This window comes from uncultured Parasphingorhabdus sp. (assembly GCF_963975555.1).
Classification (GTDB): domain Bacteria; phylum Pseudomonadota; class Alphaproteobacteria; order Sphingomonadales; family Sphingomonadaceae; genus Parasphingorhabdus.
Map to the genome: position 1 here is coordinate 1 of NZ_CAXBHH010000003.1, position 115,343 is coordinate 115,343.

At 56.7% G+C, this 115,343-nt stretch carries 99 protein-coding genes and 1 tRNA gene (1 of these 100 running past the window's edge); 40 read left to right on the plus strand and 60 right to left on the minus strand.

Annotated features, from left to right (window positions below; all coding sequences use genetic code 11):
- The 5 genes from AAC060_RS08030 to AAC060_RS08050 all read right to left on the minus strand — a co-directional run.
- Nucleotides 1–235, minus strand: a 235-nt coding sequence (locus AAC060_RS08030) for a hypothetical protein (RefSeq protein ID WP_339824757.1), incomplete at its 3' end; no start/stop codon positions are given.
- An 892-nt stretch (nucleotides 236–1,127) separates the two neighbouring features.
- On the minus strand, nucleotides 1,128–2,081 hold the full coding sequence (locus AAC060_RS08035; protein WP_339824759.1) for a hypothetical protein: 954 nt from the start codon (nucleotides 2,079–2,081) through the stop codon (nucleotides 1,128–1,130).
- A complete protein-coding gene (locus AAC060_RS08040; protein ID WP_339824761.1) occupies nucleotides 2,071–4,614 on the minus strand; it encodes a fimbria/pilus outer membrane usher protein in 2,544 nt (847 codons plus the stop codon). The genes AAC060_RS08035 and AAC060_RS08040 overlap by 11 nt, the downstream gene beginning before the upstream one ends.
- A gap of 60 nt (nucleotides 4,615–4,674) precedes the next feature.
- On the minus strand, nucleotides 4,675–5,439 hold the full coding sequence (locus AAC060_RS08045; protein ID WP_339824764.1) for a fimbria/pilus periplasmic chaperone: 765 nt from the start codon (nucleotides 5,437–5,439) through the stop codon (nucleotides 4,675–4,677).
- A gap of 82 nt (nucleotides 5,440–5,521) precedes the next feature.
- A complete protein-coding gene (locus AAC060_RS08050) occupies nucleotides 5,522–6,049 on the minus strand; it encodes a hypothetical protein (protein ID WP_339824767.1) in 528 nt (175 codons plus the stop codon).
- Between the two features lie 1,170 nt (nucleotides 6,050–7,219).
- Between AAC060_RS08050 and AAC060_RS08055 the strand changes: the two genes are divergently transcribed.
- The 8 genes from AAC060_RS08055 (at nucleotide 7,220) to AAC060_RS08090 (ending at nucleotide 18,740) form a co-directional block, all read left to right on the plus strand.
- Complete coding sequence (locus AAC060_RS08055) at nucleotides 7,220–10,426, plus strand: autotransporter domain-containing protein (RefSeq protein WP_339824770.1); 3,207 nt, start codon at nucleotides 7,220–7,222, stop codon at nucleotides 10,424–10,426.
- Between the two features lie 257 nt (nucleotides 10,427–10,683).
- Nucleotides 10,684–11,205 carry an RNA polymerase sigma factor gene (locus tag AAC060_RS08060; RefSeq protein ID WP_339824773.1) on the plus strand — a complete coding sequence of 174 codons (522 nt, stop codon included), beginning with the start codon at nucleotides 10,684–10,686 and terminating at the stop codon, nucleotides 11,203–11,205.
- Nucleotides 11,198–12,118 carry a FecR domain-containing protein gene (locus tag AAC060_RS08065; RefSeq protein ID WP_339824776.1) on the plus strand — a complete coding sequence of 307 codons (921 nt, stop codon included), beginning with the start codon at nucleotides 11,198–11,200 and terminating at the stop codon, nucleotides 12,116–12,118. The genes AAC060_RS08060 and AAC060_RS08065 overlap by 8 nt, the downstream gene beginning before the upstream one ends.
- Nucleotide 12,119: 1 nt before the next feature.
- Nucleotides 12,120–14,570, plus strand: coding sequence for a TonB-dependent receptor (locus tag AAC060_RS08070; RefSeq protein ID WP_339824779.1), 2,451 nt, complete (start codon nucleotides 12,120–12,122; stop codon nucleotides 14,568–14,570).
- 271 nt (nucleotides 14,571–14,841) lie between these two features.
- A complete protein-coding gene (locus AAC060_RS08075; RefSeq protein WP_339824781.1) occupies nucleotides 14,842–15,222 on the plus strand; it encodes a response regulator in 381 nt (126 codons plus the stop codon).
- Nucleotides 15,212–16,339 (plus strand): YaiO family outer membrane beta-barrel protein, encoded by a 1,128-nt coding sequence (locus AAC060_RS08080; RefSeq protein WP_339824782.1) that lies wholly within the window; start codon nucleotides 15,212–15,214, stop codon nucleotides 16,337–16,339. Before AAC060_RS08075 ends, AAC060_RS08080 begins: the two co-directional genes overlap by 11 nt.
- Entirely contained in the window at nucleotides 16,336–17,316 is a 981-nt protein-coding gene (locus AAC060_RS08085) for a HEAT repeat domain-containing protein (RefSeq protein WP_339824785.1), read from the plus strand. The genes AAC060_RS08080 and AAC060_RS08085 overlap by 4 nt, the downstream gene beginning before the upstream one ends.
- On the plus strand, nucleotides 17,313–18,740 hold the full coding sequence (locus tag AAC060_RS08090; RefSeq protein WP_339824788.1) for a glycosyltransferase: 1,428 nt from the start codon (nucleotides 17,313–17,315) through the stop codon (nucleotides 18,738–18,740). The genes AAC060_RS08085 and AAC060_RS08090 overlap by 4 nt, the downstream gene beginning before the upstream one ends.
- Before the next feature lie 214 nt (nucleotides 18,741–18,954).
- Here the strand turns inward: AAC060_RS08090 and AAC060_RS08095 are convergent, their stop codons facing one another.
- The 3 genes from AAC060_RS08095 to AAC060_RS08105 all read right to left on the minus strand — a co-directional run bounded on the left by AAC060_RS08095 (nucleotide 18,955) and on the right by AAC060_RS08105 (nucleotide 26,833).
- Nucleotides 18,955–22,830: a PAS domain S-box protein gene (locus AAC060_RS08095; protein WP_339824791.1), complete on the minus strand. Its 3,876-nt coding sequence runs from the start codon at nucleotides 22,828–22,830 to the stop codon at nucleotides 18,955–18,957.
- A 451-nt stretch (nucleotides 22,831–23,281) separates the two neighbouring features.
- Entirely contained in the window at nucleotides 23,282–25,606 is a 2,325-nt protein-coding gene (locus AAC060_RS08100) for an EAL domain-containing protein (protein ID WP_339824793.1), read from the minus strand.
- Nucleotides 25,607–25,720: 114 nt separating this feature from the next.
- Nucleotides 25,721–26,833: a FecR family protein gene (locus AAC060_RS08105; protein ID WP_339824795.1), complete on the minus strand. Its 1,113-nt coding sequence runs from the start codon at nucleotides 26,831–26,833 to the stop codon at nucleotides 25,721–25,723.
- A 288-nt stretch (nucleotides 26,834–27,121) separates the two neighbouring features.
- Between AAC060_RS08105 and AAC060_RS08110 the strand changes: the two genes are divergently transcribed.
- On the plus strand, nucleotides 27,122–28,624 hold the full coding sequence (locus AAC060_RS08110; protein WP_339824798.1) for a ShlB/FhaC/HecB family hemolysin secretion/activation protein: 1,503 nt from the start codon (nucleotides 27,122–27,124) through the stop codon (nucleotides 28,622–28,624).
- Between the two features lie 542 nt (nucleotides 28,625–29,166).
- A complete protein-coding gene (locus AAC060_RS08115) occupies nucleotides 29,167–29,949 on the plus strand; it encodes a DUF2189 domain-containing protein (RefSeq protein ID WP_339824801.1) in 783 nt (260 codons plus the stop codon).
- Nucleotides 29,950–30,109: 160 nt separating this feature from the next.
- Here the strand turns inward: AAC060_RS08115 and AAC060_RS08120 are convergent.
- Nucleotides 30,110–30,184: transfer RNA gene (locus AAC060_RS08120), tRNA-Thr, on the minus strand.
- A gap of 131 nt (nucleotides 30,185–30,315) precedes the next feature.
- Here AAC060_RS08120 and AAC060_RS08125 point away from each other — a divergent pair.
- On the plus strand, nucleotides 30,316–30,468 hold the full coding sequence (locus AAC060_RS08125) for a hypothetical protein (RefSeq protein WP_339824803.1): 153 nt from the start codon (nucleotides 30,316–30,318) through the stop codon (nucleotides 30,466–30,468).
- Between the two features lie 9 nt (nucleotides 30,469–30,477).
- Here AAC060_RS08125 and AAC060_RS08130 read toward each other — a convergent pair whose 3' ends face one another.
- Both AAC060_RS08130 and AAC060_RS08135 read right to left on the minus strand, forming a co-directional pair.
- Nucleotides 30,478–30,969, minus strand: a complete 492-nt coding sequence (locus AAC060_RS08130; RefSeq protein ID WP_339824805.1) for a thioesterase family protein — start codon at nucleotides 30,967–30,969, stop codon at nucleotides 30,478–30,480.
- A 58-nt stretch (nucleotides 30,970–31,027) separates the two neighbouring features.
- Nucleotides 31,028–32,809, minus strand: coding sequence for an aminopeptidase P family protein (locus AAC060_RS08135; RefSeq protein ID WP_339825535.1), 1,782 nt, complete (start codon nucleotides 32,807–32,809; stop codon nucleotides 31,028–31,030).
- Nucleotides 32,810–32,910: 101 nt separating this feature from the next.
- Between AAC060_RS08135 and AAC060_RS08140 the strand changes: the two genes are divergently transcribed.
- Nucleotides 32,911–34,977 (plus strand): S9 family peptidase, encoded by a 2,067-nt coding sequence (locus AAC060_RS08140; RefSeq protein WP_339824808.1) that lies wholly within the window; start codon nucleotides 32,911–32,913, stop codon nucleotides 34,975–34,977.
- Nucleotides 34,974–35,408: a thioesterase family protein gene (locus AAC060_RS08145; protein WP_339824811.1), complete on the plus strand. Its 435-nt coding sequence runs from the start codon at nucleotides 34,974–34,976 to the stop codon at nucleotides 35,406–35,408. Before AAC060_RS08140 ends, AAC060_RS08145 begins: the two co-directional genes overlap by 4 nt.
- On the opposite strand, the gene AAC060_RS08150 is transcribed toward AAC060_RS08145, so the two are convergent.
- Genes AAC060_RS08150 through hemC form a run of 3 tightly spaced genes read right to left on the minus strand, consistent with a single transcriptional unit; the run spans nucleotide 35,405 to nucleotide 38,050 of the window.
- Nucleotides 35,405–36,367 carry a hypothetical protein gene (locus AAC060_RS08150; RefSeq protein WP_339824814.1) on the minus strand — a complete coding sequence of 321 codons (963 nt, stop codon included), beginning with the start codon at nucleotides 36,365–36,367 and terminating at the stop codon, nucleotides 35,405–35,407. The genes AAC060_RS08145 and AAC060_RS08150 overlap by 4 nt on opposite strands.
- A 46-nt stretch (nucleotides 36,368–36,413) precedes the next feature.
- Nucleotides 36,414–37,100, minus strand: coding sequence for a uroporphyrinogen-III synthase (locus tag AAC060_RS08155; protein ID WP_339824816.1), 687 nt, complete (start codon nucleotides 37,098–37,100; stop codon nucleotides 36,414–36,416).
- Nucleotides 37,097–38,050 (minus strand): hydroxymethylbilane synthase, encoded by a 954-nt coding sequence (hemC, locus tag AAC060_RS08160; protein ID WP_339824818.1) that lies wholly within the window; start codon nucleotides 38,048–38,050, stop codon nucleotides 37,097–37,099. The genes AAC060_RS08155 and hemC overlap by 4 nt, the downstream gene beginning before the upstream one ends.
- A gap of 44 nt (nucleotides 38,051–38,094) precedes the next feature.
- Between hemC and tsaD the strand changes: the two genes are divergently transcribed.
- The 3 genes from tsaD (at nucleotide 38,095) to AAC060_RS08175 (ending at nucleotide 41,724) form a co-directional block, all read left to right on the plus strand.
- On the plus strand, nucleotides 38,095–39,129 hold the full coding sequence (gene tsaD, locus AAC060_RS08165) for a tRNA (adenosine(37)-N6)-threonylcarbamoyltransferase complex transferase subunit TsaD (RefSeq protein WP_339824820.1): 1,035 nt from the start codon (nucleotides 38,095–38,097) through the stop codon (nucleotides 39,127–39,129).
- Nucleotides 39,126–40,121, plus strand: a complete 996-nt coding sequence (locus AAC060_RS08170; protein ID WP_339824823.1) for an NAD(P)H-dependent glycerol-3-phosphate dehydrogenase — start codon at nucleotides 39,126–39,128, stop codon at nucleotides 40,119–40,121. Before tsaD ends, AAC060_RS08170 begins: the two co-directional genes overlap by 4 nt.
- A gap of 121 nt (nucleotides 40,122–40,242) precedes the next feature.
- Nucleotides 40,243–41,724 carry an oligosaccharide flippase family protein gene (locus AAC060_RS08175; RefSeq protein WP_339825538.1) on the plus strand — a complete coding sequence of 494 codons (1,482 nt, stop codon included), beginning with the start codon at nucleotides 40,243–40,245 and terminating at the stop codon, nucleotides 41,722–41,724.
- Here the strand turns inward: AAC060_RS08175 and AAC060_RS08180 are convergent, their stop codons facing one another.
- Nucleotides 41,725–42,723, minus strand: a complete 999-nt coding sequence (locus AAC060_RS08180) for an adenosine kinase (RefSeq protein ID WP_339824825.1) — start codon at nucleotides 42,721–42,723, stop codon at nucleotides 41,725–41,727. It lies immediately after the preceding gene.
- A gap of 107 nt (nucleotides 42,724–42,830) precedes the next feature.
- On the opposite strand from AAC060_RS08180, the gene AAC060_RS08185 reads away from it, so the two are divergent.
- Together AAC060_RS08185 and AAC060_RS08190 are read left to right on the plus strand one after the other, a co-directional pair.
- The gene (locus tag AAC060_RS08185; RefSeq protein ID WP_339824827.1) at nucleotides 42,831–43,511 is read left to right on the plus strand and encodes an EI24 domain-containing protein; all 681 of its coding nucleotides are present in this window, start codon (nucleotides 42,831–42,833) and stop codon (nucleotides 43,509–43,511) included.
- Nucleotides 43,512–43,516: 5 nt separating this feature from the next.
- Nucleotides 43,517–43,882, plus strand: a complete 366-nt coding sequence (locus AAC060_RS08190; protein WP_339824830.1) for a hypothetical protein — start codon at nucleotides 43,517–43,519, stop codon at nucleotides 43,880–43,882.
- On the opposite strand, the gene queG is transcribed toward AAC060_RS08190, so the two are convergent.
- A complete protein-coding gene (gene queG / locus AAC060_RS08195; RefSeq protein ID WP_339824832.1) occupies nucleotides 43,868–44,923 on the minus strand; it encodes a tRNA epoxyqueuosine(34) reductase QueG in 1,056 nt (351 codons plus the stop codon). The two genes, AAC060_RS08190 and queG, sit on opposite strands and share 15 nt — an antisense overlap.
- A gap of 44 nt (nucleotides 44,924–44,967) precedes the next feature.
- On the opposite strand from queG, the gene AAC060_RS08200 reads away from it, so the two are divergent.
- The 4 genes from AAC060_RS08200 (at nucleotide 44,968) to msrB (ending at nucleotide 49,141) form a co-directional block, all read left to right on the plus strand.
- Nucleotides 44,968–45,930, plus strand: coding sequence for an ATP-binding cassette domain-containing protein (locus AAC060_RS08200; protein WP_339824835.1), 963 nt, complete (start codon nucleotides 44,968–44,970; stop codon nucleotides 45,928–45,930).
- Entirely contained in the window at nucleotides 45,927–47,126 is a 1,200-nt protein-coding gene (locus AAC060_RS08205; protein ID WP_339824837.1) for an ABC transporter permease, read from the plus strand. Before AAC060_RS08200 ends, AAC060_RS08205 begins: the two co-directional genes overlap by 4 nt.
- Before the next feature lie 115 nt (nucleotides 47,127–47,241).
- Nucleotides 47,242–48,555: a cytochrome P450 gene (locus AAC060_RS08210; RefSeq protein WP_339824839.1), complete on the plus strand. Its 1,314-nt coding sequence runs from the start codon at nucleotides 47,242–47,244 to the stop codon at nucleotides 48,553–48,555.
- Between the two features lie 79 nt (nucleotides 48,556–48,634).
- Entirely contained in the window at nucleotides 48,635–49,141 is a 507-nt protein-coding gene (msrB, locus tag AAC060_RS08215; RefSeq protein ID WP_339824842.1) for a peptide-methionine (R)-S-oxide reductase MsrB, read from the plus strand.
- Between the two features lie 9 nt (nucleotides 49,142–49,150).
- Here the strand turns inward: msrB and AAC060_RS08220 are convergent, their stop codons facing one another.
- The 13 genes from AAC060_RS08220 to ispG all read right to left on the minus strand — a co-directional run bounded on the left by AAC060_RS08220 (nucleotide 49,151) and on the right by ispG (nucleotide 63,875).
- Nucleotides 49,151–49,525 carry a VOC family protein gene (locus AAC060_RS08220; protein ID WP_339824845.1) on the minus strand — a complete coding sequence of 125 codons (375 nt, stop codon included), beginning with the start codon at nucleotides 49,523–49,525 and terminating at the stop codon, nucleotides 49,151–49,153.
- 54 nt (nucleotides 49,526–49,579) lie between these two features.
- The gene (locus AAC060_RS08225) at nucleotides 49,580–51,352 is read right to left on the minus strand and encodes a hypothetical protein (protein WP_339824848.1); all 1,773 of its coding nucleotides are present in this window, start codon (nucleotides 51,350–51,352) and stop codon (nucleotides 49,580–49,582) included.
- 4 nt (nucleotides 51,353–51,356) lie between these two features.
- The gene (locus tag AAC060_RS08230) at nucleotides 51,357–52,715 is read right to left on the minus strand and encodes a sulfatase-like hydrolase/transferase (protein ID WP_339824851.1); all 1,359 of its coding nucleotides are present in this window, start codon (nucleotides 52,713–52,715) and stop codon (nucleotides 51,357–51,359) included.
- A 17-nt stretch (nucleotides 52,716–52,732) separates the two neighbouring features.
- A complete protein-coding gene (locus AAC060_RS08235; RefSeq protein ID WP_339824854.1) occupies nucleotides 52,733–53,185 on the minus strand; it encodes a GtrA family protein in 453 nt (150 codons plus the stop codon).
- Between the two features lies 1 nt (nucleotide 53,186).
- Nucleotides 53,187–54,764 (minus strand): NAD(P)/FAD-dependent oxidoreductase, encoded by a 1,578-nt coding sequence (locus AAC060_RS08240; protein WP_339824857.1) that lies wholly within the window; start codon nucleotides 54,762–54,764, stop codon nucleotides 53,187–53,189.
- Between the two features lie 123 nt (nucleotides 54,765–54,887).
- On the minus strand, nucleotides 54,888–56,453 hold the full coding sequence (locus AAC060_RS08245) for an amino acid permease (protein WP_339824860.1): 1,566 nt from the start codon (nucleotides 56,451–56,453) through the stop codon (nucleotides 54,888–54,890).
- A 200-nt stretch (nucleotides 56,454–56,653) separates the two neighbouring features.
- The gene (locus AAC060_RS08250) at nucleotides 56,654–57,997 is read right to left on the minus strand and encodes a hypothetical protein (RefSeq protein WP_339824863.1); all 1,344 of its coding nucleotides are present in this window, start codon (nucleotides 57,995–57,997) and stop codon (nucleotides 56,654–56,656) included.
- Entirely contained in the window at nucleotides 57,994–59,271 is a 1,278-nt protein-coding gene (nhaA, locus tag AAC060_RS08255) for a Na+/H+ antiporter NhaA (protein ID WP_339824865.1), read from the minus strand. Before nhaA ends, AAC060_RS08250 begins: the two co-directional genes overlap by 4 nt.
- A gap of 102 nt (nucleotides 59,272–59,373) precedes the next feature.
- Nucleotides 59,374–60,387 carry an LLM class flavin-dependent oxidoreductase gene (locus AAC060_RS08260; RefSeq protein ID WP_339824868.1) on the minus strand — a complete coding sequence of 338 codons (1,014 nt, stop codon included), beginning with the start codon at nucleotides 60,385–60,387 and terminating at the stop codon, nucleotides 59,374–59,376.
- Complete coding sequence (gspN, locus tag AAC060_RS08265; RefSeq protein WP_339824871.1) at nucleotides 60,384–61,115, minus strand: type II secretion system protein N; 732 nt, start codon at nucleotides 61,113–61,115, stop codon at nucleotides 60,384–60,386. The genes AAC060_RS08260 and gspN overlap by 4 nt, the downstream gene beginning before the upstream one ends.
- A gap of 15 nt (nucleotides 61,116–61,130) precedes the next feature.
- Entirely contained in the window at nucleotides 61,131–61,625 is a 495-nt protein-coding gene (locus tag AAC060_RS08270; RefSeq protein ID WP_339824874.1) for a thioredoxin family protein, read from the minus strand.
- Between the two features lie 103 nt (nucleotides 61,626–61,728).
- Nucleotides 61,729–62,631 carry a YghX family hydrolase gene (yghX, locus tag AAC060_RS08275; protein ID WP_339824877.1) on the minus strand — a complete coding sequence of 301 codons (903 nt, stop codon included), beginning with the start codon at nucleotides 62,629–62,631 and terminating at the stop codon, nucleotides 61,729–61,731.
- 116 nt (nucleotides 62,632–62,747) lie between these two features.
- A complete protein-coding gene (gene ispG / locus AAC060_RS08280; RefSeq protein WP_339824880.1) occupies nucleotides 62,748–63,875 on the minus strand; it encodes a flavodoxin-dependent (E)-4-hydroxy-3-methylbut-2-enyl-diphosphate synthase in 1,128 nt (375 codons plus the stop codon).
- Nucleotides 63,876–63,962: 87 nt separating this feature from the next.
- Here ispG and AAC060_RS08285 point away from each other — a divergent pair, with 87 nt between their 5' ends.
- Nucleotides 63,963–65,069 carry an isoaspartyl peptidase/L-asparaginase gene (locus AAC060_RS08285; protein WP_339824882.1) on the plus strand — a complete coding sequence of 369 codons (1,107 nt, stop codon included), beginning with the start codon at nucleotides 63,963–63,965 and terminating at the stop codon, nucleotides 65,067–65,069.
- A 233-nt stretch (nucleotides 65,070–65,302) separates the two neighbouring features.
- Here the strand turns inward: AAC060_RS08285 and AAC060_RS08290 are convergent, their stop codons facing one another.
- Complete coding sequence (locus AAC060_RS08290) at nucleotides 65,303–65,734, minus strand: Rrf2 family transcriptional regulator (protein WP_339825541.1); 432 nt, start codon at nucleotides 65,732–65,734, stop codon at nucleotides 65,303–65,305.
- An 87-nt stretch (nucleotides 65,735–65,821) separates the two neighbouring features.
- Between AAC060_RS08290 and AAC060_RS08295 the strand changes: the two genes are divergently transcribed.
- The 3 genes from AAC060_RS08295 (at nucleotide 65,822) to AAC060_RS08305 (ending at nucleotide 69,082) form a co-directional block, all read left to right on the plus strand.
- Nucleotides 65,822–66,616 (plus strand): class I SAM-dependent methyltransferase, encoded by a 795-nt coding sequence (locus AAC060_RS08295; protein ID WP_339824885.1) that lies wholly within the window; start codon nucleotides 65,822–65,824, stop codon nucleotides 66,614–66,616.
- Nucleotides 66,617–66,940: 324 nt separating this feature from the next.
- Nucleotides 66,941–68,461 carry a carboxyl transferase domain-containing protein gene (locus AAC060_RS08300; RefSeq protein ID WP_339824889.1) on the plus strand — a complete coding sequence of 507 codons (1,521 nt, stop codon included), beginning with the start codon at nucleotides 66,941–66,943 and terminating at the stop codon, nucleotides 68,459–68,461.
- A 360-nt stretch (nucleotides 68,462–68,821) separates the two neighbouring features.
- Complete coding sequence (locus AAC060_RS08305) at nucleotides 68,822–69,082, plus strand: hypothetical protein (protein WP_339689232.1); 261 nt, start codon at nucleotides 68,822–68,824, stop codon at nucleotides 69,080–69,082.
- Between the two features lie 12 nt (nucleotides 69,083–69,094).
- On the opposite strand, the gene AAC060_RS08310 is transcribed toward AAC060_RS08305, so the two are convergent.
- Nucleotides 69,095–70,186, minus strand: a complete 1,092-nt coding sequence (locus AAC060_RS08310) for an endonuclease/exonuclease/phosphatase family protein (protein WP_339824891.1) — start codon at nucleotides 70,184–70,186, stop codon at nucleotides 69,095–69,097.
- A 108-nt stretch (nucleotides 70,187–70,294) separates the two neighbouring features.
- Nucleotides 70,295–71,203 (minus strand): haloalkane dehalogenase, encoded by a 909-nt coding sequence (locus AAC060_RS08315; RefSeq protein ID WP_339824893.1) that lies wholly within the window; start codon nucleotides 71,201–71,203, stop codon nucleotides 70,295–70,297.
- Between the two features lie 580 nt (nucleotides 71,204–71,783).
- Between AAC060_RS08315 and AAC060_RS08320 the strand changes: the two genes are divergently transcribed.
- Nucleotides 71,784–72,515 carry a transporter gene (locus AAC060_RS08320; protein WP_339824895.1) on the plus strand — a complete coding sequence of 244 codons (732 nt, stop codon included), beginning with the start codon at nucleotides 71,784–71,786 and terminating at the stop codon, nucleotides 72,513–72,515.
- A 90-nt stretch (nucleotides 72,516–72,605) separates the two neighbouring features.
- On the opposite strand, the gene AAC060_RS08325 is transcribed toward AAC060_RS08320, so the two are convergent.
- From AAC060_RS08325 to AAC060_RS08350, 6 genes are all read right to left on the minus strand, one after another.
- Nucleotides 72,606–73,211 carry an SOS response-associated peptidase family protein gene (locus tag AAC060_RS08325; RefSeq protein WP_339824898.1) on the minus strand — a complete coding sequence of 202 codons (606 nt, stop codon included), beginning with the start codon at nucleotides 73,209–73,211 and terminating at the stop codon, nucleotides 72,606–72,608.
- Nucleotides 73,212–73,333: 122 nt separating this feature from the next.
- Nucleotides 73,334–75,535, minus strand: coding sequence for a M3 family metallopeptidase (locus AAC060_RS08330; RefSeq protein ID WP_339824901.1), 2,202 nt, complete (start codon nucleotides 75,533–75,535; stop codon nucleotides 73,334–73,336).
- Between the two features lie 170 nt (nucleotides 75,536–75,705).
- Nucleotides 75,706–76,554: a phosphodiesterase gene (locus tag AAC060_RS08335; protein WP_339824904.1), complete on the minus strand. Its 849-nt coding sequence runs from the start codon at nucleotides 76,552–76,554 to the stop codon at nucleotides 75,706–75,708.
- A gap of 27 nt (nucleotides 76,555–76,581) precedes the next feature.
- The gene (locus AAC060_RS08340; RefSeq protein WP_339824906.1) at nucleotides 76,582–78,387 is read right to left on the minus strand and encodes a cytochrome c3 family protein; all 1,806 of its coding nucleotides are present in this window, start codon (nucleotides 78,385–78,387) and stop codon (nucleotides 76,582–76,584) included.
- Between the two features lie 15 nt (nucleotides 78,388–78,402).
- Nucleotides 78,403–79,236 (minus strand): hypothetical protein, encoded by an 834-nt coding sequence (locus tag AAC060_RS08345; RefSeq protein WP_339825544.1) that lies wholly within the window; start codon nucleotides 79,234–79,236, stop codon nucleotides 78,403–78,405.
- Between the two features lie 47 nt (nucleotides 79,237–79,283).
- Complete coding sequence (locus AAC060_RS08350; RefSeq protein ID WP_339824908.1) at nucleotides 79,284–81,779, minus strand: cyclic nucleotide-binding domain-containing protein; 2,496 nt, start codon at nucleotides 81,777–81,779, stop codon at nucleotides 79,284–79,286.
- A gap of 196 nt (nucleotides 81,780–81,975) precedes the next feature.
- Between AAC060_RS08350 and AAC060_RS08355 the strand changes: the two genes are divergently transcribed.
- Nucleotides 81,976–82,932, plus strand: a complete 957-nt coding sequence (locus AAC060_RS08355; RefSeq protein ID WP_339824910.1) for a tetratricopeptide repeat protein — start codon at nucleotides 81,976–81,978, stop codon at nucleotides 82,930–82,932.
- Here the strand turns inward: AAC060_RS08355 and AAC060_RS08360 are convergent.
- A complete protein-coding gene (locus tag AAC060_RS08360; protein WP_339824913.1) occupies nucleotides 82,901–83,326 on the minus strand; it encodes a helix-turn-helix domain-containing protein in 426 nt (141 codons plus the stop codon). The two genes, AAC060_RS08355 and AAC060_RS08360, sit on opposite strands and share 32 nt — an antisense overlap.
- A 68-nt stretch (nucleotides 83,327–83,394) precedes the next feature.
- Here AAC060_RS08360 and AAC060_RS08365 point away from each other — a divergent pair, with 68 nt between their 5' ends.
- The gene (locus AAC060_RS08365; RefSeq protein ID WP_339824915.1) at nucleotides 83,395–84,045 is read left to right on the plus strand and encodes a cation transporter; all 651 of its coding nucleotides are present in this window, start codon (nucleotides 83,395–83,397) and stop codon (nucleotides 84,043–84,045) included.
- Nucleotides 84,046–84,087: 42 nt separating this feature from the next.
- On the opposite strand, the gene AAC060_RS08370 is transcribed toward AAC060_RS08365, so the two are convergent.
- The 12 genes from AAC060_RS08370 to AAC060_RS08425 all read right to left on the minus strand — a co-directional run bounded on the left by AAC060_RS08370 (nucleotide 84,088) and on the right by AAC060_RS08425 (nucleotide 94,494).
- Nucleotides 84,088–85,530 (minus strand): AMP nucleosidase, encoded by a 1,443-nt coding sequence (locus AAC060_RS08370; protein WP_339824917.1) that lies wholly within the window; start codon nucleotides 85,528–85,530, stop codon nucleotides 84,088–84,090.
- A gap of 55 nt (nucleotides 85,531–85,585) precedes the next feature.
- Nucleotides 85,586–86,284 (minus strand): ATP12 family protein, encoded by a 699-nt coding sequence (locus tag AAC060_RS08375; protein WP_339824920.1) that lies wholly within the window; start codon nucleotides 86,282–86,284, stop codon nucleotides 85,586–85,588.
- Nucleotides 86,281–86,583 (minus strand): hypothetical protein, encoded by a 303-nt coding sequence (locus tag AAC060_RS08380; protein ID WP_339824922.1) that lies wholly within the window; start codon nucleotides 86,581–86,583, stop codon nucleotides 86,281–86,283. The genes AAC060_RS08375 and AAC060_RS08380 overlap by 4 nt, the downstream gene beginning before the upstream one ends.
- On the minus strand, nucleotides 86,580–87,236 hold the full coding sequence (locus tag AAC060_RS08385) for an HAD-IA family hydrolase (RefSeq protein ID WP_339824925.1): 657 nt from the start codon (nucleotides 87,234–87,236) through the stop codon (nucleotides 86,580–86,582). The genes AAC060_RS08380 and AAC060_RS08385 overlap by 4 nt, the downstream gene beginning before the upstream one ends.
- Nucleotides 87,233–87,868, minus strand: a complete 636-nt coding sequence (locus tag AAC060_RS08390; RefSeq protein WP_339824928.1) for an FMN-binding negative transcriptional regulator — start codon at nucleotides 87,866–87,868, stop codon at nucleotides 87,233–87,235. Before AAC060_RS08390 ends, AAC060_RS08385 begins: the two co-directional genes overlap by 4 nt.
- Complete coding sequence (locus AAC060_RS08395; protein ID WP_339825546.1) at nucleotides 87,868–89,085, minus strand: RluA family pseudouridine synthase; 1,218 nt, start codon at nucleotides 89,083–89,085, stop codon at nucleotides 87,868–87,870. Before AAC060_RS08395 ends, AAC060_RS08390 begins: the two co-directional genes overlap by 1 nt.
- Nucleotides 89,086–89,153: 68 nt before the next feature.
- On the minus strand, nucleotides 89,154–89,531 hold the full coding sequence (gene crcB, locus AAC060_RS08400) for a fluoride efflux transporter CrcB (RefSeq protein ID WP_339824930.1): 378 nt from the start codon (nucleotides 89,529–89,531) through the stop codon (nucleotides 89,154–89,156).
- Between the two features lie 9 nt (nucleotides 89,532–89,540).
- Nucleotides 89,541–89,804: a ribbon-helix-helix domain-containing protein gene (locus tag AAC060_RS08405; protein ID WP_339824933.1), complete on the minus strand. Its 264-nt coding sequence runs from the start codon at nucleotides 89,802–89,804 to the stop codon at nucleotides 89,541–89,543.
- Nucleotides 89,795–90,802, minus strand: a complete 1,008-nt coding sequence (hemH, locus tag AAC060_RS08410) for a ferrochelatase (RefSeq protein WP_339824935.1) — start codon at nucleotides 90,800–90,802, stop codon at nucleotides 89,795–89,797. Before hemH ends, AAC060_RS08405 begins: the two co-directional genes overlap by 10 nt.
- Nucleotides 90,799–93,087 carry a molybdopterin cofactor-binding domain-containing protein gene (locus AAC060_RS08415; RefSeq protein WP_339824937.1) on the minus strand — a complete coding sequence of 763 codons (2,289 nt, stop codon included), beginning with the start codon at nucleotides 93,085–93,087 and terminating at the stop codon, nucleotides 90,799–90,801. The genes hemH and AAC060_RS08415 overlap by 4 nt, the downstream gene beginning before the upstream one ends.
- Nucleotides 93,077–93,514, minus strand: coding sequence for a CoA-binding protein (locus tag AAC060_RS08420; protein WP_339824940.1), 438 nt, complete (start codon nucleotides 93,512–93,514; stop codon nucleotides 93,077–93,079). Before AAC060_RS08420 ends, AAC060_RS08415 begins: the two co-directional genes overlap by 11 nt.
- Before the next feature lie 17 nt (nucleotides 93,515–93,531).
- Nucleotides 93,532–94,494, minus strand: a complete 963-nt coding sequence (locus AAC060_RS08425) for an Mrp/NBP35 family ATP-binding protein (RefSeq protein ID WP_339824943.1) — start codon at nucleotides 94,492–94,494, stop codon at nucleotides 93,532–93,534.
- Nucleotides 94,495–94,625: 131 nt separating this feature from the next.
- On the opposite strand from AAC060_RS08425, the gene hflK reads away from it, so the two are divergent.
- From hflK to AAC060_RS08450, 5 genes are all read left to right on the plus strand, one after another.
- Nucleotides 94,626–95,663 carry an FtsH protease activity modulator HflK gene (gene hflK / locus AAC060_RS08430; protein ID WP_339825548.1) on the plus strand — a complete coding sequence of 346 codons (1,038 nt, stop codon included), beginning with the start codon at nucleotides 94,626–94,628 and terminating at the stop codon, nucleotides 95,661–95,663.
- The gene (locus tag AAC060_RS08435; protein WP_339824945.1) at nucleotides 95,663–96,514 is read left to right on the plus strand and encodes a protease modulator HflC; all 852 of its coding nucleotides are present in this window, start codon (nucleotides 95,663–95,665) and stop codon (nucleotides 96,512–96,514) included. Before hflK ends, AAC060_RS08435 begins: the two co-directional genes overlap by 1 nt.
- Nucleotides 96,515–96,520: 6 nt before the next feature.
- On the plus strand, nucleotides 96,521–96,961 hold the full coding sequence (locus AAC060_RS08440; protein ID WP_339824946.1) for a nuclear transport factor 2 family protein: 441 nt from the start codon (nucleotides 96,521–96,523) through the stop codon (nucleotides 96,959–96,961).
- A 286-nt stretch (nucleotides 96,962–97,247) separates the two neighbouring features.
- Nucleotides 97,248–98,789, plus strand: coding sequence for a Do family serine endopeptidase (locus tag AAC060_RS08445; protein ID WP_339824948.1), 1,542 nt, complete (start codon nucleotides 97,248–97,250; stop codon nucleotides 98,787–98,789).
- 104 nt (nucleotides 98,790–98,893) lie between these two features.
- Nucleotides 98,894–100,474 (plus strand): helicase HerA-like domain-containing protein, encoded by a 1,581-nt coding sequence (locus AAC060_RS08450; protein ID WP_339824951.1) that lies wholly within the window; start codon nucleotides 98,894–98,896, stop codon nucleotides 100,472–100,474.
- 38 nt (nucleotides 100,475–100,512) lie between these two features.
- Here AAC060_RS08450 and AAC060_RS08455 read toward each other — a convergent pair whose 3' ends face one another.
- The 3 genes from AAC060_RS08455 to queF form a co-directional block, all read right to left on the minus strand.
- Nucleotides 100,513–100,914: a thioesterase family protein gene (locus AAC060_RS08455; RefSeq protein WP_339824953.1), complete on the minus strand. Its 402-nt coding sequence runs from the start codon at nucleotides 100,912–100,914 to the stop codon at nucleotides 100,513–100,515.
- A gap of 83 nt (nucleotides 100,915–100,997) precedes the next feature.
- Entirely contained in the window at nucleotides 100,998–102,086 is a 1,089-nt protein-coding gene (locus tag AAC060_RS08460; RefSeq protein WP_339824955.1) for a glutathione S-transferase, read from the minus strand.
- On the minus strand, nucleotides 102,086–102,556 hold the full coding sequence (queF, locus tag AAC060_RS08465) for a preQ(1) synthase (protein WP_339824957.1): 471 nt from the start codon (nucleotides 102,554–102,556) through the stop codon (nucleotides 102,086–102,088). Before queF ends, AAC060_RS08460 begins: the two co-directional genes overlap by 1 nt.
- 103 nt (nucleotides 102,557–102,659) lie before the next feature.
- Here queF and AAC060_RS08470 point away from each other — a divergent pair, with 103 nt between their 5' ends.
- From AAC060_RS08470 to AAC060_RS08490, 5 genes are all read left to right on the plus strand, one after another.
- Nucleotides 102,660–103,883: a hypothetical protein gene (locus AAC060_RS08470; RefSeq protein WP_339824960.1), complete on the plus strand. Its 1,224-nt coding sequence runs from the start codon at nucleotides 102,660–102,662 to the stop codon at nucleotides 103,881–103,883.
- Between the two features lie 191 nt (nucleotides 103,884–104,074).
- Nucleotides 104,075–104,911 carry a 3-mercaptopyruvate sulfurtransferase gene (sseA, locus tag AAC060_RS08475; protein ID WP_339824963.1) on the plus strand — a complete coding sequence of 279 codons (837 nt, stop codon included), beginning with the start codon at nucleotides 104,075–104,077 and terminating at the stop codon, nucleotides 104,909–104,911.
- Between the two features lie 26 nt (nucleotides 104,912–104,937).
- Entirely contained in the window at nucleotides 104,938–106,137 is a 1,200-nt protein-coding gene (gene metC / locus AAC060_RS08480) for a cystathionine beta-lyase (RefSeq protein WP_339824966.1), read from the plus strand.
- The gene (locus tag AAC060_RS08485; protein WP_339824969.1) at nucleotides 106,134–107,435 is read left to right on the plus strand and encodes a mechanosensitive ion channel domain-containing protein; all 1,302 of its coding nucleotides are present in this window, start codon (nucleotides 106,134–106,136) and stop codon (nucleotides 107,433–107,435) included. Before metC ends, AAC060_RS08485 begins: the two co-directional genes overlap by 4 nt.
- A 339-nt stretch (nucleotides 107,436–107,774) precedes the next feature.
- A complete protein-coding gene (locus AAC060_RS08490) occupies nucleotides 107,775–108,554 on the plus strand; it encodes a TorF family putative porin (RefSeq protein WP_339824971.1) in 780 nt (259 codons plus the stop codon).
- Nucleotides 108,555–108,611: 57 nt separating this feature from the next.
- On the opposite strand, the gene AAC060_RS08495 is transcribed toward AAC060_RS08490, so the two are convergent.
- The 5 genes from AAC060_RS08495 to AAC060_RS08515 all read right to left on the minus strand — a co-directional run bounded on the left by AAC060_RS08495 (nucleotide 108,612) and on the right by AAC060_RS08515 (nucleotide 113,991).
- Nucleotides 108,612–110,159, minus strand: a complete 1,548-nt coding sequence (locus AAC060_RS08495; protein WP_339824974.1) for an ABC transporter ATP-binding protein — start codon at nucleotides 110,157–110,159, stop codon at nucleotides 108,612–108,614.
- A complete protein-coding gene (locus AAC060_RS08500) occupies nucleotides 110,156–110,944 on the minus strand; it encodes an ABC transporter permease subunit (RefSeq protein ID WP_339824976.1) in 789 nt (262 codons plus the stop codon). Before AAC060_RS08500 ends, AAC060_RS08495 begins: the two co-directional genes overlap by 4 nt.
- Nucleotides 110,945–110,948: 4 nt before the next feature.
- Nucleotides 110,949–111,869, minus strand: a complete 921-nt coding sequence (locus tag AAC060_RS08505) for an ABC transporter permease (protein ID WP_339824978.1) — start codon at nucleotides 111,867–111,869, stop codon at nucleotides 110,949–110,951.
- Between the two features lie 6 nt (nucleotides 111,870–111,875).
- Complete coding sequence (locus AAC060_RS08510) at nucleotides 111,876–113,021, minus strand: epoxide hydrolase family protein (RefSeq protein WP_339824980.1); 1,146 nt, start codon at nucleotides 113,019–113,021, stop codon at nucleotides 111,876–111,878.
- Between the two features lie 100 nt (nucleotides 113,022–113,121).
- Nucleotides 113,122–113,991: a 3-hydroxyacyl-CoA dehydrogenase NAD-binding domain-containing protein gene (locus AAC060_RS08515; protein ID WP_339824982.1), complete on the minus strand. Its 870-nt coding sequence runs from the start codon at nucleotides 113,989–113,991 to the stop codon at nucleotides 113,122–113,124.
- Nucleotides 113,992–114,067: 76 nt separating this feature from the next.
- On the opposite strand from AAC060_RS08515, the gene AAC060_RS08520 reads away from it, so the two are divergent.
- Nucleotides 114,068–115,159, plus strand: a complete 1,092-nt coding sequence (locus tag AAC060_RS08520; RefSeq protein WP_339824984.1) for a DUF1176 domain-containing protein — start codon at nucleotides 114,068–114,070, stop codon at nucleotides 115,157–115,159.
- A 3-nt stretch (nucleotides 115,160–115,162) separates the two neighbouring features.
- On the opposite strand, the gene egtD is transcribed toward AAC060_RS08520, so the two are convergent.
- Nucleotides 115,163–115,343, minus strand: partial view of an L-histidine N(alpha)-methyltransferase gene (gene egtD, locus AAC060_RS08525; RefSeq protein ID WP_339824987.1) — the 3' end only. 773 nt of this gene lie beyond the right edge of the window; the window shows 181 of its 954 coding nt (coding positions 774–954); the start codon falls outside the window, past its right edge — the gene reads right to left on this strand; it ends in the stop codon at nucleotides 115,163–115,165.

The following is a 115,343-nucleotide window of genomic DNA, read 5'->3' on the forward strand; positions in this document are numbered from 1 at the left end:
TGAGGCTGTCCGCATTGCGTTTTTCGTCGAGAGCCTTTGCCAGCGAACCACGAATACCGGAAACGACGATCACATCTTCGTTTGAGTCCGCGCTTTCAACCGCATCGGTCGATTGCGCCCAGACCGGGGTTGCAAACATCGTCAACGCGGTGCCAGTCAAAAGCGCTGCTACAAAATGTTTTGATTCAATTTTCCGCGCCATTTTGTTACGCGCAGCTATCCCCGTCAATTGCATTCTAATCCTCCCTAAATATTATTTATTATTTGCTTCAGGTTCGAGAATGACAATGTCCTACCGATTCGTCAACCTATATTAGATACCAATGATTCATACCCATTAACTATGCCAATTTGTCATACCAATATCTCCGCCTGATTAGCTGCAGGCTAGAGGACGCAGTTTGCATCAAGTAAAAAATAAAAAGGTCAGTATTCTCGGCGGTTACAGCGACTTTAGATGGAGATCGCCGGCTGGAATTATTATGCTGGGATGAGCGCAAATTTCAATCCAATATAATTTAAGCGAGCTGATTCCAGCCACAACTCGCTGGGATCTTACCGTTAAGCGACAGTCCATCAACAGGATATTCATATGCATTTTTCAAATATGTCCTCATATCCTCAAAGCCTGGATAACAGGGAGACCGCTCGCGGCAGGAGGGGCAAGCCGCACCTATGAGCACCACCAAGCACGCGGCAGGCAATCCCGCGATCAATCCGCAGAGGAATCGAGCATAAGTATAAGGACTAGAGAATTGGTAGACCAAGTTTAACGCGATGGTCTTCATGTGAATTGGATTGCATAGCCAGCGTCTCCCAATTTGCCCGTTTCGGTTGCCACAAATGTGCCGCTCAGCCCTGTTGACCTGAGGAATACAGACGGCGGCACTATAAGTAACGACCTCGCTCGTTGTACCCCGTCAGCGTCATTACACCTGTGGAAGATGAAAGCGGAATTGAAGACCTCACCCAGGACATAGCTATGCCAGGCATGATACCGATGATCAGTTATGACGAAAACTGGGCGGGAAGCGATCTTTCACGTCAAGTATCTGCCTTTCGCTCGCTGGCAGTAAACAGGCCTAGACAAAAACTTGCCTCTACAGAAACTACTGAAAACCCGCGTCTTAATCTGCCGTAAACGTCACCGTCAGCGCATCACTATATTGGCCTGCAGCCGGCAATCCAATGGGTGCGGGCACCACGATCTCTAGCGGCACTGCTCTCTCTATCCGGCTAGGCGCATAATTGAGCCTGCTCGATGAAGTTGCCGCGGAAAGGTCGATATTTTCGCCTTTGAATGCTAGATTATAGTCAATGCCCGGCGCCCCGGCTTGATGTGCCAACTGACCGCGATTGGCAGATTGGAACGTGACTGCCACTTCCGCATTGCTCATTATATTGAAATCAATGGCGGTCCGGGTGGCTCGGGACAGATCACCCAAGTCGATAGTAGTTTCACGAATGCCTTGCGGAAAATCATCTGATCGGATTTTCAGAACCGACGCGACCGGAGCCAGAATCGCCAGCGGCGCTTCTCCGACCAGATCCTGAATTCCGCCACCGGCCCGAAACAGTCGGACCATCACCTGCCCGCTATAGGTCCCGCCTCTGACGATTTGATGGGCGGGGATTGAGACAAGCAAAGTTGCTCCCTGAACGCCACTGCCTTCTGGAAACTGGCCGTCAACTCTTGACGTTTCAGTGCCCTGAAAATCGGGACTGAGAAATGACGGGCCACTCGAGCTTTTAAGTATGTCATAATAGAGCGGATCCCCGGGACCAGTTAGCGCGTTAACGCCACCTCCGGAAACAGGTGCTGCGGTCAGGAAAAAACCGCACGCGGCACCCTGATGACGGACCGACAGGGTAACGGTTTCGAACGACTCTCCCTCTTCAAATACCTCATAGCCGCGGCCATAAAGCCCTCGCCAGTCAACGCTATTATCGACCGTGAGCTCGAGCGCACACGGATCGTCAGCGGCCATCATGTCATCTTGCGCAAAGCCGGGGATGCTGTGGAACAATAGAATTGCTCCGGTCACAGAGGCGAAATATTTCAAGCTCAGATTAGTCATCATTCTCTCCTTCCGCTTCGAAATCCAGATCATATGCCAAATTGGCTTTCAGCTCGTATATTCCGGTGACATCTTCCGGAATTGCCACAGCCTCCGTCGCTGTTTGTCCGTCGGCTGTAACGGTGATGTCATATGTCCGTCCGGCTTCCACGCCTTCGAGGAAAAACCTTCCCTTGGCATTGGTGAATATCTGGGTCGCTTCCGCTGCTTCATCAAGGATAGAGGCATCCCGTGCCAGTCCGGTAACAAACACCAGAGGATCACCGTCTCGATCGACCATATTGCCCACAAGGGACACATTTCGCGCGTTGCCTACCTCCAGACTATAGCCGCTTCGATAGCCCGGATTGAGCGAAAATACCTGCCCACCCAAAGAAGTCCCAGCGGGCGCATCGGGAGCATCGACCTGCAGCGACCGATTGAAATAGGGAGTTATTGTTGTCACAACAGCGGGTCCCAACGCTCCGCTATATGCAGAATAGCTTGTTTTACTCGAACCAAATCCGGTTCTTGGTTCGACGGCGATTTGATAGTCCCCTGCCTTCTTGTTCGCCTTGAAAATGGCGAAACTGTTCCGGACCGGGCGGCTGATCGCAAACTGCCCGTCTGCCATGACTAGCGCGGTGCCGAATGTGACTTCTGTGCGCAGGTCCCGATCACGGTCGCTGAAATAATTCCGTGCGGTTTGCTGTACAGAAGCTTCAAACCGGTTGCCGACATAAGATGCCCGTCCGAACTGGCGATCCGAGCCATCACGTCGCTCGGCTCCGGCGCTAAACCCGACACTATTGACGCCCACAGACGCCAACCGGTTATATTCTATCCGGGCAGAATTATCTTCGGTCGTATAGGACGAGGTCAGGGAGGAACGTCCCAGCGGCACCGACAGCGCTATCCGGAATACAGGACCGCTGCTATCGTCGCTCCTGCGATATTCCGCACTCGCCGAAACCGAACCAAAGCGGAACTGGTGCGAATAGTTGGAGCCGACATAATAGCTATCACGTTGTCCGTTGCGAAATTCGTCATAACCGCCAAAAAACTGAAGCCGCCCGTTCTGGGAGATTTTTTGACCAACCCGAAATCTGGCCTGTTTCGAAATAAACGATCCGGAAAATATCTGGTTCAATGTCCTGTAATTCTTCCCGGTCAAAATCACCGAGGCATCGACGGATCGGTCGCGGGTGACGTCCGTATCGCGCCAACGATATTGCAAAGAAAGCTGGCTGTTGTCCGGTTCCGGGTCTCGAATATTCGTCGAGGAGCTTATTCCGAAAGTACCAATTGGGGAGGCCCAGACCATCTCTGCGCCGAGCAGATCAAAATACCGGTCTCCCTCCCAGTTTACGCCGACAGTGAACGCAGGAGAAAGGCCGTAGCGCAGATAGGCGGTGCCGTTGTAATTATTGTCATCATAGCGCCGGAGTCCGTCATCGTCCCGGTAGGGCAAGCCGATATTTCCAGCGAAGTCGACCAAGCCGGGAGCGAGTAGTTCGAGATCGTAAAATGCCGGATAGGAGCGCAGTTCCGTTTCTCCGCTGGCATAAGTGATACGCAATTCTATATCGTTTCCTGCCGACGGTATCAGCGGAAAGTCTCTCAGATTATATCGCCCGCTGCGCAAATCATAAGTCCTGACCGGCGTTCCGTTGAGCAGAACCTCGACCCGCGCGGGCCGGTCCAGTTCAAACGCCTGCTCTGGCGACGGACGAATATTGAGATAAGGGTCAATGTTGTAATTTCGAAAGGCCGATATCCCGGCAATGCGCGGTGCGTTTTGAAATGGCCTGCGACCAACGCTGAGGTCTCCGACTTCATAACGGACCAGAGTGTCACGGTCATCATAGGTGAGCCGAAAGTCGCCACGTGATAATTTTCGTCCGCGACTGTCATCATAACGCAGCTCCAGCTCGGCAGCGACACCGTGGACATTTACCGCCAAATCCATGTCTGCCACAAAGCGGGTCAGGCCGGTTTCCAAAAATTTGGAATCTTCTACGATTGTCGTGCCGGCTCGTATGGAAGCATAAGCCGAAAAATCGCTTTGCTCGACCAGTTCAATATCGGACCGGTTACGCAAAGAGCGTAGATTCAAATTTCTGATGGTGCGGATCGCTGCGGGAACTTCAATCCGTAGAACAAGCTGGGCGCTATCAAATTTTACCTGCAATCCCAAATCGCGCAACTGATCAAAGCTTATTCTATCCTTACCATCTGCGAGAGCTCTCAGTAACTCGGCACTATCTTCCACGACAATCGGGGCCAAAACGGTCCTGACGAAACTTGCCTCGACAGATCCCTGCTCAACACCATTGTCCGGTGTAACCAGATATTCGCCGACATTGACCCCTTCGATCAGAACCGCATAATTGTCCTGGCCAAGCGCGGGGCGATCCTTACCAAAGACCTGCTTGAAAATATCATCAATTGTGCCTTCGGGCTGGCTCTGTGATTGCGCGGTGGCAGACATCTCAGTATTTTCCATTTCTTCGACCGGAACCGCAGCATTTGCCACGCTGCCAGCAAAAATTGCCACAGCTAGCGCCAGGCAAGATGTCCGGTCCAGAAATGAAACACACATGATGAACGATACAATCTAATTGAAGACCGTATATTCAGTGCGCAATTCACCTTGAACCGGTCCCGGTGCAATCCCGTCCGGCCATGGCAGGCGAACAACTCTCTCGGTGCCGACCAAGATATTGAGGTTTGCCAAATTGGCCATCTGTTCTCCTTCCAGCGTTACCGGCGTACCTCCATTGGTCGGGCTTACCACCAGGATTGGCTTATCGATGATGGCGCGTCGCGTTCCGTCGCTTAAGATCTTTACTTCGAGCCACGTCTTCCCGTTTTCGTCCTTAACCGGCGCTATGCCAGTGAGACGCGCCGATGGCATGGATTGCGGAGGAACAACGTAAAGCGCTGCTTCATAGCGATAGTTCATGCTGACGTTGACGGATACATCGCCTTTTTTCTCATTTTTGAATTTGATCGGCAACTGGTTTGAAACCAGGCGGAAGGCGAGTTCCTTTTCAGGTGCCGGGTCTCCGATCCAGCGGACCTTGAAACTCTGACTGGCCTTGGGAGCGATCACCATTTGCGGCGGTGTGATGATCAGATCATCATCTTCTGGAGACCGGTTTTCTGTTCCATCCGGGTTTTGAGCGCGAGTATATGCACGCACTTCAATCGCTATCGGCACATCATGCGTATTTGTTAATACAACCGATTGCGTAGCTCCAGCACCGGTCGGCGAAAGCTGGATGACAATCGGTTTCATGTCATAACTAAATGCGGGCGTCAGCACGACGAGCATTGCCAGTGGCAAAATCAGGCCCGCGCGCTTCAGAAAATTGAACATCGATATTTCCTCAACCGAAAAAAACAAGTGGCCGGGATGCCAACCGCACGCCGGCCACTTGATCACATTTTGAACAAACCAATCAGTAATTTGCTGCGAGTGTGATGGTCAGTTCGTCTTCATAGGTACCGGCAACGGCATATTCGCTGAGGCTGTCGAAGCTCAGATCGAGATTGCCGGTCCGTGTGCCGCCGTTGGTCAGAATGTTGCTCCAGTCATTGTCGGTCACAATAACAACAGGGGACCCTTGCATGGTCGCCGAGTTTGTCGTCGTTGCTCCAATGCCTATGCCCAGGAAGCTTGCTTCGACATCATAGTCGATGTTCACCGCACCACCGCTTTCCTGATGTTCCATACCGCCATTGGCTGATTCCAGCGACACGGTATATGGGGAGTTGCAGGAATAGAGGATGGTCAACGAGCCCTGGTTGCCGACATTCAGCATGTCCACAGCAAAAGTGCCGCTACCCTCTGGGATCAGCTCGCAATTGCTGTCGACCGACCCGCTCAGGCCGATAACATAGGATTCGCTATCCTGTGCAGCAGCAGGTGTAGCAATCATCAGGGCCGGAGCGGCAACTACGGCTGCTAGTTTTACAAGATTTTTCATTTCATTTCTCCGTATGTGGGGAATACCCCCGATTATGCGATTTCCGATTTGGAAGCCGCTTTTGACGACCGGAAATTACAGTTGCATCGACCGGCCTCGAATGCAGCCGACGGGAAATGGGAGATCGGAGAAAGTCGCTCAGCGGCGGTTCAGGCAACAATTGTTGTATAAACCGCGGCACCCTGCTAAAGTAGCTGGGTGAGTTTGCTCACAATCTGGGCAGCGTTCCCGTGAACCTGTCCGTTTGGCCTGCCAGCGATTTGACACCAATCATGGTCGCTGGCGGGCCCCCTTTCTTTGGAAACGCGGTAATCCGGTTTCCAAAAAACTTATCTGATTTTTCGCCTATCCCTTCTTTCGCATGCTGCGCTAACATCCCAAATCGAGGGGGCTAAGCTATCGCGCACGAGTAAATTGGGCCGACAAGTAATCATACTTGTCAGTTCAATCTGATTTCCAATTTCTGGATTTGGGCCTCGGCCCCATTGATTTGATCGGAGCAGCATCATAGCTGTCCGAGCCGGGCGAATTTTGCATCTGGTGATGCCTTGATTGAAAATTTGGATAAATTCCGAACAGGCCCAGCCAAATGTATCGCGGCTCCGATAGTGCGAAGCTGGCGAAAAATGTCGCTCAACATAACAAGTCTCCTCAGCATGCATCCTCAGCATGCATCCCCTAAACTTGCGACCCTGTTACAATAAATATTGTCGGTACAGCCAGTACTGAACAATAACCTCTGGCCTAACATGAATGTTAATATCCCGTTAAGCCCGTTCTTTAGCATCATCCACAAAACACGAGGATTTGCAAGTGATTCAAAGCAGCTCTTTTACTTTCAAATGAGCGATTTATTGAAAATTATCTTATGAATCAATGCGGAAAGCCCAACACCAAATCTTTAGACGTCGTACACTCAACCCCTTATATTTTTAGCAAGATGTCGAATCTATACAAATTTTGTTAATGATGTTGGTTAACCCCGATGAGATAAGGGAAGATCCGTAGCCCGAGTCGCGATAAGCGCAAGATGTTGCTTCTGTCAGTCGGTCAGCACTCGGCTTATCCGTTTCAGTCAATTCACATCGCTTCTGATCAAGGCTACAGAAGAATGACTCCGTCTTGTGTTTGCACAGGGAAATTTATCCCGCCATTCACAAGAGGATTTATATGCGCAAATATCTACTCGGGTCGACCTGCCTGTTCGCTGTCATATCCATCCCGGCTCAGGCGGAAACGAGCATCGCGACAGCCACGACCACCCCAGTCCGAACATCGACGATCAAATCCGGTGCTGCCGATGACATAAAGATCACGTCGGCCGGTTCGATCAAGCCGACATCGGGCAGTGCCGTGACCATCGACAGCAACAACAAGTTGACCAACGAAGGTACGATAGAGATCAGCAATGCCGATAACGCCACCGGCATCCTGGCAACGGCTGGCGTAACCGGCACGATTAACAATGCTGCGTCTGGCAAGATCATCATTGATGAACCTTACGCACCAACCGATTCAGACAATGACGGCGACATTGACGGTGCCTTTGCCATCGGAACGGGCCGGGCAGGCATTGCGACCGCTGGGGCGTTTACCGGCAATATTACAAATAGCGGAACGATCACGGTCGAAGGTAATGACTCGGCAGGCATCCGCCTTGGCGGGACATTGACGGGGGATTTTGTCCATGACGGCAAGACAAGTGTACTTGGTGACCGTGCGCTTGGCGTTGGTTTGCAGGATGTAAATGGCAATGTCCGGCTTGCAGGCACAATCACCGCGCAAGGCATTGATGCGGTGGCCGCGCGTATTGACGGCAATGTCAACGGCGCGCTCGTGGTTCAGGGCACGATGAGCTCAAGCGGCTATCGATATACAACGCCCCCAACAGATGCTTCCAAGCTTGATGCCGATGACCTGTTGCAGGGCGGACCGGCACTGTCAGTGGAAGGAAATGTCACCGGTGGCATCATTCTCGCTGTGCCGCCAAAGGACAACAGCACCACCGATAATGACGAAGATGATGATGGTATCGAAGATTCGAAAGAGGGATCTGCTCTGGTCCGTTCCTATGGTGCAGCGCCTGCGATGCGTATCGGCGACACAAACGATGCGGTTACCATTGGGCCCGTTGCAGGCACTGGCACAGGATTCGGCCTCGTCATCGATGGCGGCATTTCAGGAAACGGTCTCTATACTGGCGTCGAGGCAAACGGGCTACAAGTCGGTGGGCTAGGTGGAACGGTCACCATCCAGGGCGGTATCGGCATCGGCTCGACCGGTTCAGTGAAGGCAGCTTCCAATGGTGGATCGGCGACTGCAATTAAATTCGGTGCTGGCGCGACGACACCCGAAATCCGCAATGCCGGTATCATCGAGGCGAGCGGTGGCAGCAGCGCGACATCGATCAGCACCGCCGTTTTGATCGGTGCCGGCGCAAACGTCCCGACTATTCGCAACAGCGGCACCATTAACGCCAAAGCGGGCGGAGATGATGCAACGGCCATTGCCATTATCGACAAATCGGGCAACCTTGGTCTGGTCGAGAACAGCGGCGCGATTACAGCCACCGGCGCCCTCAAGACATCTGAGCGTAATATCGCTATCGACCTGTCGGCAAACAATTCGGGCGCTATCGTTCGTCAGACCGCTGTAGCGGCGACGGCCAAAGCACCTTTCATCACCGGCGACATTCGCTTCGGTGGCGGGGACGACCTGTTTGACATCGCAGATGGCAGTGTCACGGGCAACTCCAGTTTCGGGGCGGGCGACAACCGGCTCAATTTATCGGGTGATGCCGTTTACAGTGGGAAAACCAGCTTTGGCGCAGGCGCGGATATAATCGCGCTCGAAGGCTCATCTGTGTTCAACGGCAGTGCCGATTTTGGCGGTGGCGCGGACATGTTGACACTTTCCGGCACATCGCGTTTTTACGGCGCGCTGGTCAATGCACAGGGTCTTGCGGTTGCAGTATCGGGCGGCACGCTGGATGTTACAGGCTCTACCCAGATCGCATCGCTTGCCGTTACCGGCAATGGCGTGCTCGGCGTGACCGTTGGCGGCAGCTCCGACACGGCCCTGCAAATATCAGGGGGAGCAAGTTTTGCTACCGGTTCGAAACTCGCGATCAGACTTTCCGATGTGCAAAGCGCCGAGGGTGATCATATCGTGGTGCAAGCGGGCACGCTTACGGGCGCCAGCAATTTGACGGCATCAACGACCCTTTTGCCGTTTCTTTACAAGGGTTCGCTGAGCTCAAACACCAATCAGGTCATCGTCAGCGTCGCTCGTAAGGACGCTACAGAACTGGGTCTCAACCGTTCCGAAGCAGGCGGCTTTGCCGCGGCCTATGCGGCATTGGTCGACGATGAAGATGTCGAGGATATTTTCCTCGCAATCGCCGATGGAGAGCAATTCCGTAGCCAGCTCCGGCAGATGTTACCCGAGCATGAAGGTGGCCTGTTTGAAAATGTCACCTCGGGATCGCGCGCGCTCGCACGGTTCCTTGCCGACCCCAAAGGTCCGTTCAAAGATGAAGGCAGCTGGGGTTATTGGGTTGCCCAGGCCGGATGGGGAGTTTCAAAAAGCCTTGGCGACACCGCCAGCTATGACGTGGGCGGCTGGGGAATATCCGCGGGCGCCGAACACAAGACCGGCATCGGAAATTTCGGCGCCTCTATCGCTTATCTGAACGGAAAAGATGGCAACGGCAGCAACAGCAACGAAGTCTGGTCAAACCAGTTTGAGCTGGCGAGCTATTGGCGTTTAAACACAGGAAACTGGATGGCCCATGCCCGTATATCCGGCGCGAAAATCGCTTTTGACGGCTATCGCTATTTCAACGGCATGCTGGGTACCGAAGAGATCACAAAGACGATGACCGCTGACTGGGATGGCACATTATGGTCGGCATCCGGCGCTGTTGGCCATGACCTGCGTTCGGGTAGCTTCTCGATCCGCCCAACCGTAGCGGTCGACTATTACAAGCTGAAAGAGGACGGCTATGCCGAAACCGGTGGCGGTGACGCACTCGACCTGACTGTTGCTGAACGAAGCAGCGATGAACTCGCCGTTTCGGGAACTGTGGCGCTAGGGCTCGATCTAGGTGGCGTTGACCAATATGACGGCTGGTACCGTTTTGAACTGGAAGGCGGTCGCCGACAGATTGTTGGTGGTGCGCTTGGCGTCACCGTTGCCCAGTTTAATAACGGCACGCCTTTCACTCTTGTTCCCGAAGAACGTCAGAGCGGCTGGATTGGCCGTTTGCGTGCCGTTGCCGGCAATTCCGGCTTTCAGGTTGGCGGAGAAATATCCGTGGAGGAACAGCAAAATCATGCGGCGATATCAGTCCGCGCAAGCATACGGCTCGGGCTATAGAGAAGTCGCCCAGTCCAAACTGCAAGGGGGGAAACCTTGCACCCAGTCCTGTTTTCCCCCCTTGCCTTTTATATTGAAACAACACGGAGAATGACATTTCTGCCACCCCCGCCTCGACCACTGCTCGCCACGACACGACGCTATTGCGTGGTGCAATGCGGTTGTTATATATCGCCCCGGCGGGAGGCGCACTCGATGACTCATGCGCTAAATGGAGCATCAAGAAAAAGAAGCGCCAAGGCCGATGCGAACAATTTATGACTAGAGCGGATGGAGAATCTGAGACCGCGCGCGGGATGGAAACCGTGCTGCTGGCAAATCGGGAAGAGCTGATCCGCTTTCTGGCAGCCCGTGGCGCCGGCGATAGCGCGGAAGACATATTTCAGGAATTGTGGGTTCACATTGCCGGATCACGCACGGGGCCAGTGGCTCACCCGCTTTCCTATCTCTACCGTGCCGCGAACAATCTCATGCTGGACCGCTACCGGTCTGCACGCGCTGCCGCAATGCGCGAGAAGGCCTGGGGCGAACATGATAGCGGGCGGGGTCATCCATCCATCGAACGGTCGCTCATTTCCCGGGAGGAGCTGGCCCGGGTGGATGCAACGATCAATACACTCGGTGAACGAGCGGCGGCTGCCTTCCGCTATTTCCGCATTGAAGGCATGAGCCAGCGCGACATCGCAGCCCAGCTTGGCGTCAGCCTGAGCACCGTTGAGGCGGATTTGCGCAAAGTTTATACGGCGCTCGCCGCAATAAAGGGGCAAATCGATGAGTGATGACATGCCTTCGACGGTTGAAGCACAAGCAATCGACTGGCTGATCCGGCAACGGGATACTGCATTTGACGATTGGGAAGGTTTCACCACCTGGCTGGAACTCGGTCCGGATCATGCCGCCATCTATGACCGGCTTGCCAGTCTCGATGCGGATCTCAGCCATCTGCCAAAGCCTGTCGAGGAAACCGCAGTTCCGGAACGGTCCATCATTGCCAGCCGCAGGACTTGGATTGGCGGCGCCATGGCAGCGGCGCTGGTTGCCATTGTCGGTTTCTCTATGCTCAACAGCGGCATCACCCGCATCGAGACCGATGCTGGAGAGCACCGGACAGTAGCGCTCGCAGATGGTTCGCGGATCGAGGTCAATGGTGGAACATTAATTGAACTCGACGAGGACAAGCCACGTTTCGTCCGGCTAGAAAGCGGCGAAGCGATGTTTCATGTCGTTCACCGCGAGGGCGATCCGTTCATGGTCGAGGCCGGCAAGGCACGTCTTGTCGACATGGGGACAGCCTTCAATGTCATTCGTCGGCGGGATGCGTTGAGCGTTGCCGTTTCGGAAGGTCTCGTCCTCTACAATCCAGAACGGGAGAATATCCGGCTGAATGCCGGATATGGCATCGAAGCTTCGGATGCCGGTGGCCGTCCGGAAGTACGGGCTATCGCCACTCATAGCATCGGCAGCTGGCGCAAAGGACAGCTTGTCTACAATGGTGCGTCGATTGCGCAAGTTTCCGAGGATCTTGGCAGAACGGCCGGCCTGAAAATCTCTGTCTCGCCCGATGTTGCCGCCCTGCCCTTCCGTGGCGCACTGCTCGTCAGCGATGACAAGCAGAGGGTGATTGACGATCTGACGGCGCTAGCCGGCATAAGTGCAGAAAAACAAACGGAAGGATGGTTGCTGACCCGTTAAAATGATCGCCCGCCTGTTCTCCGCCTTGTTGTTGATGTCGTTCGCGATGCCCGTCGCGGCGCGCGATGAACCGCGCGCTATTGAATTGCCGCGCGGAACATTGTTGCAAAGCCTCCCGCTGCTGGGACGTCAGGCGGGCATCAGCATCAGCGTCGCCGATGCCAAACTTTGGCAAAGTCCTGTAAAACCGGTGCGCGGTCGGATGAGCGCGGAAAAAGCACTGAATCGCATGCTTTCGGGCACCGATGCCCACGCGGTCAAAGTGGGTGTCACCAGCTGGAGGATAGAGCGGCGGTCGACCCGGGCAAAACTTGCGGGTCGCCAGACGAAATCGCGCCTCAAAGCATCATCAACCGCCGCGCGCGCGCCGCCACCTAGGGCTGAGCAAGATCAGGCAGAAGAAATCGTTGTGCGGGCAAGCAAAATCAACACCCCATATGCCAAATATGCAGGGGTCGTCACCATTTTGGACGGTAGCGATTTGAATTTTGGCGGGGAGCGGGGCATGGATTCGATATTGTCGCGCATGGCGACGATATCTTCTACCCATCTCGGCAGCGGCCGTAACAAGCTGTTTGTCCGAGGCATCGCGGATTCCAGTTTTACCGGACCGACCCAAGCCACCGTCGGACAATATCTGGGTGACATCCGTTTGAGTTACAACGCGCCCGACCCCGACTTGCGATTATATGACATTGACCGGGTCGAAGTGCTCGAAGGCCCCCAAGGCACATTATACGGCGCAGGATCGCTGGGTGGCATTATCCGGACGATACCCGAAACACCCGATCCCTTTGCCACAGCCTTAAAGGCGTCCGCGGGTGTTTCGCTGGTCCAGCACGGCGCGCCGGGAAGCGATATATCGGCTACCGCAAATATTCCGATCGGAGACAGCGGCCACGCGTTGCGGCTGGTCGGCTATTCGATAAGCGACGGTGGCTATATCGACAATCCACGGCTTGGATTGAACGATGTCAATCGAACCAATATTCGCGGTGGGCGTGGTACGCTTCGCCTCGATCTTGGCGACCGATGGGCGATAGATCTTGGCGGCATCTATCAGATGATAACGGCTGAGGATGCACAATATGCAGACAAGGACGCTCCACCGCTAACCCGCAGCAGTCTCGTCGAGCAAGGGGCAAAGGCGCGCTACGGCTCGACAATGCTTGTGCTTATGAAGGACTGGGGCGATCTGCATTTCCAGTCGTCGAACGCCTATGTCGATCACCATCTTAACGAGCGGTTCGACGCCAGCCTGGTCGCCGATACGCCCCGTATCTTTGACCAGAAAAATGAAACGCGGATGTTTTCCAGCGAAACCAGATTGTCACGCCCGTTCCGGAACGGGCTGGGCTGGGTGCTCGGTACGAGCTTCGTCGATAATAAAACGCGCCAGACGCGAGCCTTCGGTGAAGACACCCTACGCACGGCAATTTCCGGTGTCACCAACGAGATCACGGAATTTAGTGCCTATGGTGAGGCGTCGGTCGAACTGTTGCCCGATATCGTCGCGACCGGTGGCCTGCGCTACACCCATGCCGAGCTCGGCGGCGAGGGCGAGGACGTAGATGCGCTGCTGGCTTTCACTGAAATCGGTCGCGCGGTAACAGCCAACCGCAAAGAGCAGGATCTGTTACCGTCCGCATCTTTGCTTGCAAATCTGGGTCGGAATGTAACATTTTATGCTCGCTATCAGGAGGGATTTCGCCCCGGTGGATTGTCGATTGATGGCAATTTTGTTCAGCGCTTTCGCAATGATCACGTATCCACTTATGATGCCGGCATGCGCTTCGGGCGCAAGGGCGTTACCCCGTTCGACGCCACAATCTCGATCTCGCACAGCCGCTGGCGCGATATTCAGGCAGATTATATTGATACCAATGGTTTCCCGACCACGGCGAATATCGGAGATGGTAAAATCACCAGTATATCGGCTTCTATTGCCGCCAGACCGCTGACCGGTTTGTCGCTTGAACTCGGTGCGGTATATAACCAGAGTCGCGTCACTCAGCTATCTTCTGAATTGCCACTGGCTTCTGTGACATTTGGTGGCTCGGCAGCTGCTTTGTCGCCGTCGGTTGTCATTCCCGGTTCCGGGCGGCTTGGTCGGATACCCAATGTCGCCAGCCATGCCATGCGCGGGTCAGCCAATTACGAGACCGTCCTCGGCGACGAGGATTTCCGCATTCAGGGATGGGCCAGTTATGTCGGCCCTTCCCGCCTGGGTATCGGGCCGAAACTGGGTGGCGGACAAGGAGATTATGTCGATAGCGGCTTTGCGGCGCGCATCGGCAATGACGCGCGTGGGCTGACCTTGACCGTAACCAACTTGCTGGATTCGCGTGGCAATCGTTTTGCCTTGGGGACACCTTTCGTCCCGGGCAGCGATGGCTATCTGACGCCGCTCCGCCCAAGGACGCTGCGGATTGCTGTCGATGTGGCTTATTAGTTCATCGGATAAGATGATGCTGAGGAATAAGAGCTTGAGCTGGCGTTTCGCACCCATAGGCCACCCGCATCAATGGGGGGGGGCACGCCTGACACTATACAGCTGCGCTCGGCAGCGATGAAGGTCTGTGAGATAGAAGACAGCTATTTCGAAGTGGGCGCGATCGGAGACTGCAATACGCTATCTGCCGATCCCCAATATTGAGAACATCAGCCTTTCTTAACCAAACTTGTGGTATAGAAGCTATAAATCACAGAGAAGCGTTAAAAAAATGGCATACATCCTTATAGCGGACGACGACGACATCCTCGTCGATATGATTCGATTGCGGCTGAATGGGCACGGTCATCACATCGAAGTGGCGGCCGATGGCGAGGCGGCGCTCGATGCCGTCTCCAGACAGCGCCCTGATATCATCATCCTTGATATGATGATGCCCATTCTTTCGGGCTCGGAAGTCTTGTCAGAACTCAAGGCCAAACCGGAAACACAGGATATACCGGTAATCATGCTCACCTCGCGGAGCGGCGAAGCAGATATTGTTCAGGCGTTGAAAGCGGGTGTGGATGACTATCTGACCAAGCCCTTCATCCCTCAGGAATTGATCGCCCGGATCGACAAACTTCTAATGAAATATAAGAATGACGGATAGTGCCCTTTCAAAATTTGCCGGAATTTCGATCGCAGCAATGCTGTTCGGTCTCCAGCCGATCCCGGCGAAAGCCCAAGTCGCTGCGGACGTCCAGAATAGAAGCACAGAGTCAAATTCGAGCCAGTCGGAGCGATTGGAAGAAGAGGCCGCTAATCATCCGCGTGACAGCGCACTTTTGCAACGATTGGCATCCGCCTATGCCGCGGAAGGCGACCTGGCATCAGCCAAGCGGACAATTGATCGTGCGTTGACGCTTTTCCCCAATGACAATGATCTTAAAATGGCAAATGCCAATATATTGCTCTGGCAAGGGCAGTTAAAGCAAGCCCGGTTACAAGCGGACGATGTTGCGAAAAATCATCCGGACTATCCCGGGCTGGCGGAATTTCGAATTGCTCTCAAGCGCGCCCAGGATGATCGATCCGTGCGCATGATCGGCGCGGCGGTCAATGTAGGTATTTCAGACGTCTCTTTCCCTCAGCGAAGCAGCCAGACATGGACGACACAGGTCGCGTCTGCCTCGTTTCGTCTCTCGGATAGCGGAAGCCTGACGACCACTGTGGATATGGAGCAACGCGAACAGTCCGATATCAGGTTGGTAGCAGAATATGCTCATCGACTGGAAAATGGATTCATCTCGGTCGGAATAGCCGCCACTCCCGATGCAGACTTTCGGGAGAACTGGAGCATCAAAGCCGCAGGACAAATCAACCTGTCCAGATCCGTCTCGATTATCGCTGACGGCAAGCTGGCAGATTATTCCACAAATATGGTCTTCGCTCTCGGAGCCGGTCTTGAATACAGGCCTGCTCCCGATCTCTTTTTCACCGCGCGGACGATCAATCTATTCGGCGGCGGTGAAAGCTACCGGTTCGGTGCTGCGTTGCGAGGCGATTATCGACCCGAGGGCAAAGCGGGATTATTCCTCTTGGCGGCAGAATATCCGGATACAGAGACTGACGGCACACGCCAGCTGCGCTCCTTTGCGGGCGGCCTGCTGGTGCCACTGGGTAAAGGATGGACGTTCCGGCTGACGGGGGAAGATGATCGACGCGAGAATAGCTATCACCGTCAGGCCATTAATTTCGGCCTTAGCTGGAGGTTCGGCGGGTCATGAACGTGTATGTCGGAATGATCGAACTGTCAGTGTTTGTGGCCAGCGCAATGCTCGTAATCTTTGGAGCGTTAATTCTTTATCGCTGGTGGGGTGAAAAGAAAAGTTCGGAACGCCGCGCGTTACACACCGACGTATCCCGAAGTTATATTCAGCGGATAGCTGGCCAAAGAGCGGATACGAGCCAGGCCTGGACAAAACCGCTTCGGTTGGAAGTTGTCAGTCATCTGCTGCTGCTTTTACGCGGGGGTGAACGCGACCGGCTCAAAGAATTTGCGGAACTGGATGGTCTGCTCGACGAAGCGTTGGGGATGTCGCGGAATATTCGAGCCGCAAAACGGATAGATGCGATACGTATCCTGCAACAATTTGGCAGCGCAGTTTGTATTGCCCGATTGCGCAGAATGATGAAGACTGATCGCAATCCGGACGTCCAACTCAACGCCGCCTTTGCGTTGGCTGCATCGGATGTCCTGCCACCTCCGCGCGAAACGATCACAATGCTCGGAATGTTCGAGCGCGATTCTTCGCGTCTCGACATCGCATTGTTGCGGTCTCTCGCCTCTAAATATGTCGGGCATTTCAACCTTCTTCTCGAAGAAGACATACCGGACAAGCGCCGCGCCATGCTGATCGATGCACTGGGCTGGTCAGGAGATATGTCGGTTTTACCCACGCTGGAGAAAGCCGCACGATCCAAAGATGTTGAAGTTCGCGCTTCCGCTTTGAGAGCTGCTGCGCAAATCGGTCACCCGTCGGTTCCCTGGGTGCTGGATCTACTGGATGATGAAAGCGAAATTGTCCGGCTCCAGGCAGCAAATAGCTGTGCAGTCCTCAGGTTACGTACTGCCGTTCCGCGCCTGCAGAGGCTTCTCTCCGATGATGTGCTTTGGGTCCGGTTGCGTGCCGAAGAAGCGCTAGCGCTTCTCACGACGGACTTGAGTAACGCCACAACCAACAAGGAAGAGCTTAGCAAATGAGTCTGGCTGAAATTCCGAATATTCTGTCTCAAATCGTTCTATATGTTGCTTTCGGCTGCATGATCATCGTGGTGTATCGCAATGCGGTCAGCCTCGCACAATTGCTATTGGCCGCATATGTCTTTGCTACGCGCGTCAAGCCTTCGCCGGCTTCCCTCGACCTATGGCACCGATATGCCGACCTCGCTTTACCCATTTCGGTTATCGCGCCAGCCTTCAATGAAGAGCTTTCTATCGTCGAAAGTGTCAAGGCGCTGCTCGCTCTCGAATATCCGGAACATGAGGTTATCGTCGTCAACGATGGTTCGGACGACAAAACGCTGGCAACTCTCATCGCCGGCTTCAATATGGTGAAGGCCAAGCGCCAGCAGATCGCTGCACTGCAAACGACCGAGATATTCGGTACATATAAATCACAGACGCATCCCAACCTTTGGGTAATCGACAAGGGAAACGGGCGGAAGGCCGATGCTGCAAATGCCGGAATAGGTTTCGCCCGCACTCCGCTGGTTTGCGTGATTGATGCTGATTCGATTATCGAGACCGACGGATTGCTTCGCGCGGCAGAGCCGTTCATGCTTGATGATGGCAAAATGGTGGCGGTCGGCGGCGCAATCCGGATAGCCAATGGTTGCGAAATAAGGGGCGGGTCGCTGCGCAAGGTCAGACTCTCTAAAAACTGGCTACCCCGGTTTCAGGTTGTGGAATATCTCCGCGCGTTTTTGACTGCCCGCGTCGCCAATGCGCATTCCAATACCTTGCTGCTGATCTCTGGGGCTTTTGGTGTTTTCCGTCGCTCGACCCTTGTCGAAATGGGTGGATATCGGCACGATACGGTTGGCGAAGATCTCGAACTGATTGTGCGCATGCACCGGCATATGCGTGACAAGAAGGAAGCCTATAAGATCGATTTTGTCCCTGAAATTGTTTGCTGGACGGAAGCCCCCGCTGAATGGGGCGGCCTTAAAAACCAGCGGGCAAGGTGGCAGCAAGGCGCACTTGAAACGCTGATCGAGCATTGGCGTATGATCGGCAATCCGCGGTACGGACGCATAGGGTTATTTGCCATGCCGCAAGTCGTGATCGAAGATATTCTCGGTCCGCCTGCAGAATTGTTAGGCTATCTGGTGGTGCCTGTTGCGATATTGCTGGGATTGCTGGACCCGATTGCGGCCCTCGCGTATTTTTGCATGACCGTTTTGTTTGGAACGGGGCTCAGCCTGGGCACCTTGATTCTGGAAGAAGTACAGCTCCGCCGGACTCCGAATGCCGCCGACCTTGCGAGAATCGGCGTTGCAGCATTCATCGAGAATTTCGGGTACCGGCAGGCTAATCTCGTGTTCCGTTTCATTGGCATAAAGCGCCACTTCAAAAAGGAAACTGCTTGGTCCCCCGTCCCGAGGGTCGGTTTTGGCGCCGCTTGATTGCCACGTTGGTTGCTAGGCTAGCATCAAATAGAAGAAGCAACGGTGGTACAATCAACGCTCTGGTTAACAGATCGGGAGCGGTCGCTTGCCCATATGCAATGATCGTGAGTGCCGTCAAAACGCACAACGATTGAAAATCAGTGTCTGCAGACCGGTTCAAGTAGGATAGCCTCCGGACCCGGAAGCCTATCCTGTCCGCTCTTATTTCGTTTCAGGCCGTCAGACTGGCGAGAGCATCGGCAAGCAGGCCCCTCGCATCCGCACCTTCTTCCCGTCGCAGGTCAACCTCAATTTGCACGCACTTGTCGCCCAGTCCTGCTTCACCGAAATAGCCCGCAGTTCCGGCGATTTTGTGGAGCATTTCGGCGATATCGGCTACAGTTTGGTCGTCCAACTGATCCTGACCCAGCGCCAGCGTAATGGCGTTGGCAGCGTCGTCCTTTCTGGCTCCAAATCGCTTGGTCAAATCGGCGTCGATCATGCTATTTTCAGCTTCGGGCAAAGCGGGATCGTCATGCTGCGCTTCCTCAATTGCTGCGCTATTGCCCCATTTGGCAATGGCAGCAGCCAGATCACGCCGACGCACCGGTTTCGCGAGATGGTGCTGCATCCCGGCCGAGAGCGCCGTTTCAATGTCTTCCTGATACGCATTGGCAGTTAACGATATGATCGGAAGCGTTGCTTCGTCAAAGCCTTTGGATCTGAGTTGTTTGGCTGCCTCGATCCCGTCCATTACGGGCATCTGCATATCCATCAAGACCAAGCTATAGGGATTGCCAGAGATTGAAGCCGCCTGAACCATAGCCACTGCGGCGATCCCGTCCGGAGCGATGTCGATCCTGTGCCCCAGCTGTTCAACCATCTTGCGGATCAAGGCCTGATTGATGTCATTGTCTTCGGCCGCCAAAATCCGGTGCCTAATCGAAGAAACCTCATCTTCTTCAGGTGCAATCGGATGAACCGGAGATATGGGAGCTTCGCATGTCACCAATGGCAATTCGAAGGTGAAGGTAGAGCCTTTGCCTTCTATGCTGGATGCGAAGAGTCGCCCGCCCATCATTTCCGCAAGCTGCGAACTGATAGCAAGGCCAAGGCCGGTCCCACCATATCGGCGAGCCGTACTGCTGTCTGCTTGAGTGAACTGTTCGAAAATATAATCTAGCCGGTCTGCCGGAATCCCTATGCCGCTATCGCTAACACTTATCCGCAATCGAGGATGATCGATATCATTTTCAAGCGCGACTGTTACCTCGACACTGCCCCGCTCGGTGAACTTCAATGCGTTACCGATCAGGTTCAGTACAATCTGCCGTATCCGCATAGCGTCGCTTTCGATCCAGGCGGGCAGCGAGGGATCAACATGCAGCGATAACTCGATATGCTTGGTACGAGCGACGGGCTCCATCAGCCGTATGCAGTTGGTAAGCTTATGACGTAAATCCAGAGCTTCCTTCGCGATAGTCATTTGGCCTGCTTCGATTTTCGCCATGTCGAGAATATCGTTCAGCAACCGCATCATCGCCCGACCGGACTCTGCAATCATTTCAATATTTTCACGCTGTTGTTCGTCCAGATCGCCCGCCAGAGCAATTTCGGTAAAGCCAATCACCCCATTCATCGGTGTACGAATTTCATGGCTCATATTGGCCAGGAAAGCGGATTTTGCTGCAGCGGCATTCTCTGCGTCATTTTTAGCCTGCCGTAATTTCTCTTCCAGATTTTTCGTCGCATTGACATCGCGCAGCGCAGCTATGATTTCTTGTGGCTCGCCCGTGACCGGATCGCGTAGCAGGCCGCAATTTGCCTCCATCCAGATATATTTACCCGGTTCCAGAATACTTTCCGTACGATAAGACAAAACCGTATTGTCCTGCTTTCCCGAGGTGAGCAGTTTAAATGCGGCCAATACGGCTTCCTTGTCATCCGGATGGAACTGCTCGAGCATCGACAAACCTTCGAAACTGCTTGGTGGAACTTCAAACATATCTTCCACCGAAGGCGAAGCGTAAGTGCAGATGCCGTCGAGCGTCATTTTGAAAACTGGATCGGTGGCATTTTCGGCAAGGACGGAGAGCTGCTGCTCGCGCTGGGCAAGAGCCGTCAGAACGTTCTTTCGTTCGGAAACATCCATGAGAACGCCAATAAATCCGTTCACGCGGCCAGCTTCGTCCTTTTCCGGAGCAGAAAATAGTTCCGTCCAGACAATAGTGCCGTCCTCTCGCCGCCAACGAAACTCGAAGTTTAACGGCGCTTCCCTTTCTACAGCAGAACTCCATGAATCCTGGACGCGCTGGAGATCATCCGGATGAATGGCTTTGGACCATCCGGTCCCTTCCCATGCACCATCTTCCAAACCGGTAATCTGCTTCCAGGCGGTATTCACATAGGTGCACATTCCGTCGATGCTCGTTCTAAAAATCCCGGCCGGCGCCAGGTTCGTGAGTGACTGGAACCGCCGCTCGCTTTCCTGCAATCGAAGCAGGTTTTCACGTTGTTCCGTCACGTCATTGAAGACCCCGACGAATCCGCTTATTTTACCGTCGCGATCAAATTCGGCTGCATTGACCGTTTCGCCCCATAAATCTTTCCCGTCGGCGTCGACGAACAACGCGACCCTGCGCCTTACGTCTCCCGGTTTATTGAAACCTGTAAACGCCTTGTCCTCTTCATATTCCTGACCGGTTTTAAGAACAGACTTCCAGCCGTCACCCAACAGGTCTTCTGTCTCCACGCCAAAGCGGGCCGCCCATGCTGCATTCACATAGGTAAGCCGTCCTTCGCTATCGGCCTGGAATATTCCGACGGGCGCGGCTTCTGCCAAGGTTCGAAATCTGGCTTCGCTTTTTGCCAGCGCGTGTTTTCTCGCCAGCTCGTCGGTGATGTCCCGGAGGTTACCGACCGAACCACAGAATTTTCCATCTTTGTCGGCCAGTCTCTGGACCAAAACGGCGATATCGCGATAGCTACCGTCAGCATGCATGAACCGCTGTTGCAGGTTTAGTTCCTGGACTTCACCGGCAATGATTTTAGGATAGGATTTGGCGGCAGCCAGAACATCGTCAGGATGTAGCAACCGCGTTGATTGCCAGCCGAGGCTTTCTTCTACCGAATAACCGGTCAGATCATGCCATGACGAATTCAGAAAGGCCCACCTTCCCCTTACGTCGGTTTTGAAAATAACTTCCCCGACCCCGTCCAGAATCGAAGCTATAAAATCCCGGCTCTCGTGCAATTCGCTCCGTACGGCCGACCTGTTCGCCAGCACCGCAGCAACTGGCAAACCGACTGCGAAACATGCCCCCAGGAACAGTTGCAGCGTAAACGCCTGCTCCCGCAGACTGCCGTTCACCAAAGCAATAGGTCCGGTCCCGTAATGCGTTGCAAATATGGCGAAGATGGCAAAAACCGTTACCGAAATCGCTGTTCCGAGCAATCCGGTGCGGAATGCTGCGAATACGACGACGGGGCAAGCAAGGAACAGTAACGGAAATACCGGCTGGGTAAAAACCAGTATCGCGACAGAAATGGTTGCAATAACCATGATGCCCCAATCAACCGTACTTCTCACATCCTCCGGTTTACCATTGCCAAGATTGCCAAGCGCGATCGAGACGGCCGAGGCAAAAATTGGAATTGGTAATGCATGGGCCGCCATCCATTCCATCCAGTTGGCGAGTGCCAGCGCATGATCAGATCCACTGATTGTCAGCGCCGCTATTACGCCGGCAATCATCGGCGCGATGAGCCCTGAAATCACCAAGATAGATATATGCCTTGAATTCCCCATATCCGGGCGACGACCGCAAAATCGATGCATGGCCCACACGACCAAAGAAATTTCTGCCAAGTTGGCGGAGGTCAGCAGCAAGGCAACGCCCGGAGTATCGCCAACCGCCAGATTGGCTAACAGATTGGCAAATCCGCTCGCCGCCAGGAACAGCGCACATTGTTTCCAGCTTTTTTGAAATAGAAACCCGATCAGGAGCGCATTGGCGATCCAGAAGGTCGCTATCCGCCCGGATTCAATCGTTATTATCACGCTGGCCCAAGCCACCACGCCATAGATGAGAGCGACTAATATCGGCAATGCAATTGCCTGAAAACCAAGGGTCGCGCCCTGGGACCTGGATGTAATTGGCGAGTTTTGTTCCATCCTAGCGGATTAAGGCCTCTTGGTTAATATTTGGCGAATTGCAAACTATACAACGCACGCTGTGATCCGTCTAACATGTCGACTGTAATTTTGGCCAAAAAAAGGAGCAGGACTATGATTGAACGTGAGGTGTCCGGTGAGAGCGCGGGCAATAATGTTGAACAGCGTTCAAGTCACATCCAGGCCGAAAATCTGCAGCATATTGCAGACCAGATGCAGCCCTGAATTGCCCGCATTCGCGCAGTTGCTCGCCTGATTCTTCGACGGCTTCGCCTGCGCAAGAATGTCAACAAGTGGGTGGAATGCGGTCATTAAGATGCGCCCCGGGGGATGACTGTTTTATCCCGAGAGCGGACACTAGTGTGCCACCTCACATCTCGATCGATCAGGCTGATTTTAGAAGGGCATTGCTTTCAATTCCCAACCATGTCGCTTGAAAAACTTCCGATGTCACCGCTTTGGAGATGTGCCAGCCTTGGCCTACATCGCAGCCGTGTTGCGTCAGCAAATCCTTGCACTGCTGATCTTCTATGCCTTCGGCAACAACTTTAAATCCCAATGCATGAGCCATTTCGATAGTGGATTTGACCATGACATGGTTTGCATTGTTAGTGGTCATGGTTCGAACAAAGCTCTGATCTATCTTGATTTCATTTACGGGCAGGCGCTGCAGATAGCTCATGGTAGACTGTCCAGTACCATAGTCATCAATGGATATTTTTATCCCGGCATCTCGTATCCGGTTAAGGGCAAGCACCGACAATTCCGGATCAGCCAGAGCGGCGGTCTCGGTGACTTCAAATATTACCTGCTCACAAGCCACGTTGGCTGATTCAACCATGGCAATTACTTTCTCAACAAACTTGCTATCTCCGAGTAGTTGAGCGGAAATATTCACTGAACAGCTCAGATTTTCCTGTCGTGCGCCCCAGGAAGACAAGTCCTGCAATGCATGTTCCAGCACGAAACAGGTCAGGTCATCAATCCGGCCCACCTTTTCGAGCATTGGAATGAAGATTGCCGGACTAATCATGCCCTGTCCCGCGTGGTTCCACCGAACCAGAGCTTCTGCGCCATTCAATTCATCAGCCTGCAGATCCCACTTGGGTTGATATACAACTCTGAGTTCCCTGTTTTGGATCGCCTGATCAAGCTCCACCAGCAAGTTGAGTTTTTGACCAATGGCCTGATCGACGTCATCGTCGTGCGACACCCATCTTTTGCCGGTAGCGTGAGCCTGCTCTGACGCGACCATCGCTTTGTCGATGGATTTGTTGCTGCTACCGAATGCAGGATTAATCTTGATCTTCGTAGTGCCGGCCATCACCGGAGATTGAAATAGCACGTTGGCAGTATCAAAATGGCCATCGACATCCGCCGCATATTCGTTTTTGATGACCCACGCCATTATGTCGGTATCCACATGGAATATACGCTCTTCAAGTGCGAGAAACTTCAATCGATCCGCTAGACTGTTAAACATCTCCATTCGGGAATTCTTGTCAGTTACAACCAGCAATTCATGGAAGTTCGAAAGCCGCGCCGTAGCTATATGACAATCGCTCTTATCGGAAATATATCTCAACATTGCAGCATCATTCGGCAACTTGCTAGCCTCGTTGAAAAATCGGCTCATTTTAAGCGCCAAATCTGTGGTGAGCAATTTCCGCACGATTAAAAAGGTGCCGAGGGCAAAAAAGGTAGGAACGTTGGAAAAGGTAAAGTGATTTAAATACTCTGTGACCAACAACGAACAGACGAGAAGCAACCCAAGGGACCACGTTATCCAGACCAATGCCTTGTCAGAAAATTTTCTGGTTAGGATGCAGCCAAGCAACAGGATTGTTGCAAATAATAACGGCGGGTATTTACCAAAATTCGGTATATTTGTGCCTTGCAACAATGTTTCCGCTGCCATAGCTTGAATGACCACGCCCGGAACCACCCCGAAGCGGCTTATCGGATATCGGTCACCCAATTCTATTGCTGTGGCTCCGACCAGGACTTTCTTGCCTAGAAGTTCGGTCGGCTGATTGTCTGAACCCAATATATCAACGAAGCTGACACGCGGTAAGGTCGCTGGGTTGATGCTTTGATCTATTACGAAATTTTCTTCGATATTCCCGGAAACTTCGGCAACCATGCTGGCTAAAGATGGTCGCGGTGTATCGGCAGTCATGGTACCAAAGCTATATTGATTCAATTGCCCGCGCTTGTCGGGATGGACGTTGACCGATGCAAGAAATGCATTTTCCCTGAGCACTTCGATCGGCAGGCTTTCTATGTGGGACGATTGCCCTGAAGATCCCTGCTGTCGGAATGTGGGCAGAACAATTGTTGCATCGGAATTTGCGATGGCGTTTGCAAAAATCTTATCCTGTTCGGCGCTGGAATAAGCAGAAAAATCGATATCAAAAGCGATTTGAGAAACACCGGATTCCGTAAGTATGTCGATTAACCGGCCATAATATTCGCGAGGCCAAGGCCAGCGGTCCATAGCCTGCAAGGACTTGGCATCTATCTCGACCAGCACGATTTCACCGGATGCCGGTTTCTCGAGTAGATTGGCGCGCATGTCCTTGAGTTGCTGTTCCAGCTCGCCGCCAACACCAATCACCGCCAACACAGTACCCACAAGCGAGGCCAGCGCCCAAGCCAGAAGAACGCGGCGAAACACATTAAAGTGAATTGAGGTTAGGAAAGTCTTCAAAAATATCTCCGGTATTCAACCAACAGATATTTCTACAGTAGATGACTGTATTTTGGGTTAACCCCCGAATTTGAATCACAGGTCAAGTACTGAACCGTTCGATTTTAAGGGATTCTAGTTATTTTTTCCTCCCTTACCCTTGCCGTTTCCAACTCCGCCATTGCCGTTGCCGCTACCATTGCCGCCAGCGTTGCCGTTTCCAACTCCGCCATTACCATTGCCGTTACCATTGCCGCCGGCGTTGCCGTTTCCAACTCCGCCATTACCATTGCCGTTACCATTGCCGCCGGCGTTGCCGTTTCCAACTCCGCGATTGCCGTTACCAAGCGGATTACCGCTGCCATTGCCGACGGCGCCCGGATTGTTATTATTCACACCATTGTTTGAATTTGCACCAGAAAAGCCTGAAGCTGGGGCCCTGTTCGTTGCCATTTGGTTGGCGGGGAGCGCAGGTCCGCCACTGTTGACCAATCCACCCGTAACATTGCTAAGGGATACTGGCGCTTCCATCACAGGAGCGCTGATGACACCTTCAAAGCTGTTATTGGCGATTTCGACTAAAACCGATTCTGCCACTGGTTCAGGCGTGTCACCACTTCCTGCGGGTGCATTTGGAGAGTCAATTGTGCGTGTTTCCGCGCCGGTGATTGACAATCTATATTGCTGGTCGCGGTTTACCACGCCAATCATACCGGGTGACAATAATTGCGTTGCCCCTCCATCTAGCGTGGAGACCTGGACAGCACCTTCAGTCACTTGCACCGCTGTGCCCGATTCAGTTACGGTTACGCTGAACGTCGTTCCTTTTACGACAGCCGCCAGATAAGGGGTCTTTACCCCGAAATGCGGCGTTGCCTTCTTGTCGATACGAAACAGCACATTGCCGAGTTCTTCAAAAAACTGAACAACACCACCGCTTTGTGCCGGTGCACTGATACGCAAGCGGCTATTGGGGGAGACAACTACATATTCTTGTCCCCGAACCAATATCGCGCGACTTTTCTTGCCCGTCGCAATGACATCTCCGGCACTCAATAAGCCGCCGCTTGTCGCAATTGTCGAGACGCCGGAGCGCAAAATATTAACGGTACCGCTACTCTCTGAGAGCTTCCAATGCGGCGGGCCCGCATGAGCGGTTCCGGCCGCCAAAAACACTGTAACTGCGAGGAACTTTGTCAATCTTTTCATCAATAATTCTTCCGTCTCTTGGCCAAATACCAAATTCATAACTGTTCTATTAAGCGGCCGATGTAGCGATACCGTTTAAAATAACCCTGAATTTTCGGTTAATATTGGCCATCACTAAGGATTTCCTAAGGATTTAAAGATAAATGGGTGTTGTTTTATTTTCAGGGGCAGTTCGTGCGATCAATCATCCAATCTACAATGTTGATGAGTTTTTGTTGCCATTCGATTCCAGCACTAGCGCAACAGAACCGGAATCCGTTCGAGAGCGTGGACAATCGGGGAGAATGGGTTGCGGGAGATGCCGGAACGCGCGGCCAAATGGAACAAGTGGTTGCACCAACTGTGGCTGAAAATTCGTTACATCCGACGCCGCCGGGTAGCAGTTCAATCACCATTGGCGCTATCAGCGTAACAACTGCGCCCGAGATCCCATCTCAAATACTGGTGACCAGTTACGAAAAATTCATTGGGCAGGAAGCCAGTCAGGAAAACCTGAGCGCATTAGCGAGTGCAATCTCTACAGCCGCTCGCGAGCGCGGATATATTTTTGCCAGTGCGCAAATTCCACGTCAGTCGGTCGCAATTGGTGTTGTGTCGGTCCAGCTTGATCCCGGCGCGATAGACGAAGTGCGGATCCTAGGCGCGCAGAACAAGCGCTTGCAAAAAATATTGAACAAGTTGCATTGCAATGCTGCCCACTCCGATATGATCGAACGGCAGTTGCTCCTTGCGGGCGATCTTCCTGGAATTTCGCTCGAAAACACAAGTTACCAGCGCGAAAATGGCAAGGGCGTGTTGATTGTAACAGTCCGCGAAGACAAAGCGAAGGGCTATGCGGCACTGGACAATTACGGGCCAAAAACTCTTGGACCGTTCAGAGCGCGACTCGATCTGGATATTGCAGGCCTATTGATGGACGGCGATGTGCTGACCACCAATGTGATAAGCTCGGTCCAGCAACCCCGTGAGTTAACCTACATAAATGCCCGTTATGCGATGACGCTTGGCGATGGCGGAACCGTGATCGGTTTCTCCGGGGCTGGCGGACGGACAAGCTCAGGCAGCTATTTACGTAGCTTTGATTTTACCGGACGCAATCGCTACGCCTCTGTTTTCGCAAGCCATGCAGTGTTGCGCAGCAATGACTTCAATCTCTGGATTAACGCAGAGCTCGCGTATCTTAACGTCGAACAATCGCAAAATGGACAGCTATTTCAGGATGACCGAATTGCCACGGCCGCCTTGAACTTTTCAGGGAACTATAATCTCGGCATCGGACGGATTTATGGAGGCATTGGCGTAACTCAGGGTCTCGGAATTTTGGGAGCAAGCGAAGTCGGCGATCTGCTGAATTCTCGCAGAGATGGTAGCGGAGAATTTACCAAAGCAAATTTCTGGATAAACTCAATACTGGATGTCGGCGGCGGTTTTGGAATGCGACTAGCAGGCAACGCTCAAATAGCATCGCGACCACTTCTCTCACCCAATGAAATCGCTATTGGCGGACCATATTTCGGCAAAGGCTATGACTTCAGCGAGCGCTTTGGTGATGAAGGCGTGTTAGGATTGGCCGAATTGCGCAAAGAGTTCAAAAATGCCAATAGCTGGCTCGACTGGTTCCAGCTTTATGGATTTGTCGATGGCGGATATGTCTCCAATATTGGCACTGGCTACGGTGACGGATCGCTCGCGTCCGCTGGCGGCGGTGTACGCGCGCAAATCGGAAAATTTGATCTTGGCGTTGAGGCCGCTGCTCCGGTTAGTGACGATCGCTTCGAAAGCGGCGACCGGTCACCCAAGATGAACGTGCAAGTTGGATTGCGGTTCTAGAAGACTACGACATAGTTCCAAGGTGTCCTGTTGCACCAGCAACGGACGTTCGATCGGACGAACGCAATTGTCCACGTTTAGGGCGGAAGACGTCGTGACGATTTTCAACCGCGCGACGTCCGCTAGTTGGTCCTATTGTCCAAAACCCGACAGGCCGCAAACGGCCCATAAGCGGTCTTCGCAAACATGTATTTGGAATGCCCAGCCCCACCTGCATGGGAAATTATGTTTGTTTTCTATCGGTAGTGTAAGTTTGTCTCGGTTAATTAAGGTTCGAATTCTCACGAGAAAGCCCGCTTTCTCCATATAGTTCAGTTGGTTTTAGGTATTTTGAAATCCACTGCCGCTAATTTTTGAGCCCCGTCAATTTCCTCGGTTTCCCGCCGCTTATCAACGATCGCCGGAAGTACCATTCAACACGGCTGCAACCTGGAATCGGCCAGCATGCAGATTTTCCCAATATTGTCATGCCCGCAGTAAAACTTGATGTGGCAATTGTATTGATGCACCATCTGCCAACGTTTCTGCTTGAAGGGAAGATAATGGGTACAGGCGACCAGGCCGAGATCGCTTCGGCTACGGTAGCAAGTGATCTTGAACTGAGCGACCTTCGAGCGGCACTTGCTGCAGGCTGGGCCGATTTCAGGGCATATCCCGAATTCGGGCTGTTTTTCGCAGCAATATATGTGACTGCCGGGATGTTTCTCTATTTCGGGCTTTTTGTCCAAGGTGAGATTGTGTGGTTAGTTGCTGCCGCAGCGGGGTTTCCGCTTCTTGCACCCTTTGTAGCCGTCGGACTTTATGAAGTCAGCCGCCGCCGCGAAGCCGGTATCGCCATGAATTGGCCTGCCGTACTCGGGGCATTGCGGGGACGCGGCGATGAACAGATATTGACCATGGGCGTTATTCTGTTTGTCGCATTCGGGTTCTGGCTGGGACTCGCTCATGGAATTTTCGCCATCTTTCTGGGGGCGTCCGGCGTCGGATCGGAATCGCTTGCGCTCTTTGGCACTGGCGCGGGCATCATGATGTTGCTGGTCGGCGGGTTGGCGGGCGCGTTGATGGCGCTGGCATTTTATTCGATCACGGTCGTTAGCCTACCGATGCTGGTCGATCGTCAGGTTGATTTCATTACGGCAATCATTGTGAGCCTGGCATCAGTGCGGTCAAACAAACTCGTCCTGCTGACTTGGGCCTTTGTAATTGCGATCACCCTGTTTATTGCCATGCTGCCGCTTTTCCTGGGGCTTCTCGTCGTGCTTCCCGTACTCGGACATACAACTTGGCATTTATATCGTCGCCTTGCCGGCGAATCCGGCACATAGTAATGGACTAGCACGGACAATGCCCGGATAGACGAAGTAATGGTCATCGTCCTTGCTGGCGACAAAGTGATCGGCTAATCTAGCACCCATGCCATACCCAAGCGGGTATCCACATTAGGGCACTCCCCGTAGGGAAAAGATTTTCACTAAGCTGAAAAAATGGTGCTGCTAGAGAGAATTGAACTCTCGACCTCGTCATTACCAATGACGCGCTCTACCACTGAGCTACAGCAGCCGGACCATTTTGATACGCTGGCGATAGCCGCCGCGTGGGACGGTTTGCACCGAACCGAGGGGCTAAGACCAAATGCTTAGCATCTTGTCAAGCGGAGTTGCATTTTTCACTCGATAATGCAATCAGGCGCCATGCCAAAACCCCAGCCCAAATCGGAAAAATTACGCAAGGAAGCGGAGAAAGCCGAGCGGCTCTCCGCGCAGCTTCGCGCCAATCTGCGTCTCCGCAAGGCGCAAGCCAAGCAGATATTACCAAGCGATGCGGACGCAAAACCGCAACCCTAGGGGCCGGGCCTAAGCGTTCACCACCGCGCGTTCGGGCTTGATATTCTCGAACTCGCTGACCGCCTCGATAAATTTTGCAGATACCGGCGCGACCTGTTCGGTTGCTGGATCAAACCATACATAGGTCAGCTTGATCACATTGAGCAGCTCTTCCCCGCGCAAAATATGCACCAGCAGCGTATAGCTGGTCCGGCCGAACCGGGTGATTCGCACCGCGATGTCGAGCAGATCATCGGCCTTTGCTGACGCACGATAATCGACATCGGCATGGCGCACCCAGTTGTCGCCGCCAAAATGGCGCGTAAAGCTGCCGAGCATGTCGTTTTCGTCCCGCGGCCGGTCTGCCGCCACCAAGGCGCGCATATATTCGGTCATGCCGACATCGGCAAAGGCCAGATAATGGGCATTGAAGACAATGCCCTGCAAATCGCACTCGGCATAGCGCACGCGTAGCGGGGTGATCAGGCGGAAGCCGTCGCGGGGGTTTTTCTGTTCTGTCATGGCGCTGGCTCTTTCCCCAGCGCCGCCTGGCTGTCAACCAGCTTTGCAATCACCGCGTTCAGAGCGGCGCGGTTTGGGACTCCAGCCATTCCAGCGCATCGCCTTGCAGCTGCGGCGCGATCACCGCACGTACCTTGGCATGATAGTCATCGACCCACTGACGCTGGTTTTGCGATAGCATGTCGACCTCGATCAACTTGCGCTCGAGCGGCGCGAAAGTCAGCGTCTCGAAGCCGAGCATGGTCTGCTCGCCGCCTTCGATCTCCCGCTCCTCGACGAGGAACAGATTCTCGATCCGGATGCCGAATTCACCGGCCTTGTAATAGCCAGGCTCGTTGGACAGGATCATGCCCGGCTGCAGCGGCTCGTTCAGGCCGCCGGAGCTGGAGATCCGCTGTGGTCCTTCGTGCACCGAAAGATAGCTGCCGACGCCGTGGCCGGTGCCGTGGCCATAGTCCACGCCATCGGCCCAGAGATATTGACGGGCCAATATGTCGAGCTGCCCGCCGGTCGTGCCTTTGGTAAATACCGCCTGATCGAGGGCAATATGGCCTTGTAGGACCTGCGTATAGCGCTTGCGCATTTCTGCGGTCGGTTCACCAACCGCAACCACGCGCGTCACATCCGTGGTGCCGTCGAGATATTGCCCGCCGCTGTCGACCAGATAGAGAGAATTCATCGCGACCGGCTGGTTGGTTTCTTCGTTCACGCTGTAATGCGGCAGTGCGCCATGATCGCCCGCGGCAGAAATCGTGTTGAAGGACAAATCCTTCAGTTCCGGACTTTCATCGCGAAACTTGCGCAGCCGGGCAGCAGCCAACAGTTCATCCAAGGCGCCCTTTGGCGCTTCCTGTGCCATCCAGTGCAGGAATTTGGTCAACGCCGCTCCGTCACGCTTCTGCGCGGCCTTATGGCCGTTGATTTCGGCTTCATTCTTGATCGCCTTGGCGAGAATGGTCGGATCGCGATCTTTGACGATTGTGGCTCCAGCGTTATCGAGCGCTTCGAAAATGGCGGCAACCGAACGTTCGGGATCAACCGCAACGGTTTTGCCAGCCAGATCAGACAAGGCGTCGGCCAGTTCGTCATAATCGCGAATCTCGACATGATTGCCGAGATGCTCGCGCACGGCATCAGTCAACTTTTCCTGCGCGACAAACAGGGTCGCAGTTTCGTCTGCACGAACAATTGCATAAGCCAAAGCTACCGGCGTATTCGTGATATCCTTGCCGCGGACGTTGAAGAACCAAGCAACCGAATCCAGCGCGGCGATGACCGTGGCATCATAGCCCTTGTCGTTGAGCCATGTCGCGACATCCGCTCTTTTGTCCCGCGCCGATTTTCCGGCATATTGATCGCTATGGACCGCCAGCTTCTCCAGCGAGCGTTGCGGCTGGTCTTCCCAGACCGCATCGACCGGATTATTTTGCACGGCAACCAGTTCCGCGCCGGTCTTGGTCAGCGCCTTGCCGGCCGTATCCGCCCATTCGCGGGTGTGTAGCCAGCCGTCATAACCGATTTTCGAGCCTTTTGGGGCATTGGCGGCGAGCCATTCATGCGGCTTCTGATCCGCTACATTGACATATTCATAGAGATTTCCGTCGACCTGGTCACGGACCTGGACGACATAGCGGCCGTCGATAAACATCGCTGCCTTGTCCTTCAGCACGATGGCTGAACCCGCTGAACCACCAAAGCCGGTGAGCCATGCCAGACGTTGCGCATATTCGCCGACATATTCGCTCATATGCTCGTCACAGATCGGCACGACAAAGCCGTCGAGGCCGTCTTTTTGCATTTGTTCCCGCAACGCTTTGAGACGGGCTTCATAGGTAGACATCAACATCGCCGAGCAAACTCCTTGAATAAGCTTATAGTGCAACACATAGGGGTTCCGGGCCCCATTCGCCACCTAAATCCGGCCGGAGATATAGAGAGAATATGACCAAAAACCTGACTCGTCCGCCATTTGCAGAACAGCGTCCTCACAGTTACGAGCGGCACGGATATGTCGTCAACGATCCGTGGCACTGGCTGAAAGATGCGCGATATCCGGTTGTCGAGGACGAGGATGTGCTCGCCTATCTCAAGGCCGAGAATCAGTGGTTCGAACAGAATATGGCGGATCGCAAGCCGCTGACCCAGTCGCTGTTTCAGGAGATGAAGGCGCGGATCAAGGAAGACGACAGCTCGGTGCCGCAAAAGGACGGCGACTGGCTCTACTGGAGCAAGTTCGAGGAAGGCATGCAATATCGCCAGCATTGGCGCAAAGCGGTATCGGGCGGCGAAGACCAGCTGATGCTGGACGAGAATGTGTTGGCGGAAGGAAAGGAATATTTCCGGCTCGGCGCAGCATCTGTGTCGCCAGATGGCCGCTTGCTGGCTTATGCCTATGATGACAACGGGTCGGAACGGTTCGAAGCGCGGGTCAAGGATCTGTCCAGCGGAGAACTGCTGCCCGACATCATCCCCGGCACCCTCTCGAGCCTGGTCTGGTCCGCCGACTCAACAATGCTGCTCTACGGTCTCGCCAATGAACAATGGCGGACCGATAATGCCCGGCTGCATGTTCTGGGGACCGACATTGCCGCTGATGTCGAGCTGTATCACGAAGATGATGAAGGATTTCGCGTCGGCATTGGCCTGACCCATTCGGAAAAATACATCGCCATCTCGACCGGCGATCACGAGACCAGCGAAATACGGCTGGTGCCGACCGACAATCCGCTCGCCGAACCGATACTGGTCTCTGCACGCAAGACCGGCCGCGAATATGATGTCGAGGAACATGACGGCACGCTATATATCCTGACCAACGATGATCATGTGAATTTCCGGCTTGCCACCGCGCCTGTTGCCGACCCGGACAACTGGACAACATTGATCGCCGGATCGGACGAATTTTATCTGACGGATATCTGCACCTTCAAGAATTTCTATGTAACGGAAGGTCGCGAAAACGGCCTCGATCAGATTGAAATCCGTTCCTATGGCGATCCCGCCAAGGTCGAGCGTATCGCGTTTCCCGAGGCCAGTTATAGCGGCGGACTGGACGACAATCCCGAATATGATGTCGACAAGCTGCGGCTCGGCTATGATTCGATGGTCACACCGGGCACGGTCTTTGACTATCATCTGTCCGACAAATCGCTCGAAACGCTGAAGGTTCAGGAAATCCCGTCCGGCTATGACGCCAGCCAATATGTCACCGAACGGTTGATGATCGAGGTCCGCGACGGGACGATGGTCCCGGTGTCGCTGGTCTATCGCAAGGATACCAAGATCGACGGTAGCGCGCCGCTGCACCTCTATTCTTATGGTGCCTATGGCTATGCCGTACCGCCCAGCTTCTCGACGACGCGGCTCAGTCTGGTCGATCGGGGCTTCGTCTATGCCATTGCCCATATCCGCGGTGGCGACGATCTGGGCCGCAACTGGTATCTGGACGGCAAGCTGACCAAGCGGACCAACACGTTCAACGATTTTGTCGATGTCGCAAAGGACCTGATTGCCAAGGACTATACGAGCACGGGCCGGATCACCGCTTCGGGCGGTTCCGCTGGTGGCGAGTTGATGGGCGCGATCGTCAACAGTGACCCCGAACTATGGGGCGCCGTCGTGGCCCATGTGCCCTTTGTCGATGTGCTCAACACGATGCAGGACGAAAGCCTCCCGCTGACCCCCGGGGAATGGCCGGAATGGGGCAATCCGGTCACAGACAAGGCGGCCTTTGAATATATCCGCAGCTATTCGCCTTATGACAATGTGACCGCGCAGGCATATCCGCCGATGTTGATCACCGGCGGCCTCAATGACCCCCGCGTCACCTATTGGGAGCCGGCCAAATGGACCGCCAAATTGCGTGCGACGAAGACCGATGACAATATCCTGCTGCTCAAGACCAATATGGGCGCCGGCCATGGCGGTAAGTCGGGCCGCTGGAATGCTCTGGAAGAGACGGCAGAAGAATTCGCTTTCATATTGTGGCAGATGGGGATGGCTGAGTGAGTAGCGGAAGCCCTCCTTCTCCTCCGATCGAAACAGAACAAGGCTTCAGACTGACGTTCACCGCACAGCCAGATGACATTGACGAACTCGGCCATGTCAATAACGCAGTCTGGGTGCGCTGGATTCAGGATCTTGCGACGGCGCACTGGCAAGCGGTCGCGCCGCAAGACGCCATTGACCGCTATATCTGGGTCGTGAGCCGGCACGAGATCGATTATCGCGGCAATGTCGGGGTCGGCGAGACGGTGACCGGACGGACGTGGATTTCAGAACCGCCCAAGGGCGCGCGGTTCTGGCGTAATGTCAGCTTCACCGGACCCGATGACAAGATCAAGGTCGCCGCGAAAACCAACTGGGCAATTATCGAGCGGGCAAGCGGACGCCCCGTTCGTGTGCCCGTTGATCTCGCAGAGCTGTTCTTGAGGGGTTAAGGGGCCGGTATCGCGGTAGAAGGCGCCAACGGTGAAGGCTGGTCCACTTTTTCCCCTTCGGCCGTACGCAATTGTTGCGGTTCGAGTATCGCTGCGGTTTCAATGACATCCAGCGCCCGCCGTGCTTCATTATAGCGACGTGCCTTTTCCATCCACTGCAAGACATCGCCATCCTCGTCAATCCCGGGCAGCTTCTCGACTTCGGCGATCGCGGCATCGACATTGCCGGTTTCGACATAGCGTTTCGCCCGGATTAACCGCTGTTGCGGTGCCGGGGACGGCGTGCCTTGACGACGAATGACGAAGAGTTCGGAAAGTTCCCGCTGAAAGTCGGCCCAGAAGCCCGCGCCACTAGATCCGGTCGTAAGCGCCGGACCCAGTTCGTCCAGTCCTGCGGACAATTCTTCCAGGGTGACCGGTTCACGGGAAGCGTTGACAATAGTCGTCACCGCCTTGGGCTGCGCATCGCCGAAACGCAGTCGCAATTGGGGATCGATATAGCCAAGCGGTGATCCACGATCCAGCGCCCGACGAGCGGCAAAGGCGATCAACAACCCCTCTGCCCGGGCAGCATTGCCCGACGCAGCCTGCGCCTGCACATTGATTCGCGACAAACGGTCTTCCAGATCGGCAACGCGCACGGCAAGCGCACGCTCCAGTTCCGGCGTCAGTGCCGGCGGCGCCGGCTCGCTTGATTGCGTTGACGCTGGCAAGACGGTGCCATCCGCATCAATGCGGTTGGCAAGCGCGGTCACCGGGTCAGCAGCTTTGCCGGCAGCGCCATTGGCAACCGTCGCTATTTCCGCGTCAGGCTCGCTGTCAAAGGGGTTGTAGCGCGACAATATCCATCCGGTCAGAATCGCCCCTCCGATGAAGGCCACGACCATCAAAATCAGCACGTTGCGCGTCAAATTGCTCTTGCCAGTTGATGGCGAAAGCCTTTCATAATCCCGGCTCATTACGGCTCCTTTTCTTCAGTCAGGCCGCAGGACGGACCAAATCGTCTCAACATGACCGGCATAGTGCGCCCGCCAAGGACAGTAAAGCGTCGTCATCCGGATGGCTTGCTGTTTGCACATTTTTCCATCCCTGTCCGGCCGCTCCCGCCACTTTTTCAGAGAAAGCCAGCACGTGATGCCTGCTCTTGGGCAAACCCAACCGGTCCAGTTCCGACACAAAATGTTTCGCAGTCCGGGCCGAATGCAACAGGATGACGGCCTCTCCGGCGAGACAGGCTTTTGCCTGTTCTCCCAGTGCAATCGCGTTTGAACGATACACCGGTACGATTTCCAGCCGCTGATCTAATGCAGAAAGATCGGTATGATTTTCGCCCGCCAGCCATAATATGTTGCGGTACCGGTCATTGTCCAAGCTGCCCAGAAGGTCTTGCGCGTTGGTCGCTCCCATTTCCGCGACATGGAAACCGGCTGCTGATGCTGCAGCTGCCGTTTTCTCGCCCACCGCCAATACAGGTAATGACCGATAGGCGTTCAATTGTGGTCCGCCGAATCTAAGCGCGTTGGCACTAGTCAGGAGCAATGCGTCAAAATCCTGTGTTTCCGGACCGGACCAGGCAATCGGCTCGACGACGAACAGCGGATCGACCACCACATGCAAACCCCATTCCTTCGCCCGCCGCCCGGTCTGCAGCGCCCCGTCAAGTGGTCGAAGGATCAGCAGCGGCAGATTCATCGGCCAAATACGGCTTTCAACTTGGCACTGGCCTGCCCCAATAGCGTGTTGGCCAATATGCCGGGCGCGGAAACATCGCCGGTATCAAAGCTGGAGTGACCGCTGATGCACTCGGATCCGTCGGGCAGCAATATTTCGGCTCGCAGAAAAACGGTTGCGCTGTCAATCGTCGCCAGAGCGGCGACCGGGCTGTGACAATCGGCGGTCAATTGTTCCAGAAACAGGCGTTCGGCGATGACGGCGCGAAATGTGTTCGTCGAAGATATCGCATGCATTAGCCGGCGAACATGGGAGTCGTCTGACCGCGCTTCGATCCCGATCGCGCCTTGCGCGGGCGCGGGAAGCATGACCTCAACGGAAATATCAGCACCGACATCGTTCATATCCAGCCGGTTCAGGCCGGCAGCGGCGAGCAGGGTCGCGTCATAGTCCCCGTCTTCAATCTTCTGCAGCCGGCGTTGCACATTGCCGCGAATCAGTCTGATATCGAGATCGTTTCTCAGCCGCAAAAGCTGGGCCTTGCGGCGCGGTGATGCCGTGCCGACGATCGCGCGCTCGGCCAGGGATTCGATCGAATCCGCTCCGATCAGCCGGTCATGGATATCTGCCCTTTCGAGCATGGCTGCCAGAATGAACTCGCCCGGCCGGATGGTTTCCACATCCTTCATACTGTGCACCGCGCAGTCGATTTCGCCATTGCCAAGCGCGCGATCCAGTTCCTTGGTCCACAGCGCCTTGCCGCCGATTTCTGCTAGCGAACGATCAATTATCTTGTCGCCGCTGGCGATCATCGGCACCAGTTCGACCTGATCGGGCCGCCAGCCATGTACCGATTGCAGCGCGTTGGCCGCCATCGTGGCTTGCGCCAGTGCAAGCGGTGACTGGCGCGTACCTATACGCAAAGGCCGATCCAGCCCGGCGAGAATCTCTTTTTTGCTATCTTCGCTCATGATAGCGCTTGTCCTAATGGCTTGAGCGCCTAAGTAAAAGCGTCATGAGCCTGATCCTGGGAATTGAATCCAGCTGCGACGAAACAGCAGCCTCGCTAGTTACGTCTGAGCGCGAAATTCTGGCGCACAAATTGGCCGGACAAGAGGCGGAACATGCCCCCTATGGCGGCGTGGTTCCGGAAATCGCCGCGCGCGCGCATGCCGAGATCCTGACACCACTGATCGCAGCCGCGCTTGAAGAGGCCGGAAAATCACTCGATGATGTCGATGCGATCGCTGCCACTGCTGGTCCCGGCCTGATCGGCGGGGTGATGGTCGGCCTGGTTACCGGCAAGGCACTGGCGATGGCCGCCGGCAAGCCATTGATCGCGGTCAATCATCTCGAAGGCCACGCGCTTTCTCCGCGACTGGTCAATCCGGATCTGGCCTTTCCCTATTTGCTGATGCTGGTGTCCGGCGGCCATTGCCAGATTTTGCGCGTCGAAGGCGTTGGCCAATATCGGCGACTGGCAACCACGATTGACGATGCGGCCGGTGAAGCATTCGACAAGACCGCAAAAATATTGGGTCTCGGCTATCCCGGCGGTCCGAAGGTCGAAGCTTTTGCCAAGCAGGGCAATCCGAAGGCCGTCCCCCTGCCCCGACCCCTGATCAGATCTGCCGAACCGCATTTTTCTTTTGCCGGACTGAAAAGCGCCGTTGTGCGCGCCCATCAAAGCGGCGCGCACAGACCTGAAGATATCGCGGCTTCCTTTCAGCAGGCAGTGGTCGATTGCCTGCGCGACCGGCTGGAAAAAGCTGTCCGCGATCATGGCAGTTGCGCACATCTCGTGGTCGCAGGCGGTGTCGCGGCCAATACTCCGATCCGCGCCATGCTCCAGCAGGTCGCGGAGGAGAATGACATGACCTTTACCGCCCCTCCGCAATGGCTGTGCACCGACAATGCAGCGATGATTGCCTGGGCCGGCGCAGAGCGTTTTGCCGCGGGCCTGACCGATCCACTGGATTTCGTGGCCCGGCCGCGCTGGCCACTGGACCCGACAGCTGAAAAAGCGCGCGGCGCGGGGGTAAAAGCATGACTCTTACGACAGCAAAAATTGGCGTCATCGGCGCCGGCGCATGGGGCACCGCTCTGGCGCAGGTCTTGTCCGAGGGCCAGGACGAATTGCTACTGTGGGCCCGCGAACCGGAGGTTGTCGACCAGATCAACCGGACCCACGAGAATATATCCTTTCTCCCCGGCCACCGTCTTCGTGACAATATCAGCGCGACGATGGATTTGGAGGCAATGGCAGCCTGTGATGTGCTGTTGCTGGTAACGCCGGCACAGCATCTGCGTGCCACCCTTCAGGCCCTGCCCGATTCCAGCGCGGCGCTAATCCTGTGCTGCAAGGGGATCGAGGCGCGAAGCCGGTTGCTGTTAAGCGAGGTTGCCAAGATCGTACGACCGGATAATGACCTCGCAGTCCTGTCCGGCCCGACCTTTGCCCATGAAGTGGCGCAAGGCCTGCCAACCGCGCTGACGCTGGCGTGCGAAAGCCAAGCCCTGTGGGAGCGGCTCAACCCGCTGATCGCAAAAGCAAGCTTCCGGCCTTATTATTCCGATGATGTCGTCGGAGCGGAAATTGGCGGTGCAGTCAAGAATGTGCTGGCGATCGGCTGTGGCGTGGTCGACGGAGCCGGCCTGGGTCAGAATGCCCGAGCCTCCCTGATCAGTCGCGGTTTTGCCGAAATGCTCCGTTACGGCGCGGCCCGGGGAGCCCGGGCAGACACGCTCGCAGGCCTGTGCGGGCTTGGCGATCTCGTACTCACCTGCTCGTCGACCAGCTCGCGCAATTTTTCGCTCGGCCGGGGATTGGGCGAAGGCCAGTCGGCCGAAGTGCTTTTGTCAGACCGGACAACGGTTGCCGAAGGCGCATCGACTGCACCTGTACTCCAACAGGATGCCCGAGCGCGCGAGATCGACATGCCGATCGTCGACGCAGTCTGCGCGTTGCTGGACGGCACAGCCGATGTTCAGTCTGTGGTCACACAACTCATGAAAAGGCCGCTCGTTTCTGAACGCAGATAGACCGGCAAGCCATTATGATGACAAATTCCCGAAACTGCTATAGACAGCGTTCCCTTAAGCGGGCCAGCCGGAGAGCGATTTGAACAGTCCTGAATCATCAGGCACGGCTGGTGCAGCGCCAATCGATGGCGAAGCGCCCGCTGACAAGAGCAAGGACGATATTGCTGCGCTGGCGAAAGGCGGACGGACCAATATATTCGGTTTTCTGCTGCGCCTCGCCGCGCGTCTGCCGTTTCTGTTCATCGCCGGTCGTATCTATGGCGCCGATGCGCTCGGGCGCTTTGCCTATGCGATATTGGTGGTCGAATTTGCGGCACAGCTCGCCACCCTTGGCCTCAAACGCGGGCTGGCAGCCCAATTGAGCAAGACCAAGAGACCCCATGTCCATGTGGTCTGGGACGGCCTGCTGGTTAGTTTTCTGGCATCTGCGGTCGCGGCGGCGATCCTCATCGCCTTTCCCTTCATCATGTTCCCGAACAGCGATATTAACGGGCTCGACCGGTTCTTGCCGCTGGTGATATTCACCGTCGTCGGAGCCGATATTGCGCTGGCCGCCCTCGCCTATCGTTATGATATTGCCTCGACAGTGCGCGCCCGGTCGATTGTCGAACCGTGGACGATCAGCATCGCCGCTTTTCTCTTCTCATATTATTCGCTGCGCGATGGCCTGATCCTTTCCTATGTCGTATCGATGGTCGCAGCGTTGCTGGCATCACTCTGGCCCCTGTTTAAAAGCTATGGCCTGCCGCACGGCTGGCGACCGGAACCAATGAAAATTGCAAAAATCGCCCGGCGCAACATGCCTCTCGCTGCAGCCGATGCTGCCGAATGGGGCTCGCGCCGACTGGACCTGGCCATTCTGGGTTTGTTTGCTTCGCCGGCGATCGTCGGAATCTATTATATCGCTCAACAGGTAGCGAGCCTGCCGCAAAAGCTCAAAACCAGTTTCGACCCCATTCTCGGCCCTGTTATCACCCGTAATCTCGAGGCAGGGAACTTGAAAGCCATTGCCAGCCAGGTGAGCCAGGTCGGTTTCTGGATCATTGCAGCACAAATCGGCATTGCCTTGGCGCTGGCGATTCCCGGAGAAGCGGTGATGGGTCTGGTCGGGCCAGGTTTCGTTGGCGGAACCGGGGCCCTTGCCTTCCTGCTGGCCGCCGAAGCCGTGGCGGCAACCGCCGTGGTCAGCGAATCCGCTCTGGTCTATATCGCCCGCCATCGCAATTTGCTGATCTCGCTGTCGATGCTGCTGCTCCAAGCGGCGCTAAGCGTCGCCTTCATTCAGGTCTGCGTGCTTCTGGGCTGGGGTCCGTTGTTTCAGGCTGCTGCCGTCGCGGCAGCGCTGATGGTTGCTCTCGCTTATGCTTCGGTGGTCAAAGCGATCTTCCTGTCCAAACTGCTCGATGCGCCGGTCAATGGCTGGCGCTGGACCTTGTTGCTTGCGGTCGGCGTGGCAAGCGCAGTCGGCTATCTCGCCACCTATCTGCCCGAGTGGATGGAATTGATCGTCGGCATCCCGATGATCCTCGGCAGCTATGCCTGGATCATCTGGAAATGGGGCTTTGGACCGGAAGACCGGAAATTGTTCAAAATGAAAGGCTGATCAGCCAAGCCGGCTTTTGACCAGCTCAGCCAGATCGGCTTCCGGACGCGCGCCGAAATGCGAAATCACTTCCGCTGCGGCAATCGCGCCAATGGTCAGGCATTCTTCCATCGGACGTAGTTCGATATAACCGCTGAGGAAGCCGGCAGCAAAAAGATCACCGGCGCCGGTTGTGTCGACAATATGATCAACGGGTTCCGCAGCAACGGCAGTTGTCTTGCCGTCGCGAACAGCGATCGCCCCTTTTTCGCTTCGCGTGACCACTAGCGTTTCCACCTTGGCAGCCGTCTGCGCAACCGCCGCGTCGAAATCCTCGGTCTCGGCCAGCATCATGATTTCCGCTTCGTTGGCGAACAGGATATCGATCTTGCCACCATCGACCAGACCGACGAATTCTTCCCGATGCCGGTCGACACAGAATGTGTCGGACAGAGTGAAGGCAACCTTGCGGCCATGTTCCCGGGCGATATCAATGCCCAGCGCCATCGCGGCCTTTGGTTCGTCGGCGTCCCACAAATAGCCTTCGAGATAGAGAATCGCACCGCTTGCGATAAGATCGGCATCGACCGCAGCCGGGGGCAGGAATTGCGATGCACCCAGAAAGGTGTTCATCGTCCGCTGTGCATCCGGCGTAACAAAAATCAGGCAGCGCGCCGTTGGCGGCTCTTTGCCCAGCGGCGGCACATCAAAATCGATGCCGGTCGCACGGATATCATGAGCGAAAACTTCACCCAGCTGATCGTCGGCCACTTGCGCGATCAAGGCGCATTGGCGCCCCAATATGGATGCGCCGGCAAGCGTGTTGGAACCAGAACCGCCACTAATTTCCCGCGCCGGCCCCATGTCGCGATATAATTCCTGCGCCCGCGCGGCATCGATCAGCGCCATGCTGCCCTTGACCAACTGCTCCTCGTCAAGAAATTCCTCGCTGGCTTGCGAGATGACATCGACAATTGCATTGCCGATGGCGACAATATCATAACGGGCTTCAGTGGTCATAAAGATCCTCTTGGGGTGGTTTGCATAGTTCGGGACGGGTTAGGGGCTTGGCCCAATGCCATCAAGCAGAATTGACGCTGGCCGGAAAATCATGACATGAAGCGCAAATGATTCAAGCCTTCACACGTTCCCTCGCCCAGCTTAGCGACCGTGCCATATTGGTGATCCTGCTGAAGGTCATATTGCTCACGCTTCTGTTGTTCGCCATTTTTGGTGTGGCGGCTTATTTTGGACTGGTCTGGCTATTTGCCCGGGTCGGCTGGATAGACGGCGGCTTTGCGGCAGCTGCGGCGGCGGCCATCATCGCGATATTGACCGGACTGTTATTGTTCCGGATTGTCGCCATTTTTGTACTCAACATCTTTTCGGACGATATTGTCGATGCGGTAGAGCGCCGATATTATCCTGATCGTGCGGAAACGGCCAAGCCGCCGGGCTATGTGATCGGCATCAAAATGGGGCTCGCGTCCGCCGCCCGGGCGCTTGGCTATAATATTCTCGCGGCACCGGTCTATATTCTGCTGCTGGTGACCGGGATCGGCGTTCCGATCGCCTTTTTCGCGGTCAATGCCATTTTGCTGGGACGTGACCTGCAGGACATGGTTGCCGCCCGCCATGCGGCCGACTATCGCAATCTCACCGCCGGATCGAGCCTGCCGAAGCTGGAGCGTTTCGTCCTCGGATTGGTCACTGCGCTGATGCTGGCTATCCCGTTTGTCAATTTCCTTGCGCCGCTATTGGGAGCCGCTATGGCTACCCATCTGGTGCATGGGAAAAAGGAAATATGATCCGCATGAAAGCCAAATTTCTGATATTGTTCAGCCTGCCCGCTCTAGCGGCCTGTGCGTCGACAACGGCAACAAGAAGCCCTAGCCTGCCAGCCGCTCCGGCATCCCCCCTCCAATCGATAGCAGGCCTGGATATCGTCATGGGCAAGACCGCTGGCCAGCTTGTCCGTCTGTTCGGAAAACCGCAGCTGGATATATCCGAACCGCCAGCCCAGAAACTACAGTTTGCAAGCGGCGCGTGCATTTTGGATGCCTATCTTTATCCACCCGAAGATGGCGGTGCCGGCCGGGTTACCCATATCGACGCACGCCGCAGCGATGGCGCAGCGGTTGACCGGGTGAGTTGCGTAAATGCTCTAAGGCAACGCTGACGCCAGCTGTTCAAGCGCCCAACCGGCCGCGTCCCTGACCGCATCATCGTCATCATCCAGAAGCGCCTGAGCCGGCGCGATCAATGCTGCATCGCCGCTATTGCCCGCCGCGATAAGGGCATTGCGTACCATCCTGTCGCGACCGCTGCGCTTGATAGGCGATCCAGAGAATACCTGCCGGAAACTGGCATCATCAAGCGCCAGCAGATCGGCCAGCGCCGGCGCAGTCAATTCCGCGCGGGGCAGAAACGCCTTGTTTGCTGCACCCGCCTGGGCAAATTTGTTCCACGGACAGACTGCCAGACAATCGTCACAGCCGTAGATATGGTTGCCCATGGCCTTGCGATATTGGTGCGGGATCGGCCCCTTGTGCTCGATCGTGAGATAGGAAATACAAGCCCTTGCGTCCAGCTGATAGGGTGCCGGAAAGGCACCGGTCGGGCAGATATCCTGACAGGCCGAGCAGCTGCCACAGCTGTCTTTTCCCGGTTTTGACGGTTCCAGTTCGAGAGTCGTGTATATTGCGCCCAGAAACAGCCAGCTGCCGTGATCCCGGCTGACGATATTGGTGTGTTTGCCCTGCCAGCCCAGGCCCGCCGCTTCCGCGAGCGGTTTTTCCATGACCGGCGCGGTATCGACAAATACCTTCACCTCGCACTCCGCCTGCTCGATCAGCCAGCGCGCGGTCCGCTTGAGCGCACCTTTTACAACATCGTGATAATCCTTGCCCTGCGCATAGACCGAAATGCGGCCGTGATCGGAGACACTCTCCAGCGCGAACGGATCGGTGCCCGGCGCATAGCTCATTCCGAGCATGATGACCGAACGGACCTCAGGCCATAGATGGGTCGGGTCGGACCGTTCGTCGGCCCGGCTCTCCATCCAGATCATGTCGCCGTGGCTGCCGTCCGCAAGCCACTGCTTCAAGCGCTGGCCGGTTTTTGGTGCCAACCGTCCCGGAGCGATGCCGACCGCAGCAAAGCCCTCTTCCTTCGCCTTTTTTTCGAGCGCTTTGTCCAATCTTAACTTGTCATCCGGCATAGGCTTTCCCTATCAAACACTACTGCCAGATATGAAAGCCGTAAATGCACGCGCCCCATTCCGAATTTGCCATCGAAGCCCGCAATATCGTCAAGAGATTTGATGGCGAAGCCGCCGTCGACGGGATTGATCTGACGATTGAGAAGGGTAGTATATTCGGGATATTGGGACCGAATGGAGCGGGCAAGACCACGACCTTGCGGATGCTGCTCGGGATCATTGACCCCGACGAAGGCGAACGGTTTCTGCTCGGATCACCGGAACCGATTTCCATGGCCCATCAGGTCGGCTATCTCCCCGAAGAGCGCGGTCTTTATCCATCGATGAAGGCATTTGATGCCATCGCGTTCATGGGCGCATTGCGCGGATTGCCGCTGGCCGAGGGCCGCAAGCGGGGCCGGGCGATGATGGAAGATCATGGGCTGGGTGACGCAGCCGACAAACAGATACGCCAGCTCTCCAAAGGCATGGCACAGACGGTACAATTGCTCGGCACGCTCGTGCACGACCCTGATCTGATCATTCTCGACGAGCCGTTTTCCGGCCTTGATGCACTGAACCAGGGCAAGCTGGAACGATTGATCCGGGCGCAGGCCGACAGAGGCGTGACAGTGATTTTCTCGACCCATGTCATCGCCCATGCCGAACGGCTGTGCGAGGAGATTGCCATTATCGCCGATGGGAAAATCCCTTTCAAAGGCAAGGTTTCCGCGGCCCGGGACCGGCTGCGTCCGCAGGTCCATCTCGAAACACGCAATCTTGACGGTCCCTGGCGCGCAGCGATACCTGCAGATTGCAAACCGCTCGGACACAACTGGCATTTCACTTTGCCCGCAAGCGGAGTCGAACCCTTGCTAAATGCTCTGGTGGAAGGCGATGCCGGCATTGAATCCCTGTCTATAGAGCGCCCGGGCCTTCACGACGCCTTTGTCCAGATTGCTGGCGAAGCGGCGGCCCGGAAAATGGATGCCGATGCCGCAGATAACAACGGGGAGGAAAGAGCATGATCGAAACCATCCGCGCCGCGTTTGTCATTGCCCGTCGTGATTTCACTGCGATCATATTTTCCAAATCCTTCTTTTTCTTTTTATTGGGACCGCTATTTCCACTCGGGATAGGGGTTGCCGCTGGCGGGCTGGGATCGCAGGTATCGCGCGATATTGACAATTCTGTCATCGGCGTCGCCCTGAATCAGGAAGAAGCGGAAACGCTGCTTGCAACACGCGCACGGCTGATCGGGAGCCTTGGTTCAAAAGCCTTGCCGGAGCTGATCATATTACCGGACTTTTCCGCACAAGAACCGGACATTATTGCAAAGCTGGACAGCGAGAAATCTCTGACCGCAATTCTCTCCGGGACACTGGCAGCCCCCGTGCTGACGGGTTCGGCAGGAGACGTCAAACGATGGCAGGGCAAAATTACCCTGCTGGCGGAGACCGCCCTGTCCCGCCCCGCTACGGTTGACATTGAAACGAGATTTATCGGTCAGACCGGCAGCTCCAGCGAACGCGGTCAGTTGCTGACGGCCCAGGCCGGCCAGGCAATCCTGATCCTGCTGACCATGATCCTCGCGGGCATGGTTCTTTCCAATCTGGTCGAGGAGAAAACCAACAAGATCATCGAAATCCTGGCCGCCGCCATCCCGATGGATTCGATATTTCTCGGCAAGCTTTTCGCTATGCTGGGCATGGCGCTCGTCGGTATCACTGTGTGGAGCACGATGGGAGTATCCGTAGCCCTTCTGGTCGGCGGAAACTGGAATGCATTGCCTTCACCCGCCGTCGGCTGGCCGTTATTCTGCCTGCTACTGGTGCTCTATTTTTCGATGGCCTATCTGCTTCTCGGCTCTCTGTTTCTCGGCATCGGGGCGATGGCGACAACGGTGCGCGAAGTGCAGACCCTGTCGATGCCGGTCACCATGGGGCAATTGCTGGTTTTCTTTCTCGCCTATTCAGCGATTACCAAATTGGGCGAACCGATCGAATGGTTTGCGGTGCTCTTCCCGTTCAGCTCCCCTTTTGCGATGATCGCGCGAGCGGCGCAGATGGACAATCTGTGGCAGCATGGCCTCGCGCTGGCTTGGCAAGGACTGTTCACAATGATCATCATCCGCTTTTCGGTCATGCTATTCCGCCGCAATGTGATGAAATCCGGTCAGGCCGCTCGCAAAAAGAGTCTGTTTGCCAGAGTGACCGGGAAATAGTCCCGAGATTCAGGACATTTGCCGAAAAGACATTGACATTACTGTCAATAGAGGCAGATTGAACGGGTTTTGAAACGCAACCGATTGCTAAAACCAGCAACGGCAGGAGAGACTAATGGCATCCGTTCCCCAAATCGACCTCGATAATCTGACGACTTCCCCCACCGCCGATGAGGCGCTGGAACAATGGTATAAGCGCAACCCTCCGGTCGCAGATAGCGAGGCCAATCCCTGGGATGTCAGCCGGGCCGATCTGTACAGCAAGGATTTATGGCGCAAACCGTTTGCGGAAATGCGGGCGACGGCACCGATCAACAAGGTCGAGGGTGGCGTTCACGGTGACTTCTGGAACATCACCACCTACAAACCGATACAACATGTCGAAGCGCTGCCCGATATTTATTCTTCCGATGTTTCCCACGGCGGTATCACCATTGCCGATCCTGAATTTGATCAGGATTTCCAGCTTCCGATGTTCATCGCAATGGACCGTCCCAAACATACCGGTCAGCGCCGGACGGTAGCACCGGCCTTCACGCCGACCGAAATGAAGCGGATGGAAACCGAAATCCGCAAGCGCACCGAGGAAGTGCTCGATGGCCTGCCATGGGGCGAAAAATTTGACTGGGTCGACAAGGTTTCGATCGAATTGACTACCGGCATGCTTGCCATTCTGTTCGGCTTTCCCTGGGAAGACCGCAGGTTGCTGACCTATTGGTCTGACTGGGCTGGTGATGTGGAATTGTCCTGCGCGGAAGATCTCACCGAGCAACGGCGGCATATTCTCTTTGAAATGGGTGCCTATTTCACCAAATTATGGAACGAGCGCGTAGATGCGGAGCCGACGCCCGACCTGATCTCGATGATGATCCATTCCGAACATATGCGCGACATGGACCCGATGGAATTCATGGGCAATCTGGTGCTGCTGATCGTTGGCGGCAATGACACCACCCGCAACACCATGTCTGGCGTGGCTTATGGTCTCGGCCAGTTCCCTGAAGAACGGGAAAAGCTGCAGAAAAACCCCGATCTGATTCCCAATGCGGTTCAGGAAATCATCCGCTGGCAGACCCCGCTCGCCCATATGCGTCGCACCGCGCTGGAAGATCACGACCTGTTCGGTCATCAGATCAAGAAGGGCGACAAGGTCATCATGTGGTATATTTCCGCCAATCGCGATGAAGAGGTCTTCCCGGAAGCCGACAAGATCATTGTCGACCGCGAAAACGCCCGGCGGCATCTGGCTTTCGGCTACGGCATCCACCGCTGCGTCGGAGCACGTCTCGCCGAACTGCAAATCCGTATCTTGCTGGAAGAAATGCACAAGCGGCGTATGCAGGTCAATCCGACCGGCAAAAACCGCCGCGTTCACGCCTGTTTCGTCCACGGGTTCCGCGAGTTGGAAGTCGAGCTCTCGAAATATTGATCAGTTCCCGTTCAGGCGCAAATCTGTAACCCATCGGTCTCGCGGTTCGAATGAATCAGGATATTGAAAAGGATTGCAGATGAAACCGCTTGACCGGCGCACAGTTATATCCGGCACTCTGGCAGTCGCCGGAGCCTATGGAGTGATCAGTCTTTCCGGTTTTTTCAATGATGCAGAAGCCCGGCCCGGCGGACCGTTCAAGATCAATCGGACGGCCGAAGAATGGAAGCAGCGGCTGGGCACCGCGCGCTATCGGATATTGCGTCTGGAAGGTACCGAACGGGCCTATTCCAGTCCGTTGAATAATGAGAAACGCAAAGGCGTTTACGCCTGTGCGGGCTGTAATCTCGGGGTCTATAAATCGGACACAAAATTTGACAGCGGCACCGGCTGGCCGAGCTTTTGGGCACCGCTTGCCAAGGACCGGATTGGCACTACGAGAGACTATAAGATCGGCTATGCGCGCACCGAAGTCCATTGCGCGCGCTGCGGCGGGCATCTCGGACATATTTTCAATGATGGTCCAAAACCGACCGGCAAGCGACATTGCCTCAACGGGCTGGCGTTGAAATTCATTCCAAGCTGAACCGGAGGATCAGATGTCTGGTTCTACCTGCTGCCAGAATTCCAGTTTGATCCCGTCGCAATCGAGGATCCAGGCAAATTTGCCATATCCTTCGTCAACCTGGCCCAGAATCTCCAGACCCTTGTCCTTGAGTTGCTCGACATAGGCATCCAGATCATCGACCCGCAGGTTGATCATGAATTTTGCCTCGCTCGGCTTGAGATATTCACTGTCTTCGGGAAAATGGCTGATCAGACTGTAAGGTTTATCACCTTTTTCGTCCGACCAATTGAACATTGGACCATATTCCCCGTCCATATCCAGATAATCTTTATACCATTGGCGTGTTACTGCCGGATCCTTCACCATATGAAAAACCCCGCCTAGTCCAGTTACCCCTGCCATATCTTTCTCCAAGATTCGGTCCGTTGCGGCGATTGCTTATACACATAGTATAATTTACATATGGTTACGCAACCCTTTTGTCCTGACCTTCCAAACGGTCAATCCAGTGCCCTTTATGTGGACGGGTTGCAGCCAGTCCGGTTGTTGATCTTTGACCAGCTTTCCCCACAAACCTTCCGGATGCTTTTTCGCGTAAAACTCAAGCTCGGCTTCGTCCTTACAGGCAACAATATAGCCGATATTACGCGCTTCCAGTATCTCGCGAGCCACGTCCGGTGCAGAGATAAAGATTCGGATCTGATCGGCCATCGCCTTGTCATTACGATGGTGACTGGTGGCGAGCACTGTATGCGGGGTCAGCAGCAATATCCGCGGCCCGAAATCTAATGGCGCAACTATGCTGGACCGGGGCAAGGCATTGAGCCGCGCAAGCGAAGCGTTATTCTTGCACATGGCAGTGCCGGAGTTCGCTGCGGCCTGCCGCTCGTCTCCCGAGATATTGTTGAAAAGCGCGACGGCCAGCGGGCCAGGCATGATCAGGAACACAATCGCTGCGGTGGCGAGAATTCGCGATACCGGACGCTTGATCCCGCGCGCGAACGCAAAGGCCTGATGCACAGCCCAGGCCAGGAACGGCAAGGCAAAGGCCGCTGCAACGGCTGTGGCACGCTGGACGAACAGGGACAGCAGCAACGCCCAGAGAAATGCATAGGCGAGAATGAATAATTGGCCGCGATCAATCTGTCCGGGCCGGACACGAACGATATAGATCAGGCTGCCCAACCCGACGATGATCGATCCACCGAGCAATGTGACCATGGTCTTGCCATCCTGATACCAGATCGGCAGACCTTCGAGCACATTGACTAGCCAATATTCGCGAACGATCGGATCCATGGTGTTAAATGCCCCGCCAACACATTGGGGAGCGAGACCATAGAAGATGGCCAAGGCCGGCACGCCAGCGACGGCCAGACCGGCGACGCGCAAGGCGATATTCGCGGGCAGCCATTTGATCGCCGGCAATATGACAGCGGCACCCGCCGTACAGGCCAGCAAATGCGCCGGTGAAAGCGCATCGCAATAGTTCACCGCCGTGTCAAAACTGCCCTGAGTGGCAAAATATAATATGAAACTGACAATCAGAAAGGACGATAAGGTCCAGAACAGCCGGACCCCTTCTTCGGTCCGGAAGACCCAGCGCCACACCAGCAGCACAATAAAGGCTGCCGATATCGGCAATCCTTCGAGCGATATCGATAGCCAGAATGCAAGCGCCGCACCCAGTGCAAGCCCGCCCTTGCGCTTGTCAGGCCAGAACATCGTCCATAGCGCGGTCAGCGCCAGAACAATCTGCCAGCCATGATGATCCACCCGCATCGGGCGGATTTGCGCGACAATCGGTACAGCAGTTGCCATCAACGCCGCCGCCAGAATAGCAATCTTGCGATCAAAGACCTGTTCGGTGATTTTGGCGACCAGCCACATGGCGATGCCCAAAGTGAACAGCGGTACGATAACCATTGCCGCAGTTTCCGCAGTCGCTGTGCCGGTCAGCGGTTTGAGCAGCAAGACCACCAAGGCGAGCGGTAGTTCGATCCAGCGCGGCCAGTGCATCGGCTGGCTGTCGGGTTCACCTATTCGATATTGAATGGTATCAAACCAGCTTTGCCCGCCGAGCCAGTCGCGCAGCTGGACCATGCGTAATTGATCGTCCGGGTCCCAACCGATGCTGCTCACGATCTGGCCACGCGTGACCAGGATGAGCACCGCAGAGACCGCGACCCAGATCAATAATATTGGCAGGTTTCCGCGCAATCGTTCCAAAATCTTACCCCTCGGGATGTGAGTCTTTGGCTTTCAGGTAAAGCCATGGAACCCGCTCCGGATCAAATTGCGAACGATGATGGCGGTCAAAAAACGGCGGCATATGATCGCCAACCAGCAGGATATCCGCTTCCGGAAAATCGCTCGCGGTAATTTCCTTGATCAGCGCCTTGTCGATATCGTCGAATATCGCGAACTGGCGGCAAATCATCGGATAGTCGCGCGCCAGTTCGGCAGACACTTTTTCGCAATTCTCCGAGTGAAGATTCTGTTCGGTAGGCACCGGCAGATGGGTGTTCAGCGTAAGCCAGTACTGAAAGGTTGCCTGTGTCGCTCGTTTCAGATTTTCGGCCAGCATCTTCGGCACCTGCCGGTCGCAAGCGCCGGCGAAAACGCCACCACACCATTCGGCGCCGCGTTTTTCCAGATCGACCGCAAATTCACGTTTTTGAAAGCCGATCTTTGGATACCAGTCTTCCCGCTTGAAAAAGGGACCTTTGAAACTGTGCATCGCCTGGGTCGCATAGCCTTTTTCGGCAAGCTGCGCGGGCAGGCAATTCAATGTCTTCGGATCGTCGGTTTCAAGCAATTCATAATAATCGCCCCAGCGCCCGCACAGCTCCCGCATTTCGCCCGAAGTGGTGCTGTTATAATAGAGGCTCGTGCCTTGGCTGACCTCATAGCGCGCTTTGACCGCGCTGCTGTTATAATAGGCAAACAGCTTGTCGGACATAGCCTTGTTATTTTTGGGAACCCCGAGTGATTCAACGATGATCAACACCAGATGGCGCTTGCCATCGGCGCGGGCGGCAAAGCCGGATTTGGTGACCGCCGATTCAAATATTGCACCGGCAGGAGCGGGCCGGAAATAATGACCCCGCATTCCCTCGCCGACCGCAGCATCCGCACCGACAAGCCCGAAGATCAAGGCTCCGCCAAGCAGGATATGCAGCGGTTTGGAAAAATTTGTATCGCGCTTGAGCAGGAACCAGCTGCCGATCAATATGCCGACAATGACGATCGCTGCAGCAATATATTCGATCGAATTGCCCGGCTTGATTTCGGCAAAAAATTGCATCGAATATAGCAAAGAGTCCAGCGTGAGGCTGAACAGGCCTGAGACGAAAGACAGCAAGGAATAGACCATCACCCCGACGAACGCGATCCACTGCACCGCTCGTGGCATCCTTTTGACGATCAGGCCGACGAGACCTGCCAGCGCAATCGGAATCGTGCGTGGTGGCGCACCAACCATCCACATCGCCATGAACGGAATATTGGCGAGTACAACCCAGACCAGCGCCCAGTTGAGAAATTTCGTGAACTCGGGGCTGAAGCGATGCTCTTTTGCAGGTAAAACCATGGTATTGCCGATAGAACTCACCGGAATACGCCGTATTTTCGGGTAAGATAGACAGCGAAGAAACTGACGGCGACGGCTGCTGCTTTCGCCATGACCGGCAAAACACCGGCGCTGGTGAGCCCGCTGACCATGGCGACCGTTATGCCCAGTCCCAGTATGGCGGTTGCGATGAAACCGAGCCGCTGCAATTGCAGCGCCGCGCCATCGCGCGCCTTGCCCGGAAATACGAAACTCGATGAAATCAGCCAGTGAACGATGATGCCGGCACTATAACCGGCTGCCGATGCCCATCCCGGATCGAACAGGAAGGCGACCAGCACCATGAACAAGGCAACGTCAAAAGCCAGGCTGACGACGCTCGCCAGCAAATAGCGGGTAATCGAGAACCGGTTGAGCAAAGCCAGCGGAGCGGGCAGATTTCCTACCCAGTCACCGACGGTTGACCGTCTGTCAGAGCCGCTGCGTTCCATTTTAGGCAGCCCGTGTCGCTGGTTTTTCTTCCTCGATCCGCGTCGGCACATCGCGCATGCTTTCGAGAGCGGCAGCACGGTCTTCGCTGATTTCTTCGGCGACCACCTTCTGCGCGCCTTCGTCGCCTGCTTCATGATATTCGGCGTCTTCGTTGACGTTCCAGACATTCCACTTGCGGGTGCCGGCTTCGATATTCTCCACCGTCAGCATCGCGGTCATCATCGCGTGATCCTGGTTATTATAGCGGTGCATGCCGTTGCGTCCGACCATATGGAGGGTCGGGAAGCGGCCTTCCAGATCATCGCGCATGGTGGCGACATTCTGTTCATAGCTGTCGTCATAGACCGGATAGGCCTTTTCCTGACGGACAACCGCGCCGCCGACGACATCGTCGGGTTTGCACAGGCCAAGGATCGCCATTTCCTTCTTGGCGAGCTCGATCAGATCTTCGTCAGACGAAGACCACAGACCGTCATTTTCAAAACAGAAATATTCCAGCCCGACGCAGGCAATATTCTCGTCCGGCACCATTTCCGGTGACCAGCTGCGGAAATTCTGAACACGGCCCACCTGAACCCGGTCATCATGGATATAAATCCAGTTGTCGGGGAACAGATCGTCCGATTTGACCTTGAGCGCAACGGTCAGAAAATCGCGATAGTTGAGGTCCTGCGCTTCCGGCAGCGACTGCGGCAGTGGATGGATACGGGTGGCAAGCTCGCGCATCGGCGCGCTCGAAATCACATGTTTCGCATTGATAATAGTCTCGCCGTCGACGCTCGTCGCGCTCACTCGCCAGTTGCCGTCGGCGTCCTGGGCAAGCTGCTTGAGGCTATGCCCCATCAGCACTTCATTGCCCTTGGCTTCGACATGGGCCTTGGCCGCATCCCACATCATGCCGGGGCCGAGGCGGGGATAGCGGAAGGTTTCGAGCAGGGTTTTGACTTCCTGTCCGTCATTCGGCCTCTTGTTGAGGCCGAGCGAGCGTTTCAGACCATCAGTGACCGCGTTCCAGAGGCTCAGCCCCTTGATCCGCTGCGCCGCCCAGTCCGCCGACATTTCGTCGCAGGGCATGCCCCAGACCTTCTCGGTGTAGGTTTTGAAAAAAATCGAATAGAGCTTGTAGCCGAACTGGTTGACCGTCCAGTCTTCAAAGCTTTTCACATTCTTGTTCGGGAAGACCTTGGCCTTGCCATAGCTCAGCATGCAAAGTGTCGAACGCCAGATGCCGAGGTTCCATAAGGCTTCAAACGCACGCAGCGGGTAGCTGTAGAATTTGCCTTCATAATAGATCCGGCTCATCCGGGGCCGCTGGATGAAGTCGTCCGGCAGGATTTCATTCCACAGATCGACCACTTCCTGGCTTTTCGAAAAGAAGCGGTGTCCGCCAATATCAAAGCGGAATCCTTCATGCTCCACCGTCCGGCTGATCCCGCCGACATATTTCGGGTCTTTCTCGATAACCGTGACCGAAAAGCCCTTTTTACTGAGCAAATAGGCAGCTGTCAGACCGGCTGGCCCGGCGCCAATGATCGCGACATCTACTGGAGAATTTTCGGGCGTTCTCTGTCTGGTCATAAAGTCCGTTCCCTGTTCATGGTGCGCGCATAGTCGCGCGGTTCATGTTTCAGAAACCGGAGTGAACGAAATTGGTTAGCAGATAGTTAATAGCAGCCTGAAATTTATGGTCGCAAAAGCAGCTTATTGGTCGCTGATCGGCGGAACAGGCTGGGGCGGCGCATCCGCGTCCGATTCGTGGACTTCGATATGGCCACGCCCGACATGGCTCTTTCTGTAGCCATAAGCGAAGTAGAGCAGCAGCCCGATCCCGCCCCAGATCGGCAACACCAGCTTGGCGTCCAGCGGCAGATTATAGAAAAGCCCCAGACAACCGACAATCGCCAGCGGCGCGACGATCCAGACCAGCGGCGTGCGGAACGGGCGGTGTCTGTCGGGATCAGTCCGGCGCAGGATCAATACCGCCACCGCGACCATCAGAAAGGCAAACAAGGTCCCCGAATTGGAGATATCGGCGAGCTGGCCCACCGGCAGAAACGCGGCGAATACCGATACCGCCACACCGGTAATCGCCGTGACGATATGCGGCGTTTTCCATTTCGGATGAATAGTGGCGAGTTTTTCCGGCAGCAGACCATCGCGCGCCATCACGAAGAATATCCGGGTCTGGCCGAACAGCATGATCAGGATCACCGACGGTAGCGCCAGAAATGCGGCAATGCCGATGATATTGCCAAAGGCCGGGTAGCCGATATTCCGCAGCACGAACGCCAGCGCCTCATGGCTGCACACCAGAGGTTCGTGGCCCGCCGTCAGCAAGGCCTGACATTGAGCGGCAAAGGCGGTGCTGCCCGGCGCCAGCACATTGCCCGCTGCGTCAACAATCGGCTGCGCGCCGACGGTGCCAATCGCGCCTGCTGCCACCAGAAGATAGAAGACCGTACAGATGGCCAGACTGCCGATTAGACCGATCGGCACATTGCGTTGCGGGTTCTTGGTCTCCTCCGCTGCAGTCGACACTGCGTCAAAGCCTACATAGGCGAAAAATATCGAGGCCGCCGCGCCAACCGCGCCAAAACCGCGGCTTTCGCCAAACCAGCCATTGGGCAGGAACGGATCGAAATTCTGCCCCTTCATCATCGGCAGGGTGAGAACGATGAACATGGTCAAAGCCGAAACCTTGATCGCCACCAGCACCGCGTTGACCTTGGCGCTCTCGCTGGTGCCGATCATCAGCAGGAACGTAACCAGCAGCGCGATAATCAACGCCGGTAAATTAATCAGCCCGCCGGGCGCATAGCTGCCAATCGTCAGCGCCCTCGGCAACTCTATCCCGGCATTGGCGAGAAGACCGACAAAATAACCTGACCAGCCCACCGAAACCGCGCTAGCCGCGACCGCATATTCCAGAATCAACGCCCAGCCTACCATCCACGCCAGCAGCTCGCCCATCACGGCATAAGTGTAAGTATAAGCAGAGCCCGAGACCGGCACCATCGAGGCCAGTTCCGAATAGCAGAGCGCGGCAACGGCGCAGACCAGCCCAGCAATCACGAAGCTCCACATCATCCCCGGCCCGGCCTTCTGTGCCGCCTCCGATGTCAGCACGAAAATGCCGGTGCCGATGACCGCTCCGACACCCAGTAAGGTAAGCTGAACGGGACCGAGAGTGCGGGTTAGCGCCTTTTTCTCTGCCGTGGCCAATATTGCGTCTAGTGGTTTGATACGTCCGAAAAGATTGAAGGCCATGCAGCGATCCTATCCCGAAAAACTGCGCTTGGATTACGCCGATTTTTGCAATGCGCAAGTGGGATTCGGTGGGGCCGTTCACAATTATTTGGCGAGCAAATATGGAGAGGTTTTTCGGGGCCAAATTCGCCGCTTTCCCCTCCTCCTTAAGTGAAGAGCGGCGTTAAGAGGGCCGTCGGACTTAGAAACTCTTGAACTAGCTAATCCCTAGCCCCCTCAACCAGCAAATCCTCCGGCAACACCGGTTCGCTCAGCAACCGCTCCATCGCCTTCCAGCGCCACACCGGTGCATCGCCCTGAGCTTCGATCCAATCGCGGACCATTTCCATGCCGAGACCATAGTTGATCACATAGCTGCGATATTGCTCGTTGAAATCGGTCATTTGCGCCGCGCGCTCGGCCGAGACCAGCTGATATTTCTGGTTGAGCGCAATCGCTTCCTCGCGCGTAATCTCTCCATCCAGATATTGTTGCGCAATCGTCATCCGCGCGCCGCTGAGCGCCTGTTTGGCCATTTGCAGCGCCCAGTAAGCCGCCGCCGTGTCTGGATCTAGCCCGGCAAGCGGGTAGAGCACATCGCGCTCGTAATCCAGCCGGTCCTGTCCGCGGAACGCCAGTTCGATGCCGTAATTGGCCGATCCCTCGGCGATCAGGCTTTGCGGTGAATAAAGCGGATAGACGGAGAATTCCTGCCAGCCTCGGTCTTTGGTCAGGTTCTTCTCGAGCAGCATATTATAGACATGATGGCCGGGATAGCCTTCGTGGCAACCGAGATCGACCGCGCGGCTGATGAAGATCGGCAGGTCGGTGTTGACCTGGATCAGGCTCTGATAATTGCCCTGATAATAATTATAACCGCTCCAGCTTTTGCCGGTGACAAATTCCAGTTTGAAATTCTCGCCCTCGGGCAGATCGAAATATTGCGCGGTCCGCGCCTTGCACTCTGCAATCGCGATGTCGAACACGGCCTGCAGCCGGTCCTTGGGAATGATATAGCCATTTTCAAATGCCGCCACCCGATTGCTGAGCGGGCCTTCACCGGGGACGATATTCTCGATCTGCTCGAGCACCGGATCAAATTCTGCCAATGGTTTGAGTTCCGGCGTCACCCCGAACAGCCCTTTGGCTTCTTTGGCAAAGGGAAAATTCTCCTTCTGCATCATCGCATGGCGCGTGAGCGCGGCTTCCAGCTGGGCCGAAAGAAACCGTTTGCGTGCCTCGACCAGCGGATCATCGCTGACGGTCAGCGCATCGAGCCGCAGCATCAGATCGACTATCGCATTGCCCAACTCGCGCATATCGCGCGGATCGGTCTTTGCCGCCTCCGCCCATTGCGGCGGACCGTAATAGGCATCGACATAGCCGGCTTCTTTCTCGCCAAGAGCCAGCGTCAGTTTGACATAATCACTGGCGATGGAGCCAAGCTCGTTCGATGCTTGTACGGCAGCCGCATCGGCAATCACTGGCGCAGCTACTGGCGCCGCTGCCAATGTACCGGCTGAAATTGCCAGACAGGCAACGGCAATCAGGCCGCTGCCCTTCAAAGCGCGTCTTTCAGCTTTTGCGCCTCACCATTTGGTAAAACATCAAGCAACTGCTCCGCCTCTTCCTTGTCGAGCGATTCCAGATGCCGGCCCTGCGGCGCGAAGCGCAATATGCAGAAACCGATAATCGCGGACAGCACGGAACCGCCGAGGACACCGATCTTCGCTTCCTCGATCAGCAGCGCATTGCCGGGGAAGGCGAGCGCGCCAATGAACAGGCTCATCGTGAAGCCGATCCCGCAGAGCATCGCCACACCATAGACCTGCAACCAGCTGGCCCCGCCAAGCCGTCCGGCGAAACCGGTTTTGACCGCGAGCCAGACGCTGGCGAAAATACCGATCTGCTTGCCGAGCAGCAGGCCGGCTGCGATGCCGAGTGGCAGCGGCGCGAAAATCTGCTCCATGCCCAGCCCGCTCAGCGAAACGCCGGCATTCGCAAAACCGAAGATCGGCACGATCAGAAAGGCGCTCCACGGCGCAATCGCATGTTCGAGCCGGTGCAACGGAGAATGTTCCGCATCCGGTGATGTCGGTGTCACCACGATCGGAATCACCATGGCCGCCAGAACGCCCGCAATGGTCGCGTGAACACCTGACATCAGTACGGTATACCAAAGCAGACCGGAGCCGATCAGATAGGGCCAGAGCTTGAGCACGCCGCCCCGGTTCATTGTGTACATGACGGCCAGTATCACTGCGCTGGCAAGCAAGGCAGCGCCGTTGATTTCGGCGGTATAGACCAATGCGATGATCGCCACCGCGCCCATGTCATCGACGATCGCGACGGTAACCAGAAACAGCTTTAGCGAGGTTGGCGCGCGGGGCCCAAGCAACGCAAGCACACCGATTGCAAAGGCGATATCGGTGGCCGCCGGAATTGCCCAGCCATTGTAGAGTTCGGGCACATCCTTGACGACGAACAGATAAATCAGCGCTGGCACAACCATACCAGCCGCGGCCGCAACCACCGGCAATCGGCGTCTCTCCCAGGTATTAAGCCTGCCATCAACAAATTCGCGCTTGATTTCCAAACCGACGAGCAGGAAGAATATCGCCATCAATCCATCATTAATCCACAAATGCGGCGTCATCGGTCCCAATTTGCTCGACAGGACGGGGCCTTTTAGCTCGTGGAGGAAGTGGTGGTACATTTCATATAGCGGACTGTTCGCGACGATCATCGCCAGAGCGGCAGCCAACATCAGCAATATACCGCCTGCTGCTTCACTTTTCAGAAAGTCTCTAAGCGCTGAATTTCTACCTGTACGTGGCAATATGTCTTCTCCCTTGGGGGCGTCTATTCCGGAATTTCGATTGGCCAGAGTCATGCGCAGACCAGATGGTAAAATCAAGGCTTGAGTGAAGCGAAATTGGCTCTAGGCCGTGATCAGGTCACGAATATCAGCGGCGATAGTATAGCTTTTCTCGCGCGCTGCCTGATCGAAAATCGATCCGGAAATGATCAGCTCGTCGGCGCCGGTCCGGTCAATAAACCGTTCGACGCCCTGCTTTATCTTGTCCGGCGAACCGATCGCGCTGCCCTGCAAAATCTGTTCGAGCATCGACTGGGCCTGGGGTGGCAGGCTTTCGCGATAGCCTTCGACCGGCGGCGGCATTTTCCCGGGATTTCCGGTGCGCAGCGCGACAAAGCTCTGCATCATCGAACTGGACAGATATTCCGCTTCTTCGTCGCTGTCAGCCGCAAAAACATTGAAGCCGCACAGTACATAGGGCTCGGCCAACTGCTCCGACGGCTTGAAATCACGCCGGTATATCGTGAGCGCTTCGTCGAGCATCTGCGGCGCAAAATGCGACGCGAAAGCATAAGGCAGACCCAGAGCCGCCGCCAGTTGCGCGCCGAACAGGCTGCTGCCGAGAATATAGAGTGGAATATTGGTCCCCTGCCCCGGCGTCGCCTTGATACCGAGCCGGTCATCCCCCGCCAGAAATGCCTGCAATTCCAGAACATCGCGCGGAAACTCGTTCGCATCGCTGTTGAGATTGCGGCGCAAGGCCTGTGCCGTCCGCTGGTCCGAACCGGGCGCGCGGCCCAGGCCGAGATCAACCCGTCCCGGAAACAGGGCCTCCAGCGTGCCGAATTGTTCGGCGATCACCATCGGCGCGTGATTGGGCAGCATGATACCGCCAGCACCGATGCGGATGGTCTTGGTCCCCTGCCCGATGTGCGAAAGCGCCACTGCGGTTGCGGCGCTGGCAATGCCCTCCATACCATGATGTTCCGCCATCCAGAACCGTTCGTAGCCAAGCGCCTCGCCATGCTGCGCAAGTGCCAGCGACCGGTCGAGTGCGGTTTTGACATCGCTGCCCAGCGGCACTGGAGAAAGGTCCAGTATCGAGAATTTTACCGCTTTGGTGCCGGTGTTGGTCATTGTGCGTTCCTTTGTGCCAATTGTCCTGCAACCTTGATCGCATAGCCGTCCGGGACATTGCGAAAGCCGAGCGTCGGCAATAACAGCGTCCACGCGCGGTCGCTACCCGAGAGGAACAGCCGCGCGGTATAATAGCCGTTGCCTTCAAGTTTCAGGGTGAGCTGCTCCATGCCGGAACCGCTCTGCAGTGGCAACACCAGCACCCCGTCCTGACATATTGCGTTGCCAAGCAGGCCCTGTTTGAGGTCGAGCCCGGGAATATTTGCATCCAGAGACATGCGCACCTGACCGCTCGCCGACTGACAGCGTCCACCGGCGAAGGTGATATTCACGTCCCGCAGGTCGATCGCCGAGGCCGGCAACGGGGCCAATTGGCGGCCAACGCCGAGCACGGTGGTCACATCCTGCACCAGCAGGCTATTGCCGGACTTGCCGACCGTCGCGACCAGCCCGTCATCGCCGGCGGTGGCCGGCCTTTCCAGATCCATCAGCAATTTGCCGGTCAGCAAAGGCAGGAACCGCACACCGGCATCGAGATCACCCAATGGCAACGGCCCCACCTGCGCGCCCTCGATCCGGCCGTTCCAGACCGATCCGCTGATTGCCTTGGCCGAAAAGCGCGATCCTTCAAGCCCCGCCATGCTCACCGCCAGCCGCAGCGGCAGGAAGAACAGCGCCACGGCGATTACCGCCAGCAGGATCAATAGATAGGTCAATGCGCGCGGCACCTGCTTTCCTTCGGCTCAGAGTTCGGGAGCAAATTGGTCGAAATAGACGAAGATATCATCTTCCTCGCGGCTCGCAGCATTACGCCATTTCGGTGCCGATTTCGGGTTCAGCAAATCGCCGCCAGAGGACAGCACCAGAACGGTTGGCGTGCCTTTGATCGATTTTATGCCAAAGCGCCGGGCGATATCGATATTCCGGTCCTTCATCCCGACATCGACATAGACCAGCTCATATTTGGCATCGAGCATCGCGGCAAAGCGCGGTTCGGCAAACCAGCCGGACAGGCCCCGGCTGTCGTGGCACCAGTTGGCGCCCATCACAACAATCACCCGCTTGCCGGAAAGTTGCGCCCGGGCGAGTGCAGCATCCACTTGCTCCCCGGCATTGACGGATTCGTCGAATGGCCGGGCTTCGGGATGGCTGGTTTCGCTCGGCTCTGCCTTTAAGGCCTGACTGGCGGGAGCGGTCGAGAGGCCCAACACGGCCAGAAATAATATCAAGAATCTCATGCCACGGCTATTACACTTCCAGCGGCGTGAGGGAACAGGCTTTTGTCAGACCAAGGCACAGGGTTTCGTCAGAGGCGGAACCGCTCGGCCATAGCCAGCGAAGCTAAGCCTGGCCGCGCAAATGGGTGTCGAAAAACGCCAGTGTCCGCTGCCACGACAATTTCGCCGCTTCCTCGTCATAGCGCGGCGTCGTGTCATTGTGGAAACCGTGGTTCACATCGGGGTAGAAATGTACGCTATATTCTTTCTGATGCTCCGCCAGAGCCGCCTCATAAGAGGGCCAGCCAGCATTTACCCGCTCGTCATTGCCCGCCAGCTGGACCATCAGCGGTGCTTCAATCGCCGGGACGTCCGCGGCTTCCGGCTGGCGTCCGTAATAAGGCACCGACGCAGCAAGATCGGGATAGGCCACCGCCAGTGCGTTGCAGACGCCGCCGCCATAGCAGAAGCCGACTGCGCCAACCTTGCCGGTCGAACCGTCATGATCGCGCAAAAATTCGAAAGCGGCGAAGAAATCTTCCATCAGCTTGACGCCATCGAGCTTGGCCTGCATCGTCCGTCCGTCTTCATCATTGCCAGGATAGCCGCCCAAGGGTGACAATCCGTCGGGTGCCAGCGCCAGATAGCCGGCCTTGGCCACCCGCCGCGCGACATCTTCGATATAGGGATTGAGACCGCGGTTTTCGTGGATCACCAGCACCGCAGGCAGCTTGCCTGTCGCTCCGGCTGGTTTGGCCATCAATCCATTGATCTGGCCATGCCCTTCGGTGCTATCATAGCTGATCCGCTCGGCTGTGATCGACGGATCATCAGGCTCGACCTGCGCCGCCCAGGCATAATTGGGTTGCAGCTGATCCAGGATCATCGCCCCGGTCACCCCGGCAGCGGCAAATTTCCCGGCCTGCCGAATGAAATCCCTTTTCGAGATCGCGCCATGCACATAGCCGTCAAAAATCTCGAGAATATGCGGGTGAAAGTCACTTGCGCGTTTGCGGGATAAAGTCATGTCGGATCATCCATCAGCGAAGGTTGGCAAAAACTCGGCTAAGCATAGCATAGAATGAATTTTTGCAAATCCCGTTTGTGCCGAGCCTGTCGAAGCACCTTGCTCCGCGCGGCGCTTCAGGCCGCTTCGCTAATCCCCGCCTCGATCTCCGACGCCTTCGCCTCGACCAATTTCACGATATGATCGACCATATCCTCATCCGCGACATGGTGATCGGTGACGCCGGAGAGATAGACCATATGTTTGCCCTTGCCGCCGCCGGTGATGCCGATGTCGGTTTCGCGCGCTTCGCCCGGACCGTTGACAACGCAACCAAGCACCGAGAGCGACAAAGGCGTGCGGATATGCTGCAGCCGTTCTTCCAGCTTCTGTACCGTGCGGATCACGTCAAAACCCTGCCGCGCGCAGCTCGGGCAGCTGACCACCCGGACGCCACGCGTGCGCAGGCCTAGCGCCTTGAGCATCTCATAGCCGACGCGCACTTCTTCTTCGGGTTCTGCCGACAGGCTCACGCGAATGGTATCGCCAATGCCGGCCCAGAGCAGATTGCCCATGCCGATCGAGCTTTTCACGGTGCCGCCGATCAAGCCGCCGGCCTCGGTGATCCCGAGATGCAGCGGGCAGTCCACCGCGTCAGCCAGCTGCGTATAGGCGGCCACCGCCAGAAAAACATCTGAGGCTTTCACCGCGACCTTGAATTCGTGAAAATCATGGTCCTGCAATATCTTGATATGGTCGAGCGCGCTTTCGACCAAAGCCTCGGGACAGGGCTCTCCATATTTCTCGAGCAGGTCCTTTTCCAGACTGCCCGCGTTCACCCCGATCCGGATCGCACAGCCATTGGACTTGGCCGCGTCAATGACTTCGCGCACCCGCGCCGACGAACCGATATTGCCCGGATTGATCCGCAGACAGGCCGCGCCCGCCTCTGCTGCTTCGATCCCGCGCTTGTAATGAAAATGGATATCCGCGACGATCGGCACATTGCTGGCGCGGACAATCTCTTTCAGCGCAGCCGTACTCTCGACATCGGGACAGGACACGCGGATGATATCGACGCCAGCCTCTTCGCAGCGGCGGATCTGGTCGATCGTAGCCTTGGCGTCGGAGGTCAGAGTGTTGGTCATCGTCTGCACGGTAATCGGTGCATCGCCGCCGACCGGCACATCACCGACCATGATCTGGCGGGATTTGCGCCGGTCAATATCGCGCCAGGGGCGCAGCGACGGATTTTCTGAGGTCATATCTTTGCTCTTGTCAGAAGGGCCTGTTTGCCGGACATATAGGCTGTTCGCGAAGAAATGATAAGAGCCAATCGGGAGAGACGTCTGATGATCCGTTATTTACTGAGCCTGCTGGGGCCGACCCTGATGCTTTCGACCATGGCAACGGCGGCCAATGCGCAGGACGGGGTGGAAGCGGAAGCCTATTGGTCGATGGCCATTCATGGCGGCGCCGGGACAATCGACCGCGACAAGATCACGCCGGAGAAAGACGCGGAAATCAGAGCAGCGCTGAACAAGGCCCTGGCGATCGGTTCCGACATATTGAAAGACGGCGGCAGCGCGATGGATGCCGTCACCGCCACGATCATCTCGATGGAGAACGACCCGAATTTCAACGCCGGCAAAGGCGCGGTCTTCACCTGGGACAAGACCAACGAGCTAGACAGCAGCATCATGGACGGCAGCGACCTGTCGGCTGGCGCGGTCGCCGGGATCAACGGCACCAAGAACCCGATCCTGCTGGCCCGCGCGGTCAAAGAGAATAGCCCGCATGTGATGCTGTCCGGCGAAGGCGCAAACCAGTTCAGCCGCGAACAGGGGCTCGAACAGGTGACACCGGATTATTATGCCACCCCGCAGCGGCTGCAACAGATTGAGGCCGTCCTCGCCAAGGAGATCAGCGCCGCCGATGTCGATTATAAATTCGGCACGGTCGGAGTGGTGGCGCAGGACCGCGGCGGTGATATGGCAGCGGGCACGTCGACCGGCGGCATGACCGGCAAGCGCTGGGGCCGGATTGGCGACAGTCCTATCATCGGCGCCGGCACCTATGCCGACAACCGCAGTTGCGCGATTTCTGCGACCGGATCGGGCGAATATTTCATCCGCCTCGGCGTCGCCCATGAAATCTGCGCGCGCATCCGGATTCGTTTTTCCGAAGCGATCAAGGAAGCGCAAATAGAGGTGCCGAAAGACGCCAACGGTAATGACACATATGTCGTGCACGGCAGCGAATTCCAGCTGTCCGACGAGGAAATCCAGCAGATCGCGGATGATGTCATCGCCGAACTCGGCGAACTGGGCGGCGACGGCGGCATTATCTATGCGACGCCATGGGGTCAGGCCGGCTACAGCTTCAATACTGCGGGCATGTATCGGGGACGGGCGACGAGTGAAGGTGAAGCAAGCGTCGCGATTTACGGGGATGAATGATGAGACTGCAGCGCCCTATCGTCATCCTGAACTTGTTTCAGGATCCAGTTCGCATGCTTATGCATATGTAAACGCTTGTTCTCTTGATGAACATCTTTCCTCCCTGAAGCACAGCTTTTGGGGAGGAGGCAACGCGAAGCGATGACGGAGGGGCCTTTCGCCATGACTCCGTCACGAACAATCTCTACCCCACGCCAAAGCCGACGCTTCAGGCCAATGCGCAAGATGCCGCCTTAAGACACCGCATCACAGCGTGCGTCGAAACCCCGGCTCAGTTCGGCAAGGCTGACCGCACTCAGCCGCTTCACCAGCAAAGCCTCGGCCTCGTTCAAGACATCTTCTACCGCTTCATTGACCAGCTGCTCCACTGCGCAATCCGGGTTCGAATGCTCGTTCCCGATCACAAACAGTCTTGGTCCGCCGACTGCGCGGTGGACATCAAGCAGCGATAGATTCTCGAGATCGCACGCGATCACCCAGCCGCCACCATGCCCCTTTTCCGAGCGGACATAGCCTGCGTCGCGCAGTCCGGCCATGGTCCGGCGCACAACGACCGGATTGGTCGAAAGCATCGCTGCAATCGCCTCCGAGGTCATCGGTCCGTCGTGGCGTGCCATATGCAGCAGCACATGAAGCATTCGGGAGAGACGGCTGTCGTTTCGCATCATCTGATCCTTCACATCATCATAGCGATTGGCAAGTGCAATAAGTCATGATACTTATGAAGTTACATGATTCGTGGAGAATATTAAATGCCGGAGATTGAAGCACCCCCGTTCGAAAGTCCCGACCACTGGGACAAAGCGGCACGCCATTACCAGCAGACCGCACATATTTTTACTTCTCAATACGCCGAAGATGCGCTTGCGCGCGTCACATTGACGCCGCAGAGCCATGTACTTGATGTAGCAGCCGGAACCGGCGCGCTTGCATTGGCGGCAGCGCGAACGGGAGCCCGGATAATGGCAACCGACTTTTCCCCCGGGATGGTGGCGTGCATCGCCGAGGCAGGACTGCCCAACGTCGAGGCCCGGACAATGGACGGACAGTCGCTCGATCTGCCGGATGAGACGTTCGATGCGGTCTTCTCGATCTTCGGCGTGATCATGTTCCCCGATTGGCGCAAAGGCCTAGCGGAGATGCGCCGCGTAACCCGTCCGGGCGGCTACGGGGTGGTTGCGACGTGGCAGGACCAAGGTGCAGCAACCTTTCTGCTGCTTGGCCAGATACGGAAAAAATTGTTTCCCGACCGGGTAGGGATAGCGATGCCTCAGGCTGTTAAGGCGCTAAGCAATCCGGACGATTTCGCCCGCGAACTAATCACTGCCGGCTATCGAGACCCCCGGATCGAAAGTGTTACGCACGACTATCTACTTGATGTAGCGGCACTTGAAGAACCCGACACATTATTTGGCATGTCACCGGACTGGGTCAGCCTGAGCGATGCAGACAAAACGAAGGTCATCGCGGAGGTGCGGATAATGGCTGGCGATCAGCCGGAACTGCCAATCGCATCGACAGCATTGATTGCCGTCGCGGAACGCTGAGTTAGAACTGTTCGGTTAAAACCTGCTTTTGTCGGGGAGGCCAACTCGGAAATTTGCCGCTTCCCCTAGCTTAACCAGTCGGTTAAACCGTTATCATGACATCTCGACCGGCTAGCCATTGATGATTCTGTCCTACAACGCTGCGGCGCGCTATGCTGGCGGGATGACGGATTCATCCCTGACCCAACCGTTGGGGCGCGCCTCCGCGGAAGTTTACACTAGGCGACAGCTCAGTGGTCCACGATCCGCATTTTTCTGCACCCTAGAGCCAAAAGTCACAGAAAATAAAAACCTTCATTACTGTAAAGCTGACCGGACCCGAAAATGACATGGAAACCCGAACTTGAAGAATTGGCTGAGCGCCAACGGCTTGCCGAAAAAATGGGCGGCGAGGAAAAAGTCTCTCGCCAGCATGGCCGCGGCAAGATGGATGCGCGGGCGCGGATTGCGGGCATTGTCGATGAAGACAGTTTCCGCGAGATCGGCAAGATTGCCGGACGCGGGACCTATGCCGAAGATGGGACGTTCGAGGATTTCGCGCCGAGCAACCTGATCTTCGGTCGCGCCAATATCGAGGGCCGCCCGGTTGTTGCCTCTGCCGATGATTTCACCGTACGCGGCGGGGCGGCGGATGCGGCGCTGCACCGCAAGTTCACCCAGTGCGAAAAAATGGCGCATACGCTCGGTATTCCGATGATCCGGATGATCGACGGCACCGGCGGCGGCGGATCGGTCAAATCGCTCGAAGATATGGGCTTCACTTATGTGCCTGCCGTTCCCGGCTGGGAAGATATTATCAAGAATCAGGACACTGTGCCTGTGGTGGCGCTGGCGCTCGGACCGACAGCGGGCATGGGCGCGGCGCGTACCGTCGCCAGCCATTATTCGATCATGGTTAAGGGGCTTTCGCAAATATTTGCCGCTGGCCCGGCCGTGGCCGCCGCGATTGGCGATGATCTGAGCAAGGAGCAATTGGGCGGGGCGGATATTCACACCACCAACGGGGTAATCGACGAAGAAGTCGCCAGCGAAGCGGAAGCCTTTGTCACCGCACGCAAATTCCTCTCCTATCTGCCGAGCAACGTGAACCAGCTATCCGCCCGCACCGAGAACTGGGATCCGGTCGGCCGCAAGGATGAAAGCCTGCTTTCCGCCGTGCCGCGCGCGGACAAGCAGGTTTATTCGATGCGCAAGATCATGACATCGGTGTTCGACGAAGGCTCGGTGTTCGAAATGGGCAAACGCTGGGGCCGCGCCGCGATCACCGCCTTTGCGCGGCTCGACGGCTGGCCGGTTGCGGTACTAGCCAATGATCCCTCTTTTCTGGGTGGGTCTTGGGAAGCCAAATCATCGGAAAAAGTCGAACGCTTCGTCAAGCTGGCGGGACAGTTTCACCTGCCGGTCGTCCATCTGGTCGACAACCCCGGTTTCATGATCGGCGGCGAGGCCGAGCGCACCGGCACCATCCGCTATGGCGTGCAAGCAATGAACGCGGTCTATAAAGCGACCGTGCCGTGGGCCAGCGTCATCGTCCGCCGCGCTTATGGCATCGCCGGCAGCGCGATGAGCAATGCCGAGAATTTCCAATATCGCTTTGCCTGGCCCTCGGGCGACTGGGGCTCGCTGCCGATCGCCGGTGGTCTGGAGGTCGCCTACAAGAGCGATATCGAAAGCGCCGAAGACCCGGCAGCGCGGCTGGCCGAGATCAAGGCCAAGCTCGACAAGGTCACCTCGCCCTTCCGCACCGCCGAGCAGTTCAGCGTCGAAGATATCATCGACCCGCGCGAGACGAGGCCATTGTTGTGCGAATTTGCTGACTTGGCATGGCGGAAACTGGGTACGTAGGGCCGCCTCGCGAGATTTAGCGAACGGAAAGCGAATCGAGCATGACAGGCGCTGATTTGTTCAATGACCGATCCGGGCGCCACGGTGACGTTAACGTTTACAATATCCTTCAACCTTCTCCATTAATTCCCTGGTTCAAATCGGGACTCAACCGATAAATTATTCCCGCTCAAAATCAGATAGTTGACCATGATTGTGCCAATTATCACCGCGAAATGTCGAATTAATCCTATCGATTTTAAAAGAACCAGATATCATTTCATCTACCAAAACGAACGGTTCATCGTTGGTACAGCAACGAAATGCCATTTGAAGCGAAGGTAACGAAGTAGGTTTGGCACAATCAAAAAGGAAGAAACGATGTACTTATCGCCTAGATCATTCATCAATCAGCCTGTTCAGACATTGGCCGAACAGGGAACTCAGCGTGGTTATCAGCCGCTCTATCACCTCGACATTGTCAACCGCTGCCCTGGTTGCGGTAAATCAAGCTGGCATGTCGGCCGGTTCAGTGCGGAATGCGCCCATTGCGAGACCGCTTTGCCGCTGGCCATGGTTGCCAGCCAGCCGATGCAGCCGCGCTTTACCGAGCATTTCAGCAAAACCGCGATGGCGGCCTGACCACTGTTGGGTTCAGTCTGATTTCAAACCGGCCAGATAGGTAGCTGCCGCATTTGACTTGATCCGGACCCACATCGGTTTGTGGTCGGACAGTTGATAAGTGCGCCAGTTGCCCTTGAAATATGTGGTAAGGGCCGCACCCTGCTTGTCCTTGCCACCCGCTTTCTTCCGCAGCTCGTCTTCATATTCGAGCGTGTCGCCATCGCGAAACACCGATTTATATATCTCGAAAATCCCGGCATTGGCTTTTTTCGGATCATCGGTCTGACGGTCGATGAAGCTGAGCGTGTCATCATCGGTCATGAACGCGATCTGGTCATAATATTTGCTGAGATCGAGATTGGATGGCCGGTTGAGCGCATTGGGGATGCGGAATCCGTGCCGCTTCAGCGCGGTCATCGTTTCGTGATCCGGATGGACGATATTGAAATCTCCCAGCAGGATTAGCGACCGCCCCTCTTTCTTGGCCTGCTCGGCCCGGTCGCCGAAATAATCGGCAACCCGGTCGATCTCCTGCACCCTTTCTTGCAGCTTCGACCCCGACGAAGACCCGTAGAACAGATGCACGGTGCAGATATCGAATTTGAACCAGCCGGACTGGAAGGCGGTGATGAACGGCGATCGCCGGAACTGCTTGCCCTGATAAAGCTCGCCACCCTCCCCTGCAGTGTCGTCGGTGATCAGCATATCTGTCGGCAGAACGATTTCGCCTGCGATATTCTGGAACCGCACCTTGCGCTTGTCATAGAGGTAGAGCAGCCGCTCTCCGCCACTGCCAAGCTTGTGATGGGTCTTGTCCGAAGCGATAAAATCATAATCCGGCCCCAGCCGGTCCATCACCGCGCGCCAGTCGTCGAGATCGACCACTTCCTGCACCGCGACAAAGTCGAAGCGCGACAATATCTCGGCAATATACATTAGGCTTTCCGGCAGTCTTCGGACCTTGCCGAAATTGCGGATATTCCAGGTCGCCAGCAACAAGGTCTGCTCGCTGTCCTTGTCCGGCACCTCCCGGTCAAGCTGGCTGATCAACCGCTCGAGATTGCCGACAACCCGCGCCCGATCGCTTTTCGGGATATATTTGAGATAATAATATTGCGGCATTTGCTTCTCCGATATTCAGGAACAAAAACACGCGACCGGTTTATCTTTCCCTGACTATATCTGATCTGGCTGCAGTAGGACAGTCTCGATCAAACCGTGCCGCTCGCCCTAGATATCGCCGAACGCCTTCAGCGCAGCCGGCGCCACCACATCGCCCCATTCCTGCACGAAATGCCCCGCATCCTTGATCAGCAACGGTTCGGGACAGCCTTTGATCAGGCGGCACATGATATTCATCACCGGCGGTCCAACCACCGGATCGGTACCGCCGATCGCCATGAAGCTGGCCCCCGACCATTCGCTGCTCCAGAAGGCTACCGCCTGTTTGCTAACCGCGACGCCGTCCATGTCGGGCGAGACCGGGACCAGTGCCGGAAAGGTCCGCGCGCCGCTTTGATAGCTGGAATCGGGATAAGGTGCATTATAGGCAGCAACCTCCTCCGCAGTCAGTTGCGGCGTCTTGCCGGCAATGATCTCGCCAGCATCGAATATCGGCGTGGTCAGCGCATATTCTTTCCACTTGTTGAATCCGGCACTCTCTCCGGCACCAATAGCCAAGGCGGTATTCATGATGATCAACCGCGACAGACGCCCTTTGAAATCTTCATCCACAGGCAATGTCAGCCCGATAATTCCGCCCCAGTCATGCATCACCAGAGTGACATTTTTCAAGTCGAGCCGCTCGACCAGCGCCAGGATATGATTGCGGTGAAAATCGAACGTATAGGTTTCGAGCTCCGTTGGCTTGTCGGACCGGCCGAAGCCGAAGAAATCCGGACAGACCACGCGCGCACCAGTGGCAGTGAAATGCGGGATCATCTTCCGATAGAGGAACGACCAGCTCGGCTCGCCGTGCAGGCACAGGAAGGTCTTTTCGGCATCCGCTGGTCCGGTATCGATCCAGGCCGCGCGCAGTCCTTCATAACCGGGCAGATCATCGGCATAATATACCGGATAATCAAAGTCCGGGATATTGGCGAAACGGTCTTCAGGCGTGCGGACAGCAGCGATAGTCATTGGTTGGGGGGCCTCTCGAGTGACGACGCGCAACCTGTCAATATATCGAGATTCGGTCAAGCGGTGATGGATCACGCTGAACAGAATAAGTTGGCCTTGGCCCGACCAATAGCTGGACAGAACTTTACACACAGCGCCTTGTTTATTTTCTGTAACCTTTGCCCCAAAGCCTTGGAATTCCAGGCTTTTATCACGACAGATGTTCTGTCGAGTGTAACCTTTGAAATTGCGCGCCGCGAAACGCTGGCAACCAAGAGGAGGCACACAGAACAGACCCATAGCAACGCCCAGCATAAGCGCGGTGACCCATTGTAGGAAAGAGCCTGTCCACGGCAGGACCAGTCGCCCGCTTTGACCCGTGGCAGGACCGAGGGCCGCCTGCAGAATCGTGCTATTTTTGCAACGTTCCGGCATTATTGGAATTTATCCGGCTTCCGATGGAACGACCAGCGCTGCCGACCGTTCCCCTTGTCCGTCTATCAATCGCGCCGAGTGCCGGTGCGATGATCGACGATAAGCCCGCAATGATAGCGGGCCTCACCGGAGCGCTCTTGTTCCATATTTAGTTAGTTGGAGTAAAATGATGAAATCCCCCATGATCACCCCCCTGATCCTTTCTTCCGTCGTCGGCGCCGTTGCCGTGGCCACCCCCGCCGCTGCGCAGTCCGACTCAACTTTCACCGGTCCGCGCGTCGAAATCCTTGGCGGCTATGACACGCTGCGTTCGGGCAGCGACGTTGACGTCGACACCGACAATGACGGCATTTTCGAGAATAACACGCTCGACCAGTCGGTTGACGGTTTCGCTTATGGCGTCGCACTCGGCTATGACATTGATGCCGGCCCGGTCGTCCTTGGCCTTGAAGGCGAATATATGGATTCGACCGGCCGTCAGGAAGGCGATGAAGACGTCAACGCGCCGTTCGGCTATCGCATCAACCTGAAGCGCGATCTCTATATCGGCGCGCGCATCGGTGCCAAGGTCACCCCGACCACCCTGCTCTACGCCAAGGGCGGTTACACCAACACTGCAGTGGAATCCCGCTTTCAGGACCGGGCCGAAGCCGATGGCGTCGACCTGAACTTCGACGACAGCCAGCAGGTTGACGGCTACCGTCTCGGTGCCGGCATCGAGCAAGTGATCGGAACCGGCGGAAACGGTAACGGATCCGGCGCGTTCGTCAAACTCGAGTATCGCTATTCCAACTATAGCTCGCTCAAATATAACGACACATTGTTCAACGATAACAATGAAATCGGCGTCGACCTCGACCGCCACCAGGTTGTCGCGGGCGTTGGTTTCCGCTTTTAAGACGGAGCTGGTCTAGTAACAGATGGGCGTGCCGTTCGATGGATGGCGCGCCCTTTTTTTGTTTTTGGGAGATGGCGTGTCACGCACCGTCTATTGGTCGGCCATCGCCATAAGCTGCGAAGGAAAGGGCGTTGCCAGCGCTCCGGCATCGTCGCCAGCCAGCCAGTTGTCATAATCATCCGGCTGCAGGATCACTGGCATCGCCTTGGGATGGACAGGCTTTACCAGCGGATTGGGCTCGCACGTCAGGAAGGCGAAGACATGGCCTTCATTGGATGGTCTCCAGATTCCGGCAAAGGCGGATAGCGGCGCTTCCTTCACCGCGAACCAGCATTCCTCCCGTCCCGCGTTGGGCTTTGGCTCGGCAAAACGGGTGAAGGGAACAAGACAGCGATGTTGGGGCTTTGCCAGCATAGATCTCCAAAACGAGCTCGACAGGTTGCGAACATTGGTGATGCGCTTGGTCACCGTGGTCCCAGGGCGCTTGCCCTTCATGGTCAGCGGCACGCCCCATTGCATGCTGTCGAGCATCTTCTGCCCCTGATCGATGCGCACAACCACGGCTTGATACGTCGGCCAGATATCGATCTTTATTTTGGAAAACGGCGGAATGGCATCAGAGCCGATATATTGCTGCCATGTGGGAATGGCTTCGGGGTGGTTTTGATAGTGATTGCACATGGCTGCAATGTGCATGACTCTGCACCAGCCACAAACACTTTAGGTCGTTTCAACAAAAAAAGGGGAGCGCAACCGCACTCCCCTTTCCAAACTTTATCCAGGTAACAGCGGCCTAATTCACCGCGTCGCCCTCAGTCTCATTCACCCGGTACAGGAAAACCGCGCTTCTTGAGGATATATTTGACCTCCGGATCGCGGCCGCGGAATTTGCGGTAGGCTTCCTTGCGGTCGGTTTCATTGCCGGTCGCCAGCAGGATCGAGCGGAAGCGCTCGGCCGTGGTCTTGTCCCACGGGCTGCCCGCTTCTTCAAAGGCGGCCCAGGTGTCGGCGTCCATCGTTTCCGACCAGAGATAGCTGTAATAGCCGGCCGAATAGCCGTCCGAAGAGAAGAGGTGATTAAACTGTGGCAAGCGATGCCGCATCACGATCTCTTTCGGCATGCCGATTTCGGTCAAAGTCTCGCGCTCGAACTTGTCGGGATCGGTGACGGGTTCAGCGCGATTGTGCAATTTCATGTCGACGATCGCCGAGGACAGATATTCGACCGTAGAGAAACCCTCGTTGAAGGTTTTTGACGCCTGGATCTTGTCGACCAGTGCTTTCGGGATCGGCTCGCCGGTCTTGTAATGGGTGGCGTAGGTCGAGAGGATATAAGGCGTCATCAGCCAGTTCTCGTTCACCTGGCTCGGATATTCGACAAAGTCGCGCGGTGTGCCCGCAAGACCCGGATAGGTGATGTCATAGTTAAGATAATGCAGCGCGTGACCGAATTCGTGGAACAGGGTCGAGGCATCGTCGAGGCTGATCAAAGTCGGCTCGCCGTCACCGCCCTTGACGAAATTATTATTGTTCGACGAGATCGTGTAATTATTCTTGCCACCCAGCTTGTAGCTATCCTTGTAGGTGGTCATCCACGCGCCGGAACGCTTGCCGTTGCGGGCATAATTGTCGAAAAACTGGACGCCGATGACCTTGTCGCCGCGCTTGACTTCAAAGGTGCGAACCTCGGGATCGAACACCGGAATGCTGCCGGTGGTTTCGGTGAAGGTCATGCCGTAAAGCTTGCCCGCCGCGTCGAACAGCGCATCCATCATCTTGTCGAGCTGGAAATAGGGTTTGATCTCGGCGGAATCGAGGTCATATTTCGCCTTGCGGACCTTCTCCGCATAATAGCGATAATCCCACGGCGCGATGGTGATCCCGGCGCCTTCGGCATCGGCTACTTCCTGCATGTCGGCAACTTCTTCACCGACGCGGGCGACGGCGGCTGGCCAGACTTTCATCATCAGGTCCATCGCCGCTTCCGGCTCTTTCGCCATCGTATCGGCCATGCGGTAATGGGCGTGGGTCTTGAAGCCCAACAGCTTGGCGCGGTCGGCGCGCAGCTTCAAGATCTTGGCGATGGTCGCGTTGGTGTCATTCTTGTCACCATTGTCGCCGCGGTTGATATAGGCGGTATAGACTTTTTCCCGCAGATCGCGACGGGTGCTGTTCTCCAGAAACGGCTGCATAACCGAACGGGTGTTTTTCAGCGCCCAGCCGGTCTTGCCCTGTTCTTCGGCCGCTTCAGCGAGCGAAGCGACGAAACTGTCCGGCAGGCCAGCCAGATCGGCTTCGTCGGTCAGGAAGATGAAGCTTTCCTCATCGGCCAGAACCTTGTTGGAAAATTCGTTAAACGCCTTCGACAATTCGGTGTTGTAGGCGATCAGCGTTTCTTTTTTCGCGCCGTCGAGCAGAGCGCCATCGCGCACCAGCTGTTCATAATTGCGCTCGACCAGACGGGTCTGCTGCGCGTCCAGTCCGGCGGATGCGCGATTGTCGTAAACCGCCTTGGTCTTGGCGAGCAATTTCGGGTCGAGGGTCAGCTGGTCGAAGAACGCCGAGACCTTCGGCATCCATTCGCCCTGGATTTCGCGGATCTGGTCGTTGGACAGGTTGCTGCTGTGCACGCCCCAGATCGCGAACAGGTCATTGGCTTCATTGCCGACCAGTTCCATCGGTATAGTGAAATTCTCGAATGTAGCGGGAGCCGGATTGTCGCGGATCGCGTTCACCTCGGCCTGGATCTTGTTCATTGTCGCCTGAAAAGCGGCAGGAAAATCGGAGACTTTCACTTCATCCCACGGCGGCACGCCATCATAAGGGCCAGTCCATTTCTGGAGGATGCTATTTTCGCTGGCCGCTGCGGTGGTCGCCTGCATGGCGCTCATTTTGTTCAATTCTGCTGTTGTCATTTTTTTTCCATGATCGTCGGCCAGAGCGGGTGTCGCGGTCGCGCCGAATAGCGCGGCGCTGGACACGCCCAGAAAGAATTTGCGGGTGGATATCGTGAATCGCATGTATTTTTCTCCAAATATGGGACCGCTGTCGCGGATCTCTCAAAAGCACCTGACGTGTATTTGGGGATGGTCTAGCCAATGCGAAGCGGAAACGCAAAAAAGGTTGCGCTGGAAATCAGTTATTAGACGAACGACGATTTAGCATCGATGAACGACATCAAAAAAAGCGACTATGAGGGTCTTTCGGCCAGCAGCGCACGAACCAGAGGCTGCAGATTTTCGTCATAGCGGGCCAGCAGGACATGTTCTTCTGCCGTCTCGAAATGGCTGACCAGCTGGCGGCCGTTCCACCAGTGCAGGGCAATGGCCGGCGCATCGGCAACGATCATATTGCGGCCGTCGGGATTTTCCGGATCAATCGGATCCAGATCCAATGCTACCTGTGGTGCGGTCGAAGCACAAATCGCCAGACTGATATCCTGCCACCAGGTTGAAATATTGCGATGCAAATGCCCGGTGATCATGCCCTTGACGTTATCATGGCCGGCAACCGTATCGGCCAGGCGCGCGACCCAAGGCTCATCGGGATGGGTGTCCATCCAGTCGATGCCGCTTTCTATCGGCGGATGATGGAGAATCAGGATGGTCGGTTTTTCGCTATTTTCCACAAGCCTGTCAGCCAGCCATTTCGCGCGGACCTCGCAGAACGCGCCCCCGTGCCTGCCCTCCTCGAGCGTATCGAGAAACAGCAGCCGGAGTTCCGGCGTGTCGATCTCATATTGGACAAAGCCGCTCACAGTAGGAACGGCCGGGAATTGTTTGCGGAACGGCGCCCGCAGATCGTGATTGCCGAGACACATGTGGACCGGGAACGGCACGGCCGCCAACGCGGTTTCAAGCCGCCGGTAGCTTTCCTGATCGCCGCGATCAACCAGATCACCGGTGGCCAGCAACAGGTCGGGCTGTGGACTCATATCGCAAATGGTCTTGATCGCCTGATCGAGCCGCTTGCGGTTGAATTCCGCCGGATTATCGGGGTCGAAACCGAGATGAATATCCGTGATCTGCGCCATCAACATGGACGCCCTCCCCTTTTTCCCTCTGCCCTATTTCCAGGCAATCTGTTTCTCCGGCTTGGCCTGTTTGTCTTTCTGTTGTTCCTTGATCAGCCAGGGAGCGCCATCGTCGGCGTGATAGTCGTGGCACATCGCGCAGGTCGAGGGCACGTCGGACGCTTTCTGGAATTCGCCACCATGACATTCGCGGCAGGTCTTGATGCCCGGCAGCAGCAGATCGGTTGCTTGCTTGGACGTCGGCGCATTGTGACAGCTCTCGCACGTCTCCTCGATATGGGCGTCATGGCTGAACCAGCCGTTGTGCATATAGCGATCGGTTTGCGTCACCGGCTTGATCCCGTAATCAACCCGGCCGCGAGCGGTTGGCGGGGTAATGCCGTGGCAGTCGAAACAGGCGCCACCGCGCGAGAATACCTGACTGATCGCCAGATTGGCGCGGCTCGGACGGAACTGGACGGCTCGGGCATAGTCGCTGGCAACACGGATTTCGTTGCTGGCCCCGGGACGGCGGCGCTTCATCCCGCCGAGATTGATCGGACGGGTCGGGCGGGTGGAACGGTAATAAGCCTGAAGATCGGCCTGCACCATGGCCGGTTCGCCGTGGCGCAAGGTCCGGACAGTGCCGCCGATCTCGTCAAAGGCGAGACTGTGGCACATGCTGCAGTCTTCCTTCATATCGACGGGTTCAAAACGCACGCCCTTCGGATCGGCTGTATGGCAGTCCTTGCAGACCAGCGAGGAGCCGAAACCAAAGTCTTTCGACAGTCTCCGCCCCATTTGCGCGATTCCGCCGGTCTTCGACAGATGCACGTCGTGCGGAAATTTGAGGCCGTTATTGTCGATCGGTTTGCTGTCGATCGAGACTCTCTTGCGCAGCGGATCCTTGCCACCCGGAGTCACCAGGACCGCGGGCCGGAACTGTGGATGTTCGATGCCGAAATCCGACGCATTTTCCAGTTTTGTGTCGGTCAAACGTTCATCCATCCCGCTGTGGCAATCCGCGCAGAATTTTTGCGCAGTCGGTTCCATAGCACCGCTGCCCTCATGCTCGCTGTGACATTCGACACACCTGCCCGGTGGTTTGTTAAACGCAGAAGCAAAGGCTGCTCCGATTTTCCCGAAACCTTCCGGTTCACCGCGCGCGGTCAGCAGTCGCGGCTTGGCGGCGTGGTCGTGCGCATCTTCCTGGTGACAGGTAAGACAAGTCTGGTCCTTGACCGTGACAAAGGCATCGACATGGCAGGCCTGACAGTCTTTTTCGAGCGCATGATGAGCGCTGCTCAGCGCGCCGGATGACCACATGCTGTCGGCGTAAAACTGGTCAGGTCGTTCCTCGACCCCGCGCCACGTCGACCATGTATAGATCGGCCAGATCAGGAATGCGGCCAGCACCAGCGCGACAAAGCCCCAGGCGGTGAGCCGCTTGCTCGGCAGCAGGTCCTTGAGTGTATAGAGAGTCTTCTCGTTCCGCGTTTCGGCGGAATCGGACAAGGCCTCGACCCGCTTGACCGTCAGGACAATATCGTCGCCCTCCTGGCTGACGACGATGACATGGCCGCCAAAGCCGAGCTCGGCACCGGCGGACGGATCGATGGTGACCGAAATCCGGTGCTTGCCGTCGAGCGTGAAGTTCTGGCCCGAAGTGCTTTCAACGATGATCTGCCCGTCGTCGCGCTTGCTGATAATGGCATGGTCAGGATTGACCGCAAGGTCTGGCAAATGGATCGCGTTTGTTGTGCTGCGGCCAATGCCAATCTCGTCTGCTGGAAACGGATTGGACCGGATAATTTCCCGGCCATCTGCGGTGGTCGCGATCTGGCGAACAATGAAGGTCATATCTGGATCTCCATCCTACCAGTAAAAAAAGACGCTGATGATATGCGCGGTGAGCGAAGCGATCAGCGCGAAGGTCATCGGAACATGGACAAACAGCCAGACTTGCAGCATCGCCTTGAGCTTCAGATGGCGACGGACGCGGGCAAGTGTGGCTTCCTTTTTCTCGAGCAGCGCATCGACCTTGTCGAGCGGATCATCGCTGCCCATTTTCGGCTGATAGGCCCGCTCGCGACGCAGATCAGCCTGTGCCTGTCGGGTCGCGCAATCGGGATATTTTCCGGAAATCCGCCGGAAGAAGCCGCCGCCAAACGGGTCCTGCTCGAGCGACTGTAGCACCAGAGCGGCATGTTCGCCCGATAGAGGCTGTGCCGCCTCGTGCAACTGCCGGTCAAGCGAGCGGAGATTTTCGAGCATCTCTGTCTCGGTCATCTCGTTGCGATTGTCGGACAGCGCTTTCGGGATGGTGACGTAAAAATAGATGCCGACGATGCCGGAAATGATGACGATCATCATGAACACATAGGCGGCGGTGTGGATATTCCAGCCGAGCTGGAACCCGGTGTGCAGCGTGCCGATCACGATCAGGCTGAGGCCAAGATAGATATGCGCCGATGTCCAGGCTTTCAGCGACCATTGGCCCGGCGTCATTGCCCGCTTGCGCACCCCGAGCATGGTCAGCCAGAGGATCAGCAGCGCGCCAATCGTACCCAGCGTATAGCCGTACCAGCTGCCGCCATTATGGCGCGGCGACACATCAATAAACAGGTAACTTACGATGCAGACCAGCATGATTGCCGCCGAAATTTTCAGCCAGCGGAAACCGGCGTGCCTGAGGAAACCGTCGTGCATCACGACTTTCTTGCGCCCGGATTTTGCGGATATCGCCTGGCTAGCCACTACACATCCTCCGCTTCAAGTTTGGAGACGGTAAGGAACTCTTCCGGAGCCACGCGGATAGCGGCGCCGGTCGGACAGGCGCGGACGCAGGCAGGCCCGCCCTTGATCCCGGCGCACATGTCGCATTTGATCGCCTTCTTGGGTTTTTCGACCGCAGGATCGCTATGGTCGGATACCCAATTCTTGTCGGGCTCTCCGGGGCCAGGGCCAAAACCGAACAGCAGCCAGTTCAATATGCCCGGTTTCTTCGGCGGCACCTTGTCCATGCGGATCACCCCGTAGGGGCAATAGCGCTGGCAATTGCCGCAACCAATGCAGGTGTCATCGATGAACACTTCGCCATCAGGGCCGCGGTGGATGGCGTCCGGCGGACAGTCGGACATGCAATGCGGATGCTCGCAGTGACGGCAACTGGTCGGGACGTGAAGATGCGCGTAGGTGCGCCCCGCCTCGCGGTCGAGGCGTGACAGGCCTTCATGGCTGTCGGCGCAGGCTTTCTCGCAATTGTCGCAACCGACGCAGAGATTTTCGTCGATCAGCAGCACATCCGTGGCTTCGCCAATGCCATTGTCCACCAGGAAATTGGCGATCCCCGAATACATGTCGACCACGCCCGAGAAACTGTCCTTTTTCGCCTCGACAAAGGCGTTGATATCCTGCCGTGCCGCCATTTCCTTCTTCGCCTTGCGCAGAAGATCGGGATGGGCATCGAGCACTTTCTTGAACGCATCGCCGTTGATCTTGATCACTTCGGACTTGATCGCAGCTTTGACCGTCGCGGTGCGATAGCCACCGGCGATCAGCGTCATTTCACCGACATAGGAGCCGGCCGGCAGATAGGACAGGAACACCGGCTTGCCGCCAATCTGTTTCTCGACCACCATCGATCCGACGCGAATGACGTAAATATCATTGCCGTCGCCACCTTCCTCGATAATCGTCTCGCCGGCCCGGACATTGATAATCTCGCTGGACTCGACGACCTCGACAATATCTTCCTTGGTCAGGCCCGATCCGAACATCTGCAGCAATTGCCGCTCGGTGGATATCTGGGTGATCCGGCGTTTGGCGGCCGGGACCGAGGCTTGCAATTTGAGCGCAGCCGTGCGCGAAATTTCGACCAATATGACATCTTCAGCCGCCCTGATCGTCGCGCCACGGCGGCGTCCGGAAATCAGACCGACTTCGCCAAAGATAGAGCCCTGTTCGATCGGCACGGTGATCGAGGGATCGTCCGGATTGATTTCTACCGCCACCGAACCTTCGGCAATGGCAAACAGCGAACTACCCGGATCGCTTTTCTCGAAAATCACTTCGCCCCGGCGATAGCTTTGCGGCTCGCTGTCGAGCATGAACTCGCGCATCTGCAAAGGGGACAGATCGTTAAGAATGGTCACATTGGAGCGGAAGAATTCCAGCCATTCGTCGACCGAGCGGCGTTTTGGCAGGCTGGCAAATTTTGCTTCGAGTATCGGTTCGTCGGCAGGCTTCAGCTCTGTGTTGCCGTTGATGAACTCGATAACATCATAGCCCTGGTTCATGCAGTGCTTGATCAGCGGATAGCCAGCCAGCGCACCGATGACATATATGCCCTTCTTGGTGCTCTCGAATGCCGGCGACAATTTGGGATAGGCTTCGCGATCCTCGCTGGTAAATTCGATCCCGCATTCTTCGACGAACTTGCGCGGTGGCGCGCTACCCATGCGGGCGATGATCCGGTCGCATTTGATCACTTCCTGGCCGTCGCGGGTTTCCAGCACCAGCTCGCCATCCTTGACCTCGGCCGGCGTCGTCTCGTTACGGATATTGACCTTGCCCTGCTCGCCCGCTTCCATCAGCAGCTTCACATTGGCCTTCTTCGCCCGGGCAAATTCCGCCGAGCGGTTGAGAATGGTGACAACATTATTCTGCGCCGCATCGGCGGCAAGACCCAGCGCATTTTCGATACCCGCGTCGCCCGATCCGATGACCGTGATATGTTCGTCATAATATTCACCGGGATCATCGAGCTGATATTGCACCAGCTTATTGTCGCCGCCGGGACAGCGCATCAGATTGGGATTGCCTTGCGTCCCGATCGCCATGACGATGGTCTCGGCCAGTAGCGTATCACCGTTTTTTAGGGTGATGGTAAAATTGCCTTCGTCACCCTCGATCTTCACCGGCTCGGCTTGATACATGACATTCACGCCATGACCGGCGGTCTGTTCGTCCCATGTCCCCAGAATGGCTTCGCGCTTGCCCGCGTCAAATTCCATGTCCGAACGCAACACCAGCTGGCTGGGCGTCGCCATGACATGCTTGCCCTTCTGATATTTGTAGATGGTATCGGACAGATGATCGGTTTTCTCGAGCAGTACATGTTTCAGCTTCAGCTGCGCAGCGCGCCCAGCGGCGCTCATGCCGGCTGGTCCGGACCCGATTATGACTACTCGAAACTTGTCCGACACGCGCTTGCTTCCCCCCAATTGATTTTCGACCCGACGCACCCTCATACGTCATGTCGACCCGGTCCAGTTCACTGCCCGGTTGTAGCGCGACCCAAAAGATTGAACTTTGGCAGTATCTTACCAAAAAGCCTCTTCATTGCCAGTGCAAAATATCACAGTCATCTCCGCGCTTGTCAGGCAGTGGATCGCTCCGTATCTCTGCGCGACAATATCACGACACAAAATAGCTTGAGGAATGACCATGGCGAAACCAGCATTTTCGATGAATATCAGCCGCATCGCTCTGATAGTAGCGGCTCTGCTGGCACTGGCTGCTGTCGGAGTGCAGGTCTATCGCAGCACGACCGACGACTCTGGCGCAAGCTCGTCAGTCGCCGCTACCGATACAGAAACCGCGCCGAGCGTAGACGAGGTCATCGCCGGGCTGGAGAAGAAGCTGCAGGAAAACCCCGATGACGCGGAAAGCTGGCGGATGCTGGGCTGGAGCTATTTCGAGACGCAAAAATTTGCGGAATCGGCAACGGCAATGAAACGCGCGACCACGCTTGATCCCGACAATCCGGAATATTGGTCGATGCTGGGGGAAGCCCTGGTCATGACCAGCGATGGCCAGCAGGTCCCGCCTGACGCCGCCGAAGCTTTTCGCAATGCGCTGAAGCATGACGCAAAAGACCCGCGCGCACGCTATTTCCTCGCGGTGCAGAAAGACATATCCGGGGACCATAAGGGCGCGATCGATGACTGGTTTGCACTTCTCGCCGACACGCCTGCCGACGCGCCTTATGCCACCGATATCCGCCGCGTGATTGGCCAGGTGGCGGAGAATGAAGGCATTGATGTCGCCGCGCGTCTCGCCAAGGCAACACCGGCGGCACCCACCGGCGGTATCTCTACCGACGGCCCCGCAGTCGCCACCGCGGCGATCCCGGGACCCAGCAGCGCTGAAATGAAGGAGGCGGCTGCCCTGCCCCCCGGTCAGCAGGAAGCGATGATCGCCAATATGGTCGACGGGCTCGACAAGCGGCTGCAAGCCAATCCCAAGGATGCCAACGGCTGGATCATGCTGATCCGCAGCCGCATGCAACTGGGCCAGACGGTGCAGGCGAAACAGGCACTGGATCGGGGACTGAAAGCGTTTAAGAATGACGGAGCAGAAGCGAAACGGATCAGGGAAGCGGCTGCGGCACTAGGGGTTTAGGCAAGCTCCTCGACGCCAGCGAAGAAATGATGCGGCAGTCGCCGACCGTGCCATCGCCGGAACATTGCAGCATAAGCGTCAATTCGTCGCGCAGGGCGGTGAGATCGGCGATTTTCTGTTCGACGGCGAGCAGATGCGCCGACGCCACTTCATCGATCGCACCGCAAGGCTCTGCATTATCGTCGGCCAGTGTCAGCAATTCGCGGACTGACTTCAGCGTAAAGCCCAGGTCGCGCGACCGCCGTATGAACATCAACCGTTCCAGATGGGAGAGTTCATAGTCGCGATAATTGCCCTGCGTTCTGGCCGGTTTTGGCAGCAGCCCCGACGCTTCATAATAGCGAATGGTTTCGACCTTCGTCCCGGTCGTCTTTGCCAGTTCCCCTATTTTCATTGCTTGACCCTATAGTTACTACAGGGTGCATAGCTAGGGACGAATCGCAAATTGTCTAGGGAAATTTGATGGCCGGAAATTGTTGTGGAAGCGGAACAGACGATCAGGCGTCGCTGAATGACCCGCGCTGGCGGCTGGCTTTGTGGATAGCGCTCGCCGTCAACGCGAGCATGTTCATCTTTGAATTTGCCGCCGGTGCCGCAGCAGACTCACGCGCGCTGCAGGCCGATGCCCTCGATTTCTTCGGCGACAGCGCCAATTACGCGATCAGTTTGGTGGTGGCAGGCATGGCGCTGAGCTGGCGCGCTCGCACCGCATTTCTGAAAGGTATAACATTACTCTCATTCGGGCTCTGGGTGCTGGTGACGGCGATCCTCGCCTTCATCAACGGCACCGCGCCGCATGCCGAAATGATGGGAATCGTCGGCGCGATGGCGCTGGTCGCCAATGTCGGCGTTGCCTTGCTGCTATACCGTTTCCGCACCGGTGACGCGAATATGCGCTCGGTATGGATATGTTCGCGCAACGACGCGATCGGCAATGTCGCGGTGATGATCGCGGCGCTCGGCGTGTTCCAGACGGGCAGCGCCTATCCCGATCTGGCGGTCGCCGGCCTATTGGCGGCGCTGGCGATCAGCGGCGGCTGGCAGATAGTCTGGCAAGCCCGCAGCGAGATGCGCTCGGTGAGCGCAGAGGCGAAACGAGCGGAGGATCGGTGAAGAGGGTGATACATCCTCTCCGCTTGAGAAACAGAACAAGCTTTATCTGAACAACGGCTCGCCAAAACTCCTCAGCTTGCGACTGTGCAGTGTTCCGGCTTCCGCTTCTTTCGCAAGCAGGTCGATCGCGCGCAGTCCGATCGCGAGATGCTGGCCCACGCGTTCCTGATAGAAAGCGTCCGCCATGCCGGGCAGCTTGATCTCTCCGTGCAGCGGCTTGTCCGAGGCGCAGAGCAATGTCCCGTAGGGCACGCGGTAGCGATAGCCGTTGGCGGCGACGGTCGCGGATTCCATATCGATCGCGATGGCGCGGGACTGGTTGAGCCGCTTGGCGATCTGTTCGAAACGCAGTTCCCAGTTGCGGTCGCCGGTGGTGACCACGGTGCCGGTGCGCAATTGCTGCTTGAGCTTGGATTTGTCGATGCCGGTCTCTTCCTGCACCGCCTGGGTGAGCGCCAGCTGCACTTCGGCTATTGTCGGCAGCGGAATGCTGGGCGGGAGCACGTCATCGAGGACGTTGTCGTCGCGCAAATAAGCGTGGGCAAGGACATAGTCACCGAGCCGCTGGGTCCGGCGGAGCGCGCCGCAATGGCCGATCATCAGCCAGACGTGCGGGCGGAGCACCGCGAGATGGTCGGTAATCGTTTTGGCATTGCTCGGACCGACGCCGATATTGACCAAGGTCACGCCGGGACGACCATCACTGCGGACCAGATGATAGGCCGGCATTTGCGGCGGCTTGGCGATGGGCGGAGCGGAAGGCTTGCCATCCTGACCGGTGATCCGGTTGCCGGGTTCGACCAGCATCGTGGCTTTGCCGGATGTCACTTCCTTCAGGCCATGTTCGACAAATTCGTCGACATAGCGCTGATAGTTGGTGAACAGGATGAAGGGCTGGAAATGCTCGGGCGCGGTCGCGCAATAATGGCGGATCCGGTGCAGCGAATAATCGACCCGCTCGGCGGTGAACAAAGCCAGCGCAGAGGCTTCCTCGCCTTGGAAAATCTGGCCACCATCGACGATTTCGTCATTGGTTTTGACAAGATTTGGCGTGTGGAAATAATTGGGCAGCTTTTCCTTCTTCGCCCGGTCGAGCCCGGCACCGGCATCCTCGAGCGCAAAGGCCAGCGGTATCGGCGTGTCCGACAGGCCGACCCAGATTTTAGCGGTAAAGGTGGTGTCGATACGTTCCAGCTGGTCGAGCAGATAGAGACGGTATAATTTCGGTTCGGTTATCGTCGTCCGGTATGTGTTGATATCCGCGAGATGCCCCGATGCCAGATGGCTGGTTTCGGTCGCCTGATCGGCCGGAATCTGGACACTGATCTGCGGGTAAAGACCCTGTTGACGATCGTCCCTCGACAATTTCGATGTCGCATAGCGGGCAAAGCGTGTCGCCGTGACTGCGATTTGTTCGGTATAGAGTTTTTCAAGCAAGGCCACGGCTTCGGCTGGCGTGGCGCATAGAGTGGAATCGGTTGTCATGTAGTCTCCGTTACAGTTTCAGCCCTTTAACGGAAAAACAGGGCAAAGGGAAAAACTAACGGCGGGAAAGTTCGAGAAAGCGGGCCGCTGCCTCGAATTCCGCCTGTTTGAGATTGCGCATCCCCACGGCCACGTCGTCTCGGCCCCATTGCTGTTCCTGCCAAAGTTCTTCGAGGTTGACGATTGGCCAAAGCGTTTCGCTATCATGGGTCTGTTCCACGAGACCCAGAGTGGCGATCAAAGAGCCGGACAGGCCGACAAGGGAAAGCATCGCGGCGACGGTAAAGCCGTCCTGCGCCTCGACCACATTGGCCAGACGCGTGATCGTGTCTTCCGGCTGTGCTTCATACCGGATGCCGTGGATCAGATTGAAGCCGACATCATAGCGTTGCCGCGCCCAGTCGAGCAACGGGTCCCAATGTTCTGCCTGATGGTCGATCAGCGCCTGCTGACCTTCATCAGCGCGATAGTAGAGCATGTCGCTGTCGGCAAAAGCGGCGATACGACCGACGATCCGGTCGCGCTCGCTTTCGACCTGATCAAGCGCGCCCTGCGCCAGACCGGTCAGCGGCATCGACGCGGGAATGATATCCTCGCCCTGCGCCGCCCATTCAGCCGCAATCGCGTCGGCAAGTCCGGGCATCGGCACGGCAAGCTGGTTGCGCTGCGGTGTCTTCATCGGACGTCCGTCGAGCGAGATCGCAAAGGCGTCGCCGACCGGCGATACCGATACGTCCTTGTAGAAACGTTTCATGGAGCGTCCGTGCCTTCTGCCGCTTTGGCCATTGCTTCTTCGGCGACCCGGGCGCGAATATATTTGCGGATGATCCAGACCGGCGCAGCCCACATCTGGGCCATGCCCAAAAAGATCAGCGGATAGCCCGAAAGCGGAGGAACCGGCGGCAGGCGATCGAGCACGATAGCCAATCCGAGCATCACCAGCACCACGCCGAGTAAACGGACAAAACTGACCAGAAAATGCACAGCTTTGGCCTGTTTTTCCTTTATCGGGTCGGGAATATACTCGGGTTCGTCATCAATCGGTTCGCTCATCGGTTCAATATTCCGTTCAAATCCGCCATGGTGGCCGCCACGACTTCGGCGCCGGCGCTGATCAGTTCATGCTCGTCATGATAGCCCCAGTCGACCCCGACCGCGCGCACCCTGGCGTTGACCGCCATCTCCATATCGAAGCTTGTATCGCCGATCATCGCCGTGGTCTCGGGCGAGGCGCCGGCTTCGGCTATTGCCAGCTCGACCATCGCCGGATGCGGCTTGGACGGATGCCGGTCTGCGGTCTGCAACGTGACAAAACGATCAGAAAGCCCGTGGGTTTCCAGCACATGGCGAAGACCGCGATCCGACTTGCCCGTGGCCACGCCCAACACCCAGCCGGATGCTTCCAATTCTTCCAATATTTCGAGCAGTCCATCATAAAGCGGTTCGTGAACACCGCCCGTCTGACGCAACTCGCGAAAGCCGTCTTTATAGGATTGGGTCACCGCGGCGACGATCGTGTCATCGCCTTCCGGGTGCAATTGCGCCACCGCTTCCATCAGGCTGAGGCCGACGATCCGGCGCACCAGATGATGATCGGGCGGAATCAGTCCGTGTTTTTCAAAGGCCTGATCCATCGAGGCGCAGATATTCGCCTGGCTATCAACCATCGTGCCGTCGCAGTCGAACAAGGCGAGCTTGTTGGTCATCTTGTCCCGAATTCCTTCATCAGATGGGCCATCGCACGGCGACCGGTAGCATCCAGCGCCGCAGCGGCTTTTTCCCGCACCGCAGCCGGTTTGTTCTGGCCAAGCTTGGCGGTTGGGCGCCAGGCCAATATTTCCATTTCAAAGCCGACAATCGCGTCGACCATCTTGTCGAATTTTTCCGGGTCCATCTTGTCCCGATGCCACGGTTTTTTGGGAGTCAGCTTCGCTTCGTTCCGGGCTGACAGGTCGTCCAGCAGACTGATCAGGCCTTCACGCTCCATCTGGCGGACCGTGCCTTCCAGCTCCAGAGCCAGATAATTCCAAGTCGGCACCTGATCGTCGATCCCGTACCAGTCCGGACTGATATAGGCGTCGGGACCGTTGATCACGCACAGCGCTTTGCCGTTGGCGATATGCCTGGTCAGCGCATTGCCACGCGACAGGTGGAATTGCAGCGCGCCGTCGCCGGTCGAAAACACCGGTACATGCGCGACCCGCGGGCCATCCGGCGTCTCCGCAAAGAACATCCCGAAACCGATATCGGCAATCATCGCCTCGAGCGCGGCCCGCTCGTCGGCGTCCTGATGATCATTGGCCGATTTGGGCCAGCGGAAGGCGGGATCCGGATGCATTATTTGGGTTTCTTGTGGAGAGCCTGTTTGACCTTTGCCTTGTGCGGCATGTTCTTCTTGTGCGTCGCCTTGCCGGCATTCGGACGTTCCCGCTTGGTCGGTTTGCCCGCCTTGGTCGGCTTGCCATCGGTTTCGCCACGGCCACGACGTTCGCCGCGCTTGTCCTTGCGGATCATCTTGGCGTGCGCCTTGGCTTGCTGTTTGCGGACCATTTTGCCGCCCGGCTTCTTCTCGTCGAGCGGAAGATCACCGAGGATCAGGTCGAGACCGAGATTATCGATAGATTCCGCAAAATGGGTCGGCAGGTCCGCGGTCACGTCCAGATTGTGGCCGTCGGGATGCTCGATCCGCAGCCGCCGTGCGTGCAAATGCATCTTGCGGCTGATCGTGCCGGTCAGGAACGCATCCTTGCCGCCATATTTGCCGTCGCCGACAATCGGATGGCCGATAGCCGCCATATGCACACGCAACTGATGGGTGCGCCCGGTATGGGGTTGCAATTCGACCCAGCAAGCGCGGTTGCCGGCCCGTTCGATAATCCGGTAGCGCGATTTGGCTGACTGGCCGTTTTCTTCGTCGACGTGCATTTTCTCGCCGCCGGAACCCGGCTGCTTCGAGAGCGGCAGATCGATCACGCCATCGGCAATCTCCGGCACGCCCATGACGAGCGCCCAGTAAACCTTGCGCACGTCGCGACCGGAAAAGCGTTTCGAGAAAAAGGCTGCTGCCCCCGGCGAACGCGCCAGCAGGATTACGCCGCTGGTGTCCTTGTCGAGTCGGTGGACCAGTTTCGGTCGCGATTTCGCATCATAGGTCAGCGCGTCGAGCAGTCCGTCGAGATGGGTTGTCGTCTTGCTGCCGCCTTGCGTCGCCAGGCCGGGAGGCTTGTTGACCACGATCGCGGCCTTGTCCTTGTGAATCACCAGTTCCCGGGCAAAATCGATCTGGTCCTGTGACAAGTCTGATTTGGCTTTGGCAACGCGGCCCGGCCGTTCGATTTCCTGTGGCGGTACGCGCATGACCTGTCCGGCCTGAATCCGGTCACCCGGCGAGACTCTTTTGCCATCCAGCCGCAATTGCCCGGTCCGCGCCCAGCGCGACACGATATTGAAGGGGACATCTTCCATATGCCGCTTGAACCAGCGGTCGACGCGAATATCGTCGTCATCGGGAGAAACCGTGAATTGCCGGACATCGAGTGTCTTCAGCGCCTGCATCTGTTCCTTGGGCGAGCCCTGGGGCGATTCTTCGTCGGAGCCGCTTTCGGCTGTGGGGTCAAAGCCGCTCATGCCAGTGCCCTCACCGCCATAAGGCCGGCAAACAGGGCCAGCACGGAACCGACGACGGAGACCAAGGCATATATCATTGCGATGCCCCATTCACTGCGTTCGATCATATTGAGAACTTCCAAACTAAAGGCCGAAAAAGTTGTAAAACCACCAAGCAGGCCAACGCCAAGCAACAGCCGCCACGGCTCATCGACAAAATTGCTGCGGGCCAGCACACCAGCCAGCACACCCATCAACAAACCACCGGTCACATTAGCGACAAAAGTGCCAATGGGATAACTCACGGGAGCAAGATGAAAGACAAGACGGCCGAGATGATAGCGTCCAGCCGCACCCATCGCACCGCCTGCCATGACAAGAAGGGTAGCGTTCATGGGCGTCCCTTAGTCGGCTTGAGTCATTTTTCCAAGCATATCATTGGTAAGCCACAAGCGAATGGCAGTCGCGAGGCCCGGCGGTTGCGTTGCGGAGATCCGCTCGACGTCGATCCGCGCGACCAATGCATTGAGCGGTAGACCGCGACTGTCCGACGCCGTTTTCAGCATATCCCAGAATAATGGTTCGAGCGAAATCGACGTCTGATGCCCGGCAATGGTGATGCTGCGCTTGACCGGCGGGTGAAAGATTTCGGGCTTTTCTATATCCACCCGGCCAATTCCCGTCGCACCAGTGTCTCCAGCATGTCTATGCCGGCTTCGCTATCATTGAGGCACGGCAGATAGGCAAATTTTTCGCCGCCGCCGGATATAAATTGCTCCTTGCCCCGTATCGCCAGTTCCTCGCAGGTTTCGAGACAGTCACTGGAAAAGCCCGGCGCGAAGATCGCGATATTCTTCTTTCCCTGCCCTGCCAGCGCCTCCAGCACGGTGTCGGTCGCCGGGCCCAGCCATTTTGCCCGGCCGAATCGCGACTGGAAAGCCACGACCAGTTCGCGGCCCATCTTCTCGGACAGCAGCCGCGCGGTTTTCTGGCAGTGACAATGATAGGGATCGCCCAGTTCCAGCGTGCGTTGCGGCATGCCATGGAAACTGGCGACAATCGCATCCGGCACAAAATCCAGCGCCGCAATATCGCGCTCGAGACTGGTCGCCAGCGCATCGATATAGGCCGGGTCATCATGATAGGCGGGCAGCAACCGGATCGCCGGTTGCCAGCGCATCGCGGCAATCGCGTCGAATACCGCATCATGCACGCTCGCGGTGGTGGCACCGCTGTATTGCGGGTAGAGCGGCGCGACCAATATGCGGTCGCATCCAGCTGCTTTCATCGCGTCGAGCCGGGAAGCAATACTCGGATTGCCGTAGCGCATTGCCCAGTCGACTATCACGCCGTCCATTTTGCCGACAAGCTTCTCCGCCTGCTTGCGCGTGTAGAAAGCCAGCGGCGAACCGTCTTCGGTCCAGACCAGGCTATAAGCCTGAGCCGATTTAGCCGGTCGGGTGTTGAGGATGATCCCGCGCAATATCGGCTGCCAGATGATCGAGGGAATCTCGACCACCCTCTTGTCCGACAGAAATTCCTTGAGATAGCGTTTGACCGCTTTCTTCTCGGGCGCGTCGGGCGTACCGAGATTGACCAGCAACACGCCGATCTTTTTCGCCGCAACCGGCGGATGATCCGATGGCAATGGTCCGATGGCTCTCATGATACTTCCCCGAACAAGGGCAATTGCCGGAACCTGGTGCCGGTTGCCGAAAACAGCGCGTTGGCGACAGCCGGTGCAACTGCTGGAACACCGAGCTCTTCGTAACCGGCAGGCTTTTCGTCGCTTCTGAGAAATTCTATCTGGATTGGCGGGATCTCCGCCAGCCGCGGCAGGGACAGATCGCGCAACCGCTTCGCCGTCGGCAGTCCGTCCTGAAACCGGGTCGCGCTGCCCAGAGCCATCGCCAGTCCGAAGACGATGCCCCCTTCAATCTGTTGCCGGGCGATATCGGGGTGAATGATCCGGCCGATGTCTACGGTCGCCGAAATGCGGCTGACCTCGAGACCGCCGGTCCCCCGGCTCGCGCTCGCGATCACGGCAATATGACCGCCGCGCATGCTGTGGCAGGCCATGCCCTGACCGCTGCCGTCCAGACCGCCGTCCCATCCGGCCATCGCGGCAACGCCGGTCAGACAGCGGGTCAGTCGTGGCGCATTGTTCATCATCTGCATGCGGAAGGACAAAGGCTCGATGCCGGCCTTAGCCGCAAGCTCGTCAATGAACGATTCGAGATAGAATATATTGCTGCTATGGGCGTTACTGCGCCAGTTTCCCGTCGGCACACCGACGAAGGCGCTATGGTGATCGACGGTCAGATTGGGAATATCATAGGGCACCTCGAGACCGGCCACAGCCTTGCTATCGGCTTCCCCGATCGAGGACCGCATCGCCTCCACATTATCCACCCCGTCAAACAGCCGCTTGACCTGTTCGCGGGAGGATGGCGGAGCGGCGATTTTAATCTGCAATGCTTCGACACGCCCGGCCTTGGCCATCGCAGCGTCCAGCCGCGCCTGGCTCGGTGCCCGGTAATGATCGTGCATCAAATCTTCGGCGCGCGACCAGACCAGCTGCACCGGTCGTCCCATTTTCTTGGCAATCTGGGCCACCTGTCCGGCGATCTCATTATCAAGATTGCGGTCGAACGAGCCGCCGCTCAACATCGGATAGAGGGTCACACGGTCCTGACCGATATTCAAGACTTTGGCAGCCGCATTGACGGCCGCGACCGGAGCCTGAGTGGCCATCCACAGTTCCAGTCCGCCATCCTTATATTCTGCGGTAGCCGTCCGCGTTTCGATCGGAGCATGCACAGCAGCTTCGGCCTGGTAGCGCGCCCGATAGACATTATCGTCGTCAAACACATCCCTGGTATCGCCGCGCGACACAAAACGTATGCCGGGCCCGCCTTCCAGCGCCTCCTGCAAGGCCGTATCGATCTTGTCGCTATTGGCCATGAAACCCTTGGTCTCGAACACCGGAATCATTTTATCCAGCGCCCGATTGGCCGCCCACCAGTTGGTCGCCACAGCCGCGATCCATTTCTCGCTTTGCACCACGTCGATAAAGCCGGTGATCTTGCCTGCCCCCGCGCGGTTGAATGATTTCAGCCGGGTTTCGCCAATCGGTCCTTGCCGGATCGCGGCGAACACCATGTCCGGCAGCCGGATATCGCCGGCGAAATTGGCAGAACCGTCCAGTTTGCTGGGCAGATCAAGGCGCGGCACATCCTGCCCGATCAAATTGCCTTCGCCTGCCGGACGGAGCGGAACGGGGTCGGGCAAAGTCTGCGCGGCTGCATCGCGAACCACTTCGCCGAAGCGCAGTTTCTTGTCGCCGCTGGAGATCACGCCATTCTCGACCGTACAGGTCTCCCAGGCCACATCCCATCGGGCAGCCGCTGCCTTGGTCAGCAGGACGCGCGCTGCGGCACCCGCTTCGCGAAAGCTTTCTGCGAAAGCCGGGATCGACGTCGAATCCGCGGTCACGAGAAATTGATCGCGGACACCGACATTCTGCGCGATCCATTGCACCGCTCCATATTCTGCCAGTTTTCCGGTTCCGGCAGGCATCAGGCTTTCTGCCCATTGTTCGGCCAGCAGACCATTGCTGTACAGGGGATTGATCGGAGCCGGTTCAACCGCAACGGTGCGCCAGTCGGCACCGAGTTCGTCGGCAAGAATTTGCGGCAGCACGGTATAGACGCCCTGCCCCATTTCGCTTTGCGGCACGACCACCGTGACCTGTCCGGCTTCGGATATTTTCAGAAAAGCGCCGAAAATCTGCTCATTCTCGGTGGCGGCGACATTGGGTTCGTAGCTGCGGGGCCAGATCGTCCAGGCAACAACCAAACCGGCACCGGCGGCACCACCGATCAGGAATTTGCGTCGGCTCAATCCGCTGGACGAATCTTCAACCTGCTCAATTTTTGTTTCAGCCGCCATGGGGCTCCTTCAGCAAACCGAGCCGGGGTATTTCCATTTTCGGGCAACGGTCCATGACGACCTTCAAACCGGCTGCTGTTGCGCGCGCAGCTGCTGTTTCGTTGATCACGGCGAGCTGCATCCAGACTGCTTTGGCACCGACTGCGATCGCTTCGTCAACCGTTTCACCGGCGGCTTCGGAATTGCGGAAGATATCGACCATATCGATCTCACCTTCGATGTCCGCCAGCGATTCAACCACGGTCACACCATATAGTGACTGTCCGGCAAGAACCGGATTGACCGGAACCACATCATAGCCCTGTCCGAGCAGAAACTTGAAAACCTCGTTGCTCGCGCGCTCCGGTTTGTTCGATGCGCCGACCAGTGCGATGCGTTTTGTCGACGTCAGCAGTTCAGCTATTTCCTGATCAGTTTTCAGCAGCATGATGCCATTCCTATCGTTTATTGATTATCCAGCCATGTCGCGAGCTTCTGGGCGATATCGCGAAAAGCCTGTCCGTCCGCACGGTCCGTGCTGGCAGGAGGGGTTCCGCCATCGCTCGACTTGCGAATTTCGATATCGAGCGGAATTCTGCCCAGAAAAGGCATGCCCATGGTCTTGGCCGCGGCTTCCGCCCCGCCCGTTCCGAAAGGATCGCTCGCTTCGCCGCAATGCGGGCATTGATAGCCGGCCATATTCTCGACCATGCCGATGATCGGAATTTTCGCCTGATTGAACAGATCAACCGCGCGGGTTGCGTCCATCAGCGCCAGATCCTGCGGCGTCGAAACGATCACCGCGCCAACAGGTTTGTGATTCTGCATCATCGACAGTTGCACATCACCGGTACCGGGCGGCATATCGACGATCAGCTCCTCGACATCGCCCCAGTGCGCGTCGATCAACTGCTCGAGCGCCTTGCCCGCCATCGGCCCGCGCCAGGCAATCGCCTGCCCCGGTTTCGCCAGATGGCCCATCGACAGCACCGGAACATCATATTCATTGGGTACCGGGATCAGCTGTTTGCCTTCCGCCTCGGGACGCTTCCCTTCACAATGGAGCAGCCGCGGCTGCGACGGACCATATATATCGGCGTCGACCATCCCGACCTTGCGGCCCAGTCGCTGCATCGCAATCGCCAGATTGGTGGAAAGCGTGGACTTGCCGACACCGCCCTTGCCACTGGCCACGGCGATCAGCCGCCGCTCGACCTTCTCGGCGGTCATCGCGACATCGACTTTCTCGACACCGTCGAGCGCCAACAATTTGCCTTTCACAGCAATCTCGATCTGGCCGCGCTCGCGCACGTCGAGCCCGCCAACGTTGAGGACCAGAGAGATACGGCCTTCGGAAAATTTTACGGCGCTGAAACGGCCTTTGGCAACAGTGTCCAGCGCGGCTTCGATTGTTGAAATATCGGTCATCCGATCGACATAGTTACACTTTTCTCGGATTGACACTGTTTTTCTGGCGGCGTGCTACCTATAAAGAAACTATGAATGATAATATTAACGGTGAAGCGCACCGCAGATCGATTTTTGGCTCAATCCTGAACATGGCGGGCCCTTGGGGCAATAACGGCGACAGCGGCAATGAGGGCGGCAATGGCGGCGGCCCCCGCAATCCATGGGGCAATCCTCCTGGCGGTTCGTCCGGCGGCGGACGCAAGGGTGCCGGCTCTCTCGAAGAATTGTTCAAAAAAGGCACGGGCGGCGGATTCAAGGGCGGCATTCCCAAACGCCCCGGCGGACGGTCCTGGTGGCCTCTTATGGCGATCGGCTTCATAGTCCTCTGGGTCCTGCTGACCAGCATCCACCGTGTCAGCCCTCAGGAACGCGGCGTTGTAACCTTCCTGGGTTCCTATTCGCGGACCATGCAGCCGGGTCTGCATTTCTCGCTTCCCACTCCGCTCGAACAGGTAACAAAACTCGACGTCGAGGAAATCCGGACAATCGATATTCCGGAAGGAGAAGCTGAAAAGCTCATTCTCACCGGCGATCAGAATATCGTCGATCTTGCCTATTCAGTCCGCTGGAACATCAAGGCACCGGAGCTTTTCCTTTTCCAGATCGCCGAACCGGAAGAAACAATCAAGGAAGTGGCCGAAGCCTCGATGCGCGCATCGGTTGCGAACTTCACTCTTGATGACACCATCGGTTCCGAACGGACGGAAATTGAACAGCAGGTCGAACGCAACATGCAGCAATTGCTCGACGGCTATGGCGCCGGTGTTGTCATTCGCGGCATCGCGATCAAGAAAGCCGACCCTCCTGCGAAAGTGAACGATGCCTTCAAGGAAGTGTCTGCTGCTCAACAGACAGCACAGACCTATCTCAACGAAGCACGCGCTTATGCGCAGCAACTCACCGCACAGGCACAAGGTGAATCGGCGGCCTTCGACAAGGTTTATGAAGAATATCGTCTGGCACCGACGGTCACGAGACAGCGTATGTATTATGAAACGATGGAACGTGTCCTGTCCAAGGTCGACAAGACAGTAATCGAGGCGAGAGGCGTTACACCTTATCTGGCCTTGCCCGAACTGAAGAAACGGTCGCAGCAGGCCCCCATTTCGACCGTGGAGGCAAAATAATGAGCCGGATATTCCAGAACCCCGTCGCGCTTGGCGTGATCGTCATCGCCCTGTTGTTCACATTGTTGAACACGCTCATCATCGTGCCGGAAACGCGCCAGGGCGTGGTTGTGCGCTTCGGTGAACCGATTCGCATCATCAACCGTTATCAAAATGGCGTCCCTTTCGGCCAGACAGGCGCCGGACTGCTTCCAAAAATTCCGTTCATCGAGCAGGTCGTATGGATCGACAAGCGCATCCTCGACGTCGAGATGGAACAGCAACAGGTTCTGGCAACCGACCAGCTTCGTCTGCAAGTTGATGCCTTTGCCCGGTTCCGGATCACCGATCCGCTGCGCATGTATATCGCAGCCGGCAGCGAAGAGCGGGTTTCGGAAGAGCTTCGCCCGATCTTGGGATCTGCGTTGCGAAACGAACTCGGCAAGCGGCCGTTTGCCGCCCTGCTTAGCCCGGAACGTGGCCAGGTGATGGACAATATTCAGGCCGGCCTCAACCGGGTCGCTCGCCAATATGGCGCAGAGATTGTCGACGTCAGGATCAAACGCGCCGATCTCCCAGACGGCACACCGCTGGACAGCGCTTTCGAAAGAATGCGGACAGCGCGTGATCAGGAAGCGCGAACCATTCGTGCGCAAGGGGCAAAGCAGGCGCAGATCATTCGCGCGGAAGCCGACGCGAGTGCTGCGAGAACCTATGCAGAAAGCTTTGGCAAGGACCCGAAATTCTATGATTTCTACCGTGCCATGAAAAGCTATGAAACGACATTCCTGCCGAGCACTGCGGGTGGTCCGGAAAGTTCATTCGTCCTTTCTCCGGACAATGAATATCTACGTCAGTTCCGCGGTCAGTAGGGAGTTTTGGCAACCAGCCACGAGATAGTCGACGCTTATTATAGCGCCTTGTCGGCTATGGACGTGGACCGGTTTGAAGCTCTGCACCATGCCGATGTCGTATATAATGTATCCGGCAATACGATTATCTCGGGCCGGTACGACAGCTTTGCCGCGCTGAAACAGGTGTTGCCTGCCATTTTCGCGGCGCTCGATTTCGATCGCTTTCAATTCGCGGTAAAATGGCGGGTGATGAACGAAAGCCCGGACAGCGCGACCGCTATCATGGAAGCCAAAGGCCTAGCGCGGAACGGGCAACGCTATGACCAGCGCTACGTGCATATTTTCGCGTTCAGAGACGGGAAGATCGCTTCGGTTCACGAATTTTTTGATACCCAGTTGGCCAATGACGCTTTGGGGTTCAATGGAATGCCTCCGTACGAAAACGACGGGCCGTTCGAATTTTGACGGTCGGGAATGGAACGAGACCCCTATTCGACCACAACTGTCGTTTTTTCTGCGCAGAGCCCGCTTTTTTCGACCAAATGGCGATTCTCGGGTTGCGAAAAAGCTTTGAGGCACCCAAATAGGTTGGCATCGGGAATGTCTCGCAGTCCTGTGTTTAGGATCGGCGAACAAATATGGTAACATTCAATTTCCGTTCATGAAAATTGCGCCATTCATTCTGCGATTTTGAACGGATTTGGCGGCAGACATTCATTTCTTCCGCCGGAATTTTGAGAGGAAAATATCAGTGCGTTACGCTTACGGAATTTCAGCAGCTCTGCTTTTGGCCGGCAGTGCAGCCACCCTGACCGGCATCGGTCCGGCCGGGGCACAGACCGCCGCCAACGATAGCTCGGTGATGCGCAATGTAGTGCCGCGCGCAAATGCTCCGATGAGTTTTGCCGACCTGACAGAGCAATTGCAGCCTGCCGTGGTCAACATTTCCACCACCCAGCGCGTCCCTGTGGCCAATAACAATCCTTTTGCCGGCACACCTTTCGACGGCCTGTTCGGAAACCGCCAGGGCGGCTCCGGTGGCGCACAGACCCGCGAGGCGCAGTCGCTGGGATCAGGCTTCATCATTTCCGCTGATGGCTATGTCGTCACCAACAACCATGTTGTCGCGCCGGGTGACCGCAACGCGAAGATCGAATCGATCACCGTGATCATGCCGGACCGCACCGAATATGTAGCCGAACTCGTCGGTCGCGATGCAGCATCGGATATTGCCGTGCTCAAGATCAAGGCAAACAAACCCCTGCCGTTCGTCAAATTCGGCGACAGCACGGGCGCCCGGGTTGGTGACTGGGTCATTGCCATCGGCAATCCATTCGGTCTCGGCGGAACGGTAACCACCGGCATATTATCCGCAATTCACAGAAACACCGGACAGGGCGGCGCTTATGATCGCTTCCTGCAGACTGACGCTTCGATCAACCGCGGCAATAGCGGTGGACCAATGTTCGACCTCAACGGCAATGTCATCGGCATCAACAATGCGATCATTTCGCCAACCGGCGGCAATGTAGGCATCGGTTTTGCCATTCCCGCAGAAGTTGCTGCTCCGATTGTCGAAACGCTGAAAGCCGGACAGACGATCGAGCGCGGTTATCTTGGCGTCCAGATCAGCACTCTTTCCGAAGATCTTGCGGACTCGCTTGGTCTGGAGAAGAATAGCGGTGAATTCGTCCAGCGGGTTGAGCCGGACGAAGCGGCAGCAAAAGCCGGTATCCAGGCCGGTGACGTGATCACCAAGGTGAACGGCAAGACGGTCACCCCTGACCAGACCCTGTCCTATCTGGTTGCCAATCTTCCCGTAGGCACCAATGTTCCGATCGAACTGGTTCGCAACGGCAAGGCCATCAAGGTCAATGCCAAGCTTGGCAAACGCCCTTCGGAAGAAGAACTGGCCAGCAGCACCTTCGATCCTGATGCAGAAAACAATACTCTGAACCAGAAGGATGACAGCGCCAGTGCGCAGGCAACCGCCGATGCACTGGGGTTATCCGTGGTCGACCTGACTGCGGTAATTGCACGCCAAATCGGTGTCCCTGCTACGGCAAAGGGCGTTGTCGTATCGATCGTCAATCCGAACAGCGATGCTGCTCAGAAAGGCATTAAACGCGGTTATCTGATCACCAGCGTCAATCGTCAGCCAGTGAACAGCGCGGCCGATCTGGACAAGGCGATCGGCGAGGTGATACGCGCCAAACGCAGCGCGGTGCTTCTGCAGATCCGACAAGGTGCTCGCGATCCGGTCTTTGTCGCGGTCCGTCTGCAGGACGACTAGCCACTTCTAAACAAATGTAACAGAAAAAGGCCGGTGCTTGACGCCGGCCTTTTTTTTGCGTCAAGCTGGGCGCAGCTTTGCAAAACAATTGAGGGAATCCGCCAATGGCCGATGCGACAGAAATTTTTCTCGGACTGGGCGGCGGCGAACGGCAAAGCCTCGCTCTGTCCCGCGCCAACCGGCACGGCCTGATCGCTGGCGCCACCGGCACCGGCAAAACCGTCACGCTTCAAGGGCTGGCCGAGAGTTTTTCCGCCAACGGCGTACCGGTCTTTGTAGCCGACGTCAAAGGTGACCTGTCGGGGATTTCGATGTCCGGTTCCTCGCAGTTCAAACATGCCGACAAGCTGGAGGAACGGGCCAGCGAACTGGGTATGAGCGATTATGCCTATTCCGATAATCCGGCGATATTCTGGGACCTGTACGGCAAGCAGGGCCATCCGATCCGGACCACGATTACGGAAATGGGACCGCTGTTGCTCGCACGGCTGATGGATTTGAATGATACGCAAGAAGGCGTACTCAACATCGTGTTCCGCTTTGCCGACGAAGAAGGCTTGCTGCTGCTCAACCTCGACGACCTGCAGTCGATGCTCGCTTATACCGCAGAGAACGCAAAACAACTGTCCGCCAAATATGGCAATGTCAGCAAGGCCAGCGTCGGCGCCATCCAGCGCCAGTTGCTGCAACTCGACAGTCAGGGCGCGGGCCAGTTTTTTGGCGAGCCGGCTCTGGAAATCGATGATTTCATCAAATGCGATGATCAGGGTCGCGGCTATATCAACGTGCTCGCCGCCGACCAGCTGATGCGCAGTCCCAAACTTTATGCGACCTTCCTGCTCTGGCTACTCGCCGAATTGTTTGAAACATTGCCGGAGGTCGGCGATCCGACCAAGCCGAAACTGGTTTTCTTCTTCGATGAAGCCCATCTGCTGTTCGACGATGCACCCAAGGCGCTCGAAGACAAGATCGAGCAAGTCGTCCGCCTGATCCGTTCGAAAGGCGTCGGGGTGTTTTTCGTCACCCAGAACCCGATCGACATACCCCAGAAAATAGCCGGCCAGCTCGGCAACCGTGTCCAGCATGCCCTGCGCGCCTTCACCCCGCGCGACAAGAAAGCGATCAAGGCCGCCGCCGACACGTTCCGGATCAATCCCGATCTCGATGTCGAGCAGGCGATCACCGAATTGCGGGTCGGCGAAGCGCTCGTCTCGACCTTGCTGGAAGATGGCGCACCTTCGATTGTCCAGCGGACCTTGATCAAGCCGCCGCGCTCCCGTCTCGGGCCGGTCACCGTAAAGGAACGCGCGATCATGCAATCGATCTCGCCTTATGATGGCAAATATGACGAAGAGATCGACCGGAACAGCGCCGAGGAAATATTGGCGCAGAAGGTGATCGACGCCACCGAAACCGCGCAGGAAGTCGAGGAAAAGGGTGAGGTCGAAGTCGGCAAACGCTCGCGCAAGAGCAAAAGCATCTGGGAAAAAGCCTTCAGTCGTGGTGCAAAGGTCGCGATGGGTTCAGCAGCGGGCATGGCGGCTTCGACGATGCTGGGCAAAAAATCCCGTGCCAATCCGATGCAATCCGGCGTGACCTCTGCTGTTGGCTCGGTGGTTACGGATCTTGCCGGACCCGTGGCCGGACGTTTCGTGCGCAATCTGATCGGTGGCTTGATGCGTTAATCGCTATCATGCTCCGCTTCAAAAACGCAGCTGACTAGCTAATCCTTGTTGCCGAAAAATCGCGCTACGATATCTTTTGCCAGACGGGTCGGGCGCAAGGTGTCGGCATCGATGCAGCACCAGCTCGACTGCACCTCAGCAAGGACCTCTTCGCCGCGACGAATGATCGTGCTGTAAAAGGCCCGCGCTCCATGTACTTTTTCGAGCAAGACTTCGGCAATCACATCATCGTCGAGAAACGCCGGTTTCCGGTAGGTTATCTCGTGTTTCAATGCCACCCAGAGATGGTCTGCTATCGCTTCGGAAGGCGCAAATTTCTGCCAATGCGCGACCACAGCCTCCTGCACCCACGTCAGATAATTGGCATTGTTGACATGTCCCATGAAATCAATGTCAGACGCCTCTATGGCAATGCTGTGATGATGTGAAATACTGTTCATATCATCAATATATAAGATTAGCGGAGGCCGATTGATAGGGCAAACTAGATTCATGCTCCAGAATCCGGGAGCAGATCGTCATATCAGGCAAGGCCAAGCTTGAAGTTTTTGAACGCCAGTCGCCGTTCCGCCGTGAAATTCCGGAACGCCGATGCGCCGTCAATCGTCGATAAAAATTCATCCACCGCCAGTTTGTCGGCATCAGGCAAATTCCGATAATAGTCCAGCGGCCGCTGCAACATCCACAGACTGAACGGCGGCGCGATACGTTGTCCGGTCACGCCCTCGACGGCAAAGTCCGCCATCCCGACGGCGCGCGGAATTTCGGTATCTGCATTGGCCTCGGCCCAGGCAGCAAACAGGTCCGCGGTTTTCTGCAGGAATGGCATTTGCTCCGCCATCATTCTTTCCAGCACAGGCACCAAGGTCTGCGGGATCTCGTCATCGGGTAGAAATTCTCCGGACAGCGGCTGCTGCACATCCACCATCCGCTCGACCCAGGCTGCAACTTTCGGTGCCAGTCGTTTCATGATCTCACCCGAAGCAGGATCGCGGTACAGATGGGCAAAAAGCGGCCCGATCAGACCATAATCGCCAATCGAGGGGCGCGAACCGAGCAGATAATCATATTGGGAAAAATGCCGGTCGAGATCGGCCAGAAGCGCTTCATAGCTCGCTTCAATTGCAGGAATCGTCTGCTCGTTAATCCCTAATATCGGGCAAAAGCCCTTGAACGTCTGGCCGCGCTCGCGACCGATGGCCAGCTGCTCTTCCTTGCTGGCTTCCGGCGCTGCAACGGCGCCGAATTCGCCGTAGACCCATTCTTCATTATAGTTCCAGCGATAGTGCATCGCCGGGATCACCAGCCATTCATCACCGAACACTTCCATCAGCAACGCCACCAGCCGCTGTTTCGGCGTATCGGGATAGACGGACGGTCCGCCGATCTCCGCTTCGAAATGATCGATGATCAGCGTTGTGTCCTGTAGTGTTTCGCCTGCGTCGGTCACCATCACCGGAATGACGGGACGGCCCACTTTCGGCACGATAATCGTCTTGTAGACTTCCGTGGTGCTGAGGATTTCCTCGTAATCCACCCCTTTCCAGTCAAGATAGGCCCGCGCCTTGCCGGAATAGAGCGACAGTGGTCCACCGTAGAATTTATGGGTCATCAGCCACGCCCCCGATAAGCGGCCACACCCTGATCGGGCAACCAAAGTCCCTTGGGTGGCTCGCCCGATTGCCAGAACACATCAATCGGTATGCCGCCGCGCGGATACCAATAGCCGCCGATCCGCAGCCATCTCGGCTTCATCTCGTCGAACAGGCGCTTGCCGATGCCGACCGTACAATCTTCGTGAAAGGCAGCATGGTCGCGGAACGATCCGAGAAACAGCTTGAGCGATTTCGATTCGACGATCGTCTGGTCCGGCGCATAATCGATGACGAGATGGGCAAAATCCGGCTGGCCGGTCACCGGGCAAAGCGAGGTGAATTCCGGTACGGCAAAGCGCGTCAGGTAGAGCTCGCCAGCGCGAGGATTGGGGACATAGTCGAGTATTGCCTCTTCGGGAGATGCCGGCATGGCACTCGTCTTACCCAAAAATTTCGGTGCTTGCGGAGCGGAAGGATCATTGTTCATGCAGATTATCTAGTGCACAGGGCGCTTCATGTCATCACCTCTGCTGCATTCATCGACGGTTCAGCGCTTTGGGCGGCAATTCGATCCGGGAATATACAGGGACATGGTTGTTTTTCAGTCGATCGCACATAATCGCATCAGGAATATTTTAACGGGCGCGGCTTTGCTGCTGTTGCCGGGCGCTGTGGCTATGGCGCAAACATCAGTAGATGAACCATTGCCCAACCCGCGAACCCAGCCATCGGTGGAAAACTATTCGCTGCCACCAGGACCTGACAACGAGCCAAAGAACAACGTCTTGCAGGGACCAGTTGACGCCGACGTTCCGGTCGCCCGCCCCCCGATTGTCACGCCGCGTACCGCCCCTGCAAAAGTGCCACCGAAATCCGGCGCTCCGGTGGTGCGTTCCATCGACAATAGCGACAGTCAGGAGCGACAACCAGCCGAGCCAGCGCCCGTCCGACCAAAGGCTGCGGACGAGATAGTCCAGCCCGAACCGGAAGTTTCGATTACAGGTCCCGCGGCTGCGGCAGACGAATCTCTGGAACCAACCGAAGCGCAAGCCGAGACAGTCGATCCGAATCCAAACCCGCCCGAAGCCGCGACGGAGCCGAGCGCACCGACGACGGCATTTGATTGGCGCCTTTTGCTCGCCGGAGCCCTGTTCGCGATGTTGCTGGGCGCGATATTATTTTGGCGACCGCGCAAGGCGTCCCGGAAGCCATTGGCTGCAGCAGAAGCTGATCCCGAAACAACCGGTCTGGCTGACGACATCACGAAAACCCCGCCGCCGCTCGACCCTCCACCTGTGCCCGTCACCGCTCCTGTAGCTAAGCCTGTCGTTCCACCTGTCATTGCCATCAGCTTCCGGCCCCGTTCGGCCAATGCGACCTTGTTCAACGCAGTGCTAGCCTTCGAACTAACACTCTCCAACCACAGTGACGAGGTTCTGAGGGGGATCAGGGTCTTTGGCGATATGGTTCAGGCAGGGGAACATGACACCAGCGACTCCGGTTTGACCGATCTGTCGCCATTGCACGAGGTTCCAGACCTGAAGGCCGGTGATACCGAGGCAATTATCAGTGAATTTCGCGTCCCGTTGACCAGTATTGATCCGATAGTTTTCCGTTCTCAGGCTTTATTCGTGCCGCAGGTCCATATCTCGATTGAATTTACCGATAGTGCCGGGTTCCGGCATTTTCAGACCACCGCCTATCTGGTGGGCCAGGAACACCAGCCGCCGCGCCAGAAAATGGCACCCTTCCGGCTCGACACGGGGCCGCGCAGCTTTACCCCCCTAGGCCATCGCCCGCTCGCGTCTGGATAAGTTCTTCCTCTCCCTGAGCAACCCGTGTCGACTGCATCACAAAACTTTTCTGCAGGGAACGACATTCAATGTAAAAAAACCACATAGCGGTAGATTCGGCGGACAATGCGATATAGCCTCGACGTCTGGAAATCGAATCGCTAAACGGCGGGGCGAAGAGCGCAAATAATTGCGGGCATGAGGAGTTTAATATGGAATTGTTGGTATCGACCGACTGGCTAGCCAACGAACTGGGTGCGTCTGATTTACGAGTAGTCGACGCGACAAAATTCATGGCTGATGCCGGACGCAATCCTGCAGCCGAATATGAAGCTGGTCATATTCCTGGCGCGGTCTTCATGGACCTCAGTGATTTAACCGACACCAGCAATGCAGTCGAGAATATGCTGCCACCGGCGGAAAAATTCGCCAGCCGGATGCAATCGCTTGGCCTCGGCGACGGCAGCCGTGTAGTTCTCTATGATGACAGCCCGCTGCAGAGCGCAGCGCGCGCATGGTGGATGCTGACGATTTTCGGCGCTCACGAAGTCGCCATTCTTGACGGCGGCATCGCCAAGTGGAAGGCCGAAGGCCGCCCGCTGGAAACCGGCAAGGAAGCACTGCGCCACCGCCATTTCACCGTCTGGAAAGACGACAAGGACGTCCGCACAAAGGCCGACATGCTGGCCAACCTGCACAGCAAGGACGAACAGGTTGTCGATGCGCGGCCCGCAGACCGGTTTAGCGGCGAAACACCGGACCCGCGCGGCAACGCCGCCTCTGGCCATATCCCCGGCTCGACCAATATTCCGCACAGCAGCTTCTTCAACGCTGACGGAACCTGGAAAAGCGCTGACGAGATCAAAACTATCTTTACGGATGCCGGTGTCGATCTCTCGAAACCTCTGATCACAACCTGTGGATCGGGCATGACCGCAGCGGTTGTATCCTTCGCAGCAGCGGTTGCTGGTGCCGAAAAGACCGCCCTCTACGATGGCAGCTGGGCCGAATGGGGCGCCGATGCGGACACTCCGAAAGAAACCGCCTGAATATGCCAGCGCTGCTGGAACTATAATTGGCTGACAACGGCTCTGGTTCAAAAAAACCCGCGACACAGGTCGTTACCGGCGGTCGCCGGAAAATATGGACCGGAGCCGTCGTCAACCCGCCTGTCTGGCGTGGCAGCACGCATCTATACGACGATGTGGCCCATCTGCGAGATGGCCTGAAATCCAATGATGACGGCCGTTTTTTCTATGGCCGGCGCGGGTCTCCGACCCAATGGTCACTTGCCGAGGCACTGACCGAAATGGAGCCCGGTGCAGCCGGCACCATGCTTTACCCCTCCGGTGTAGCCGCCATTTCCTGCGCTTTGCTCGCTATTCTGCAGCCGGGCGACGAAATATTGCTCACCGACAGCAGCTACGATCCCAGTCGCAGCTTTGCCGATGCCTTTCTCAAGCGCATGGGCATTGCGGCGCGCTATTATGATCCGATGATCGGTGCGGATATTGCCAGTCTCATAGGCTCGCAGACAAAAGCCATTTTGATGGAAAGCCCCGGCAGCCTGACCTTCGAGGTGCAGGACGTACCAGCAATTTGCAAAGCGGCTCATGCAGCAGGCGTGATTACCCTTCTCGACAATACTTGGGCGACGTCACGCTTTTTCCCGGCGCTCGAGCATGGCGTCGATATCGCGATAACCGCCGCCACCAAATATATTGTGGGTCATAGCGATGTGATGATGGGGTCCGTAACTACGCACAGTGCTTACTGGACTCGCCTCCGGCGCACTGCCCAGCAACTGGGTCAGGTCGTTTCCCCCGATGATGCCTATCTCGCCGCTCGCGGATTAAGGACACTGGACGTCCGTCTGCGGCAGCATGAAGCCAGCGCCTTGCAAATTGCCCATTGGCTGAAGGACCGGCCCGAGGTCGGCCTCGTCCTCCACCCTGCCCTGCCTGATTGCCCGGGCCATGAAATATGGAAACGCGATTTCAAGGGATCAGCGGGTCTGTTTTCGTTCGAACTGTCAGATGGCGACGACAGAACGCGCGCCGCTTTCATCGATGCGCTGACGCTGTTCGGGATCGGCTATAGCTGGGGCGGGTTTGAAAGCCTCGCCCTGCCGGTCGATCCGGCAAAACATCGCACCGCAACCACATGGGCGGGGAAAGGCCCGCTGGTGCGGCTGAATATCGGGCTGGAAGACCCCGAGGATCTGATCGCCGACCTTGCCAAAGGCTTTGAACATTACCACAGTGCGCAGCCATGATAGACAATGCGTACCAATATCTGGAGTCTCTGACTTCCGACACTCCTCGCAATGTCCAGTATATCGAAGGTGCCGTTGCCGCCGCACTGGTCATGTTATCTCTTACCGCCGGCTGGTATCTCAGCAATTATATCGGTCCCAAGCTGCGCCACCTCTGGGAAGCGCGGGCAGGGTACGAGAGCGAGCTAGCGGGTCGCCGCATCCGCGACATGACGCGGCGCGCCACCACCTTCATTTTATGCGGCATTTTCCTGTCCTTCTATCCCTGGCATCTCATTGCACAGGTCGTCTTTTCTCTCACCATCGCCATCACGGTCGGCCTGTTTGCCAATGACCTGATCCGCGGCGTGCGGATGCCGGACTGGCTGGGAACGGTCATCGGCCTCGCGCTCTTCGTGAGTATCGGATCCGGATTGGTCGGCGGGATAGCGCCGATTACCGAAGCATTGGACAAGGTCGGATTCGGCATCGGCACGAAGAGGTTTTCTCTGCTCTGGCTTGTGACCGTTGCGATGACCGCCGTGATCCTGCTCGCGGTTGCCCGGGTGCTGATGAAACTGGTCACCTATATCATCGGCAATAGCGAGCTCGACGGCGCGCAAAAGCTTCTGGGACAGAAGCTGGCCACCGTTGCCATATTGGCCGGGGCCTTTGTCCTTGGCCTCGACGTGGTCGGGATCGATCTAACGGCGCTGGCGGTATTTTCCGGTGCCTTTGGTCTGGCTATCGGCTTCGGCATGCAGAAAACGATCGGCAACCTGATTGCCGGCATCATCTTGCTGATGGACCGCTCAATCAAGCCCGGTGATGTGATCGCGGTCGGGAACACCTACGGCTGGGTCAACAAGATCGGCGTGCGTGCGGTGTCCGTTCTCACCCGCGCGGGCAAGGAACATCTGATCCCGAACGAGGATCTGATGACACGCGAAGTGGAAAACTGGTCCTATTCCAGCCCGAATATCCGGATCAGCATCCCGGTTGGCGTATCCTATAACACCGACATGGACCAAGCGATTGACCTGATGAAACAGGCCTGCGTCGATGTACCGCGCGTGCTCAACCATCCCAAGCCGGTCGTATGGATGCTCGAATTTGGCGAAAGCAGTGTGAATTTTGAAATCCGTTGCTGGATCAAGGACCCGCAATCGGGAGTGGGCAACTTCAGGGCAGCGATTCTCAAACGGGTCTGGGATCTGTTCAAGGAACATGGCGTCGAGATTCCGTTCCCGCAGCGCGATGTTCACATCCGGTCATTACCGGAAGGCGGAACGGTCAAGTTCGAACCCGGTCCCAAATAGTCCGGTCGCGGAACAGAATCGCTTCTCGCCGGTCAAGACACGATCGCGGGCATTGACGCTGTCGACGAAGGGCAGCGCGACCGATTGACGCTTTATTAATCATCCTGGATCGAATTCGCCTAAATTTTAAGCGCCGGAAATGCGCTTTGTGGCGCAAGTGCAACAACCGATGATTATGTCACCTTTCCTGTCGTTTTCTTTCTTGTGCAGCGCAATATTATAGACCAGCTTTCTCATGCATGTTTAAAGACTGTTCGCGTTCGGGGCATCTGGCGTAATAAAAAGACAGCTGAAGCAATGCCAGGAGGGGCGATACGCATTAACGAGAAAGGGATTTCCATGCGCACGTCCAATAAAATTACCCTTGGCGGAAGAGCCAAGTCGACTGTTCTAGGCCTCTCGGCCATCTTGCTGGCCAGCACGGCCGCACCAGCCTTCGCGCAGGACGCAGAAACATCTGCCAGCGCTTTCACTATTTCCGGAAACGCTACCGTTACAAGCGACTATCGCTTTCGCGGTGTCGCCCAGTCCGGCGGCGACGTAGCCATTCAAGGCGGTATCGATGTTGGTCATGAAAGCGGCTTTTATGTCGGAACATGGGGATCCTCGATCAACTTTGCCGGTGGTACCGAGCTCGATGTTTACGGCGGCTGGTCTGGTGAAGTAGCGTCGGGCATTTCCGCTGACGTTGGTTTGCTATATTATTTCTATCCTGACGCCGGCGGCGTTGGCGGTGGTGCAACCGATTTCTTTGAACCTTATGCATCCGTATCAGCGACCTTGGGTCCAGTTGAAGCCACCGTCGGTGCTGCCTATGCATGGGGCGGACAAAGCGCTTTGGCCGACGACGATAATATCTATCTTTACACCGACCTGAGTGCGGGCATTCCTAACACTCCGGTGACCGTGAATGCTCATTTGGGCTATTCGGATGGTGATAGTTTTCTCAGTACCCTGCAGGGAACGGACAACAATTACGTCGATTGGTCACTTGGTGTTGATTATGCAATCTCGCCGAATCTGACGCTGGGAGTAGCCTATACGGATACCGATGATGCCCCGGCCCAGAAAGATTTCACCGATTCTGCTTTCATCTTCACTCTCGGCGTATCCTTCTAAATTCACATCGTCACGCTGAAAAAGGGGGCCGTTCGGACAACCGGGCGGCCCTTTTTTTTAACTGGCTGCGACAAGTCTTTGCGTTGCCGCATGCATGGGACCATCGATGACCGCCTGCAAATTACCGGTCTCGACGATCCGGCCTTCTTCCATCACAGCAATCCGGTGACACAGCCGGCGGGCAGCCGCAATGTCATGGGTGATGAATAGCAGGCTCAGCCCATTCTCCGCTTGAAGTCTGGCCAACAGCATCAGGATCTCCGCTCCGACCAGCGGATCAAGCGCAGATGTTGCCTCGTCCAGCACCAGCAGTTGCGGGGCCGCGATGATCGCCCGCGCGATCGCGACCCGTTGCGCCTGACCACCGGACAGGCTGGCCGGCAACCGGGTCAGATAATCTTCCGCCAGGTCAACATTGGACAGCGCCTGCCGCGCCAGATCGTCTCGTTCGGCCTTTGTCAGATCGGCCCGAAGATTACGCAGCGGTTCGGTGACGATGTCGAGAACCTGCCATTGCGGATCGAGACTGGCGACGGGATCCTGAAATACTGGCTGGATCAACCGGCGCATCTCCGGACTGCGCTGCCGCCGCTCGGGAAGCGCGCTGCCTTGCCACAGGACTTCGCCTCTGGTCACCGGCCCGATACCGGCAATGGCGCGTCCCAAGGTCGACTTTCCTGAACCGGAACCACCAACCAAAGCCAGGGATTCGCCTTGCCGGACCATGATGCTCACATCCGCAACGGCAGAGATTGTTCCGCGGCGCCAGCCGGGCCGTTGAAATTCGACACCAACATCTCTGGTCTCGAGCAGGACATCGCCAGGCTTGGCTAGTTTTGGCGACGGCTCGTCGAGACGCGGTGTGGCCGCGATCAGACGCCTCGTATAATCTTCGGCTGGATTGGCAATGACTTCGACCGTCGGACCCGTTTCCACCACCCTCCCCTTGTCCATCACCAGCAGCTGATCGGCATGGCCCTCGACCGATGCAAGGTCATGGCTGACCAGCAACATCCCCAATCCTTGCTCGGCGCGCAATTGATCGAGCAGGTCCATGATCTCGGCTCGCAAGGAAGCATCAAGTGCGCTTGTCGGTTCGTCGGCGATCAGCAATTTGGGACTGTGCGCGATAGCAGCTGCGATCATCACCCGCTGGCGTTCCCCGCCAGACAATCGGTGGGGGAATTGGTCGAGCCGTTCATCGGGACGAGACAGACCGACACGTTCCAGTTTTTGCGCCAACTCTCTCCGCGAAGGCCGGGCGGCCCCGGCCTGCATCGTTGCTTCCTGTAATTGCGCGCCGACCGTCAGATGAGGTGTCAGGGCAGTCAGGGGTTGCTGGAATATAAAACCGCTCAGCCTGCGACGCGCATCTCTCAATTGATCGACATCGGCACTCGCGAGATCAATACCATCCAAGCGGATCGCTCCGGTAGCTATACCGGGTGTCAGTCCGAACGGCGTCAGGCAAGTCAGGCTCTTTCCCGAACCGGATGCGCCGATGATCGCGGTGCACTGGCCCGGTTCGACGGTCAGGCTGACATCCTCAACCAGCCGATTGCCTGCGATATCCACGGCGAGATTGCGGATTTCATAAAGGCTCACGAGAAGCGGTCTCTCAGTCGTTCGCCCTCTATCGTCAGGCAGACCAATATCACCACGAGCAGACCGCCGGGCAGTAACAGACCGAGCGGCGTCATATCCATGTCATCGGCGCCTTCCTTGACGAGGATACCGAGCGATGTCAGCGGTTCCTGCACACCGAGCCCGAGGAAGGACAGAAAGCTCTCGACCATCACGACTTGCGGGACGGTCAGCATCAGATAGGCCAGCGCGACGCCTGCAATATTGGGCAATATATGCCGCAGCATGATCATGATCGACGGTGTCCCTGCTGCCTCGGCAGCAAGAATGAAGGGGCGCTGTTGGAGCGCCATCACCTGCCCCCGGACCACGCGCGCCATGGTCAGCCATTCGACCAGCCCGATGCCGACGAAGACCAGCAATATCGAGCGTCCGAAGACGACCATCAGCAGGATGACGATGAACATGAAGGGCAGCGCGTAGAGACCGTCGACAATCCGCATCATCGCCTCGTCGACTCTCCCGCCGATCCAGCCAGCGGTTGCTCCCCATGCGATGCCGACGATCAGCGAAACCAGCGCCGCCGCAATAGCGACCATCAGCGTGATCTGCGTTCCTGCGGCCAGCCGTGCCAGACGGTCCCGGCCAATCTCGTCGGTACCAAAAATATGCGAACCGCTAAACGCCGGCGCACGGACGGCATCCCAGTCGATCTGGTCATAGGTCCACGGCGACAGGAACGGGAGCAACAAAGCCAGCACGACAATCAACAAGACAATCGACAAAGGGAAGTGGCGTTTCAGCAACGCCTCACCCTTCCCGCATTCTGGGATCAAGCCAGCCGTAAATCAGGTCGGCGAACAGGTTGAAAAGAATGATCAGCGCGGCGTAGAGCGTGACCACGCCAAGCACGAGCGGATAGTCGCGATTGAGCGCGCCCTGGACAAAATAGCGGCCCAGACCTGGCAGCCCGAAGACGGTTTCCACCACGACCGCGCCGGTCAAAAGACCCGCCGCTGCCGGACCGAGATAGCTGGCGACCGGAACCAGGGCGGGACGCAGGCCATGTTTGAACAGGATTTTCGTTTCGGAGAGGCCCCGCGCCCGTGCGGTGCGGATATGATCCTGCTTGAGCACGCTTGCCAGTCCGGCGCGGGTAAGCTTGGCGATCGCTCCCGACACCGGCAGTGCCAGCGCGACCACCGGCATGATCAGCCAGACGACACCGTCACCAGTTCCCGAGACCGGCAACAAACCCAGCCACAGACCGAATAGCAGCGCGAGCGCCGGTCCTGTGACAAAGGTCGGCAGCGCGGTAGCGACGGTTGCCAGCATCATGATCGTCTTGTCGGTGGCCTTTCCCGCTTGCACAGCGGCAAACAGGCCAGCCGTCACACCGATGGCCAAGGCCAGCACTATCGCCAATCCCCCGAGCATCAGGGAAATCGGCAGGCCCTGCGCGATCAGCTCCGATACAGTGAAATCACGATAGACCAGAGATGGACCGAAATCCCCCTGCACCAGCCGCGACACATAGAGCCACGCCTGCTCCCAAAGCGGCCGGTCCAGACCATAAGCCTGTTGCAACGCCGCCTGCGTAGCCGGATCGAGCGGGCGTTCGCCATCAAAAGGCCCGCCGGGCGCCAGTCGCATCAGAAAGAAGGAAGCCAGTATGATCACCAGCAGCGTCGGGATTGCCGTCAACAGCCGCCGGGTGATCAGGCTCAGCACCTGCCGCTAGAGCTCCATTGCGCCGAAACAGCTCCGCACTTCGGTGATGAACGATTCCGGCACTTCCATCGCTGCGAAGTGACCGCCTTTTTCAGGCTCGCCCCAGTAACGCAAATCCTTGAACCGTTGCTCTGCCCAGCGGCGCGACGGGGTGATGATCTCGTTGGGAAAAATACTGCATCCGGAGGGAATGTTGACCGGATCAATATTCGGCGCGCCAAAGCTTTCGCGGTATAGACGTGCCGACGAAGCTCCAGCATTGTTGAGCCAGTAGATCATGACATTGTCGAGCAGACGGTCAGGGTCGAAATTTTCATCGGGCGCTTTGGCGCCTTCCGCCCATCCCTGGAATTTCTCCATAATCCAGGCCATCTGGCCGACCGGCGAATCCGCCAGACCATAGCCGAGCGTTTGTGGCCGGGTCCGCTGGATTTCCGCATAGCCGGTGCCTTGCGTCTGATAGACGGCGAAATGCGCCAGCGATGCTTGCTCTGCTGGCGTCAGATCGGCCATAATCTCTTCGGAAGGGGGGCCAACCACGACGATGTTGACGTGGATGCCGGCACAATGGCCAAGATTTTGTGCGCCGATAACGGATGTCACCATCCCGCCCCAGTCGCCGCCCTGCGCGAAATAACGGTCATAGCCGAGCCGGGTCATCAGCACGTCCCATGCCTTGGCGATTTTTTCCATTCCCCAACCGGTCGCGGTCGGCTTGCCCGAGAAACCGAAACCCGGCAGGGTAGGGACCACCAGATGATAGGCATCTTTCGCCTCGCCGCCATAAGCCACCGGATCGGTCAGCGGACCGATTACATCCAGGAACTCGACGATCGATCCCGGCCAGCCATGGGTCATGATCAGGGGCCGAGCGTCAGCTTCCGGGGAGCGGATATGCATGAAGTGGATATCGACGCCGTCGATCTCGGTCAGATGATGGCTATATTGGTTGAGCTCATCCTCGCAGCGCCGCCAGTCATAGCTTGTCCGCCAATGTTCGACGATGGTTTTGACATAGTCGAGCGGAATGCCCTGCGACCAGTCATCCACTGGCTCCGGATCAGGCCAGCGCACGTGGCGCAACCGGATATCCAGATCGTCCAGCGCGGTCTTCGGGATATCAATATTAAAGTCTCTGATTTCGTCGCTCATAATATAAATATCCTTATCCGGTCGCCCCAGACCACTCGAAGGGCGATTACTCAATTCCTGTCTTCATCCTCCGAAATTCTCGGGGTGAACGGCTTTGCTCCTACATCGTCGGAACGGGGGTTTCGCCGGAATAATCATAAAAGCCCTTGCCCGTCTTGCGACCCAGCCAGCCAGCCTCGACATATTTCATCAGGATCGGCGCAGGGCGATATTTCGGGTCGCCAAAGTCGTTCTGCAGCACGCGCATGATTTCCAGCAAAGTGTCGAGACCAATCAGATCGGCGAGCGTGATCGGCCCCATCGGATGGCCGAGGCCCAGTTGGATGCCGCGATCAATATCTTCCATCGACGCCGTGCCTTCACCCAATGCGAAGAAAGCCTCGTTGAGCATCGGCAGCAGGATGCGGTTGACGACGAAACAGGGTGAATCCTTCGCCATCACCGGTGTTTTTCCCACCGCTTTGGCGAAATCGCTGGCCATGGCTGCGGTCTGATCGCTGGTCGCAAGACCGCGGATGACCTCGACCAGTCCCATGAGCGGCACCGGATTGAAGAAATGCACGCCGACAAAGCGCGACGGGTCTTTCACCGACTGCGCCAGCCGGGTGATCGAAATTGACGAGGTATTGCTCGCCAGGATCGCCTGATGGCCGAGAACCTCGGACGCCGCCGCGAAAATCTGGCGCTTGATTTCTTCGCGCTCGGTGGCGGCTTCGATGATGATATCGGCATTGGCCATCGGGTCGAGCTGCACGATGGGTTCGATACGCCCCAGTGCGGTGTCGGCGGTCTGCTGGTCGATCTTTTCTTTTTCAACCAGCCGTGCCAATTGCTTGGCAATACCGGCCTTGCCGCGTTCGGCAATCTCGAGACTGACATCGGACAAATAGACATGATAGCCTGACTGCGCTGAAACCTGTGCGATGCCGGCACCCATTTGTCCCGATCCGATAATGCCGATTGCTTTCATTTCATGTCTTTCTAGCTATTCATTATGATTCAACAAGCCACTAGCGATTGTCGGTCAAACTGGCTAGATTGCAATTATGCCCCCTATCAGTTTCATCGCTGGAATATTTGCGATAATCGCCACGACCGCTACTTTGCCCACTCCACAGCTGGGTGAAATCCGGACGTTCAAGGACTGGGCCGCTGGCTGCGACAACGGCGGCAATTGCGAAGCCGTCTCGCTGATGTCGGATGGGCCCGAAGCAGGTTTTGATGACTGGGGCGGGCCAATCTCCATTGTCCGTACCGCAGATAATGATGATATTTTCAAGATTCGCGTCCTGTTCGAGGCCAGGGAAATGGATCGCTATAAAATGATCATCGACGGCCAGCTGGTTGATACCGGACCGATTGTCCAGGGTGACTATCCGATCGAAATTGTTGGCGAAGATGCCAGAAAAGTCGCGCAGGCGATTATCAAAGGGAAGCTTCTGGTTTTACAGGGGCCGGCAGACGAAAATATCACCCGGACATCGCTGGCGGGTTCATCCGCCGCCTTGCGTTACATCGACCAAAAACAGAACCGCGTCGGCACCCGTAGCGCTCTGGTCGCGAAGGGATCACGGGCTTTCGAACCAGCAAGCACCGGTATACCGGTGATCCTTGTCGACCGGTGGGAACCCGCAAAACTGGTCCCCGAAGCCAGTGCCCTTGTCGCGCTCGCCGAGGATTCAAAATGCAAGCAGGAGCGCTATGGTCTGATCGAGGATCAAGCCTATCCGCTGGGCAAACGCGGTGATCTATACCGGGCTCTGGTATTGATATCCTGTGGCTCCGGCGCCTATAATTTTTCCAGCGCGCCATTTATCGGTGAATATCGAAAAGACAGTGCAGAAGGCTGGACCTTCACGCCCGCCAAATTTGACCGTCAGCCCAGTTGGGGCGGCGAAGGCACTGATCCCGTGCTGATCAATGCCAGCTGGGACGAGAAGGACCAGACGCTCAGCAGCTATGGCAAGGGCCGCGGACTGGGTGATTGCGGCAGCGCTGAAAATTACGTCTGGGACGGGGAACGGTTCCGTATGACCGACGCCACCGCGATGCCCGAATGCCGCGGTGCCTATGACTGGATCACCATCTGGCGGGCAAAATATCAAAAGCTCGAACCGGCAAAACCGGCAACCAAATAAATTTCAGGGTGCGTGCTTGAGCGGGTGCGCCTCTACCAGCATGAGCGTGAAATAATCCCGCTCGTCGCTCCATTCGTACAGCGGCGTCCAGCCGCCGGCCCGCAACATCAGCCGGGCATCGCGCAAGCCATATTTATGGCTGTTTTCGATATGCAACCTCTGGCCCTCGACCAATTTATGGACC

What these genes read in the sequence shown, in the direction of transcription:
- AAC060_RS08035 (WP_339824759.1), bottom strand. Translation starts at nt 2,081, where the DNA reads ATGATGACTAATCTGAGCTTGAAATATTTCGCCTCTGTGACCGGAGCA.
- AAC060_RS08045 (WP_339824764.1), bottom strand. Translation starts at nt 5,439, where the DNA reads ATGTTCAATTTTCTGAAGCGCGCGGGCCTGATTTTGCCACTGGCAATG.
- AAC060_RS08050 (WP_339824767.1), bottom strand. Translation starts at nt 6,049, where the DNA reads ATGAAAAATCTTGTAAAACTAGCAGCCGTAGTTGCCGCTCCGGCCCTG.
- AAC060_RS08055 (WP_339824770.1), top strand. Translation starts at nt 7,220, where the DNA reads ATGCGCAAATATCTACTCGGGTCGACCTGCCTGTTCGCTGTCATATCC.
- AAC060_RS08060 (WP_339824773.1), top strand. Translation starts at nt 10,684, where the DNA reads ATGACTAGAGCGGATGGAGAATCTGAGACCGCGCGCGGGATGGAAACC.
- AAC060_RS08065 (WP_339824776.1), top strand. Translation starts at nt 11,198, where the DNA reads ATGAGTGATGACATGCCTTCGACGGTTGAAGCACAAGCAATCGACTGG.
- AAC060_RS08070 (WP_339824779.1), top strand. Translation starts at nt 12,120, where the DNA reads ATGATCGCCCGCCTGTTCTCCGCCTTGTTGTTGATGTCGTTCGCGATG.
- AAC060_RS08075 (WP_339824781.1), top strand. Translation starts at nt 14,842, where the DNA reads ATGGCATACATCCTTATAGCGGACGACGACGACATCCTCGTCGATATG.
- AAC060_RS08080 (WP_339824782.1), top strand. Translation starts at nt 15,212, where the DNA reads ATGACGGATAGTGCCCTTTCAAAATTTGCCGGAATTTCGATCGCAGCA.
- AAC060_RS08085 (WP_339824785.1), top strand. Translation starts at nt 16,336, where the DNA reads ATGAACGTGTATGTCGGAATGATCGAACTGTCAGTGTTTGTGGCCAGC.
- AAC060_RS08090 (WP_339824788.1), top strand. Translation starts at nt 17,313, where the DNA reads ATGAGTCTGGCTGAAATTCCGAATATTCTGTCTCAAATCGTTCTATAT.
- AAC060_RS08105 (WP_339824795.1), bottom strand. Translation starts at nt 26,833, where the DNA reads ATGAATTTGGTATTTGGCCAAGAGACGGAAGAATTATTGATGAAAAGA.
- AAC060_RS08115 (WP_339824801.1), top strand. Translation starts at nt 29,167, where the DNA reads ATGGGTACAGGCGACCAGGCCGAGATCGCTTCGGCTACGGTAGCAAGT.
- AAC060_RS08125 (WP_339824803.1), top strand. Translation starts at nt 30,316, where the DNA reads ATGCCAAAACCCCAGCCCAAATCGGAAAAATTACGCAAGGAAGCGGAG.
- AAC060_RS08130 (WP_339824805.1), bottom strand. Translation starts at nt 30,969, where the DNA reads ATGACAGAACAGAAAAACCCCCGCGACGGCTTCCGCCTGATCACCCCG.
- AAC060_RS08135 (WP_339825535.1), bottom strand. Translation starts at nt 32,809, where the DNA reads ATGTCTACCTATGAAGCCCGTCTCAAAGCGTTGCGGGAACAAATGCAA.
- AAC060_RS08140 (WP_339824808.1), top strand. Translation starts at nt 32,911, where the DNA reads ATGACCAAAAACCTGACTCGTCCGCCATTTGCAGAACAGCGTCCTCAC.
- AAC060_RS08150 (WP_339824814.1), bottom strand. Translation starts at nt 36,367, where the DNA reads ATGAGCCGGGATTATGAAAGGCTTTCGCCATCAACTGGCAAGAGCAAT.
- AAC060_RS08155 (WP_339824816.1), bottom strand. Translation starts at nt 37,100, where the DNA reads ATGAATCTGCCGCTGCTGATCCTTCGACCACTTGACGGGGCGCTGCAG.
- hemC (WP_339824818.1), bottom strand. Translation starts at nt 38,050, where the DNA reads ATGAGCGAAGATAGCAAAAAAGAGATTCTCGCCGGGCTGGATCGGCCT.
- tsaD (WP_339824820.1), top strand. Translation starts at nt 38,095, where the DNA reads ATGAGCCTGATCCTGGGAATTGAATCCAGCTGCGACGAAACAGCAGCC.
- AAC060_RS08170 (WP_339824823.1), top strand. Translation starts at nt 39,126, where the DNA reads ATGACTCTTACGACAGCAAAAATTGGCGTCATCGGCGCCGGCGCATGG.
- AAC060_RS08180 (WP_339824825.1), bottom strand. Translation starts at nt 42,723, where the DNA reads ATGACCACTGAAGCCCGTTATGATATTGTCGCCATCGGCAATGCAATT.
- AAC060_RS08185 (WP_339824827.1), top strand. Translation starts at nt 42,831, where the DNA reads ATGATTCAAGCCTTCACACGTTCCCTCGCCCAGCTTAGCGACCGTGCC.
- AAC060_RS08190 (WP_339824830.1), top strand. Translation starts at nt 43,517, where the DNA reads ATGAAAGCCAAATTTCTGATATTGTTCAGCCTGCCCGCTCTAGCGGCC.
- queG (WP_339824832.1), bottom strand. Translation starts at nt 44,923, where the DNA reads ATGCCGGATGACAAGTTAAGATTGGACAAAGCGCTCGAAAAAAAGGCG.
- AAC060_RS08200 (WP_339824835.1), top strand. Translation starts at nt 44,968, where the DNA reads ATGCACGCGCCCCATTCCGAATTTGCCATCGAAGCCCGCAATATCGTC.
- AAC060_RS08205 (WP_339824837.1), top strand. Translation starts at nt 45,927, where the DNA reads ATGATCGAAACCATCCGCGCCGCGTTTGTCATTGCCCGTCGTGATTTC.
- AAC060_RS08210 (WP_339824839.1), top strand. Translation starts at nt 47,242, where the DNA reads ATGGCATCCGTTCCCCAAATCGACCTCGATAATCTGACGACTTCCCCC.
- msrB (WP_339824842.1), top strand. Translation starts at nt 48,635, where the DNA reads ATGAAACCGCTTGACCGGCGCACAGTTATATCCGGCACTCTGGCAGTC.
- AAC060_RS08220 (WP_339824845.1), bottom strand. Translation starts at nt 49,525, where the DNA reads ATGGCAGGGGTAACTGGACTAGGCGGGGTTTTTCATATGGTGAAGGAT.
- AAC060_RS08230 (WP_339824851.1), bottom strand. Translation starts at nt 52,715, where the DNA reads ATGGTTTTACCTGCAAAAGAGCATCGCTTCAGCCCCGAGTTCACGAAA.
- AAC060_RS08235 (WP_339824854.1), bottom strand. Translation starts at nt 53,185, where the DNA reads ATGGAACGCAGCGGCTCTGACAGACGGTCAACCGTCGGTGACTGGGTA.
- AAC060_RS08240 (WP_339824857.1), bottom strand. Translation starts at nt 54,764, where the DNA reads ATGACCAGACAGAGAACGCCCGAAAATTCTCCAGTAGATGTCGCGATC.
- AAC060_RS08245 (WP_339824860.1), bottom strand. Translation starts at nt 56,453, where the DNA reads ATGGCCTTCAATCTTTTCGGACGTATCAAACCACTAGACGCAATATTG.
- AAC060_RS08260 (WP_339824868.1), bottom strand. Translation starts at nt 60,387, where the DNA reads ATGACCAACACCGGCACCAAAGCGGTAAAATTCTCGATACTGGACCTT.
- AAC060_RS08270 (WP_339824874.1), bottom strand. Translation starts at nt 61,625, where the DNA reads ATGAGATTCTTGATATTATTTCTGGCCGTGTTGGGCCTCTCGACCGCT.
- yghX (WP_339824877.1), bottom strand. Translation starts at nt 62,631, where the DNA reads ATGACTTTATCCCGCAAACGCGCAAGTGACTTTCACCCGCATATTCTC.
- ispG (WP_339824880.1), bottom strand. Translation starts at nt 63,875, where the DNA reads ATGACCTCAGAAAATCCGTCGCTGCGCCCCTGGCGCGATATTGACCGG.
- AAC060_RS08285 (WP_339824882.1), top strand. Translation starts at nt 63,963, where the DNA reads ATGATCCGTTATTTACTGAGCCTGCTGGGGCCGACCCTGATGCTTTCG.
- AAC060_RS08290 (WP_339825541.1), bottom strand. Translation starts at nt 65,734, where the DNA reads ATGCGAAACGACAGCCGTCTCTCCCGAATGCTTCATGTGCTGCTGCAT.
- AAC060_RS08295 (WP_339824885.1), top strand. Translation starts at nt 65,822, where the DNA reads ATGCCGGAGATTGAAGCACCCCCGTTCGAAAGTCCCGACCACTGGGAC.
- AAC060_RS08300 (WP_339824889.1), top strand. Translation starts at nt 66,941, where the DNA reads ATGACATGGAAACCCGAACTTGAAGAATTGGCTGAGCGCCAACGGCTT.
- AAC060_RS08305 (WP_339689232.1), top strand. Translation starts at nt 68,822, where the DNA reads ATGTACTTATCGCCTAGATCATTCATCAATCAGCCTGTTCAGACATTG.
- AAC060_RS08310 (WP_339824891.1), bottom strand. Translation starts at nt 70,186, where the DNA reads ATGCCGCAATATTATTATCTCAAATATATCCCGAAAAGCGATCGGGCG.
- AAC060_RS08315 (WP_339824893.1), bottom strand. Translation starts at nt 71,203, where the DNA reads ATGACTATCGCTGCTGTCCGCACGCCTGAAGACCGTTTCGCCAATATC.
- AAC060_RS08320 (WP_339824895.1), top strand. Translation starts at nt 71,784, where the DNA reads ATGATGAAATCCCCCATGATCACCCCCCTGATCCTTTCTTCCGTCGTC.
- AAC060_RS08325 (WP_339824898.1), bottom strand. Translation starts at nt 73,211, where the DNA reads ATGCACATTGCAGCCATGTGCAATCACTATCAAAACCACCCCGAAGCC.
- AAC060_RS08330 (WP_339824901.1), bottom strand. Translation starts at nt 75,535, where the DNA reads ATGCGATTCACGATATCCACCCGCAAATTCTTTCTGGGCGTGTCCAGC.
- AAC060_RS08335 (WP_339824904.1), bottom strand. Translation starts at nt 76,554, where the DNA reads ATGTTGATGGCGCAGATCACGGATATTCATCTCGGTTTCGACCCCGAT.
- AAC060_RS08340 (WP_339824906.1), bottom strand. Translation starts at nt 78,387, where the DNA reads ATGACCTTCATTGTTCGCCAGATCGCGACCACCGCAGATGGCCGGGAA.
- AAC060_RS08345 (WP_339825544.1), bottom strand. Translation starts at nt 79,236, where the DNA reads ATGCACGACGGTTTCCTCAGGCACGCCGGTTTCCGCTGGCTGAAAATT.
- AAC060_RS08350 (WP_339824908.1), bottom strand. Translation starts at nt 81,779, where the DNA reads ATGAGGGTGCGTCGGGTCGAAAATCAATTGGGGGGAAGCAAGCGCGTG.
- AAC060_RS08355 (WP_339824910.1), top strand. Translation starts at nt 81,976, where the DNA reads ATGGCGAAACCAGCATTTTCGATGAATATCAGCCGCATCGCTCTGATA.
- AAC060_RS08360 (WP_339824913.1), bottom strand. Translation starts at nt 83,326, where the DNA reads ATGAAAATAGGGGAACTGGCAAAGACGACCGGGACGAAGGTCGAAACC.
- AAC060_RS08365 (WP_339824915.1), top strand. Translation starts at nt 83,395, where the DNA reads ATGGCCGGAAATTGTTGTGGAAGCGGAACAGACGATCAGGCGTCGCTG.
- AAC060_RS08370 (WP_339824917.1), bottom strand. Translation starts at nt 85,530, where the DNA reads ATGACAACCGATTCCACTCTATGCGCCACGCCAGCCGAAGCCGTGGCC.
- AAC060_RS08375 (WP_339824920.1), bottom strand. Translation starts at nt 86,284, where the DNA reads ATGAAACGTTTCTACAAGGACGTATCGGTATCGCCGGTCGGCGACGCC.
- AAC060_RS08380 (WP_339824922.1), bottom strand. Translation starts at nt 86,583, where the DNA reads ATGAGCGAACCGATTGATGACGAACCCGAGTATATTCCCGACCCGATA.
- AAC060_RS08385 (WP_339824925.1), bottom strand. Translation starts at nt 87,236, where the DNA reads ATGACCAACAAGCTCGCCTTGTTCGACTGCGACGGCACGATGGTTGAT.
- AAC060_RS08390 (WP_339824928.1), bottom strand. Translation starts at nt 87,868, where the DNA reads ATGCATCCGGATCCCGCCTTCCGCTGGCCCAAATCGGCCAATGATCAT.
- AAC060_RS08395 (WP_339825546.1), bottom strand. Translation starts at nt 89,085, where the DNA reads ATGCAGGCGCTGAAGACACTCGATGTCCGGCAATTCACGGTTTCTCCC.
- crcB (WP_339824930.1), bottom strand. Translation starts at nt 89,531, where the DNA reads ATGAACGCTACCCTTCTTGTCATGGCAGGCGGTGCGATGGGTGCGGCT.
- hemH (WP_339824935.1), bottom strand. Translation starts at nt 90,802, where the DNA reads ATGAGAGCCATCGGACCATTGCCATCGGATCATCCGCCGGTTGCGGCG.
- AAC060_RS08415 (WP_339824937.1), bottom strand. Translation starts at nt 93,087, where the DNA reads ATGGCGGCTGAAACAAAAATTGAGCAGGTTGAAGATTCGTCCAGCGGA.
- AAC060_RS08420 (WP_339824940.1), bottom strand. Translation starts at nt 93,514, where the DNA reads ATGCTGCTGAAAACTGATCAGGAAATAGCTGAACTGCTGACGTCGACA.
- AAC060_RS08425 (WP_339824943.1), bottom strand. Translation starts at nt 94,494, where the DNA reads ATGACCGATATTTCAACAATCGAAGCCGCGCTGGACACTGTTGCCAAA.
- hflK (WP_339825548.1), top strand. Translation starts at nt 94,626, where the DNA reads ATGGCGGGCCCTTGGGGCAATAACGGCGACAGCGGCAATGAGGGCGGC.
- AAC060_RS08435 (WP_339824945.1), top strand. Translation starts at nt 95,663, where the DNA reads ATGAGCCGGATATTCCAGAACCCCGTCGCGCTTGGCGTGATCGTCATC.
- AAC060_RS08450 (WP_339824951.1), top strand. Translation starts at nt 98,894, where the DNA reads ATGGCCGATGCGACAGAAATTTTTCTCGGACTGGGCGGCGGCGAACGG.
- AAC060_RS08455 (WP_339824953.1), bottom strand. Translation starts at nt 100,914, where the DNA reads ATGAACAGTATTTCACATCATCACAGCATTGCCATAGAGGCGTCTGAC.
- AAC060_RS08460 (WP_339824955.1), bottom strand. Translation starts at nt 102,086, where the DNA reads ATGACCCATAAATTCTACGGTGGACCACTGTCGCTCTATTCCGGCAAG.
- queF (WP_339824957.1), bottom strand. Translation starts at nt 102,556, where the DNA reads ATGAACAATGATCCTTCCGCTCCGCAAGCACCGAAATTTTTGGGTAAG.
- AAC060_RS08470 (WP_339824960.1), top strand. Translation starts at nt 102,660, where the DNA reads ATGGTTGTTTTTCAGTCGATCGCACATAATCGCATCAGGAATATTTTA.
- sseA (WP_339824963.1), top strand. Translation starts at nt 104,075, where the DNA reads ATGGAATTGTTGGTATCGACCGACTGGCTAGCCAACGAACTGGGTGCG.
- AAC060_RS08485 (WP_339824969.1), top strand. Translation starts at nt 106,134, where the DNA reads ATGATAGACAATGCGTACCAATATCTGGAGTCTCTGACTTCCGACACT.
- AAC060_RS08490 (WP_339824971.1), top strand. Translation starts at nt 107,775, where the DNA reads ATGCGCACGTCCAATAAAATTACCCTTGGCGGAAGAGCCAAGTCGACT.
- AAC060_RS08510 (WP_339824980.1), bottom strand. Translation starts at nt 113,021, where the DNA reads ATGAGCGACGAAATCAGAGACTTTAATATTGATATCCCGAAGACCGCG.
- AAC060_RS08515 (WP_339824982.1), bottom strand. Translation starts at nt 113,991, where the DNA reads ATGAAAGCAATCGGCATTATCGGATCGGGACAAATGGGTGCCGGCATC.
- AAC060_RS08520 (WP_339824984.1), top strand. Translation starts at nt 114,068, where the DNA reads ATGCCCCCTATCAGTTTCATCGCTGGAATATTTGCGATAATCGCCACG.